Source organism: Hymenobacter arcticus (assembly GCF_054779975.1).
Window position 1 is genome coordinate 508,701 of record NZ_BAAGXF010000001.1, and the last position, 114,970, is coordinate 623,670.

90 protein-coding genes and 3 tRNA genes (2 of these 93 only partly in view) are annotated in these 114,970 nt (G+C 61.7%); 41 read left to right on the forward strand and 52 right to left on the reverse strand.

Annotated features, from left to right (window positions below):
- From ACYVGC_RS02320 to aroB, 3 genes are all read right to left on the reverse strand, one after another.
- Window positions 1–1,077 carry the 5' portion of an alpha-L-rhamnosidase-related protein gene (locus ACYVGC_RS02320; protein WP_460582162.1) on the reverse strand. Its footprint begins 1,650 nt before the window's first position, so the window shows 1,077 of its 2,727 coding nt (coding positions 1–1,077); the start codon lies at window positions 1,075–1,077; its stop codon lies beyond the left edge, outside the window.
- A gap of 198 nt (window positions 1,078–1,275) precedes the next feature.
- Window positions 1,276–2,529 carry a 3-phosphoshikimate 1-carboxyvinyltransferase gene (locus tag ACYVGC_RS02325; RefSeq protein ID WP_460582163.1) on the reverse strand — a complete coding sequence of 418 codons (1,254 nt, stop codon included), beginning with the start codon at window positions 2,527–2,529 and terminating at the stop codon, window positions 1,276–1,278.
- Window positions 2,530–2,650: 121 nt separating this feature from the next.
- A complete protein-coding gene (gene aroB / locus ACYVGC_RS02330; protein WP_460582164.1) occupies window positions 2,651–3,688 on the reverse strand; it encodes a 3-dehydroquinate synthase in 1,038 nt (345 codons plus the stop codon).
- A 144-nt stretch (window positions 3,689–3,832) separates the two neighbouring features.
- Between aroB and ACYVGC_RS02335 the strand changes: the two genes are divergently transcribed.
- Window positions 3,833–4,291, forward strand: coding sequence for a hypothetical protein (locus ACYVGC_RS02335; RefSeq protein WP_460582165.1), 459 nt, complete (start codon window positions 3,833–3,835; stop codon window positions 4,289–4,291).
- A gap of 25 nt (window positions 4,292–4,316) precedes the next feature.
- Window positions 4,317–4,721, forward strand: a complete 405-nt coding sequence (locus ACYVGC_RS02340; protein ID WP_460582166.1) for a hypothetical protein — start codon at window positions 4,317–4,319, stop codon at window positions 4,719–4,721.
- 121 nt (window positions 4,722–4,842) lie between these two features.
- Here the strand turns inward: ACYVGC_RS02340 and ACYVGC_RS02345 are convergent, their stop codons facing one another.
- Window positions 4,843–5,973: a chorismate mutase gene (locus tag ACYVGC_RS02345; RefSeq protein WP_460582167.1), complete on the reverse strand. Its 1,131-nt coding sequence runs from the start codon at window positions 5,971–5,973 to the stop codon at window positions 4,843–4,845.
- Between the two features lie 185 nt (window positions 5,974–6,158).
- On the opposite strand from ACYVGC_RS02345, the gene ACYVGC_RS02350 reads away from it, so the two are divergent.
- The 5 genes from ACYVGC_RS02350 (at window position 6,159) to ACYVGC_RS02370 (ending at window position 11,591) form a co-directional block, all read left to right on the forward strand.
- Window positions 6,159–7,367 carry a proline dehydrogenase family protein gene (locus tag ACYVGC_RS02350; RefSeq protein WP_460582168.1) on the forward strand — a complete coding sequence of 403 codons (1,209 nt, stop codon included), beginning with the start codon at window positions 6,159–6,161 and terminating at the stop codon, window positions 7,365–7,367.
- A 200-nt stretch (window positions 7,368–7,567) separates the two neighbouring features.
- Window positions 7,568–7,954, forward strand: coding sequence for a hypothetical protein (locus ACYVGC_RS02355; RefSeq protein WP_460582169.1), 387 nt, complete (start codon window positions 7,568–7,570; stop codon window positions 7,952–7,954).
- 220 nt (window positions 7,955–8,174) lie between these two features.
- Window positions 8,175–9,068, forward strand: coding sequence for a hypothetical protein (locus ACYVGC_RS02360; RefSeq protein WP_460582170.1), 894 nt, complete (start codon window positions 8,175–8,177; stop codon window positions 9,066–9,068).
- Between the two features lie 293 nt (window positions 9,069–9,361).
- A complete protein-coding gene (locus ACYVGC_RS02365) occupies window positions 9,362–9,730 on the forward strand; it encodes a DoxX family protein (RefSeq protein WP_460582171.1) in 369 nt (122 codons plus the stop codon).
- A gap of 85 nt (window positions 9,731–9,815) precedes the next feature.
- Window positions 9,816–11,591 carry an ABC transporter ATP-binding protein gene (locus tag ACYVGC_RS02370; protein WP_460582172.1) on the forward strand — a complete coding sequence of 592 codons (1,776 nt, stop codon included), beginning with the start codon at window positions 9,816–9,818 and terminating at the stop codon, window positions 11,589–11,591.
- A 139-nt stretch (window positions 11,592–11,730) separates the two neighbouring features.
- Here ACYVGC_RS02370 and ACYVGC_RS02375 read toward each other — a convergent pair whose 3' ends face one another.
- On the reverse strand, window positions 11,731–12,636 hold the full coding sequence (locus ACYVGC_RS02375; RefSeq protein WP_460582173.1) for a prohibitin family protein: 906 nt from the start codon (window positions 12,634–12,636) through the stop codon (window positions 11,731–11,733).
- A 319-nt stretch (window positions 12,637–12,955) separates the two neighbouring features.
- Here ACYVGC_RS02375 and ACYVGC_RS02380 point away from each other — a divergent pair, with 319 nt between their 5' ends.
- The 3 genes from ACYVGC_RS02380 to ACYVGC_RS02390 all read left to right on the forward strand — a co-directional run bounded on the left by ACYVGC_RS02380 (window position 12,956) and on the right by ACYVGC_RS02390 (window position 15,887).
- Complete coding sequence (locus tag ACYVGC_RS02380) at window positions 12,956–13,717, forward strand: glycosyltransferase family 2 protein (RefSeq protein ID WP_460582174.1); 762 nt, start codon at window positions 12,956–12,958, stop codon at window positions 13,715–13,717.
- Between the two features lie 98 nt (window positions 13,718–13,815).
- Window positions 13,816–14,835: a RhuM family protein gene (gene rhuM / locus ACYVGC_RS02385; protein WP_460582175.1), complete on the forward strand. Its 1,020-nt coding sequence runs from the start codon at window positions 13,816–13,818 to the stop codon at window positions 14,833–14,835.
- Window positions 14,836–14,909: 74 nt separating this feature from the next.
- Window positions 14,910–15,887 (forward strand): Ppx/GppA phosphatase family protein, encoded by a 978-nt coding sequence (locus ACYVGC_RS02390; RefSeq protein ID WP_460582176.1) that lies wholly within the window; start codon window positions 14,910–14,912, stop codon window positions 15,885–15,887.
- Window positions 15,888–16,022: 135 nt separating this feature from the next.
- On the opposite strand, the gene ppk1 is transcribed toward ACYVGC_RS02390, so the two are convergent.
- On the reverse strand, window positions 16,023–18,359 hold the full coding sequence (gene ppk1 / locus ACYVGC_RS02395) for a polyphosphate kinase (protein ID WP_460582177.1): 2,337 nt from the start codon (window positions 18,357–18,359) through the stop codon (window positions 16,023–16,025).
- 192 nt (window positions 18,360–18,551) lie between these two features.
- Between ppk1 and ACYVGC_RS02400 the strand changes: the two genes are divergently transcribed.
- The 6 genes from ACYVGC_RS02400 to ACYVGC_RS02425 all read left to right on the forward strand — a co-directional run bounded on the left by ACYVGC_RS02400 (window position 18,552) and on the right by ACYVGC_RS02425 (window position 23,774).
- Window positions 18,552–19,061, forward strand: a complete 510-nt coding sequence (locus ACYVGC_RS02400; protein ID WP_460582178.1) for an FtsZ/tubulin family protein — start codon at window positions 18,552–18,554, stop codon at window positions 19,059–19,061.
- Between the two features lie 38 nt (window positions 19,062–19,099).
- Window positions 19,100–19,417, forward strand: coding sequence for a hypothetical protein (locus tag ACYVGC_RS02405; RefSeq protein ID WP_460582179.1), 318 nt, complete (start codon window positions 19,100–19,102; stop codon window positions 19,415–19,417).
- A gap of 63 nt (window positions 19,418–19,480) precedes the next feature.
- Window positions 19,481–20,539, forward strand: a complete 1,059-nt coding sequence (locus ACYVGC_RS02410) for a restriction endonuclease (RefSeq protein WP_460582180.1) — start codon at window positions 19,481–19,483, stop codon at window positions 20,537–20,539.
- A gap of 31 nt (window positions 20,540–20,570) precedes the next feature.
- Complete coding sequence (locus ACYVGC_RS02415) at window positions 20,571–21,482, forward strand: helix-turn-helix transcriptional regulator (protein WP_460582181.1); 912 nt, start codon at window positions 20,571–20,573, stop codon at window positions 21,480–21,482.
- A gap of 560 nt (window positions 21,483–22,042) precedes the next feature.
- On the forward strand, window positions 22,043–22,513 hold the full coding sequence (locus tag ACYVGC_RS02420) for a response regulator (RefSeq protein WP_460582182.1): 471 nt from the start codon (window positions 22,043–22,045) through the stop codon (window positions 22,511–22,513).
- 13 nt (window positions 22,514–22,526) lie between these two features.
- Window positions 22,527–23,774 carry a sensor histidine kinase gene (locus ACYVGC_RS02425; RefSeq protein ID WP_460582183.1) on the forward strand — a complete coding sequence of 416 codons (1,248 nt, stop codon included), beginning with the start codon at window positions 22,527–22,529 and terminating at the stop codon, window positions 23,772–23,774.
- Window positions 23,775–23,783: 9 nt separating this feature from the next.
- On the opposite strand, the gene ACYVGC_RS02430 is transcribed toward ACYVGC_RS02425, so the two are convergent.
- Both ACYVGC_RS02430 and ACYVGC_RS02435 read right to left on the reverse strand, forming a co-directional pair.
- Entirely contained in the window at window positions 23,784–24,404 is a 621-nt protein-coding gene (locus ACYVGC_RS02430; RefSeq protein WP_460582184.1) for a Uma2 family endonuclease, read from the reverse strand.
- Between the two features lie 36 nt (window positions 24,405–24,440).
- Entirely contained in the window at window positions 24,441–26,126 is a 1,686-nt protein-coding gene (locus tag ACYVGC_RS02435; RefSeq protein ID WP_460582185.1) for an ABC1 kinase family protein, read from the reverse strand.
- A gap of 172 nt (window positions 26,127–26,298) precedes the next feature.
- On the opposite strand from ACYVGC_RS02435, the gene ACYVGC_RS02440 reads away from it, so the two are divergent.
- Complete coding sequence (locus ACYVGC_RS02440) at window positions 26,299–26,841, forward strand: DinB family protein (protein ID WP_460582186.1); 543 nt, start codon at window positions 26,299–26,301, stop codon at window positions 26,839–26,841.
- 159 nt (window positions 26,842–27,000) lie between these two features.
- On the opposite strand, the gene ACYVGC_RS02445 is transcribed toward ACYVGC_RS02440, so the two are convergent.
- Window positions 27,001–27,411 carry an acyl-CoA thioesterase gene (locus ACYVGC_RS02445; protein ID WP_460582187.1) on the reverse strand — a complete coding sequence of 137 codons (411 nt, stop codon included), beginning with the start codon at window positions 27,409–27,411 and terminating at the stop codon, window positions 27,001–27,003.
- A 93-nt stretch (window positions 27,412–27,504) separates the two neighbouring features.
- A complete protein-coding gene (locus ACYVGC_RS02450) occupies window positions 27,505–28,257 on the reverse strand; it encodes a class I SAM-dependent methyltransferase (RefSeq protein ID WP_460582188.1) in 753 nt (250 codons plus the stop codon).
- Window positions 28,258–28,349: 92 nt separating this feature from the next.
- Between ACYVGC_RS02450 and ACYVGC_RS02455 the strand changes: the two genes are divergently transcribed.
- Window positions 28,350–28,502 carry a DUF2256 domain-containing protein gene (locus tag ACYVGC_RS02455; RefSeq protein WP_460582189.1) on the forward strand — a complete coding sequence of 51 codons (153 nt, stop codon included), beginning with the start codon at window positions 28,350–28,352 and terminating at the stop codon, window positions 28,500–28,502.
- Window positions 28,503–28,605: 103 nt separating this feature from the next.
- Window positions 28,606–28,992 (forward strand): hypothetical protein, encoded by a 387-nt coding sequence (locus ACYVGC_RS02460; protein WP_460582190.1) that lies wholly within the window; start codon window positions 28,606–28,608, stop codon window positions 28,990–28,992.
- A 97-nt stretch (window positions 28,993–29,089) separates the two neighbouring features.
- Here the strand turns inward: ACYVGC_RS02460 and ACYVGC_RS02465 are convergent, their stop codons facing one another.
- From ACYVGC_RS02465 to ACYVGC_RS02475, 3 genes are all read right to left on the reverse strand, one after another.
- The gene (locus ACYVGC_RS02465; RefSeq protein ID WP_460582191.1) at window positions 29,090–29,953 is read right to left on the reverse strand and encodes a molybdopterin-dependent oxidoreductase; all 864 of its coding nucleotides are present in this window, start codon (window positions 29,951–29,953) and stop codon (window positions 29,090–29,092) included.
- A gap of 27 nt (window positions 29,954–29,980) precedes the next feature.
- On the reverse strand, window positions 29,981–30,691 hold the full coding sequence (locus ACYVGC_RS02470; RefSeq protein ID WP_460582192.1) for a cytochrome b/b6 domain-containing protein: 711 nt from the start codon (window positions 30,689–30,691) through the stop codon (window positions 29,981–29,983).
- Between the two features lie 87 nt (window positions 30,692–30,778).
- On the reverse strand, window positions 30,779–32,038 hold the full coding sequence (locus ACYVGC_RS02475; RefSeq protein WP_460582193.1) for a metal-dependent hydrolase family protein: 1,260 nt from the start codon (window positions 32,036–32,038) through the stop codon (window positions 30,779–30,781).
- 374 nt (window positions 32,039–32,412) lie between these two features.
- On the opposite strand from ACYVGC_RS02475, the gene ACYVGC_RS02480 reads away from it, so the two are divergent.
- Window positions 32,413–32,658 (forward strand): integrase core domain-containing protein, encoded by a 246-nt coding sequence (locus ACYVGC_RS02480; protein WP_460582412.1) that lies wholly within the window; start codon window positions 32,413–32,415, stop codon window positions 32,656–32,658.
- On the forward strand, window positions 32,659–33,054 hold the full coding sequence (locus ACYVGC_RS02485) for a response regulator (RefSeq protein WP_460582194.1): 396 nt from the start codon (window positions 32,659–32,661) through the stop codon (window positions 33,052–33,054).
- Between the two features lie 27 nt (window positions 33,055–33,081).
- Here ACYVGC_RS02485 and ACYVGC_RS02490 read toward each other — a convergent pair whose 3' ends face one another.
- The 3 genes from ACYVGC_RS02490 to ACYVGC_RS02500 form a co-directional block, all read right to left on the reverse strand.
- Window positions 33,082–33,477, reverse strand: coding sequence for a response regulator (locus tag ACYVGC_RS02490; protein WP_460582195.1), 396 nt, complete (start codon window positions 33,475–33,477; stop codon window positions 33,082–33,084).
- Window positions 33,464–34,969 (reverse strand): PAS domain-containing sensor histidine kinase, encoded by a 1,506-nt coding sequence (locus tag ACYVGC_RS02495; protein ID WP_460582196.1) that lies wholly within the window; start codon window positions 34,967–34,969, stop codon window positions 33,464–33,466. Before ACYVGC_RS02495 ends, ACYVGC_RS02490 begins: the two co-directional genes overlap by 14 nt.
- 249 nt (window positions 34,970–35,218) lie before the next feature.
- Window positions 35,219–37,435: a penicillin acylase family protein gene (locus ACYVGC_RS02500; protein ID WP_460582197.1), complete on the reverse strand. Its 2,217-nt coding sequence runs from the start codon at window positions 37,433–37,435 to the stop codon at window positions 35,219–35,221.
- Window positions 37,436–37,633: 198 nt separating this feature from the next.
- Here ACYVGC_RS02500 and ACYVGC_RS02505 point away from each other — a divergent pair, with 198 nt between their 5' ends.
- Window positions 37,634–38,110, forward strand: coding sequence for a VOC family protein (locus ACYVGC_RS02505; protein WP_460582198.1), 477 nt, complete (start codon window positions 37,634–37,636; stop codon window positions 38,108–38,110).
- A gap of 159 nt (window positions 38,111–38,269) precedes the next feature.
- Here ACYVGC_RS02505 and ACYVGC_RS02510 read toward each other — a convergent pair whose 3' ends face one another.
- From ACYVGC_RS02510 to ACYVGC_RS02535, 6 genes are all read right to left on the reverse strand, one after another.
- Entirely contained in the window at window positions 38,270–40,687 is a 2,418-nt protein-coding gene (locus ACYVGC_RS02510; protein ID WP_460582199.1) for a sugar-binding domain-containing protein, read from the reverse strand.
- A gap of 10 nt (window positions 40,688–40,697) precedes the next feature.
- Window positions 40,698–41,711, reverse strand: coding sequence for a glycoside hydrolase family 43 protein (locus tag ACYVGC_RS02515; protein WP_460582200.1), 1,014 nt, complete (start codon window positions 41,709–41,711; stop codon window positions 40,698–40,700).
- A gap of 39 nt (window positions 41,712–41,750) precedes the next feature.
- Window positions 41,751–43,316, reverse strand: coding sequence for a glycoside hydrolase (locus ACYVGC_RS02520; RefSeq protein WP_460582201.1), 1,566 nt, complete (start codon window positions 43,314–43,316; stop codon window positions 41,751–41,753).
- An 85-nt stretch (window positions 43,317–43,401) separates the two neighbouring features.
- On the reverse strand, window positions 43,402–44,946 hold the full coding sequence (locus ACYVGC_RS02525; protein ID WP_460582202.1) for a RagB/SusD family nutrient uptake outer membrane protein: 1,545 nt from the start codon (window positions 44,944–44,946) through the stop codon (window positions 43,402–43,404).
- Window positions 44,947–44,968: 22 nt separating this feature from the next.
- Entirely contained in the window at window positions 44,969–48,055 is a 3,087-nt protein-coding gene (locus ACYVGC_RS02530; RefSeq protein WP_460582203.1) for a SusC/RagA family TonB-linked outer membrane protein, read from the reverse strand.
- A 316-nt stretch (window positions 48,056–48,371) separates the two neighbouring features.
- Window positions 48,372–50,306, reverse strand: a complete 1,935-nt coding sequence (locus ACYVGC_RS02535; RefSeq protein ID WP_460582204.1) for a glycoside hydrolase family 35 protein — start codon at window positions 50,304–50,306, stop codon at window positions 48,372–48,374.
- A gap of 448 nt (window positions 50,307–50,754) precedes the next feature.
- Between ACYVGC_RS02535 and ACYVGC_RS02540 the strand changes: the two genes are divergently transcribed.
- Both ACYVGC_RS02540 and ACYVGC_RS02545 read left to right on the forward strand, forming a co-directional pair.
- Entirely contained in the window at window positions 50,755–55,023 is a 4,269-nt protein-coding gene (locus ACYVGC_RS02540) for a hybrid sensor histidine kinase/response regulator transcription factor (RefSeq protein WP_460582205.1), read from the forward strand.
- Between the two features lie 379 nt (window positions 55,024–55,402).
- Window positions 55,403–56,290, forward strand: coding sequence for a sugar phosphate isomerase/epimerase family protein (locus tag ACYVGC_RS02545; RefSeq protein ID WP_460582206.1), 888 nt, complete (start codon window positions 55,403–55,405; stop codon window positions 56,288–56,290).
- Window positions 56,291–56,451: 161 nt separating this feature from the next.
- Here ACYVGC_RS02545 and ACYVGC_RS02550 read toward each other — a convergent pair whose 3' ends face one another.
- From ACYVGC_RS02550 to ACYVGC_RS02600, 11 genes are all read right to left on the reverse strand, one after another.
- Window positions 56,452–57,234, reverse strand: a complete 783-nt coding sequence (locus ACYVGC_RS02550; protein ID WP_460582207.1) for a 3-keto-disaccharide hydrolase — start codon at window positions 57,232–57,234, stop codon at window positions 56,452–56,454.
- 28 nt (window positions 57,235–57,262) lie between these two features.
- Window positions 57,263–58,147: a sugar phosphate isomerase/epimerase family protein gene (locus tag ACYVGC_RS02555; RefSeq protein WP_460582208.1), complete on the reverse strand. Its 885-nt coding sequence runs from the start codon at window positions 58,145–58,147 to the stop codon at window positions 57,263–57,265.
- 152 nt (window positions 58,148–58,299) lie between these two features.
- Window positions 58,300–59,187: a hydroxypyruvate isomerase family protein gene (locus tag ACYVGC_RS02560; RefSeq protein ID WP_460582209.1), complete on the reverse strand. Its 888-nt coding sequence runs from the start codon at window positions 59,185–59,187 to the stop codon at window positions 58,300–58,302.
- A gap of 10 nt (window positions 59,188–59,197) precedes the next feature.
- Window positions 59,198–59,671, reverse strand: a complete 474-nt coding sequence (locus ACYVGC_RS02565; RefSeq protein WP_460582210.1) for a c-type cytochrome — start codon at window positions 59,669–59,671, stop codon at window positions 59,198–59,200.
- A gap of 12 nt (window positions 59,672–59,683) precedes the next feature.
- Entirely contained in the window at window positions 59,684–60,736 is a 1,053-nt protein-coding gene (locus tag ACYVGC_RS02570) for a sugar phosphate isomerase/epimerase family protein (RefSeq protein ID WP_460582211.1), read from the reverse strand.
- A gap of 7 nt (window positions 60,737–60,743) precedes the next feature.
- Window positions 60,744–61,895 (reverse strand): Gfo/Idh/MocA family protein, encoded by a 1,152-nt coding sequence (locus ACYVGC_RS02575; RefSeq protein ID WP_460582212.1) that lies wholly within the window; start codon window positions 61,893–61,895, stop codon window positions 60,744–60,746.
- Between the two features lie 24 nt (window positions 61,896–61,919).
- Complete coding sequence (locus tag ACYVGC_RS02580) at window positions 61,920–63,170, reverse strand: nucleoside permease (protein WP_460582213.1); 1,251 nt, start codon at window positions 63,168–63,170, stop codon at window positions 61,920–61,922.
- Between the two features lie 163 nt (window positions 63,171–63,333).
- Entirely contained in the window at window positions 63,334–63,945 is a 612-nt protein-coding gene (locus ACYVGC_RS02585; RefSeq protein ID WP_460582214.1) for a gluconate 2-dehydrogenase subunit 3 family protein, read from the reverse strand.
- A 12-nt stretch (window positions 63,946–63,957) separates the two neighbouring features.
- On the reverse strand, window positions 63,958–65,634 hold the full coding sequence (locus ACYVGC_RS02590) for a GMC family oxidoreductase (RefSeq protein ID WP_460582215.1): 1,677 nt from the start codon (window positions 65,632–65,634) through the stop codon (window positions 63,958–63,960).
- A 151-nt stretch (window positions 65,635–65,785) separates the two neighbouring features.
- Entirely contained in the window at window positions 65,786–67,504 is a 1,719-nt protein-coding gene (locus ACYVGC_RS02595) for a GMC family oxidoreductase (RefSeq protein ID WP_460582216.1), read from the reverse strand.
- A complete protein-coding gene (locus ACYVGC_RS02600) occupies window positions 67,491–68,066 on the reverse strand; it encodes a gluconate 2-dehydrogenase subunit 3 family protein (protein WP_460582217.1) in 576 nt (191 codons plus the stop codon). Before ACYVGC_RS02600 ends, ACYVGC_RS02595 begins: the two co-directional genes overlap by 14 nt.
- 840 nt (window positions 68,067–68,906) lie before the next feature.
- Here ACYVGC_RS02600 and ACYVGC_RS02605 point away from each other — a divergent pair.
- Entirely contained in the window at window positions 68,907–69,359 is a 453-nt protein-coding gene (locus ACYVGC_RS02605) for a nucleoside deaminase (RefSeq protein WP_460582413.1), read from the forward strand.
- A 181-nt stretch (window positions 69,360–69,540) separates the two neighbouring features.
- On the opposite strand, the gene ACYVGC_RS02610 is transcribed toward ACYVGC_RS02605, so the two are convergent.
- The 5 genes from ACYVGC_RS02610 to ACYVGC_RS02630 all read right to left on the reverse strand — a co-directional run bounded on the left by ACYVGC_RS02610 (window position 69,541) and on the right by ACYVGC_RS02630 (window position 72,742).
- Window positions 69,541–70,074, reverse strand: coding sequence for a GNAT family N-acetyltransferase (locus ACYVGC_RS02610; RefSeq protein ID WP_460582218.1), 534 nt, complete (start codon window positions 70,072–70,074; stop codon window positions 69,541–69,543).
- Window positions 70,075–70,185: 111 nt separating this feature from the next.
- On the reverse strand, window positions 70,186–72,207 hold the full coding sequence (gene gyrB, locus ACYVGC_RS02615) for a DNA topoisomerase subunit B (RefSeq protein ID WP_460582219.1): 2,022 nt from the start codon (window positions 72,205–72,207) through the stop codon (window positions 70,186–70,188).
- A 192-nt stretch (window positions 72,208–72,399) separates the two neighbouring features.
- Window positions 72,400–72,473, reverse strand: a tRNA-Arg gene (locus ACYVGC_RS02620).
- Window positions 72,474–72,489: 16 nt separating this feature from the next.
- Window positions 72,490–72,563: transfer RNA gene (locus tag ACYVGC_RS02625), tRNA-Pro, on the reverse strand.
- 91 nt (window positions 72,564–72,654) lie between these two features.
- Window positions 72,655–72,742, reverse strand: a tRNA-Ser gene (locus tag ACYVGC_RS02630).
- A 188-nt stretch (window positions 72,743–72,930) separates the two neighbouring features.
- Between ACYVGC_RS02630 and ACYVGC_RS02635 the strand changes: the two genes are divergently transcribed.
- From ACYVGC_RS02635 to ACYVGC_RS02660, 6 genes are all read left to right on the forward strand, one after another.
- Window positions 72,931–73,935: a vWA domain-containing protein gene (locus ACYVGC_RS02635; RefSeq protein ID WP_460582220.1), complete on the forward strand. Its 1,005-nt coding sequence runs from the start codon at window positions 72,931–72,933 to the stop codon at window positions 73,933–73,935.
- Window positions 73,932–74,963, forward strand: coding sequence for a tetratricopeptide repeat protein (locus tag ACYVGC_RS02640; protein WP_460582221.1), 1,032 nt, complete (start codon window positions 73,932–73,934; stop codon window positions 74,961–74,963). Before ACYVGC_RS02635 ends, ACYVGC_RS02640 begins: the two co-directional genes overlap by 4 nt.
- A 152-nt stretch (window positions 74,964–75,115) precedes the next feature.
- Window positions 75,116–76,297 carry an acetyl-CoA C-acyltransferase gene (locus tag ACYVGC_RS02645; protein WP_460582222.1) on the forward strand — a complete coding sequence of 394 codons (1,182 nt, stop codon included), beginning with the start codon at window positions 75,116–75,118 and terminating at the stop codon, window positions 76,295–76,297.
- A 161-nt stretch (window positions 76,298–76,458) separates the two neighbouring features.
- Window positions 76,459–77,904, forward strand: a complete 1,446-nt coding sequence (locus ACYVGC_RS02650) for a M16 family metallopeptidase (RefSeq protein WP_460582223.1) — start codon at window positions 76,459–76,461, stop codon at window positions 77,902–77,904.
- Window positions 77,905–77,912: 8 nt separating this feature from the next.
- Window positions 77,913–79,385, forward strand: a complete 1,473-nt coding sequence (locus ACYVGC_RS02655) for a M16 family metallopeptidase (RefSeq protein ID WP_460582224.1) — start codon at window positions 77,913–77,915, stop codon at window positions 79,383–79,385.
- Between the two features lie 163 nt (window positions 79,386–79,548).
- The gene (locus tag ACYVGC_RS02660; RefSeq protein ID WP_460582225.1) at window positions 79,549–81,009 is read left to right on the forward strand and encodes a toxin-antitoxin system YwqK family antitoxin; all 1,461 of its coding nucleotides are present in this window, start codon (window positions 79,549–79,551) and stop codon (window positions 81,007–81,009) included.
- Window positions 81,010–81,074: 65 nt separating this feature from the next.
- On the opposite strand, the gene ACYVGC_RS02665 is transcribed toward ACYVGC_RS02660, so the two are convergent.
- From ACYVGC_RS02665 to ACYVGC_RS02690, 6 genes are all read right to left on the reverse strand, one after another.
- Window positions 81,075–83,639 carry a type IA DNA topoisomerase gene (locus ACYVGC_RS02665; protein WP_460582226.1) on the reverse strand — a complete coding sequence of 855 codons (2,565 nt, stop codon included), beginning with the start codon at window positions 83,637–83,639 and terminating at the stop codon, window positions 81,075–81,077.
- 755 nt (window positions 83,640–84,394) lie between these two features.
- Window positions 84,395–84,844, reverse strand: coding sequence for a hypothetical protein (locus ACYVGC_RS02670; protein ID WP_460582227.1), 450 nt, complete (start codon window positions 84,842–84,844; stop codon window positions 84,395–84,397).
- 136 nt (window positions 84,845–84,980) lie between these two features.
- Window positions 84,981–85,751: a hypothetical protein gene (locus tag ACYVGC_RS02675; protein ID WP_460582228.1), complete on the reverse strand. Its 771-nt coding sequence runs from the start codon at window positions 85,749–85,751 to the stop codon at window positions 84,981–84,983.
- A 66-nt stretch (window positions 85,752–85,817) separates the two neighbouring features.
- Window positions 85,818–86,723, reverse strand: a complete 906-nt coding sequence (locus ACYVGC_RS02680) for a DMT family transporter (RefSeq protein ID WP_460582229.1) — start codon at window positions 86,721–86,723, stop codon at window positions 85,818–85,820.
- A 134-nt stretch (window positions 86,724–86,857) separates the two neighbouring features.
- Window positions 86,858–88,855, reverse strand: coding sequence for a TonB-dependent receptor plug domain-containing protein (locus ACYVGC_RS02685; protein ID WP_460582230.1), 1,998 nt, complete (start codon window positions 88,853–88,855; stop codon window positions 86,858–86,860).
- A 66-nt stretch (window positions 88,856–88,921) separates the two neighbouring features.
- Window positions 88,922–89,839, reverse strand: coding sequence for a DUF3078 domain-containing protein (locus tag ACYVGC_RS02690; protein ID WP_460582231.1), 918 nt, complete (start codon window positions 89,837–89,839; stop codon window positions 88,922–88,924).
- Window positions 89,840–89,957: 118 nt separating this feature from the next.
- Between ACYVGC_RS02690 and ACYVGC_RS02695 the strand changes: the two genes are divergently transcribed.
- Window positions 89,958–91,121 (forward strand): acyltransferase family protein, encoded by a 1,164-nt coding sequence (locus tag ACYVGC_RS02695; RefSeq protein ID WP_460582232.1) that lies wholly within the window; start codon window positions 89,958–89,960, stop codon window positions 91,119–91,121.
- Between the two features lie 117 nt (window positions 91,122–91,238).
- Here ACYVGC_RS02695 and can read toward each other — a convergent pair whose 3' ends face one another.
- From can to ACYVGC_RS02725, 6 genes are all read right to left on the reverse strand, one after another.
- Window positions 91,239–91,949, reverse strand: coding sequence for a carbonic anhydrase (gene can / locus ACYVGC_RS02700; protein ID WP_460582233.1), 711 nt, complete (start codon window positions 91,947–91,949; stop codon window positions 91,239–91,241).
- 90 nt (window positions 91,950–92,039) lie between these two features.
- A complete protein-coding gene (locus ACYVGC_RS02705) occupies window positions 92,040–92,888 on the reverse strand; it encodes a DUF4249 domain-containing protein (protein WP_460582234.1) in 849 nt (282 codons plus the stop codon).
- Window positions 92,889–93,091: 203 nt separating this feature from the next.
- On the reverse strand, window positions 93,092–95,503 hold the full coding sequence (locus tag ACYVGC_RS02710) for a TonB-dependent receptor (protein ID WP_460582235.1): 2,412 nt from the start codon (window positions 95,501–95,503) through the stop codon (window positions 93,092–93,094).
- Window positions 95,504–95,575: 72 nt separating this feature from the next.
- Window positions 95,576–96,865, reverse strand: a complete 1,290-nt coding sequence (locus ACYVGC_RS02715; protein ID WP_460582236.1) for a sensor histidine kinase — start codon at window positions 96,863–96,865, stop codon at window positions 95,576–95,578.
- A gap of 170 nt (window positions 96,866–97,035) precedes the next feature.
- Window positions 97,036–97,713, reverse strand: coding sequence for a response regulator transcription factor (locus ACYVGC_RS02720; protein WP_460582237.1), 678 nt, complete (start codon window positions 97,711–97,713; stop codon window positions 97,036–97,038).
- Between the two features lie 137 nt (window positions 97,714–97,850).
- The gene (locus tag ACYVGC_RS02725; protein WP_460582238.1) at window positions 97,851–98,678 is read right to left on the reverse strand and encodes a phosphatase PAP2 family protein; all 828 of its coding nucleotides are present in this window, start codon (window positions 98,676–98,678) and stop codon (window positions 97,851–97,853) included.
- A gap of 330 nt (window positions 98,679–99,008) precedes the next feature.
- On the opposite strand from ACYVGC_RS02725, the gene ACYVGC_RS02730 reads away from it, so the two are divergent.
- The 5 genes from ACYVGC_RS02730 (at window position 99,009) to ACYVGC_RS02750 (ending at window position 106,081) form a co-directional block, all read left to right on the forward strand.
- Window positions 99,009–100,712 (forward strand): glycoside hydrolase family 28 protein, encoded by a 1,704-nt coding sequence (locus ACYVGC_RS02730; protein WP_460582239.1) that lies wholly within the window; start codon window positions 99,009–99,011, stop codon window positions 100,710–100,712.
- A 182-nt stretch (window positions 100,713–100,894) separates the two neighbouring features.
- Entirely contained in the window at window positions 100,895–102,808 is a 1,914-nt protein-coding gene (locus ACYVGC_RS02735) for a glycoside hydrolase family 88 protein (RefSeq protein WP_460582240.1), read from the forward strand.
- Between the two features lie 271 nt (window positions 102,809–103,079).
- Window positions 103,080–103,949, forward strand: a complete 870-nt coding sequence (locus ACYVGC_RS02740) for a fumarylacetoacetate hydrolase family protein (protein WP_460582241.1) — start codon at window positions 103,080–103,082, stop codon at window positions 103,947–103,949.
- 186 nt (window positions 103,950–104,135) lie between these two features.
- Window positions 104,136–105,107 carry a pectinesterase gene (locus ACYVGC_RS02745; protein ID WP_460582242.1) on the forward strand — a complete coding sequence of 324 codons (972 nt, stop codon included), beginning with the start codon at window positions 104,136–104,138 and terminating at the stop codon, window positions 105,105–105,107.
- Between the two features lie 11 nt (window positions 105,108–105,118).
- On the forward strand, window positions 105,119–106,081 hold the full coding sequence (locus ACYVGC_RS02750; protein ID WP_460582243.1) for a pectinesterase: 963 nt from the start codon (window positions 105,119–105,121) through the stop codon (window positions 106,079–106,081).
- A 155-nt stretch (window positions 106,082–106,236) separates the two neighbouring features.
- Here the strand turns inward: ACYVGC_RS02750 and ACYVGC_RS02755 are convergent, their stop codons facing one another.
- On the reverse strand, window positions 106,237–110,436 hold the full coding sequence (locus ACYVGC_RS02755) for a T9SS type B sorting domain-containing protein (protein WP_460582244.1): 4,200 nt from the start codon (window positions 110,434–110,436) through the stop codon (window positions 106,237–106,239).
- A gap of 560 nt (window positions 110,437–110,996) precedes the next feature.
- Here ACYVGC_RS02755 and ACYVGC_RS02760 point away from each other — a divergent pair.
- The gene (locus ACYVGC_RS02760) at window positions 110,997–112,010 is read left to right on the forward strand and encodes a pectinesterase (protein ID WP_460582245.1); all 1,014 of its coding nucleotides are present in this window, start codon (window positions 110,997–110,999) and stop codon (window positions 112,008–112,010) included.
- Window positions 112,011–112,040: 30 nt separating this feature from the next.
- Window positions 112,041–112,604 carry a hypothetical protein gene (locus ACYVGC_RS02765; RefSeq protein ID WP_460582246.1) on the forward strand — a complete coding sequence of 188 codons (564 nt, stop codon included), beginning with the start codon at window positions 112,041–112,043 and terminating at the stop codon, window positions 112,602–112,604.
- Between the two features lie 5 nt (window positions 112,605–112,609).
- Here the strand turns inward: ACYVGC_RS02765 and ACYVGC_RS02770 are convergent, their stop codons facing one another.
- Entirely contained in the window at window positions 112,610–113,638 is a 1,029-nt protein-coding gene (locus ACYVGC_RS02770; protein WP_460582247.1) for a LacI family DNA-binding transcriptional regulator, read from the reverse strand.
- A 279-nt stretch (window positions 113,639–113,917) separates the two neighbouring features.
- On the opposite strand from ACYVGC_RS02770, the gene ACYVGC_RS02775 reads away from it, so the two are divergent.
- Both ACYVGC_RS02775 and kduI read left to right on the forward strand, forming a co-directional pair.
- Window positions 113,918–114,685 (forward strand): Rossmann-fold NAD(P)-binding domain-containing protein, encoded by a 768-nt coding sequence (locus ACYVGC_RS02775; RefSeq protein WP_460582248.1) that lies wholly within the window; start codon window positions 113,918–113,920, stop codon window positions 114,683–114,685.
- A gap of 88 nt (window positions 114,686–114,773) precedes the next feature.
- On the forward strand, window positions 114,774–114,970 hold the 5' end (the start) of the coding sequence (gene kduI, locus ACYVGC_RS02780) for a 5-dehydro-4-deoxy-D-glucuronate isomerase (protein WP_460582249.1). Its footprint extends 637 nt past the window's final position; the window shows 197 of its 834 coding nt (coding positions 1–197); it begins with the start codon at window positions 114,774–114,776; its stop codon lies beyond the right edge, outside the window.

Genomic DNA, 114,970 nt, shown 5'->3' on the forward strand with positions numbered 1-114,970 from the left:
TTTGATGACTGGGTACACCTTGCGCAGCCAGGCTGCGTCGCCGGTCACCTTATATACTTCCCAGGCGGCCACGGCCCACACCACGCGGTCGGTAGAGCACGGGTAGGCCCCGCCGGTGCCCGTGTCCTGAATGATGCGGCCCTCGGCACTCACCTTGTGCAGCAGGCTGTGCATGGCCACCTGGGGCTGCAACGTGGCCTGGGCCAAGATGATAGAGTAGCTCACGTCGCGCGTCCACACGCCCGCCCACTCCTTGCCGGTGCGCAGGGTACCGTCGGGCTCCACGGCGCGGCGCGCCTCCTCCAGGGCCAAGTTGTAGAGCGCATCGGCCAGCGGGTACTCGGACGTGTACTGCGGAAAGTCGTCGGTTTTGAGGGACTTTTTCCACTGCTGGGCCGTGGTTTTGGCGGCGGCTGGGGCGTTGAGCGTGAGCGTTACTTCGTAGATGCCGTCGCCGTCAGGGTCGTGCATTTCCAGCTCGGGCTTGTTGGCGAGGTTGTCAAAGTCCCAGCTCAGCGGGGCCGTATTACCGGCCACAAAAACCCTTTTAAAGTCCTGTTTATAAATCTTTTCGCCCTTAAACGTAGTGTAGTAGCCCTGCTTGGCGAAGGCCGCCAGCACGGGCCGCAGGTCGAGCCGAATTTTTAGCTTGGTATTGGGGGCCAAGTACTGGCCCGCGGACTCGGGGCGAGGGTCCACGTAGCGCTGGCCAAAGGCGATAACCGGCGTTTCGACCATCGCGCCGGGCGTGGCCGGTAGCGCCAGAAAGGCATTATCCTGGCCCGGAGCTAGCTCGTTGTCCTTGCCATTGAGGCTGAACTTGAACAGGATTTTGGGGCTCTGGCGCTCGTTGGCCGGGCTGTGGTAATTGGATGTGAGCGCGGTGGCCGAGGTGGCGCGGGCGTGGTTGGCACCCTGCACCACGCTATCGGCATACAGCGTGTAAGCGGCTGACTGCCAGATAGCACCGGGCTTTTCGGCGCCGGCACCGTCTCTCGCGCCGGGCTTCGACTGGCAACTGGCCAGCAGCAAGCCGCTTGCTAGCAGCACCGCGCTTACTTCGCAATAATTCATCATGGAATCTCTACGTTGATTCGATTTTCAAGTCGGAATACGTGCACCGGTCGGACGGCTTCGCTGTCGGACCGGTTGACGCGTGAACGATGCCCGCACAGCCAGCCAAGCGGCGCGCTCGTCAATCGGTCGGACGGCTTCGCCTTCGGACCGGCGCAACCGCAGCAATTGGCCCGTTCATTAATTACAAAAAACGCTGTTTTACCCCACCACCATGCCCGCGGCCGCCAGCGCCCGCCAGAAGCTGGGGTACGACTTGCGCACCACCTGCGGCTCGTGCACCAGCAGCGGCCCACGCATAGCCAGCGGCGCAAACGCCATGGCCATGCGGTGGTCTTCGTAGGTTTCTATCATTTGGCCATTAACTTGAAAGTCAGTTGTTTGCACCTCAAATACGCCGGGCGCCACCTCGGGCATATCGGCCCCAAACTTGCGCAATTCGGTCTGGATGGCCGCAATGCGGTCGGTTTCCTTGATGCGCAGGCTGTGCAGGCCACTCAGGCGCAGCGGGCGGCCCAGGGCGGCGGCTACCACGGCCACGGTTTGGGCCAGGTCGGGGCAGTCGGTAAAGTCGAGGGGTGCGTAGGTAGCCGGCGCGGGGGCCAGGGCCGTTTGGGTGAGGCGCACCCCGCGCCCATCGGCCAAAAACTCGGTGCGCACGCCTAGCGGCCCCATAATGTCCTGGATAACGTGGTCGCCCTGCCACGACGCCTGCCGCAGGCCCGGCAGCTCGATGGCAGAGCCCGTCGGGGCCAGCGCCACCAGCGCGTACCAGTAGCTGGCCGCCGACCAGTCGCTCTCCACCGGGTAGTCGGCCGGGCGGTAGCCGCCGGGCGCTACCTCAATCACCTCGCCGGGCAGCTCGGTGGCCGTGGCCCCGAAGTGCCGCATCAAGCTCAGCGTCATGCGGATGTAAGGTCGCGAGCCGATATCGCCGGTCAGGCGCAGGCGTAGGCCGCCGGGCAGCGTGGGCCCCACCATCAGCAGCGCCGAAATGTACTGGCTGCTGATGTCGCCGCGCACAGCCAACTCTACTTGTGCGCCGCTGGCCGCCAGCGCCCGGCCGCCAAAGCGCAGCGGTGGGTAGCCTTCTTTCTCAGCATAGTCAATGCTGGCCCCCAGCGTGCGCAGCGCCTCCACCAAGATGCCGATGGGCCGCTGTTTCATGCGGGCAGCGCCGGTGAGGGTGCCGCGCCAGCCGGTTACGGCCAAGTAGGCTGTCATGAAGCGCATCACGGTGCCGGCGTCTTCGGCGTCGAGGTGGTCGGTGGTGGCGGCCTGGCCTAGCAGGCGGGCCATCAATACGGTGTCGTTGGCTTCGGACAGGTTGCTGAGCGTGCCGCCGCCGGCCAGGCGCTGGAGCAGCAGGGCACGGTTGGCTTCGCTTTTGGAGGCGGGCAGGTGGGCCGTGCCGCTCAAGGGGCCGCCCGGCCAGCGCAAAGGTTGATTGGTCATATAAAATGTGCGGTAAGCTTCCGCCTACCGGAGGTGTGCGGTAAGCTTTAGCTTGCCGTTCTATAATTACTTGTTCTTCAGTCAACTCACGGCAAGCTAAAGCTTACCGCACATCCCATTCCTACGCGGCATACGCCCGCAGCGAGTCCTTAATCTCGGCCAGCGTCACGGGCTGGTCAAAAATGCCGTGGCCCAGCCCGCGTAGCAGCGTACACTTGATAACGTCGCCCCGGTTTTTCTTGTCGTGCAGGGCATAGGCCGCAATGTCATCCAACTCATTAGCAGTGAATTGCAGCTTCTCAAACGACAGCTCTACTACCGCGCGCACCTGCGCCAGCTCATCGGCGCTAAGCAGGCCACGCTGCGCCGAGAGCCAGCTCTCGCATATCAGGCCCGCCGCCACGGCTTCGCCGTGGCGCACGGCGCGACCGGGCTGGGCCAGCAGGTAGCTTTCGAGGGCGTGGCCCACGGTGTGGCCAAAGTTGAGCAGCTTGCGCGGGCCGCTCTCGTGCGGGTCCTGGGCCACAATGGCTTCCTTAATCGCCACCGAATGCCGGATGATGGGCGCCCAGTCGGCCACGGCGGCCACGGCCAGCCCGCGCAGGGCGGCAAAGGCGTCGGCATCGGCAATGAGGGCGTGCTTGATGACTTCGGCGTAGCCCGAGCGCAGCTCGCCGGCCGGCAGCGTGGCTAAAAAGGCGGGCTCCATAAACACCGCTTCCGGCTCCTGAAACACGCCGATGTGGTTTTTGAAGCCCTGAAAATCGACGCCCGTTTTGCCGCCCACGGCCGCATCTACCTGGGCTAATAGCGTGGTGGGCACACCCACGCAGCGCAGGCCGCGCTTGTAGGTGGCGGCGCAAAAGCCGCCCAGGTCCGTGACCACGCCGCCGCCCAGGCACACCAGCAGCGCGTGGCGGTCGGCCTGGTTTTCGGTCAGCCAGTTCCACACTACCTCGCAGGTTGACAGGTTTTTATGCACTTCGCCCGCCTCGATAACCAGCAGCTCGTGGGCCGGCAGCTGCGCGTGCAGCTGCGGGTAGCAGTCGCGGGCGGTGTTGGCATCGGCCAGCACAAACAGGCGGCTGGGCGGGACCTGGCGCAGCAGCTCGGCCAGGGCGGGCAGGGCCGCGGGGCCGATGGTGGGCGGGGTAGTCAAGGCTAAAGCAGCGAAAGGGTGATGGATGCAAAGAAACGGCCGGGCGGCCCATGCTGCCAGTAAAACGCGGCGCGGTGCAACGGTTTTGGGCGGTTAATGCTCTCCTAAGCTATACCCTGCTGTTCGCATCTTTACCGGGCTTCTATGAACCGACTGCTGCTTTTCGCCACGTTGCTGCTCACCACCGGCTGCCAGGAAGAGGCCGACATTCGGCCCAGCAGCTACGACGAGCTGGCTATGGCCACCGGGCACTGGGAGTGGGATAGCTGGCAGAATGGCTTCTCGGGCACCCGTACCCCGGCCAGCGTTGGCTTCACCCAGCAGCTCACATTTGGGGCCGGTGGCCAGCTAACGATTCGCCGCAATGGCGAATTGCTACACCAGGAAAGCTACCAGCTTTCGGTGGGCACCTTTACTCGCTGTGGCCAGCAGTACACGCAAGTGCCCCTGCTGACATTTGCCAACCGACTACCTTTGCCCAATGATGAGGCCAAAACCTACGACCTCATTCATCAAGGTAATCAAATGACCCTCAAACTTATAGGTAGAGAAACCCGCGTTGATTACGGCGCCTTCGAAACCTACCACTGGGTAGCCGAATAACCTGCTTCAACCTTTCCCTTTTTCCATGACTAAATCCTTTTTTATCAGCCTACTGGTTACTGGCCTAGCCGGGTGCCAGCGCACCCCTACTGCCCTGGAGCCAGGCACTACGCTGGTGGGTAGCTGGCGCCTCACCGGCTACCAGTGCCACTGCCCGCCCAACCAGCCCGTGCCCGATGAGTCGGTCACTTTCGAGGCCAGCCAGCATTTCAAGCTTTACCGCAACCAGGCGCTCGCGGCCGAAGGCACGTACACCACGGGCGAGGGCATCAGCTGCGGGGGCGGCACCAGCGAGCCAATGATTACGCTCACCCCGGCCGCCGCCGATACCTACGCCCCAAAAGGGGCCTACACGCTGGCCGGCAACACGCTCGTCATCGACCAGTGCAGCGCGGCCGATGGCCCCAAGTACACCTTCACCCGCCAGTAGCCGCGGGCTGGCTCCGCTTGCAAAGCGGCCAGCTAACCAGGCACTTGCCTAAAAAAATAGCCCTTCCGGCCACGTGGCCGGAAGGGCTATTTTTTTAGGCAAGTGCCTGGTTATAAGTAATTTATAGACCAGGGCCCAGGTTCACTTCCCCATCAACGGGGCGGCCGTTGAGCACGGCCGTTTGCTGCCGAATGCTTTCGATGTGGATGAGCTTGTAGAGCTCGCCCACGAATTTTTCGTCGATGTTGAGCTTGCGGCCCCACTCGGGGCGGGTTTTGAAGATTTCCTGCCAGCGCTCGAGCTGCAAAATCTTCACGTTATTTTCCTTCTTATACTCGGCCAGTTCCTGAATAAGGGCCATGCGGCGGGCCAGCATTTCGAGGATTTCGTGGTCGGCGGTGTCCATTTTCTGGCGCAGCTCCTCGGCCTTGTTGCGGTAGTCCACGTTGTCGGAACTGCGGTAGCGGTACTTCAGCTCGCTTAGTATTTCCTGCAGGCGGGCGGGCGTCACCTGCTGGGCCGCGTCGCTGAGGGCGTGGTCAGGGTCGGGGTGCGTCTCGATGATAAGGCCGTCATAATCAAGGTCCAGCGCTTTTTGGGCGATGGGCAGCAGCAAATCGCGCGCCCCCCCAATATGGCTGGGGTCGTTGATGAGTGGCAGCTGAGGGTAGCGGGTTTTCAGCTCAATAGGGATGGCCCAGGTGGGCGCGTTGCGGTAGCGCGAGGGCCCAAACGCACTGAAACCCCGGTGGATAGCCGCCAGGTCGGTGATGCCGGCCCGCTCCAGCCGCTCCAGCGCCCCAATCCAGAGGGCGAGGTCGGGGTTGACGGGGTTTTTGACCATCACCGGCGTGCCGGTGCCGGCCAGCGCGTCGGCCAGCTCCTGCACCGCGAAGGGGTTTACGGTGGTGCGCGCCCCAATCCAGAGCACGTCGATGCCGTGCTTCAGGGCTTCCTCCACGTGCTTGGGCGTGGCTACCTCAATGCACATGGGCAGGCCGGTTTCCTGGCGGGCGGCTTGCAGCCAGGGCAGCGCGGCGGTGCCCATGCCCTCAAACCCACCGGGCTTGGTGCGCGGCTTCCAGATGCCGGCGCGGTACATATCGGCCTGGCCGGCGGCCTTGAGGGCGCGGGCCACGGTAAGCACTTGCTCTTCCGACTCGGCCGAGCAAGGCCCGGCAATAATGATGGGTTGGCCCTTGGCGGCCAGCCGACGGGTAAAGTACGTGTCGGCGGTAGCGGTCTTTTCCATTAACGGGGGTAGCGTGGACTCTGCGAGTCCGCGCGTAAGTCGGTCAGATAAGCTAACGCGCGGACTCGCAGAGTCCACGCTACATTGAAGTGTAAAAGTAACCAACCCGGCCCGAACGGGGTTTTTGGAAGGGGGCCGTACCTTCGCATAACCTTCTTCTCCAGCCCCTCTCCTACCCGTTTTTCATGTCTGCTCCTTCCGCCGTACCCGCGCCGCCCGTGGCCCCCATCTCGTTTGAAGACACCCGTATAGCCTTCGAGGCCAAGTCGGACGGCGAGCTGCGCAAGATGTATGCCCTGTTTGCGGCCATGAACAATGGCAGCCTGGTAAAAGCCGGCGGCGGCCTCATGCAGGCGGCCCTCAAGCTGAACTTTCCGGGCACCAGCTTTCTCATCAAGCACAGTATTTTCAAGCAGTTTTGCGGCGGCGAAACCATTGCCGAGTGCAAGCCGGTAATTGCCGAGCTGGGCCGCTACCACATCGGCACTATCCTCGACTACTCGGTGGAGGGCACCGGCAACGACCGTAGCTTCGACCACACCCGCGACGAGATTCTGGCCACCATCGCCATGGCCGCCACCACGCCCAACATCCCATTCTCGGTTTTCAAGGTAACCGGCCTGATGCCCACGGCCTTGCTCGAAAAAAAGCAGGCCGGCACCACCCTCACCGAACCCGAGCAAGCTAGCTTCGACCGCGGCCAGCAGCGCCTCGATGCCCTGTGCGCCAGCGCCCATAAGCACGGCGTGCGCCTGTTTGTAGATGCCGAAGAAAGCTGGTTTCAGCATACTATTGATGAGCTAGCCGAGGATATGATGCGCCGCTACAACGACGAGCGCGCCATTGTGTGGAACACCTACCAGCTCTACCGCCACGACCGCCTGGAGGCGTTGCAAGCCGCCCACGACCGCGCTGTGCAGGGCAACTACTACGTGGGCGTGAAGCTGGTGCGTGGGGCCTACATGGAGAAGGAGGCCCGCGTGGCCCAGCAGCGCGGCCACGCCACGCCCATCAACCCCAGCAAGCAGGCCACCGACGACCTCTACAACGAGAGCTTGCGCTACTGCGTGCAGCACGTGGACCGCATCAGCCTGTGCGCGGGCACCCACAACGAGGCTAGCTCGCTGCTGCTCACGCAGTTGATGCAGCAGGCTGGCCTGGCCCCCGGCGATGAGCGCGTGTGGTTTGCCCAGCTCTACGGCATGAGCGACAACCTGAGCTACAACCTGGCTCACGCCGGCTACCACACCGCCAAGTACGTGCCCTACGGCCCGGTGGGCGCCGTGATGCCCTACCTGCTGCGCCGCGCCAATGAGAACACGGCCATCGCGGGCCAAAGCAGCCGCGAGTTTTTACTTATCCAGAAGGAGCTGCGCCGGCGCCAGGGCAGGTAATCAGGTATTTTTTGGTGGCAAGACGGTTTTTTTGCAACGTGGGCCTGATTTTTGGTAGGTCACCCTGCTTCTCCCTAACCAGCTGGTAAAAAACGCGTTTGCGAGCCGCTGGCCGGGGTTAGGCAATCTAAGTCCCACCCTTTTTCGTAAAAATATAGGCCTAGCCAGCTTTTTGCTGGTTTGGAGCCGCCCGTTTGTCTATGATTATTCGCCTCCGTCACTACCTCATCCGCTACGCCCGCCAGCAGGCCGGCACGGTCAGTTACCTCACGCTGGTGCAAGAATCTGAGTTGGGCCTGAACCTCGACATCTCGCACGAGAAGTCGCGCCTCAACGAAATTCTGACTGAAATATCCACTGCTGAGCACGCCGCAGGCCGGCCTATCCTGAGCAGCCTAGTGCGCGTGCAAGGCTCTAAAGGCCAAGGAGACAACTTTTACAAGCTCTGCGAACGCCTGGGCATGGGCGAGTGGCGCACCCTCAAGCAGGATGAAAACTTCCTGAAAGACCTGATAAAAGAATGCCGCGCTTTTTGGCAAAATGAAGAGAATTACGCGCAGTTTGCCCGCGAGGTAGCAGCTGAGTAACGGTAGCGGCTTAGCCAGCAGCCTACTAGGCTTCTACCACGACCCAAAGCCCTAACTAACGTTGGGGCTTTTTTTTGTCTGCTTATGAGTAAAATAGCGCGTATTTCTTCCTTCTTACAGCCCGGTAGCGCAACCCGCTTTCTTCTACCCCCGTTTAGGTACTCAGAAGCCAAGCATTCAGTTATTGGCCGACGCATCCTTAACACCCACCCCTTTTCCGATGAGCACCAACGATTCTAACAACCCGATGAATTCAGGCACTGGCGCAGGCGCTAACTACGGTACCAGCAACACGGGTACCGGCCTTGGCAACAGCGGCAACCTCAGCAACGAAAGCACCAGCTACGAAGCTGGCACCGAATATAAGAATACTACTGAAGGCGCAGCCCCCGCTGCATCGCCAACCAACGGTATAGACTCGGAAACCCGCCCCGGCGACGACTTCAGCGCCACCCAAAAGGGTGCAGCAGTAGCTGGCACGGCTGGTGCAGTAGTAGGTCGCGGCGTTGATGCTGTGCAAAACACTACGGACCGCGCCGCCCACGCTGTAAAGGACGCCGTTACCGGCGAAAACGACAGCTACGATTACAAAGACGGCAGCACCACGAGCGGCATTTTCCGTGACCGGAGCAGCGCCGAGAAGGCATACCAGTCACTGCACGAGCGTGGCTACCACAAAGACGACGTGAACCTGCTGATGTCAGACGACACGCGCAAGAGCCAGTTTAACGACGAGTACGATGCTGAGCGCACCGAGCTGGGCGACAAGGCTATGGAAGGTGCGGGCGTAGGCTCGGCCATTGGTGGCACGGCTGGTGCAATTATTGGGGCTATCGCGGCCATTGGCACGTCGGTAGCACTGCCGGGCCTCGGCCTGATTATCGCTGGCCCGCTGGCCGCTGCCCTGGCTGGTGCCGGTGCCGGTGGCCTCACGGGTGGCTTGGTAGGTGCCTTGGTAGGCTCGGGCATCCCAGAGGAGCATGCCGCTGAGTATGAGCAGGGCATCAAGAATGGCGGCATTGTGATGGGCGTGAAACCCCGCAACGCCGAAGACGCCAAGTATTTCGAAGAGCAGTTCAAGACCAACAACGCTGACAAAGTTTACCGCTACTAGTTAGCCCTAAGCTTAATTTTTGAAAGAGCCTCTCCCAATTGGGAGAGGTTTTTTTGTGTTCCGTATGTTAGTCGTATGCGGATAGTCTGCTGCCCGCTTTGCAACGCCAGCGGCAATTCGGTATCCTTGCCCCCTATTCTGCTAGGTGTCGTATTAATAGCTACGCCAACTACCTGCTGCTGTGCGCCTATTGTGCCAGGCACCAGCAGGGAAATTTTCTGGTTTCGGGGCAGCAGCAACTATTCAGACCGGAACAGGTTACTTTTTCAAGCCTTTTCATTTTTCTCTTACCCATGACTTCTTCTACCCGAAATACCGTTGCCTGGGTTTTGCAAGGTTTGCTTGCCTTTGCTTTTATCGCTTCGGGCATCAACAAATTTCTGCATTCGGAGGCCACCGTCACCAACTTCAGCGGCATGGGCGTTCCTGGCTGGTTTGCCTACCTCATTGCGGGAGCCGAAGTGCTGGGCGGCATCGGCCTGCTGGTGCCGCGCACGGTGCGGCCGGCAGCACTGGGGTTGATTATCATTATGCTGGGAGCTGTGTTTATGCACGCCACCAAAATACCTGGTGGCTTGGCTAAAGGGGTGCCGGCTATTGCGCTGCTGGTGCTGCTATTTGTAGTGCTGGCGCTACGCCGCCCCGCGCCACTGGCGGTTTAAGACCTACTATTTTTAGGGGCAGGCTACCCAGCCCGCACCATTTTTTCTCTTGCCGCCGGGCCGTGAGGTCCGGCGTATTTGTGCTATGCAACTGCTTTATTCTTACCTACGCCGCTACTGGCCGCTGCTGATACTGGCCCTGGTGCTGGCCGCCGTCAACCAGGTTTTTTCACTGCTCGACCCCTATTTGTTTCGCCGGCTGGTTGACCACTTTGTGCCGCGCACCGGCAGCGTGAGCGGCCTGCTGAATGTGCCGTTCTGGCCATTTTTCTGGCAGGCCATTCCCTACATAGGGGCCATGCTGGGCGTGGCGATGGTGAGCCGCATCGCCAAGAATTTTCAGGATTACTACGTCAACGTCATCACCCAGCGGCTGGGGGCGCGCATGTACTCTGATGGCCTGCGCCACTCGCTCGACCTGCCCTACCAAGTGTTTGAAGACCAGCGCTCGGGCGAAACGCTGGGCAAGCTCCAGAAGGTGCGCATTGATGTAGAGAAGCTCATTCAAAGCTTTGTCAATGTGCTGTTTACGGCCGTGGTGGGCATCATATTTGTGATGTGGTACGCCATCACCGTGTACTGGCCCATTGCCATCGGCTACTTCATCACCATTCCGCTGCTGGGTATTCTGAGCTTTGCGCTGAGCAAGAAAATCAAGGTTATTCAGAAGACCATCGTGGGCGAAACCACGGCGCTGGCCGGCTCCACCACCGAGAGCCTGCGCAACATCGAGCTCATTAAAAGCCTCGGGCTGGCCCAGCAGGAAACCGAGCGCCTGAATGGCATCACCGACAAAATTCTGAAGCTGGAGCTGCGCAAAGTGCGCTACCTGCGCTCACTGAGCTTCGTGCAGGGCACGTTTGTGAACTTGCTGCGCAACATTATTATCTTGATGCTTTTGTACTTGCGGGTGCAGAACCACATCAGCCTGGGCGAGTTCTTCTCGTTCTTCATCTACTCGTTCTCCATCTTCGGGCCGTTGCAAGAGCTTGGTACCATCATTGGCACCTACCGCGAAACCCAGATTTCGCTGGGCAACTTCCAGACGATTCTCGACACCCCGCGCGACGTGAAGCCCGCCCACCCCAAGGCCGTGAACCGCATCGAAACGCTGGCCTTCGACCACGTTACCTTCAAGCACCTTACGGCCCCGGTGCCGGCGTTGTCGGACATTTCGTTTGGGGCCAAGCTGGGCGAAACCATTGCCTTCGTGGGGCCCAGCGGCTCGGGCAAAACCACGCTCGTGAAGCTGCTGGTGGGTCTATACCCGCCCCTCGCGGGTGAGATTCTCTACAACAACATCCCCAGTGCGGAGGTAGACCTCGACCAGCTGCGCGAGCAAATCGGTTTCGTAACCCAGGACACCCAGCTATTTGCCGGCACCATCCGCGAAAACCTGCGCTTTGTGGCCCCCCAGGCCACCGACGAAGAGTGCCTGCACGCCCTGCACCAGGCGGCCGCCGATGGCCTGCTGGCCCGCGCCCCCAAGGGCCTCGACACGGTGCTCGGCGAAGGCGGCGTGAAGGTGAGCGGCGGCGAAAAGCAGCGCCTCAGCATTGCCCGGGCCCTGCTGCGCCACCCCACGCTGCTGGTTTTCGACGAAGCCACCTCGGCCCTTGACTCGCTCACGGAGGAAGAAATTGGCCGCACGGTGCGCGAGCTATCGGGCTCGCGCCAGCACATTACCGTGCTCATTGCCCACCGCCTGAGCACTATTTTGCACGCCGACCGCATCTTCGTGCTGGAGCGCGGGCAGGTGGCCGAGGCCGGCCGCCACGCTGAGTTGCTAGCGCAGAAAGGCTTGTACTACGCCATGTGGCGCCAGCAGATTGGCGAGCGCAAGGAGGTAGTAGTGGCATAGGCGTAATCGCCTGTCATTGCGAGCGCAACGAAGTGAAGCGCGGCCATCCCAGACTTGAACGATACGAATTGCGCGTATTTCGTTCGACTCTGAGATAGCCGCGCTTCACTTCGTTGCGCTCGCAATGACGACTGATTCTCTACTTATCCCCAATCAGCACTTGCGGCGTGCCCTTGCCGCCCATGATGATAACCTTGGCATTGGGCGAGGTGGCAATAGCCTGCTGCGCCTTGATGGCCTCGTACTGCAAGAGCTTGTCGCTCAGCTCGGTATTCACAATGCGCTGGTAATCAGCGATACCCTGCGCCTCTACACGCTTGCGCTCGGCCTCCTGCCGCTCTTTTTGCACTACAAACTGCATTTTTTGGGCGTCCTGCTCGGCCGAAATCTTGCTTTCGATGCTGGCCTTGACGGACTGCGGCAGCTGAATATTACGAATCAGGAGTTGGTCGAGCTGCAAGCCATTGGTGCGAAAATCCTTTTCGATGGCGCTCAGAATGCGGGTTTGAAACTCCTCCCGGCGGGTCGAGTACAGGGCCACGGCATCGTAGTACACGGCATTGTCGCGGATGCGGGTGCGCGAGATGGCGCGCACTATTTTATCCTGGTAGTCTTCGCCAATGGTGGACAGGATGCGCGGGGCCTGAGCGGGCACCACGTGGTAGAGCACGGTGAGGTCGATGACGACCTCCAGGCCGTCGGCCGAAAGCACCCGGATGGCATCGTCGCCGGCCTGCTGGCCCTCGGTGCGCACCGCCGACATGGTGTAGTTCTGGGTGCGGGTGTCGAAGCGTGTTACGTCGACCAGCGGATTCACCACGCTCAGGCCGGGCGGCAGCACCCGCTTCTGTACCTGCCCAAACAGCGTTTGTACGCCCACCTGACCCACGCCCACCTGCACCACCGTGCTAAAGGCCACGCCCAGCACCAATAGCCCCGCGCCCAACACCAGTAGGCCGTTGCGCCAGCGGCCCAAACTGTCCGAATAGCGGCTAGCATTCAGGCCCAGTATCAACACAATAAATCCAAGAAAAACGAGCAGCATGGGAAAAGTAAGTAAGTAAAAATGAGGCCAGCCGCCGAAAGTAGTCACCTGGCTGACGCAACGGCCGTCAACTGGTCAGTTGCCACTGCGCTGCTTGGCTTCGAAACCTTGCAGACCAGCTTCTTTAATTTCTTTATTATCTGTTAACCAGCAGATTATTTAAATAAAAACCTTAGGCTTAGCAGCAGAGACAAAGCCTCCCGGCGGCCGACTGGGAAGTACTTCTCAACACCCATCAGCCCCGTAAAGTGCAGCTAATACCACCCAAGACCAGGGGAGCGGCGCAACTTTTCGGCCGCTTAACCCGAAAGAGAAGCCAATGCATTTTTCAGTAATTACCCCCACCCACCAGCGGCGCGCGCTGCTACCCGAAACCATTGCCAGTGTGCGCGCCAGCATCACGGCCCCGCTCGATTTCTCCTTCGAGCACCTGCTGTACCAGAATGGCCCCGATGACGGCACCGCTGCCGTGCTCACCGAGGCCGCCGCCCAGCCCCACCCACCGCTGCGCCACTGGCAGCACCCCGACCCCAAGCGCCCCGGCTTTGCCCGCAACGAGCTGAGCCAGCACACGCCCGCCGACGCCTGGGTGGTGCCCCTCGACGACGATGACCTGCTGCTGCAACGCACCCTCTACCACTACGGGGCCGCCATTGAAGCGAACCCCGGCCGGCCCTGGCTGGTAGCCGATTTTCTGCGCGTGGACGAGCAGGCCCGCTACCTGCCCAACGAGGATTACTACGCCTGGAAATTTAATTCGCCCACGGCCATGCTCACCGCCATTTTCCGGGCCGAGCACTTCATCCAGGGCAACGTGTGCTACAGCAAGGCCCTGCTTGACGAAGTAGGCGGCTACGACCCCGAACTGGCCATGGCCGAAGACCTGGACCTGTACGTGCGATTTCTACTGGCCGGGCACCTGCCCGTGGTATGCCCGCACTACAGCCACCTGCACCGCTTCCACTCGGCCAACGTGAGCCAGGGCATGGACGCCGCCAAGCACAACGCCGACTTGCGCGTGATTTATGACAAATACGCCGCGCAGCTACGGCAACTAGGCATCAACGCGCCGGGCGAGTAACAATGCCAAGCCAGGGGCAATCGGCTCGCTAACTGACGGGTACATTGTCCCTGGCTTGACTGTAATTGCTGACTGCCTTCCCTAGTTGCCACTTCCTTATGTATCCTGCCGCTATGCAGCCCGCCACTACCCCAGACGTTTTACTCTACCAGTCGCCCGATGGAGAAATCCGCCTCGACGTGCAACTCGACCACGACACCGTATGGCTGACGCAAGCGCAGATGAGCGAGCTTTTTCAAGTTTCTCGCCCAAACGTCACGATGCACTTACGTAACGTATTCAAAGAAAATGAATTAGAAGAACAAGCAGTTAGTAAGGAATCCTTACTAACTGCTGCGGATGGCAAATCTTACCGCACGAACCACTATAATCTAGATGTCATCATCTCAGTTGGCTACCGCGTAAAATCCAAGCGCGGCACCAGCTTTCGCCAGTGGGCCACGCAGGTTTTGCGCCAGTATCTCGTGCAGGGTTATGCCCTGAACGAGAAGCGCTTGCGTGAAAGCGCCCGCCAGCTAGCCGACCTCAAGCGCCTCGTGCAGCTGCAAGCCGAAGTAGCTACCAATCAAGAGCTAACTGCTGACCAATCGGGTGCGCTACTGCGCATTCTGGGTGACTACGCCCGGGCTCTCGATGTGCTCGACCAGTACGACCACCAGCGCCTGCGCGTGGCCCGCGACACTGTGGCCCCGGTCTCCGAGGCCGGCTTTGAGCTGACGTATGAAAGCGCCATGCTAGCCATCGACGCGCTGCGCGTGCAGTTTGGCGGCTCCGAGCTGTTTGGCCGCGAAAAAGACAAGTCGTTTGAGAGTTCCGTACGCACTATCTACCAGAGTTTTGGTGGCCAGGACATGTACCCGAGCGTGGAGGAAAAAGCCGCAAACCTGCTCTACTTTGTCGTTAAAAATCACTCGTTTTCGGATGGCAACAAACGCATTGCGGCCTTTCTGTTTGTGTATTTCCTCGACCGCAACGGCTGCCTCTACCGACCCGATGGCACGCGCCGCCTGGCCGATAATGCGCTGGTCGCCCTCACGCTTCTAATAGCCGAAAGCCGCCCCGAAGACAAGGACGTGATGGCCACATTGGTAGTGAACCTAATCAACAACTCCAATTAGCCGCAGATTCAAACGGATTAAACGTATCTGCGTAATCCGCTAAATCCGCTTGAATCTGCGGTTAGCTTTGCACTATGGAGTATCAGCTTACCAAGCTCGCCGCCATCGATATTGGCTCCAACGCCGTGCGCTGCCAGATTTCGGCCGTGCTTTTTTTTAATGGGCGCTACCGCCTCAAGCGCGTCGAGTACGTGCGCTACCCGCTGCGGCTGGGCGAAGACGTATTTGCCACCGGCGAAATTCCGCCGCGCAAGGCCGATAAGTTCGTTAAGTTTCTGCACTCGCTCAAGCTGCTGATGGAGGTGCACGAGGTGTCGCACCACCTCATTTGCGCCACCTCGGCCATGCGCACGGCCAGCAACGGTGCGGCCGTGGCCGCGCGCGTGCAGCAGGAGCTTGGCCTAACTATTCAAGTGATTGATGGCCAAGACGAAGCCGCGTATATCAACCGCGTAATCGAGCACGTGCTGGAAGACAACCGCCACTACCTACACATCGACGTAGGCGGCGGCAGCACCGAATTCAACATCTACCACGACCGCCGTAAGGTGGCCGCGCAGTCGTTCGAAATCGGCTCTATCCGGCGCATGCAGCAGGAGCAAAGCGGCCGCACCGTGGAGGAGATGAACGGCCTGTGGCAGCGCATGGAGGCCTGGGTACGCGAAAACGCCCGCCGCTACCACGTAACCCGCGCCATTGGCACGGGCGGCAACATCAACAAGATTTACAGCATGTCGCCGGCCGCGCCCAACAAGCCCGTGAACAAGCGCAGCGTGCAGGCCATCCTCGACCGCCTCGGGGCCATGAGCATGACCGAGCGCGTGAACGTGGCCATGCTCAACCCCGACCGCGCCGACGTAATCGTGCCCGCCGGCCACATCTACCTCGCCGCCATGGAGTGGGCCAATGTCAGCAGCATGATAGTGCCCGATATCGGCCTGAAAGACGGCATGTTACAGGCGCTATTCGAGCAGTTCTTCGACGAAATCAGCCCCACCGTGCACCCCAGCATTCTGCCGGTGGCCGACGTGGAAAACGGGCCGCTGGTGTAGCCACGCCTCACATCTGTCATTGCGAGCGCAACGCAGTGGAGCGCGGCAATCTTTCCTAATCGTCGGGATAGTCACCCTAACGGAAAGGAAAGATTGCCGCGCTCCACTGCGTTACGCTCGCAATGACAGCTGACGTTACTCGTCCACTACGGTAGCCGCGATATCGGCTTCCTGGGCTAATTCTGCTTCCGTTATTGTTTCGCCCTGGCCGAAGTCGTCACCTTCTTCCATGGTGGGGGCTACTACGGCCGCAGCGGCGACGGCAGCAGCTTCATCGGCCGCCAGCTGGCGGCGCTTGGCGGTTTGGTCGTGCAGCAGGGCCAGCAGGCCTTCGGGCGTAGCCTGGGCTAGCTGTGCCTCATCGGGGCGGCGGTAAAAGTCGCGGTGAATGTTAATGGCTGGCTCGCCATTGGTGGGCCGCTGGCTGATGTAGGCGCCATCCTCCCGCATGAGGTAACTATTCTGATTATCAAGCAGATTGAGCTGCAAAATAAGAATAGCCTCGCGGCGCAGCTGCGGGTTGGCAATCAGGAACAGCGCCTCAATGCGGCGGTCGAAGGAGCGCACCATGGCATCGGCCGAGCCGGCGTAGAGCCGCGCCTCGCCACCGTGGTGGAAGTACAGCAAGCGGGCGTGCTCCAGGTACTCGCCCACAATGCTCTTCACCTCGATGTTCTCGCTCAGCCCGGCCCGGCCCGGCCGTAGGCAGCAAATGCCCCGCACGATAAAGCGGATGGGCACGCCGGCACGGCTGGCTTTGTAAAACTCGTCAATTAACTCCCGGTCTTCCAGGGAGTTCATTTTGATGACAATGCCGCTGGGCAAACCTTTTTTAGCGTTTTTGGCCTCCTCGCGCACCAGGTGGATGAGCTGCTGGCGCATGTCGCGCGGGGCTGTGATGAGGTACTCGTAGTCGTCGGGCTGCGAGTGGCCCGTGATAACGTTGAAGAATTCCGATACGTCGTGGCCATACGTATCGTTGGTCGTCAGCATGCTCAGGTCGGTGTAGAGGCGCGAGGTTTGCTCGTTGTAGTTGCCCGAGCCGATGTGCACGTAGCGCGTCACCTTCTCGCCTTCCTTGCGGATAATCATCAGCATCTTGGTGTGGGTCTTGTACTTACCTACGCCGTAGATGACGAAACAGCCGGCCTTTTCGAGCCGCGCGCCCTCCCGAATGTTACGCTCCTCATCGAAGCGCGCCTTCACCTCAAACAGCACCGACACGTGCTTGCCGTTTTCGGCGGCTTTGAGCAGGGCGGCGCTCACGCGCGAGTCTTCGGCCAGCCGATAAATCGTTTGCTTGATGCCCAGCACGTGCGGGTCTTCGGCGGCCCGCTCCAGCAGCCGCACCACCGGCTCAATTGAATTATAGGGGTGGTGCATCAGCACGTCGTGGTGCTTGAGATACTCAAACATGTTCTCCTCAGCACCCTCGGGCAAGCTCAGCGGCAGCACCGGCGACGGTAGCTTGGCGCCCTTGCCCTTGAAGCTCGGGTAACGCAAAATCTGGTTCAACCCCTTCATATCCAGCAGCACCGGAATGACGAAGATGTTGCCGTTGTCGATGTTCCAGCGCTCGCGCAGGATGCTCATGAGGTGGGGCGAAGCGTCGGGCTCGACCTCCACGCGCACCACCCGGCCGCGCTTGCGGGTTTTGAGGCCGGTTTGAATTTCTTTGATAAAGTCGGTGTCGATATCCTCCGATTCTTCCAGCGTGAAATCGCCGTTGCGGGTGGCCCGGAACAAGTCGGCCGACACGATTTCGACGTTGCGAAACAGCTTGTGCAGGTTGGCCCGCACAATTTCCTCAATAGGCACAAAAACTACCCGGTCTTTGCGCGTGATTTCAAAAAACCGGGTCAGGTTCTGCGGAATCTGCACGAAGGTGAGGCGCTCCTGCCCCTTCTCCATGTCGGGCGTGGCCGACACGGGCACGCCCTCGCCGGCCGCCTTTTCGCGCGTGACCACGCCAAAGGCCAGCACCTGGTTCATGAGCAGCGGGAAGCCGTGGTACGAGTCGTACACCATCGGCGTGAGCAGCGGGAAAACGGTGTTTTTGAAGTAGCCTTCCACCTTTTTCAGCTCAATCTCGGTCAACTCCTCCACCCGCCGGATGCTGAAACCCTGCTTCTCAAACTGCGGCTTCAACTCATTTAAGTAAATGAGTGACTGGTCGTTGACGAACCGGTGCGCAAAGTCGAGCAGCTTGCGCCGAAACGGCAGCTCGCGCATGCCCGAGTAATCGACGCGCTCCTTGCCATAGTCGAGGTAGTTATACAGCGAGCCCACCCGAATCATGAAAAACTCGTCGAGGTTAGAGCTGGTGATGCTCATAAACCGCAGCTTATCAAACAGCGAGCGGCCGGGGTCCTTGGCCTGGTCGAGCACCCGGTAGTTGAAGCGCAGCCAGCTCAAATCGCGGCTGATGTACTTGCTTTTGCGGATAAGGTCGGCAGACTTGAACAATTTCATAAATCGCAGATTGACGCTGATAGGGCAGATTACGCAGATTTTATCGGCGCAGGCGCAGCATTAGACAAAATAACGACTTGGCAGCCGTTGGGCGCGTGCCGGGCGCAAAAGAATAATTTTGGGCGGGGCGAAAGCGACGTGGTTTGGCGCGGTGGGTTGTCACCTTTGGGGCCTATTCTAACCTTTTACTCCATGCCCGCCGCCCCTGCCCTAACCACGCCAGCCGCCCCCACTGCCCTACTGGCTGGCTGGGAAGCCACCGCCACCCCGGCCCAGCTAGCCGCGCAGACTCCGCACCGGCCGGCCTTGTTCGCCTGGCTTACTGCCCTACGCGAGTTGGTGGCCAGTGCGCCACCGCTCCCAGGCAATGTGGATATGGGCGATGTGCACACAGTAATGCGCGGGGCCGGGGCCATCCGGGCGGCGCAAACGGAAACCACTGGCCCCGGCCGCGCCGCGGCAGCCCTGTGGCAGCTGCTAGCCACCCTGCCGCCAGCCGTTGAGGAGCAGCCGGCCCAGTATGCGCTGCTTTACATCGTATCTGACTCTGCCGCCCCGCTGGAAATGGCCGAGCTAAGCGAACTCACGGAAACCATCCTCTCCGCGCTCCTGCACAACGATGGCGAACTGATTTTTGGCCACGATGAGCGGGTAATGGTAGCAACCGGGGCCATGCAGGTGTGGCTGCTGCTGAGCTACTAATACTGAATACTTTCTTCTACATTTGCTCGTCCCTTTCCATGCGCCAATTAAAAGTATCCAAACAGCCTACTGACCCCGCCTGGGAAGCCGAAAAAGCCAACGCCCTCCCGTTTCTACGGCAGCTGGCCGCCGCCCGGCCGCTGGGGCTGGCTCCCGCCGGGCAGGAGCAGTATCTACGCTTTATTGCCGCAACGGCCAGGCAATACCGGAACCAAGGCGCGTCGTGGGAGTCGTTGCTGACGGCAGGGTATGAAGCGGTAGTTAGCAGCCTGGAACTGGAGGCTTCCCGGCCGGGCGAGGGCAGTAGGTATCTGACGTGGCGGGTGCGGCAGAAAATCGTAAAAGTAGTTTCTTAAAACAAGATATTTATTTCATAAAACAAGTCGGATTGCAGAATTTTTCACCTCTTAAAAACACTCATGAATAACATTTGGCTACACCGTATTAAACACCATGCAGAGGTTTCGCATGGCTTACTTGAAAAAGGCTATCTCACTATCGGGTTTTCAGATTTTAGCAGAATAGACTTCTTAAATGACTTGAACACCCATGGCTGGGATGCTTTAGAAAACGCTTTCGCAGAGGAGTGGGGAGAAGATTATCGTCACACCCGCATACGTTACAATCTATGGCGTTTTCTGAAAGAAATGAAGCCAGGCGATTGGATAGTTATACCAATTTGGGATACTTTTTCAATTTATGAAATTTCAGGCAAAGAGCCTATGCCCATTTCCTCTTTGTCGTTAAATCCTATTTTAAATTGGCACGGTAATCCGGTTAATTTTCACAATGATGGACTACTTCATCGGGAAAACAACGAGCTTATCGACTTGGGCTTTTTCTGGGAAGTCAAACCTATACGGACTGGGTTATCTCGCTACGACTACGCAGATGCAGCCTTGACATCACGCATGAAATTCCAAGGCACAAACGTACAGATACCAGAGCATTTGCGTAATAGCCTTGAAGAAGCAATCGTTGCCTTCGATAAACAGCGGCCCATTAATTTGCATTCCCTATTAACAGAAGCAAATGTAAATAATACGCTTGCTATACTTCATAAAAGCCTTAATCCTGACAAATTCGAAAGGTTGGTGAAGTGGTATTTTGAGCGCGTAGGTGCAACTAATGTAACTATTCCCCACAAGAATGAAAGTGGCAAAGAAGGGGATGCTGATGTAGTTGCTACTTTCGAAGCTTTGAAAACAGTTTTTTATGCCCAAGTAAAATTTTACAATGGCGAAGCTTCTTCTTGGGCAGTAGAACAAATTTCGGCCTATTGCAAGAGCAAAGCTGACAAAGACTTATCTGAGGAATACTCACAGGTATCATGGGTAATTTCCTCCGGAACAGAATACTCTAAAGAAGCTATTGAACTCGCTAAAGAGCAAAAAATTCAACTCATTAATGGTCAGCAATTTGCTTCAATGCTATTGCAAGTTGGGCTTGAAGGTCTGGATACAGCCATTGACAGGTAAGAATTAAAGCTCTCTATAAAAAATCTCCTAAATGCCCGCCCGCGCTCACCTCCTCCGCCAGTTTCGCCTTGTGCGCCGGTTGCAGGCGGCGCGGGGGCGGGCATTACCGTTTGCTGAGATTCAGCGTTATCTGCTGACTGAAACCAGCGTCGGCGATTTCATTAGTAGTTATAGCCTGCGCACGTTTCAGCGCGACGTGCGGGAGATAATCGACCTGTTTGGTCTCACCATCAAGTCGCGCAAAAACGCGGGGTACTACCTGGACCTAGCCGACACCGAGTTGCCCCTGGCCGAGCACGAGCGCCTGCTCGAAGCCGTGGAGCTTCAGGCATTTTTGCGGCTGCCAGCCGCGCTGGCCCCGTTTGTGCAGCCCGAAACGCGGCGGGCGCAGGGGCTGGCGCACTTGCGGCCGCTGCTGCGGGCGGCGCAGGCGGGCTGCCTGGTCGAGTTTCAGTACCAGAAATTCTGGGAAGATGCGGCCGTGACGCGCACGGCGGGGCCATTGCTTCTGAAGGAATTTCGGGGGCGCTGGTACGTGCTGGCCACCATGGCCGGCAGCGGCTGGCTGGCCTGCTTCGGCCTCGACCGCATCAGCCACCTGCGCGTGACGGCGCGGCCCTTTGTGCCGCCCGCGGGCTTCGAGGCAGCCACGTACTACGCGGATGCCTTTGGGATTACGCGCCCGCACGATGCGGAGCCGCAGGAAATCGTGCTCCGCTTTACGCCCGTGCAGGGGCGCTACGCGCTGGGCTACCCGCTGCACGCCTCGCAGCGCGTGCTGGTGCACGATGACACCGAAATCCGGCTGGTGCTGACCGTGTTCGATACCCACGACCTGCGCATGGAGCTACTGAGCTACGGGCCAGCCGTGGAGGTGCTAGCCCCGGCCCGGCTCCGGGCCTGGGTGCAGCAGCAGCGCGGGGCCGAACTGCTGGTATCCTAACGGCTGGCCGGGCGGCGGGGACCAGATTAATTAGCCGCGCAGTGTTGGCATCCGGGGTGGCGGGGGTACCTTTATGAAAATCAGGTTTTTGCGGCCAGCTGTCCAGGTAAGGAACAGGACCGAGTGCATTTTCACCGTTCCCTGCCCACCTATGTCACCTGGTATTTCCTGGGGCCAGCTGCTGGCTCGCCGCACGCCCATACTCTTGGATTGGGGGCAGTCGGGCAAGCGCTGGGTGCTCATTGGCCCGCCCTTTGGGCCGTAAGAACCGGGCCTTGCTGGCGAAAGCTTCTTTCAGGCTACCGAGCGCTTCAGCAGGCACCTAGGTTGGGCACTCGCTAATGCGGGCTGTCAGTAGCCCACTCCTACGTTCGCTTTAGCGACACAGCCTCTTTTTATGGGTCACTTAACTGCTTGTCAATTAATTAGTTATTAATTACTAGCAAACACTGCGTTGGCAGCTTGGCCCCCTAGGGCTGGCCTGCTTACTACGGTGGCCAGCGGCCCTCCCCCGCAGCGCAGGCGCCGTTGGCTGCCTGCTCGCTGCACATCTTGCTCACATGGTTTCAGTAGTTACCCAGCCTGGCAATCGCTGGGCGGGCGGCCCCATTTTGGTGGTAGAAGACAATGCCGAGGACTTCCTGGCCCTGAGCCGCGCCTTGCGCAAGCACGCCGCGCCCAACCCCGTAGTGCACTGCCAAAACGGCGAGCAGGCCCTCGAATATTTGCAAGGCCATAGCCAGCACCCCGCCTGGCCCGCCACCCTGCCCGTGCTGGTACTGCTCGACCTGACCATGCCCGGCCTCGATGGCCGCGATGTGCTGCGGGCGTTGCAGGTTGACGAAGCGCTGCACGTGATTCCGGTCATCGTCTTCACAGGCTCGCACAACCCCCATGACGTGGACGACTGCTACCGCCTGGGAGCTAATAGCTTTCTAATCAAGCCATTGAACTACAACGCATTGGAAGCAAAAATAGGCGTGCTAGCCCACTATTGGCTCGCTACCGCCGAACTCCCTCACCTCGCCTAGCCCCCTTTACGCTGTGAAACGCATTCTACTCATCGAAGACGACGCGGCCGACCGGGCCCTCTACCGGCGCTACCTCACCCAGCAGCCCAATGGCGAGCAGCTGGAATTTGAGGAAGCCGCGACGGGGGCCGAGGGCCTGGCGCTATGTGCCGCGCGCCAGCCCGACTGCGTGCTGCTCGACTACTACCTGCCCGATACCGATGGCCTGCTGATGCTGGCGAGCCTCCAGGCGCTGTGCCTACCCGACACGCTGTGCGTGGTGATGATTACGGGCCGGGGCAGCGAAACGCTGGCCGTACGCACCCTGCGCAGCGGGGCCCTCGACTACCTGGTCAAGCAGCAGTTCGACCACGTGATGCTGCACAAAACGGTGGTGCACGCCATCGAAAAAAACGAATGGCGCCAGTACGTAGGCCGCTACCACCTGCAGCTGCAAACCGCCAACCAGCAGCTGCGCGAGTCGCTGCTCGACCTCACGGCCAGCCGGCAGGAAGTAACCGAAAAAAACACCCGCCTGCACGTGGCCAACCACGAGATTGGGGTGCGCAACCAGCAGCTGGCCCACACCAACCAGGACCTCGATAACTTCGTGTACGCCGCCAGTCACGACCTCAAGGAGCCCGTCAACAACCTGGTGGGCCTCTTTGCCGAGCTGCGGCGCACAGCCACGTTTCACGATGCCGACGAGGCCATCGTGCTCCAGCTGGTTGATGAGTCGCTGCGCAACCTCTCCACCACCATCCACGACCTGGCGGCCGTGGTGCAGGAAAAACGCCACCCCAGCCACCAAATTACTGAGCCCGTGGCATTTGCCGAACTAGCCGCCGAGGCCCGGCTCGTGCTGCGGCCCGAGCTGGTGGCTACGCAGGCCCGGCTCACGTTCGACTTTGCCGACCTGCCTACGCTACCCTACGTGCGCAGCAGCCTGCGCACTATTGTGCTCAACCTGCTCAGCAACGCGGTGAAATACCGCCAGCCAGGCCGCCCGCCGCACGTGCAGGTGCGCACCTACGAGGTGGCCGGCTGCCCGGTGCTCAGCGTGCAGGATAACGGCCTGGGCATTGACCTGGCCCGCTTCGGCGAGGAGCTGTTCCACTTGTTTCGGCGCTTCCACCCCGAGGCCAGCGCGGGCACCGGCGTGGGGCTGTTCCTGGTCAACCGCCTGGTAGAAAGCAACGGCGGCCGCATCGAGGTGGATAGCCAGCCGGGGCGCGGCACCACCTTTCGGGTGCATTTGCTCGGCGAGCCTTTCTGTGGGTAGCGGCCCGCGCTAGGCCACGCCAGCAAACACGTCGGCCCATTGCAGCTGCAGCTCGGGCAGGGTGCGGCTGGGTATCAGGCCGGGCTCGTAAAAGTCACCCTGGGGCTGATAATCACCGTCTTGCAGCACGTAGACGGACACCGCCTGCTCGCCCGGAAATACTATCCAATACTCACCCACGCCATTTTCAGCGTACAGGTCAAACTTCGTTTTGGTGTCGTGAGTAGCCGTGCTGGGCGACACGATTTCGATAATTAAGTCGGGCGCACCGAGGCAGCCGCGTTTATCGATTTTCGCGCTGTCGCATACTACGCACAGGTCGGGCTGCACCACGGTTTTTACCTGAGCATCGCCGTTGCCAGTGCTACGCAATAAGCGTACGTCAAAGGGAGCCGAAAATATCCGGCAGGGCTTCCCCTTGAGGTAGTGATAAAGCTCCCCATGTAAATTAGAAGAGCATTGCTGGTGCAGAGAGGTTGGGGCCGACATCTTGCGCAACACCCGCCCTTTGATTAGCTCGACATATTCACTGAATTTCCAGCTCAAATAATCAGCGTAGGAATACGACTGGCTCATATCGAGCTGCGAAATATCGGTAATCGGAGCCGTCGTGTCGGTAAGAGGAGCCATAGTACTGAAAATTTACACCAAAAAATTTGCACCCGCCTACTCGCGGCGGGCGCGGCGCGGCAGCGTAAGCAGCAGCGTCAGAAACGCGGTGGCCCCGAGGCTGTACCAAGTGATAACGGGCAGGCCGCGGAAGTAAGGCATAGCGGCCGAGTAGCGGCCCAGCAGGCTCAGGCCCGCAAACAGCAGCGTGCCCAGCGTGAGCAGCGCCAGGATGGTGCGCGTGACAAGGCGGTCTGCCATGCGCAGCAGGCTGGTGTAGCCGCTCAGCTCCACCTTCACGCGCAGCTCGCCCTTGCTGATTTTGCGCATGATTTGGCGCAGGTCGATGGGCAGGGTTTGCAGCAGGGCCAGCAGCTGGGTACCCGTGTATTCGGCCTCGCTGAGGATGTTTTCGGGTGAGTACTGCTCGCGCAAAATCTTGGCCCCGTAGGGCCGCACAAACTCGAAGGTGTTGAAGTTGGGATGCAGCACCTTGCCAATGCCTTCGAGAATAACCAGCGCCCGCAAAATGAGGAACACCGCGCCCGGCACTTGCAGCTTGTACTGATAAATGATGCCCTGGAGCGAGTCGGCCAAGTCATTCATACTCATGTCTTTGACATCAAGTACCGCGAAGTCTTCGATGAGCAGGCTGAGGTCGGCCTCGAAGGCGCGCATGTCGGGGATGTCGCTGCTGAGGGCCAGGCGCCGAAAGTTGAGGGCCATGCTGCGCGCATCCTGCCGGGCCATACCGATGAACACGCCCGCAAAGGCGTATTTCTGCTGCTTGGTGAGCTTGCCCACCATGCCAAAGTCGATGAGCACCAGCGTGCCATCGGGGCGCACCAGCACGTTGCCGGGGTGCGGGTCGGCGTGAAAAAATCCGAACTCGAATATCTGGGTCAGGTAAATGTCCATGCCCGTTTCGGCCACGGTTTCGGGGCTGAGTCCCCAGGCCAGCAGCTGCGGCTTATCGGTTATTTTACAGCCATTTACGAATTCAATAACCAGGATTTTACTGGTGCTCAGCTCGCGGTAGGGCTTGGGAATGTAGAAGGTGGTGTAGTCCTCGTAGAGCTTGCGCAGCTGCTCCATAGCGCGGGCCTCGGAGGTGTAGTCCAGCTCCTTGGTCATGCTGCGCTCAAAGGCATCGACCACGTCCTGGGGATTGGCGAGGCCCTGGCCGCGCAAAAAGGTGGCCGTGAGGCGCACCAGCTCGTGCAGCAGGCGCAGGTCGCCCTCCACTTTTTCGCGCACGCCGGGGCGCTGGATTTTCACCACTACTTCCTCGCCACTGGGCAGCCGCGCCCGGTGCACCTGCCCAATGCTGGCCGAGCCAATGGGCTCATCGTCAAACTCCACGAATACCTCGGCCAGCGGGCAACCTAGCTCGGCTTCGATAATGAGGCGGGCATCGGCCACCGGGAAGGGGGGCACATTGCTTTGCAGCTTCTCAAACTCGTCGATAAGGGCCTGGGGCAGCAGGTCGGCGCGGTTGCTCAGGGCCTGGGCCAGCTTGATAAAGGTGGGGCCCAATTCCTCGATAATCAACCGGATACGCTCCCAACGCGTGGTTTGAAACACGGGGCGCGCGTCGGCGTCGAGCCAGCGCAGGCGGCGGCTCTGGCTCACGAGGCGGCGCAGGGGCGTGGTGGTTACCACGTCTTCGAAGCCGTAGCGCAGCAGCACTTCGGCCACCTGCCGGATGCGCGTGAGGTTGGAAATCGTATTTTTAAAGAGCACGGGGCGAGCGACTTAAAGCGAGTAGGTAGCCGGCGGGCCGGGGGTTGCACGAATTTTGCAGGCCCGCGCCCGGGCCGCGGCGCACCGCCCGCGGCCCGCCGCAGCTTGCCCGCCCGGTGCTTACCTTTTAGCCAAATCTACGCCTCTCCCACCCCACCCGCCCGCGCCCGCCATGACCAACAGCCTACACGTCGTATTTGAGCAGCTCGACCGCGCCACCGAAAAGGCGCTGGCCTCGGCCGAGGCGCTGGGGCCCCGCGCCTACACGCACCCGGTGCCCGGCCAGTGGGCGGCGGCCCAGGTGATTCACCACCTGCTGACGGCCGAAAAAAGCATTGCCACCGCCCTGCGCCGCACCCTGGCGGCGGATAACAGCAAGTGGAAGCTCTCTACCTTCAAGCACCGGCTGCGGGCCACGCTGCTGCGGTTGGCCCTGCGCCTGCCGGGCCTCAAGTTTAAGGTGCCACCCACGCTGCCGCCGCCGCCCGACCCCACCACCATTGCGCCCCTACCCGAGTTGCGCACCGAGTGGGCCGGCATCCGCCGGGAGCTGGAGCAGGTGCTACACGAGTTTCCGGGTACCAAGCTGAATCACACGGTGTTCCAGCACCCGCGCGCCGGCTGGCTCACCATTCACCAAACGGTAAATTCGGTGCTCGACCACACGCTGCACCACCAGCAGCAGCTTAATCGCATCAGTAAGGTGCTGAAGTAGTTGGCAAGTGAGTAGATGGGTAAGTGAGTAAAAAGAACGTCATGCTGAGCTTGCCGAAGCATCTCTACCACGCCAGTAGGTTAGTAATCCTCACGGCGTGGTAGAGATGCCTCGGCAAGCTCAGCATGACGTTCTTTTTTAACTTTTTAACTTACTCCTTTACTCCTGCCCCACCGCCAGCGCCTGAGCCAAATCAGTAGGCGGCACGGTGAGCTTACGGCGGTCGAGGTCGAGCCAGGCACCATCGACCTCTACGGTGGCGGCCACGCGGCCATCAGCTTTGTAGATGGTGTGCAGGATGGTCCAGCGGGAGCCGTCGGGCGCGGCGGCCGTGACGCGGCCCTCTACCCGAATGCGCTCGCCGCCGTGCAGCTCCTTCAAGAACTTGGTTTCTTCGCGAAACAGGATGGGGCCGAGGCGCAGCTCGGCAAAGCGCCGGATGTCGTAGCCGATGGTGGCGAGCCACTGCACGCGCTGGTCGGCGGCAAAGTCGGCGTAGGCCGAGTGGCGCATGTGGCCGTTGGGGTCCAGCTCGGCCCAACGCACGATATATGCTTGCTCGTGAGTCATTTATACTTCTGCTTAATTATACAACCTACGTAAAATGCGTTTGTCCTTACGAGCGCAACGCAGTGGAGCGCTCGCAAGGACGAACGCGTTTACTTAATCAATGGCCGGCTCGAAGCCGCCTACCATGGTGAGGCGCACCAGGTACTGGCCGCCCTCATCTTCGCCCAAAAACTCGGCTTCGTAGCCGGCGGCGCGGGCCGCGTCTTCCAGCAATGAGGCGTCGATGAAAAGCCATGGGAACGGCTCACCGGCCTGGTCCTTGTATTGAAACGTGTAGCTGACCTCGCCGTAGTACGGGCCGTTGAGGTTGAAAACCAGCGCGCCCTCCTCGTCCTCGTAGAGGTAGCTGATGTCGGACGAGGTGGCCAGAATCTGGCCATCGGGCGCGAGCAAGGTGCGGGCGTGCACTAGAAATTTATCGAGCCCTTCGAGCGTGCCGGCCAGGCCGAGGCCGTTCATCAGCATCAGGATGGTGTCGTAGGGCCGCTCGCTGGCGGCGCGGGGCGCGAAGATGTCGTGGCAGGCCACCTCGTGCACACCGCGGGCCTGCATCACCTGCACAGCCCCAACTGAGTGGTCGATGGCGCGCACATCGGCAAAGCCGCGGCTTTGCAGCTCCAGGGCGTGGCAGCCAGCGCCAGCTCCGAGGTCGAGCACGCGGCCGCGGCACTCGTCGAGGGCCTGTCGCTCCAGCTCGGGCATGGCCAGCAGGGTGCGGAAAAAGTAGGCGGCGGGCAGGGGCTCGTCGTCGGCGGCGCTGCACTGCACGGTGAGGGCGGCGGCGTGGTGGCCGTGCTGGTAGTCGAGCAGGGCCTGGCCAATGAGGTCGGGGGCGTGGTGGGGCATAGGAAAGGATGGCCGGGGGTGCGCATTTGAACGTAAACAGCGCCAGGCCGGCCGCCAAAGGTCCGGCAGCTTTTCGTTTTCGCCCCCGCCCCATGGCTGCTTCCCAGAAAAAAGGCCAGCTTCCCACCAAAATCTGCGTTACCTGCGGCCTGCCTTTCGAGTACCGCAAGAAGTGGCGCAACAACTGGGCGGAAGTGAAATATTGCAGCGAAAGATGCCAGCGCAATAAGGATAATAATGGTTAATTTTTTAAGGGTTAATGATTAATGGCTTTTGAATTATTCGTCAATCATTTAACCACCAAATAATTAACCATTAACCATTAAAAAATTAACCACTAAAAAAAGAATGGCCTCCAATCTCGACTACCTCAGCCCTAACCTCCAGCCGCTTGTTGAAAAAGTAGAAGCTTACCTCGCGGCCAAAGAAGACCTGCGCAAGCTCACCGTGGCCGACCTCAACGAAGCTGCGCACGATGCGGCCGTGGCTACCGCGGCCGATGAGTTTGAGCAGCGCCCACCCACCGGCTCGTTCGACCAGCACGCCGACGAGCTAGCCCAGCGCCGCCAAAATGCCCAGGCCGACCTCGACAGCCTCACCCAAAACGTGCTAGCCCTGCTGCCCACCCGCAACGAATGGGTGAAGGTGAACCTCGGCTACGGCCCTAGCCGCGTAGGCGCCTGGAGCGTACCCGGCACCGAAGGCGAGCGCTACGAGCTGCGAGTGGTGATGTAATTTCAGTTATCAATCATCAGTTATCAGCCGTTCAAGTTGCGCGAAATGAGCAATTTGAACGGCTGATAACTGATGATTGATAACTGATAACTGAAAGTCAGTGTCCCGCGTCCCAGTCGTAGCCCATTTCGGCCCAATAATCGGCGGGGCGGGCGTCGACGAAGGCGATGGTGCCGATGCGCTTGAGATGCTTGACGCCGTACTTGAGGGGCGTGACGAGGCGTAACGGCGCGCCGTGCGCTATACTCAACGGTTGGCCGTTTATCTCGTAGCAGAGCAGCGTTTGGGGGTGGATGGCGCTGTGCATATCGAGGCCCACGTAGTATTCTTTGTCGGGCGTGACGAGGCTGACGTAGGGAGCTAGGTCGGCGGGCGGATTGGCTATGTCATTAATTGGCTGGCCGCTACGGCTGGCCAGCGGGTACTTAGCCAGGAAATCGGCGAAGCGCGCGCCGGCCCAGTTTACTACAATGCTCCAGCCCTCGATGCATTTGAGCTCGGTCGTCATCTCGATGCGGGGCAAGGCTTTGATGTCGGCCAGGGTAAACTCCTGGGCCTGGCCACCGCCGTAGGGTTGCACCGCTAAGCGCCAGGTAGCCAAGTCGATAGCGGATTTCAAACCGGCGCTGCCGTTGGTGCGCACCTGGGCCACGCCCTGGCTTTTGGCAAACTCGGGGGCCAGCCGCGTTTCGCGGAAGTAGGCGGCCGAGAGGCGGCCGTTGGCATCAAGCACCCGGCGGAAGGGCGCGGGCGTGCCGTCGGCATCGGGCCGGCTGAGCAGATAGCGCCAGCCCAGCACGCCGCCCAGGCCCGCCAGCCCGAGGCCAATAAACGAGCGCCGGGTGCGACGCGTAGCCTCGCGGTCGAGAGCCGAGCCGGGCGTTAGCGTCAGGTCCTGGCCATCGGGCGACACGTGCGGCGGAATAGATTTTTCGGACGAGGGCTTTACTTCCAGAGCCATAACAATAGTGCGTTAAGTTATTTATTATTAGGCTTTGGCATCAGGGTCGCGCTGGGCCAGCACGGGGCCAGCGGCACCGGTGGCGGGCACATCTTCAATCTCAAAGCCAGCCACCATCGAGCGGAAGTTGTTCCAGCCGGCGCGGGCCACCTGCGCCACGTGCACCACAAAAAACAGCACGTAGCCAATGGTGAGCACAAAATGCTGCACGCGGGCCGCCTCGTAGCCGCCCAGCCCCTGCGTGAGCCAGCCAAACTGCGTAGGCTTATAAACGGCCAAGCCCGTCAGCACCGAGCCTAAGCCCATGATAATAATGGCCGTGTAGGCAATGCGCTGGGCCCCGTTGTACTTCTGCACAAGTGGGGCCGTTTTGCGCAGGCCCAGGTCGTGGAGCGTCACCTGCCAGGCCTCGCGGAAGGAATGGCGGTTGGGCAGCAGGTAGCGCCACTCGCCCGATACCAGCGTGTAACCCACGTATAATAAGCCATTTATGAAAAATACCCACATCAGCATAAAGTGCCAGGCCATGCCCTGCGCCAGCTTGTGGTCGAGGTGAACGGCATCGTAGAACGACTGCGGGAAGAACTTATAGAGCGTGGTGGTGCCCCAGCCGATGCGGTAGACATCGTTGGCCCAGTATATCCACAGGCCGCTCCATATCATGAGCATGAGCACGGGGAAATTGACCCAGTGAAACCAGCGGATGGCCAACGGGTGCTTTTCGACGAGTTTTTTCATAAAGATTCGGAAGCGGCTGCGTTAATGCGTGGCCGCAGGGTGGCCCACACCCGGAGTATTACCTACAAAGTTCGCGCTACTTACGTGCTACGGTTGCTTGTAGAGCACGCCGCCCTTGAGCACGAGGCGCACCTGGCGCAGGGCCTGCACCTGCTGGGTGGGGTCGCCGGCCACGGCCACGAGGTCGGCGAGCAGGCCGGGTGCGATGCGGCCCCGGTCGGCGAGGTGGAAAATGCGGGCGTTGCCGCTGGTGGCCTGGCGCAGCACTTCGAGGGGCGTGAGGCCGTAGTCCTGCACCAGCAGCTCCATTTCGAGGGCGTTGTCGCCGTGCGCAAACACGCCCACGTCGCCGCCCATGGCCAGCATCACACCGGCCTGGCGGGCCGCCTGCACAGCGCGGTGCTTGTCGAGAATGCGCTGGGGGTCAGGGCCCTGACCTTTTTTCCAGCCTTTGTAGCGCGAAATGGCATCGGAGGCGGCCACCGTAGGGCACAGGGCTACGCCGCGCTGCTTCATGAGGCGAAAGACCTCAGGCGTGCCGCCGTCGCCGTGCTCGATGGTTTCGACGCCAGCCAGCGTGGCGCGGCGTATGCCCTCGGCGGTGCTGGCGTGGGCCACCACGCCGCGCCCGGCCGAGCGGGCCGTTTGCACGATGAGGGTCAATTCCTCCTGCGAAAAAGTGGGTTCGGGCGCGTTGTTCAGCCCCCAGCGGTAGTCGGCGTACACCTTAATAACATCGGCCCCGTGGCCGATTTGCTCGCGCACGGCCCGCACAATGGCCTCCGCGCCATCGGCTTCCTGCGCGCCCTGGGGCAGGTTTTCGACGGCCGCCAGGTGGGGGCCGTAGCTGCCGGTAGCCACCAGCGCCCGGGTAGCCACCAGCAGCCGCGGACCGGGGATAACCCCTTGGTCAATTGCCATTTTCAATCCCACGTCGGCGTAGCCCGCGCCCTCGGTGCCCAGGTCGCGGGCGGTGGTGAAGCCGGCTTGCAGCGTGCGCTGAGCGTGCACGGTGGCGCGGGCCACGCGCAGGGCCAGCGGCTCGGTGAGCACCTGGTCGTTCCAGCTGGTTTCGTTGTAGGGGTGCAGCAGCAGGTGCGAATGGCCCTCGATGAGGCCCGGCAGCAGCGTGAGGCCGGGCAGCTCCAGGGTGCGCGCGCCGGCCGGGGCGGTGAGCTGCGCGGCGGGGCCAGCGGCGGTTATCTTCTCGCCTTCGACCAGCACCACCCAGCCGGGGTGCAAGTCCTGGCCATCGAACACGGCGGCGGGGCGCAGCAGCAGGGCTGAGGTTTGGGCGCGGCTGAGCAAGGGGAGCAGCAGGCAGAGGAGTAACAGGCGGTAGGGCATTGCTTCGCGGGGGGGTCGATAGACTGGCAAAATACGCTACTTTCGGGCGGGGCATCCCGTGCAACGAGCCGCGCCCCGGCCTTACCAAAGAGGCCGCCCCGGTGGGCGGGGCAGCCATTCTGTGCCAGGCTGCCCTGTTTGCCTGGGTGTCGGCGGCCAGCGCAGCCTTGTGGGTGGCCCCGGCCTGCTGCTGGTGAGGGTAGCTACCTGCTCGGCATCGATGGCCGCCAGGTAGACGGCGCTTCTGGTGGGGGCCTGGCCGGGCTCGGTCAGGTTATCCTTGCGTTCAGCAGCAGGGCCCCCGACTTCTGGGCTCACAACCAGCCCACGACGCCGGACTTCTCGCGGCTTGTAAACTAAGGAATAATACGTACATTGACTCATTCAAGAGCGGCTCCCCAAACGAGTGTCTGCACGAGCGCTGGTTTTTGTGGCTGACCGATGCCCGGGCAAAAATTCAGCGCTGGCGGCAGGAATACACTGGCTTCCGACCCCACAGTTACTTGCCTAATTTGACGCCCGATGCTGTGAAAATTGCGTTTTACCTGCCTGTTTTTCTACTGCCGACCAGTCTAACAAATGAGAGGATTTTAATGTCCTCCAAGAAACCATCTCTTTAAATGGAATCATCTAAATTAACCTACGTTATTGAAAACGACCGCATTACTTCTATTATTACCGACATGATAGTTAAGAAGAATTTGCAGGGAGGGACAGTGCAAGTATTTAGCAACGGCCAGCTAGCCCTCGATAGCCTGCTGGCGGCGCTGCACGCGGGGCAGGCTATTCCTACCCTCATTCTACTCGACCTGGACATGCCCGTTATGGATGGGTGGGAATTTCTGGATGCCCTGGCTGCCTTGCCCGAGGCGGCCGCGGCCCAGGTGTTCGTACTGACTTCCTCCATTGACCCGGCTGAGCGGGCCAGGGCCAAGACCCACCCCAAAATAAGGGCTTACTTCACCAAGCCCCTGGACAACGTAAACATAGCGCGGATGCAACAATTACTCAACTAGCCCCGCGGCCCCTACCAGGCCACCGGGCTAGGCGGCCAACCCTAGCAGTTGGTTTAAACTGGGGTCGTCGAGGGGCTTGGTGAAGTAGCCTTTTACCTCGGGGTAGGACTGCGATTTCTCGAAGTCTTCGGGGTGAATGGACGAGGTGAGCACGCAGATGCAGACCGGCTCGGGCAGGTGGAGCGTGGCAAAAGCGTCCAGGAATTCCCACCCGTCCATGACGGGCATGTTGATGTCCAGCAAAATCAAATCGGGGATGCGCTGCCCCAGCTGAACCACTTTTTGCAGGGCATCGAAGGCAGTTTGCCCATTCACATATTGCTGCACGGTGCCAAACTCTGCGCGCTGCTTCAGCAGGAACTTGTTGATGCTGGAGGTAATCAGGTCGTCTTCTACAATGTAAATTAAATTAAACGCTTTCATCAAAATATACCTTAAAAGTAGAGCCTACGCCTACTGTGCTTTCCAGTTCAATACGGCCATTCATGGCTTCTATCTGATTTTTGGTGATAAACAGGCCCAGGCCCCGGGCGTCGGCGTTGCCGTGAAACGTTTTGTGCATGCCAAAAACTTTGGCTTGGTTGCGCTTTAAATCGATGCCCAGGCCATTGTCGCGAATAGTGAGCACCACGAACCCGGCCTCGCGGTAGCACCCTACCGCCAGTAAGGGCACCCCGGTCAGGGTGCGGTACTTGATGGCGTTGCTGAACAGGTTGAGCAAAATACTGTCGAGGTAAGCGGGCACTACCGGCACGCTCACCTGCGCCGGAATGTCGACGGTGATGACCAGTTGGCTTTCGTGCACCAGAATATTGAGCGCGGCCAGGGTCTTGGCAACTTCCCGCGCCAGCCCACGCAGCTCTTTGGGCTGGAGCGCTTGGCTGTTGGCCGTCACGATTTCGTTGAGGTTGACGATAGTTTCCGCTAGTTTATCGGTGCTGGTGTGCAGCATGTCCAAAAACATGGCGGCCTCGGCTTCATCTTCGGCGGTCTGCATCAGCTTGACCAGCGCCGTGAGGTTGGCGGAGTGCGAGCGGATGTTGTGCGAAATGATGTAGGCAAAATTCTGGAGGCGGGTGTTCTGCTGGTTGGTGATGGCCAGCAGGCGCTTTGAGTTTTCGAGGTTGTCCACGAGCAGGGTCACGTCGTAGCCCATGCACAGGATTTCGCCCAGTTTGCCTTCTTGGTTAGCTATTCCCTTAAACTCCCAGTGGTTTGACTTCACACTGCCATCGGCGCCGGGCTTGCGCAGCACTACTTGGTGCGGCACGCCCAGCTGCTGAAAGCATAGGTGTACCTTTTCCAGGCATTTGGGCCGGTCTTCCGCCACAATACTGAGCATCGAGTCCGTCCCGATGATGTCTTGCCCCAGGCCGAAGCGTTCGTGAAAAAAATCATTCACGTAGGTATAGTGCCCGGCCGCATCGGTCTTGATGATGAAAACCGACTGGTTGCTGAGTACTACGCCGTGCTGGGTTGCCACGGCCTGGGCGCGCATTTCCTCGTTGCGCTGCGGGGTAATGTCGGCCAGCACGCCCAGCAGTCGGAACGGTTGGCCCGCCGGGTCCCGGGTCACCTGCCCCCAGCAATGCAGCCACCGGCTGGCACCGTCTTGGTGGCGGCCGCACACGAGGTGCCGAAAGGAGTCGGACCCGTCGGCCACGCACGCAGCTATGGCCTGGTCCAGGGCGGTGCGGTCTTCCGCCGCCAGCACGGCGGACCAGGCCGCCGGGCCAGAGGGCGGCTCCCCTGGGGCGTAGCCCATGGTGCGCCAAAAGGCCGCATTTCCCCACTTGTGCGCCGTCGCCGTTAGGTCCCAATACCAGAGGCCAGCCACCACGGATTCCTGAATGAAGTCGAAAGCGCCGTGGTCAGTCTGTTGCAGCTCGTAGAGCTCGGTACCGAGGTAGTCCATACGTAGTGCCTACTAAGTGGGAAAGGAAATGCGCCTGAGCCTGGTAAGCAGGATACGCCTGCACAACTGGCTATAACGATGCCTGCTTGCAGCTTCCGCACCGGGTGAAAGCTAGGGGTTATTTACTGAAAATAAACTAATTATATACACAGCCCTTATTACTGTGCTGCTTTCCGTGCTTCCCCTACCGGGCGCTTATCAAGCCGGGGGTAAGCTGGTCATACGAAACTCGTTAAACTCACTGCGCCCCTACTCGCCAGGCCGGTACTGGCGCTCGACGTGCTTGGCCACATCCTCGGGGTAAAACCACACGTCTTTGAACTGGCCTTCGCAGTAGAGCGGGGCCTGGTCGGTGAAGTGCTTGTCGGTGGGGCGGCTGGCCTGGCCGCCGGTTACCACGGAGCGGGCCACCACGCGGGGGCCAAACTCCACCACTGCCACGAAGCTGTTGCCCACGCCGCCGTAGCGCTTTTTGGTGCCGGGGTAGGTGTGCGCCCCAAAGGCGGCCAGCGAACCCCAGGCCGACGAGGTGAAGGCCACCGGCCGGCTCGGCTGCTGGTCGTCAAACGTCTCGTCAATCTTACCGGTGAGGCGCTGGTAGCGGTTCACCTCGCCCCATGGCACCTGCCACTTGCCAAAGTCGCGGGTGAGCTCGGCGATGGTTTCGCTCAGCGCCTGGGCTTTTTCCTCGGGCGTGATGTGCTCGATGACGAAGTTGGTAAAGCTGATATAGTCGGTGGCTTGGCCGACCGGCACGCGGGGCCGGGCCAGCCGTTGCAGACGCTCGGCCCAGTAGATGGCCAGCGTTTGGGCGGTGCTGGTTTGGCTGTAGTTCAGGTTCCAGGCGCGCAGCACGGGTAGGGCGGCCTCTACACCATCGGGCAAAGTGCCGCCGGCCGCGTCGAGTAGCAGCTGGCTATCGCGCAGCAGCGAGGGCAGCAGCTTTTCGAAGCCCGCCAAGTGCGGGTCGTTGGCGGCGGCAATGAGGGTATCGAGGGTAAACGCTTTTTTGCGGCTCAGCACACGCACCGCGTTGAGGCCCCGGTAGTTTTCGGCGTCGGGGGCCATATAGCTGGGGTACTGCGCTTTGGCGGGGCTGCCGGCGGGGCCGGCTACGGTGAAGGGCGTCGAGTTGCAGTTTTGGATGAAGCCGCTGGCGGGGTTGCGCACCTGCACCAGCTCCTCTACTTTGTGCAGGCCCTGCCACTCGGTGGCTTTGAGGCTGCCGTCCACGGGCTGGCTGAAGTCGTAGCCGGCGGGGCGGCGGGGCATAAAGTTGCCGTGCCAGTAGGCGATAGTGCCCTGGTTATCAGCGAACACCGTGTTGTTGGAGGCGTTGCCGTTCAGGCGCATCACCTTTTGGAAGCTGGCGTAGTCGTGGGCTTTGGTGCGCAGGTAGCTCTGCTCCAGGGCTTCGAGGGACGTGTCCATCATCTTCACGGTCAGCCACTTCTCTCCTACCTTGCCCACCACCGGGCCGTGGGGCGTGCGGTAGGTGGTGAAGCGCCGGCGTTGCCGCTGGCCATCCTTTACATAAACTAATGACAATGTATCAGTTAGCACGGGCAATTGTTTACCATCGTACTGGTACGTAAACTTGCCGGCCTGCTCGCTCACCGTTTCGAGGTACTCGTCCATCGAGTCGGCCTGGCTGGAGGTGTGCATCCAACCGCACTTCTCATTAAAGCCCTGGTAGATAAAGAATTGCCCCCACGTAACGGCCCCGTAGGCGTTGAGGCCGGCGGCGCTGGTCATCTGCACCTCCGAGCGGAAATAGAACGAGGTGTGCGGGTTGATGAGCAGCAACGGGTGGCCGCTGGCGCTTTTGCCGGGCGCAATGGCGAAGCCATTGGAGCCAGTTGGCTCGTCGTCGGCTTGCTCAAAGGCCAAGCGCGTTTCCGCTTTTGGCGCTTGGTATGACGTGCCTTTTTGTTGGCTATAAAACGCCTTGAGGCGCTCCAGGGGCACCACGCTCACGTTGCCACCGATGCTGCCCTCGCTGAAGAGCAGTGGCATCCAGGGCTGGAAGCGGTGCAGCAGCCGGGGGCGCACCGCCGGGTGGGTGGCCAGGTAGTAGTTGGTGCCGTCGGCGAAGGCATGCAGCAAGTCCTTCATCCAGCGCGGGCTCCGGTTGTAAATACCCACCGCCCGCGTCGAATCCAGGAACAGCCGCTGGCGCAAATCCTCGTAGAGGGCGGCCTCGCCCCGCACCTCGGCCTGCCGGCCCAGGGCGGTGAGGTAGTTGTCCTCGACCCGCGCAAAGTCGTCCTCGCACTGCGAGTAGAGCAAGCCAAACACGGCGTCGGCATCCGTTTTGCCCGTGATGTGGGGCACGCCCCAGGTATCGCGGGTGATAGTGACGCGCCGGGCCTGCTGCTGCCAGCTGGCCACCTCGGCGGGGGTAAAAGCCTGGGCGCTGGCCTGGCCGGCGGCCAGCAACAACAGGAGCGTAGTAAGTTTGTGCATCAGCTACGGGACCGTTTGCCCTGGTTTTGTGGCGTGGGCGGCCCCGCTGCAAGTTAGGTTGCCGGGCGGGGCTTGGCGGCGCAGGCAGGGGCAGGCGGTTTGGCTTCGGCCGGGCGTGGTGGCGGGCTATTGGGCCGCGGCGTATCTTGCCAAGGCAGTGCTGCTCGGCACGATGCCCCTACCATCCCACCCAACACCATGCGTATCAATTTCTTAAAAGCAAACCGGTTTATCTTGCTGGGCAGCTTGCTGGCAGCCCCCGGCCTGGCTTCGCGCGCGGCGGCGCAGGAGGTGCCGGTGGCCGTCAACCACACGGCGCTCTACGTGCACGACCTGGCCAAGAGCGCGGCGTTTTACCGCGAGGTGATGAACCTGACCGAAATTCCGGAGCCATTTAAGGATGGCAAACACATCTGGTTTCGCACCGGGGCGCACAGCCAGCTGCACGTCATTCAGGGCGCGGCCAAGGTGGAGCCGCACGACATCAACTCGCACCTGGCCTTCCGCGTCAACGACCTCAAGGCCTTTATGGCGCGCCTCGACCAGGCGCACGTGCGCTACGGCACCTGGCAGGGCGAGCAAAAGCTGACCACCGTGCGCCCCGACGGCATCAAGCAGGTATACTTCCAAGACCCCGATAATTTCTGGCTGGAAGTGAACGATGACAAGTTTTAGTTAGCGCCCTCCGTGGTTCACCCCACCCCCTAGCCCCCTCCCCTCCGGGAGAGGGGGAACTAGTTTTTAGCCGTAGTTTCTAAAACTAGAACTAGTGCTAGTTCCCCCTCTCCCGAAGGGGAGGGGGCTAGGGGGTGGGGTGAACGCGGAGAGCGATAACTACTCGGCCCGCAGGGCCACTGCCTGCCCGGCCAGCCCCGGCGCGGCCAGCGCCACGCCGATAGCCCCCGCGCCCGTGGCTTGCACATATACCAGCAGGCGGCCCTGGTGGGCCTTGTGCCGGGGAGCGGCATAGGTTTCGTGGCTGGCCAGGTCGCCGCTCTCGATGCCCAGCAGGCGGGCCGGGCCGGTGAGCGTAACGGTTATTTCGGTGGCCGCGTCGGGCACGGGGTTGCCGGCCTGGTCTACCACCTGCACTTCGATTTGGGCGAGGCCCTGCGCTTTGGCCGATAGGCTGGTGCGGTCGGGCTTTAGTTGCAGGGCGGCGGGCGGGCCGGCGGTTTTCAATATTACTTCGCTTACTACCTGATTGTTGCGATAGCCGCGGGCGCGCAGCTCGCCGGCGGCGTAGGGCACATCCCAGGTGGGCAGGCGGCCAGTTTTACGGCCCAGGCTCTGGCCATTGAGCAGCAGCTCGGTGGCCTCGTTGGTGGTGTAGGCTACCACATGCACCTGGCTGGCGGCGGGCCAGTTCCAGGTGGCGGTGCCGCGGGGGCGGCGGCCGGCCGGGGCGCCCGCAGCGGGGGCCTCGGCGGCGGCGAGGTAGAGCATGGGCGCGCTCGTCCACAGGCTTTGGCGGAAGTAGTATTCGGGCTTGGGGAAGCCGGCCAGGTCGAGCAGGCCCGCGCCGTTGCTGCGCTGGGGCCACTTGCCGGCCTCGCCCAGGTAGTCGATGCCAGTCCAGAGGTACTGGGCCGATACGTAGGCATTGCTGTCCACGGCAGCCCAGGCGGCGGGGGCCATGCCGTTTTCACTGCCGTAGATGATGCGCTGCGGGTACTGCTTGTGGTCGTCGGGGTAGCGAAATTCCTGGTAGTTGTAGCCCACCAAATCGAGCGCGGCGGGGTAGTCGGTGAAGTTCGACATGACCACGCCGGCCAGCGCCGCCGTCACGGGGCGCGAGGCGTCGGCCTGCTTCACCACGGCCACCAGGCGCTTGGCCAGCGGGCCCATTTCGCTGGCGGGCGGGTGGTTGGGCAGGTAGCCTTTGCCATAAATCTGGGGGTTGCGGCCGGTGTTGAGCACCTCGTGGGTGTAGGGGTCGTTGGGGTAATCTATCTCATTACCAACGCTCCACATAATAATGCTGGGGCGGTTGCGGTTGCGGCGCACCATGTCGCGCAGGTCGCGGTCGCCCCACTCTTTGAAGTATTCGTGCGAACCGTTTTGGCTGGGGGTGCCCACGTTCCAGCCGGCCACCCACTTGTTTTTGCCCCGCTCCCACTCGTCGAAGGCCTCGTCCATCACCAAAAAGCCCAGCTGGTCGCAGAGGCGGTAGAGGTAGTCGGCGTGCGGGTTGTGGCTCATGCGCAGCGAGTTGCAGCCCACGGCTTTGAGGGCGCGCAGGCGGCGCTCCCATACTTCGGGCGGCACGGCCACGCCGAGCGCGCCGGCATCGTCGTGAATGCAGACGCCCCGGAGCTTGGTGGGCTGCTCGTTGAGGAAGAAGCCTTGGTTGGCATCGAACCGGATGGTGCGCACGCCCACTTCTTCGGTCACCTCATCTACCGGCTGGCCCTGCACGGCCAGGCGCACGCGCAGCTGGTACAGGTTGGGCTGGTCGGCCGACCACAGGGCGGGGTTTTTGATTGGTAGCGTGAGGCTAGCCGTGCCGTTGGCTTTTGGCTTGATGGTCAGCACCCTCTGCGCCGTAGCTACGGCCTGGCCTTTCGCATCGAGCAGTGTGCTTGTGACGGTCACGGCCGCCGCCGTGGCCGAGGCGTTGGTGAGGGCCACGGCCACCTTGCCAGTGGCGGCGCTGGCTGACACCTGCGGCGTGGTAAAGCCCACGCCCCACTGCTGGACGTGCACCGGCGCGGTGGCCAGCAAATACACGTTGCGGTAGATGCCCGAGCCCGTGTACCAGCGCGAATCGGCCACCACACTATGGTCTACTTTCACGGCCAGCACGTTGGGGCCAGTGGCTTTCAGGTAAGGCGTTAGCTCGTACTGAAACGAGGCGAACCCGCTGGGCCGCTTGCCTAAAAAATGACCGTTGAGCCACACCTCACTGTTTTTATATACCCCGTCGAAGTACACGAATACTTTTTTACCCTGGTAGCCGGCGGGCAGCGCAAACGCCTTGCGGTACCAGCCCACGCCGCCCGGCAGGTAGCCCGTGGCGCTGGCCCACTCCTCGCTGAAGGGGCCCTCGATGCTCCAGTCGTGGGGCAGCTGCACGGCCCGCCAGGCGCGGTCGTCGGCCTGGGGCTGCTGAGCGCCGGGCGCATCGCCGCGGTGGAATTTCCAGTCGGCGTTGAACAGTTGCTGCTGGCGCTGGGCCTGGGCCGGCAGCAACACGAGCAGCCAGCAAACGGCGCTCAGCAGCGCGAAGCGCTTAGGCATTAAGTATTTCATAGTCAAATTTTTATGGGCGACAAGGATTACCAATCATCAGCTTATCGCCCGATAAGTCGGCCTCAAATAAGCGCGGCACGCGGTGGTAGTCGCCCTTGACATCCAGGTGGCTGTGCAGCACCAGCAGGTCTTTGCCCTCGAAGGTGCGGAACAGCATGCCGTGGCCGTAGTTGGGCGGCGTGATGGGGGCGGGTTCCTGCTGCCAGGGGCCGGCGAGGGTGCCGCTGGCCGAGTAGGCCACCCCTTGGGTGTACACGTCGTATATCCAGCTGGTCCAGAGCATGCCCAGCCGCCCGGTTTGGGTGCGAAACACCCAGGGGCCGTCGGTTACTTTGTTGGGGCTTGCCGGGGCGGTGCGGGGGTTTTCGCGGCTCCAGGGCGAGTCGCTGGCGCGAAACAGCACTTGGCCGGGACCCAAGGTGCCGCTCAGGTCGGGCTTGAGGGCGATTTTCTCCACGGTGCCGTTCTGGTTCTGCACCCATTCGTGGCAGTATACCAGGTAAGGCTTCTGGTCCTTATCCACCCAAAAGGTGCCGTCGAGCGTCGATTTGTTGGCCGGCAGGTAGGTTTCGTCGCGCATGGGCCGGTAGGGCCCGGCGGGCCGGTCGCTCACCAGCACGTGGACGGCCCGGCGCTCCAGCGGGCTACCCAACCCGTTTTCTAGTTTGAGGGCGCGGTTGGTGAAAGTGGCGAAGTAGTAATACTTGCCGCGGTAGGCGTGGATTTCGGCGGCCCAAATCATGGGCTTCGGGCCCATCCAGGAGGTGGGGTCGGGCTGGGCCACCTGGGTGGGGCCGTCCCAACGCCTCAGGTCCTTGCTCTGCCACAGCAGCCCGCCGGTGCCAGTCAGGTAGTAGGTGTGGGTGCGCGCATCGGCCAGGATAAACGGGTCACTCAGCCTGATGGAATCCAGCGGCACGTTTTTTCGGCTGACCGGGGGCATCGGTTGCTGGGCCAGCGCGGGCCGGTTGCCCAGCACAAGCCCGCTCGCCAACGCCAACACTACCTGATAGTTAGTACGCATAGGGTGGGAAAAGGAAATGGTTAAAAAAGCCAGAAGCCGCTAGCGCAACTCGCTCACCAGCGTGGTGATGGCGCGCGGGGCCACGCGCAGCATACCGCCCGCCGCCACAGCCGGGCCGGGCTGCAAGTCGCCGGTGGCCGAGGTGGTGAAGGGCTGGCCGGCGCCCAGCTGGCGGCCAGCCAGCGCCAGGCGCAGGTCGGCGGGTGCATCAGTGTCGTTCACGATTACCGTTATCAGCTGCTTGCCATCGGCGCTGCGGTAGGCCGATACCAGCGGGGTGCCGGGGCTGGCCACGGGGCCGTCGAGCTGGGCAGCGAGGCGCACCGCGCCGGGCCGCACAAAGCGGCTGTAGTTGCCCAGCGCCCACAGCATTTTGCTGGGGTAGTACTGGCCATCGGTCTTGTTTTTGTCGATGTACACCAGGCCGTCTTTGTAGTCGTAGGGCGAGATGGCCAGCCACCACTGCCAGGCGGCGGCGTTGGCCACGGCCAGGTCGGCGTGGATGGCGCGGGCCAGGTATAGGGCCGGGACCATGCCCAGGTCGCGCGGCCCGCCGTTGATTTCGCCCGCGTTATCACCCAATATACAATACTCTGACTGCCAATAGGTAAGCTTAGGCACGGCGGCCACGCGAGCGGCCAGCTGCTGGCGCGTGGCCACGGCCTGCGGGTAGGGCGAGGTGGTGAAGTAGCTGTGCCCGGCCATAACGGGTGCCACGCGGGGCGTGCCGCCGAGGTAGGTCGGCAGGGCCTTATCGCCGAAAAATGCGCCGATTTGGTCGCCGCGCCCCGGCTTGTCGGCGGTGGTAAACAGGTAGTCGAGCTTGCCGGCCTCAGCCACCAGAATCTGGGTGGGTAGCTTGGCGGCTACCAGGCTCTTGCTCAGGGCTTTGCTGAGGTCCGCAATCTCCTCGTTTAGAAAAGGCGTGCCTTCCTGGCCGCCGTCGCTCCAGTCCCACTGCGGCTCGTTCACGGGGCTGAAGTAGGCGAAGGTGATGCCGGTTTTCTGGCGCACGCCCTCCGTGATGCGGGCGCAGTAGTCGGCCAGAGCCCCAAACTTATCGGGGGCCAGATTGGGCTGCTTGGCGGTGGCGTAGGCCTTGCCGTTGCGCGTGAGCGATACAGGCGGGCTGTTCAAGAAAGCCAGAAACTGCTTCACGCCGCGCTTTTTAGCCGCTTCCATAAACCAGCGCTGGCCGGCCAGGCGGTTCCAGTCGTAGGTGCCGGCCGGGGTCAGAAACGACTCGGCCCGCCGCCACTCGTCCTTGATGCCGCTGGCCTCGCCCTGCTCGGCGCTGCCGGCCCCCAGGTTCACACGCCACATGGAAAGGCCAATGCCCTTGGGCTGACCGCCGGGGCCGGCCGCGGTGCTAAACAGCAAGTCGGCGATGGCCTCCTTTTTGGCTGCCGGCCAGGTGCCCACAAACTGCCCGGCCCAGGCATCGGAGGCGGCGAAGTTGGTGATGGTCTGGTAGGTGTGGGTGGCGTCGATGCGCACCGTGTGGGGCGCGGTCGGTGCGGGGGCTGGCTGACTGCGGGCAGGGCCGGCGGCCAGTAGGGCGGCGGCCAAAGCCCAGCCGCTGGCAGTTTTTCTTACGTGTTTCATAGGCAAATGCGGCTATAAAAAAGGCCCCGCCGAGCCGCCCGCGGGCAGGCAACCGGGCGGGGCCTTGGGAAAAGAGCAGCGTAGGTTAGTACCCCGGGTTTTGCGTTACAGTGCCACCCGAGAGCTGAATCTGGGGCGTTGGAATCGGGAACAGGTTGTTGGTGGCCGAAATCTGGTCCTTCAGCTTGCCTTTGTCGTAGGGGTCGGTGCTGGTGCGCTGGGCGGCGTTGAAGGCCGTAATTACCTCCACCAGACGCTTCTGGCGCACGAGGTCGTAGTAGCGGTGGCCTTCCATGGCCAGCTCCAGGCGGCGCTCCAGCCAGATATCGGTGAGCAGCTGCGCGCCACCCGAGGTGCGGGGCAGCACCGTGCCGGGGCTCAGGCGGTTGGCGCGGGCGCGCACTAAGTTCAACGAAGTCAATGCTTTACCATCTTGACCTAGCTTGTTGGAGGCTTCGGCGTGCATGAGCAGCAGGTCGGCGTAGCGCAGCTCGATGCGGTTGAGGGGCGCGTGGTTGCCTTCGTTGGCGGGGCGGTCGGCCAGGGGCAGGAACATCTTGCGGCTAATGCGGCCCGACTCATTTTCCGACACCTTGGTATCGTAGTTCGAGTAGTCGAAGTTCGCCGTTTTGGGCCCCACGTTATCGCCCTGCTTGATGATGGTCCACTGCCGGCGCGGGTCGGTGCCAAATGCCCGCTCCAGGTTGCTGCTGGGCGTGTTGAAGCCCCAGCCACCGTCGGCGCGGCTGCGCATGACCACCGTGAGGTAGGTGCCGAGGTTGAAGGTCTGGTTGGCGTTGTAGTTGAGCTCAAAAATGGACTCGTTGCCGTTGGGGTTGTTCACATTCCAGACGCGGCTAAACTCGTCGTTCAGGTTGTACTGGGTGGAGTTGATAACCGTTTCGGCGGCCTGCTGGGCCAGGGCCCACTGCTCGGTGAAGAGGTAGGCCTTGGCCAGGTAGCCGTTGGCGGCGCCCTTGGTGGCGCGGCCTTTGTCGGCGCTGGCGCGGGCGTTTTTCTCGGGCAGCACGGCGGCGGCCTCCTGCAAGTCCTTCACAATCTGGGCGTAACACTCGGCGGCCGTGGCGCGCGGAATGGCGATGGACTCGGCCGGCGACACCGGCGTGAGCACCAGCGGCACGCCGCCGTAGCCCTTCACCAGCTCGAAGTAGTTGTAGGCCCGAATGAACTTCAACTCACCCAAGAGCTGCTGCTTCAGCGCGTCGTCGATGGGCGCTTTGCCAATGCCCACCAGGCCCGCGTTGCAGTTGCCAATAGCTTGGTACAGAAAGGTATAGCGATTATCAAACCACTCGTTGTTCGGCAGCCAGAAGAAGCGGGCGAAGTCGCCAAACTCGCGCTGGTCGCCGGCAATGGCGTTGCCCTTCCAGGCGTCGTCCGAGCCGGCATCGCCAAACATCCGGCTGCGGTCAATTTTCCACCAGTCGTCCTGGTCCGAGAGGGCATAGCAGCCCATCACGGCCGCCTTGCACTCGTCGGCGGTAGTGTAGTAGTTATCAGTGGTTTGCTGGCCCTGGGGCGATACGTCGAGGAAGGTTTTGCACGACTGCGCGGCCAGGCTCAGGCCCAAGCCCAGCGCCAGGATAAACGTGCGGTTGAAATTTTTCATGACAATAGCGGGTGGGAAGGGATTAGAACGCGATGTTGGCGCCCACCAGGTAGGTGCGGCTGGTGGGGTAGTTGCCCAGGTCCACGCCCCGGTTCAGGGCCGAGGAGGTGTCGGTGTACGAGCGGCCGTAGCCGATTTCGGGGTCGAGGCCGCTGTACTTGGTGAAGGTGAACAGGTTCTGGCCGCTCACGTAGAGGCGCAGGCTGGCCATGCGCAGGGCGCTCACCATTTCCTTGCGGAAGGTGTAGCCGAGCTGCAGGTTGCGCAGGCGGGCGTAGGAGCCGTCTTCCACGTAAAAATTGGAGAAGCGCGTGAGATTCTGGTTGTTATCGTTGGCCGTGATGCGGGGCACCGAGTTGGAGGTGCCTTCGCCGTGCCAGGCCAGGTTTTCGAGGCCGGCTATCTTGTTGTAGTTGTAGCTGCCCGAGTACCACCAGCCCTTGTTGGCGTTCACCACGTCGTTGCCGAGGCTGCCGATGAGTGAGGCTTGCAGGTCGAAGCCCTGGTAGCCCAGGTTCAGGTTCACACCGAAGGTCATGGCCGGTGTGGGGTTGCCGATAAACTGCTGGTCCTTGGCGTCAATCACGCCGTCGTTGTTGAGGTCAGCAAACTTGAAGTCGCCGGCCACCGCCGTGGGCTGAATGCGCGTGCCATTGGCCGCTACGTAGGCGTCTACCTCGCCCTGGTTCTGAAAGATACCGGCCGTTTGGTAGCCGTAGAAAGCACCCACGTAGCCGCCCTCTTCGGTTTTGGAAGGCCGGCCGAAAATCGGCGTGTTGCCCGAGTACAGTGCCTGGCCGTTGGCCAGCTTGTCGATTTTGCTCACGGCGCGGGTGGCGTTCACGCTCAGGCCGTAGGTGAAGGGGCCTTTGGCCTCCGAGTAGCCCACGGTGAAGTCGAGGCCGTTGGTTTTCATGCTGCCAATGTTGGTTACCGGGCTGTTGTAGCCGTAGCCGGCGTGGCCGGGCAGGGCCTGAAACATCAGCATGTCGGTGGTGTTGCGCCGAAACACGTCGAAGGTGGCCGTCAGCTTATTGCTGAAAAAGCCGAAGTCGAGGCCCAGGTCGTAGTCTTCCACCGTCTCCCACTTCACGTTGGGGTTCGGCACATTGCTTTGAATAACAGCTACTTGCTGCGTGCGGTCGTCGCCGGTCACGTAGTACGTCTTGGCAAAGGTGCCGGTGTAGGCGGCGTTGGTGAGGTTGCTGATGTTCTGGTTGCCCACGCGGCCCCAGCTGGCGCGCAGCTTCAGGAAGTTCATGGTCTCAAACGACTTCATGAAGTCCTCGTCCGTGATGAGCCAGCCCGCCGACAGCGACGGGAACGTACCGAAGCGGTTGTTGGTCGGAAACACCGACGACCCATCGCGGCGCACGCTGGCCGACAGCAGGTAGCGCCCTTTGTAGTCGTAGGTGACGCGCCCGATGAGCGAGGCAATGGTATTCGTGTTGTTGTTGCCGCGGGCGTTGTAGTTGGCCGTGGCCGCGTCGAGCTGGCGCAGGCTGGGGTCGTTGCTCGGAATGGCCTGGCCCGAGGCGTACTCGTTGCGGTAGTTGAACTTCTCGAACGTGGCGGCGGCCAGGGCTGTGAAGTTGTGGTCACCCAGCGACTTGGTGTAGGTCAGCGTGTTGGTGTTGTTCCAGTAGATGTTCAGGTTGTGCTCGCGCTCCACCGTGTTCACCTGGTTGCGCTCGTTGGCGTCGATGGTGTAGAAGGGCGAAAACGCGTTGCGCTCGTAAAAATTGGTGTTGGTGCCGAAACGCGTTTCGGCAATCAGACCGGGGATAAACTCGTAGTTGGCGTACACCGTGCCCACCAGAAAGTACTGATTGCGCCGGTCGTCGTTGCGCTCCACCAAAGCCAGCGGGTTACCGATGTCGGTGGGCGATGCGCCGTAGTAGTCGTAGGGGTTGCCCGAGGTGCCCGCCACGCGGGGCGAGGTGATGGGGTCGTCGTTGAACGCATCCCGAAACAGGCTCCCGCTGTTGAGGTAGTGCTGGTTGGTCATCGAGATGTTCAGGTCCTGCCCCACCTTGAGGTGGGTAGCGGCCTGGTACTGCGTTTTCACGCGCAGCGAGAGGCGGTCGAAGTCGGTGCCGCGCACCAGGCCGCGCTCCTTAAAGTAGCTTAAGCCCGTGGAATACACCACCTTATCGCTGCCGCCTGACAAACCCAGCGAGTAGTTCTGGGTGATGCCGCGCTGCTTTATCTGGTCCCACCAGTTGGTGGTTTGGGTGAACTGGTCGGGGTTGGAGTACACGGCTGGGCGGCCCGAGTTGGTAGCCGCCAGGTTCATGATGCGGGCATACTCGCTGGCCGAGGCCATGTTGGGCACCCGCGTGGGGTTCGACACGCCGTAGGTGGCATCTACCGTGATAACGGGCGCGCTCACCGAGCCCGCCTTGGTCGTAATCAGTACCACGCCGTTGGCCGCCCGCGAGCCGTAGATGGCGGCCGAAGCCGCATCCTTGAGCACCGTGAGGGCAGCTACATCCTTGGGGTTGAGGTAGTTGATATCGTTCACCGGCAGGCCATCCACCACGTAGAGCGGGCTGTTGCCGTTGATGGTCGAGATGCCGCGAATGAGAATCTGGGGCTGGCTGCCCGGCTCCGAGCCGGCGCCCACCACCGTTACGCCGGCGGCTTTGCCTTGCAGCGCCGAGCCCACGTCGCTCACCGTCAGCTTGGCCAATTCGGCGCCCTGCACGGTGGTTACGGCGTTAGTCACGGTGCGCTTTTCCTGCGAGCCGTAGCCGATTACCACCGCTTCGTCGAGGGCCTGGGCGGCCACGGTCAGCTTCACGGTGAGGGTAGTTTGCTGGCCCACGGCCACCTCCTGGCGGTTGTAGCCCACCGAGGAAACCACCAGCGTAGCGCCGGCCGTGCCCTCCGGAATGCGCAGCGAGAAACGCCCGTCGCCGTCGGTAGTAGCGCCGATGGTGGTGCCCTTTAGAACGATGGTAACGCCGGGTAGGCCCGCGCCTTTTTCGTCGAGCACGGTGCCCGACACGGGGGTATCGGCCAGGGCCGCCCGCCGGGTAGCAGTAGGCTGGGTCAGGGGGCTAGCCTCCGTAACCAAAGGAGCGGCGGCCACTGCCAGGGGCAGCAAGGCTCCGCAAAGGAGTATAGATTTTGCCTGCATCAGCAAGAAAATAGGCGGCAAGCCGAAGCCTGCCTGGGTGGGAAAAAGTGAAATCAGTACGGGAGCCGGCCACCGCGGGCCAGCCTCAAGCAACCCCAGCGGGGCCCATCGGAAGTGATGTAAAAGTACTGGCCAAAGCCAGGCGACAGGACCCCCATTTCGGGCAAAATGGGGGTCAAAACCAGTCAACAGGGGGCATTTTTGAGTGGGTACTCGCTCACAAATAACCAAATAACCAATTGGCTTTCAATAAGATAATGAAAGCCCCCAACCCAAATGCACCCTACATGGCTCCACCGGGGCGCAACTCGCTCAGGATGGGGTGGTCGAGGGTAGTAAGCGTGCTTTGCTGGGGCTTGAGCAGCTCCAAAACCGTAATGGTATTGGGTCCTTTCTTGAGCCACTCGGCTGGCACGTACAGCGTCTGCTGCGGGCCGATGGCCCAGTAGCGGCCCAGGTTGTGGCCGTTGACCCACACCACGCCCTTGCCCCACTGGCGCATGTCGAGGTAGGTGTCCTGGGGCGTGGCCACGGTGAAGGTGGTAGCGCGCAGGGCCGGACCGCTGCCCGCCGCCAAGGTCTTGGCGCTGGCACTGGCCACGGCCGGGGCCTGGTCGAAGGGCAGGCCAAACTGCTGCCAGCCAGTGAGTTCCTTGCCGCCCAGCGCCACGCTCTTGGTGATGCCCTTGGTATTCTGCAACAGGTATTCGCCGAAGTTGACGCGGCCCAGGTTCTCCACCAAAATATCGAGTTGCACCGGGCCCGTAGGTAGCGCCACGAGGAGGCTATCCTGGCGCTCGCGGCGGTCGAGGGTACCCACGCGCTTGCCATTGACCATAACCACGGCATAGTCACGCAAGTCCTTTATTTTCAGCATTTTACTACCACCTCCCGGCACCGTGGTGCGGTAGAGCACGAAGCCGTAGGCCTGCTTGAGGTTTTCGAACGTGAGCGGCTTTTGGCTGGCCACGGGGGCGGGCAGGCGGTCGAGCAGGCCGGTGCTTTGGGTGAGCTGCATGGCCGGCAGGGCCACGCTGGGCTTGGCGGCGGGCACGGGCGGCAGCGGCGGGCCAGCGGGCCGGTACTTGGCAATAACGTCGCGGAAGGCGCGGAACTTGGCCGTGGCATTGCCAGCCTCGTCGAGGGGCGCATCGTAGTCGTAGCTGCTCACCTGGGGCTCGTAGTGGCTGGTGTCGCCCTTGAAGTTGGCCCCGTTCATAAAGGCCCGCGTGGTGCCACCATGAAACATGTACATGTTGATGCTCATGCCGGCCCGCAGCACCGAGTCGAGGGGCGCGGCGTACTTGGCGGCGGGCACCGTGTGGTGCGGCGTGCCCCACCAGTCAAACCACGCCGGGTACCACTCGGCCACGTAGTAGGGCCCTTGGCCGCCGTGGTTGGTGTTCACCAACTGCCTGATTTGGCGCGGGTTGTCGGTACCATTCACGGCGGGCAGCAGGCCGGGCAGGTGGCCGGCGGCCACGTCGCGCACCGGGTCGCAGGTGTAGAGCATGCCATCGAAACCGGCTTGCTCGAATAGCTTTTTATTCAGCGCAAGATATTCTTTATCAGTACCATACGAGCCGTACTCATTCTCGACCTGCACCATGAGCACGGGCCCACCCTTGCCTACTTGCAGCGGGGCCAGCTGCTTGCCCACGGCTTGCAGGTAGCGGGTGTAGGCGGCCACGTACTGGGGCTCCTGGCTGCGCACCTTCAGGCCGGGCACGTTCTGGAGCCAGTAGGGATAGCCGCCAAATTCCCACTCGGCGCACACGTAGGGGCTGGGGCGCAGTATCACCCAGAGGCCTTCCTCCTGGGCCATCTTCACGAAGGCGGCTACGTCATTGTTGCCCGTAAAGTCGTACTGGCCCGGCTGGGGCTCGTGCACGTTCCAGAACACGTAGGTACCTATCGTGTTCAGGCCCATGGCCTTGGCCATTTTGAGGCGCTGCCGCCAGGCTTCGCGCGGAATGCGGGGGTAGTGCAGCTCGCCCGAAATCATTTGCAGCGGCTTGCCATCGAGCAAAAACTGGTCTTTACCCAAGATAAAGGTGTGGCGCGGCGCGGGGGCCGGCAGGCGCTTGGCCGGCGGCCGGCCGGCGGCCCGGCGCGGGGCCGGCTTGGGCGCGGGGGCGGCGGTGCCAGTGAGGCTACCCGCCAGGGTGGCGGCCAGGAGCAGCGGGGGCAGGTACCCGGAGAGGCAGAAGTTTCGCATGGGCAAGGTGGGTGGGAGGTGCCGGGCAACGGCGCGTGGAAGGAGACGCCCCGCTACGAAAGGCAGGCAACGGCTTGATTTAGGTTACAAAATTAACGGGGCCGGTGGCCGGCCAAGGGGTGCTTTCTCGTCAAAATGCACGTCAAATCGCTTGAAATGGCCTTTTTAACCCGTCAGGCCTGCGACCCACGGAGCCATCGAATTATGCCACTAGTCGTCCTCCGCAAGCGCCTCACTTCCTAGCCTCCTCTCCGAAAAGGAGAGGGGACTAAGTTTTAGTTTTTAAAAAAACCGAAGTCTAGAGCTATCCCCCCCCTCCTCTTGGGATAGGGGGCTGGGGGGTGAGGCGCCCACGGAGGGCGATGAGCAATAGAACCTAGCGGCCCTCACGCCAGCGCCCCACCACCGCCCGCCCCACCCTTTAGCCAACGGCTGACTACTTTTGGGCATGAAGGTGCGTGTGGTTTTTCGGTGGTTTTGTATGATGCTGGCGGGGCTGCGGGCAGTGGCCGCCCAGGCGCAGGATGCCACCCCGAGCGAGTTCCGGTTTGAGCACATCACCGTGGACCAGGGCCTGAGCCACAGCGACGCCATGGCCGTGGCCCAAGACCGGGCGGGCTTCATCTGGATTGGCACCAACCGCGGCCTCAACCGCTACGACGGCTACGGCCTCAAGCCCTACATGCTGGCCATTAATCCCCGCAATGGCCTGTCCAGCAACCGGATAACGGCCCTGCTGGTGGGCCCCGACGAGCGGCTGTGGGTGGGGGCTGAGCGCGCCGGCCTCAGCTACTACGATGCTACCCACGACGCCTTTTTGCACTTCGATGAGCACGCCGTACTACCCACCGACCAGCCCGCCGCCCGCCTGCTCAGCGAGAGCGACGTGACCGTGCTGACCCTCGATACCCAGCGCCATCTGTGGGTGGGCACCGCCCAGCAGGGCATTTTTGTGCTCACTTTCAGTGCCCAAGGCCGGGTGCTGGCCCTGCGCCAGCTGCCCCCTACCGCGGCGGGCCGGCCCAGCCTCCTGCACGTGACGGGCCTGGCCATTGATGCCGAGCGTAACGTGTGGGTGGGCACCGCCGATGCCGGCCTGGCCGTGGTGCGGGCCGCCGACCCGGCCTGGGCCGTGGAGACTATGTCCTTCGCCGACAAGCACATCAGCAGCCTGGCCCTCGACCACCGGGGCGACTTGTGGGTGGGTACCGAGCGGCAGCTGTACTGGGTGCCGGCCGCCAACCGCCGCACCGGTCGCGAGCTGGCCGCCCACCCCCTCCCCCAGCAGTTTCCCAAGATTCAGGCGCTGCACCTCGACTCGGCGGGCCGCCTGTGGGTGGGCACGCTCTACGGCCTCTACGTGTGGGAGGCTGCCGTGCCGGCCGGCGGCGCGCTACCGCTGCAAGCCGGTCCGCCCACCCTGTTATTGCCTCAGGATGGCGAGCCGTTTAGCATCAACTCGGAGCGCGTGCACCAGATTTTTGAGGACCGCAACCAAACCATCTGGCTGTGCGCCTCGGCCGGCGGCCTCAACAAGGTATACCTGCGCCAGCGGGCCTTTGGGCGGCTGCGCCGGCAGCTGGTGGGCCAGCTCACGCTGTCGAACAACTACATCAACACCATCTATAAAGAGGAGGCTACCAATACGTTGTGGTTCGGCACGCGCAACGGCGTGGCTGCCTACGACCTGGCCCGGCACACCTACCGCAACTATTTCAACCAGCAGGAAGACGCCACACGGGGCGTGGACGTGTCCACCATTTTTAAGGCCGCCGATGGCACTCTGTGGTTTGGCACCCGCAGCAGCGGGCTGCTGTCGCTGACGCGCGCCGGGGAGCGCGAAAAGCTGACGCGCTACCCCCGCCTGCCCACCGGCTTCGACCTCACCAGCACCAGCATCGAACACCTAGCCCAGGATGACGCGGGCACGCTGTGGGTGGCCACGTTTTCGGCGGGAATACTGCGCTTCGGGCCCGGCGGGCAGTACCGGGGCACCTACGACGTAGCGCATAAACACCTACCTACCAACCAGTTCACGTACCTGCTCTACGACCCGGCGCGGCACGTGCTGTGGGCCAGCACCCGCAACGCGGGCCTGCTTAAGTTGCGCCCCACCCCCGACTCGCTCACCTTGCTGCGGCAGTATCAGTACGCGTCGGGCCGGGCCAACAGCCTGGGTGTCAACTACGTGTGGCCGCTGCTGCTCGACCGCCAGGGCACCCTCTGGATGGGCACCATCGGCGGGGGGCTGCACCAGCTGCGCACCGACGCGCAGGGCCGCGAAACCGTGCAGTCATTCGCTAAGTACTTGCCGGAGAGCGATGTAGAGAGCCTACTGCCCGACGACAACGGCAACCTCTGGATTGGCGGCACCGGCCTCTACCGCTTCACGCCGCGCACCCGCCAGTACCTGCGCTACGACGTGGCCGATGGCCTGCAGAGCAACGCCTTCAAGATTGGGGCGGCCGCACGGGCCCAGGATGGCACGCTCTATTTTGGGGGTATCAACGGCATCAACTACTTCCAACCGGCTGCTATTCAGGCCAATCCTACGCCGCCCGTGGTGCAGTTGACGGGGCTGCGCGTGATGAACCGGCCGGTGGGCGTAGGCGCGGTATTCAACGGCCGCGTGCTGCTGGCCAAGGCCTTTTCGGAGCCGCAGGTGCTGACCATCAAGGCCGCCGAGAACGACTTTTCGGTGGAGTTTGTGGCTCTCAACTACACCAATCCGCAGAAAAACCACTACGCCTACCGCCTCCGCGGCTACAACCAGGACTGGGTGTACCCCGGCCCCGGCCAGCGCACAGCCAGCTTCGCCAACCTGCCGCCCGGCCGCTACACCCTGGAGGTAAAGGCCGACAACGGCGAGGGCGCCTGGGCGCGGCAGCCCGCCACCATGCAGTTTGAGGTGCTGGCCCCGTGGTACAAAACCGGCTGGGCCTACCTGCTCTATGCACTTGCCTTGCTGGGAGTTATCGCCTTGTACCGGCGCTTCGAAATGACCCAGCAGGAGCTGCGCAACAAGCTGGCCTTGGAGCAGTTTCAGGCCGAAAAAGAGAAGGAGCTGACCAACCTCAAGCTGGGCTTTTTCACCAACGTGAGCCACGAACTGCGTACGCCACTCACGCTGATACTCGGGCCGATGGAGGAGATAATCGGCGCGCCCGGCCCCGTGAGCAACCTGCGCGACAAGGTGCAGCTCATGCACAAGCAAACCCGCAAGCTGCTGGACCTAGTAAACCAGCTGCTGGACTTCCGCAAAGTGGAAAGCGGCAACGTGCCGCTGCGCGCCAGTTACGGCAACGCGGTACCGTTTCTGACCGATATTTTCCGGGTTTTTGAGCAAAAAGCCGCCGAGCGCCGCCTCACCTACACCCTCGACGTACCCGCCGAGGCCGTGCCGCTGTACTTCGACCGCAGCAAGCTCGAAATCATCCTCACCAACCTGATAGCCAATGCGTTCAAGTACACGCCCGAGGGCGGGCACATCGAGCTGGCGGCCACCGTGGTAGGCAGCCCCGGCGGCGAGGCCGTATTTCAGCAGGGCGAGCTAACGGGTAATTACCTGGAAATAAGCGTGCTGGATTCGGGCGCGGGCATTAAGGCCGCGGAGCTGGCGCGCATTTTTGACCCCTACTACCAGGCCTCGCACACCGACACGCTGCGCATGACGGGCACCGGCATCGGGCTCTCGCTGGTCAAGCAGTTTGCCGAGCGCCACGCGGGCACCATTGCGGTCGAAAGCACGGTGGGCACGGGCACGGCGTTTCGGCTGCGGCTGCCGTTTGGCCAGGCACACCTGCACCCAGCCGATATCCTGACCGAAGCCGAACTACTTGACTCACTGGATAATACGCCCGAGTTTGACCCCATCGAGCTGGCCCTCCCCCCCGAGCCGCTGCCCACCCGCCCGCGCCTACTGGTGGTGGAAGACAATGACGAGGTGCGCCAGTACTTACAGCAGCTTTTCAGCGCCGACTACGAGGTGCTGGTCGCTGCCGATGGCCTGGAGGGCTGGGAACAGGTGCTGGCCCGCAGCCCCGACCTGGTGGTGAGCGACGTGATGATGCCCCGCAGCGATGGCCTGGAGCTGTGCCAGCGCATCCGGCAGCACCCCAAAACGGCCCACATCCCGGTGCTGCTACTCACGGCCCGCACCGCCGCGCTGCACGAAGTAGCGGGCCTCGAAACCGGGGCCGACGACTACGTGAGCAAGCCTTTCAACCCCCTGGTGCTGCAAGCCAAGGCCGCCACGCTACTACGCAACCGCCTGAAAATGCGCGAGTTCTATCAGCGTCAGATTCTGCTCGAACCTACCGAAATCGTCATCGCCGACGCCGACCGCGCTTTCCTGGAGCAGGCCATGCGCGCCGTGGAGCAGCACCTCGACGACCCCGCCTTCGGGGTGCTGGTGCTGGCCAGCGACTTGTGCTTGAGCCAGTCGGTACTCTACCGCCGCATCAAAAGCATCACGGGGCAAACCACGGTCGAGTTTATCCGCGACGTGCGCATGAAGCGCGCGGCTCAGCTCCTCACCCACAGCCAGTTGCGCATCACCGAAATCGCCAGCCAGGTGGGTGTCGAAAACGTGAAATACTTCCGCAAAACGTTCCAGAAAATCTACGGCCTGGCCCCTTCCGAGTACGCCAAGCAGCACCGCCCCGACCGCGGCGCGGCCCTGCTGCTCGACGTGCATTCGCTGGAAAGCGAGGAATAAGCAGTATTACCCGAGCGGCAGGCACTTTGGCACCAAATTTTCTTTTATCTTAAGTGTAGTAAGCTGCTCAGGTAATAGCTGCCACCCATGTGCAAAACGGCTGTCATTGCGCGCGCAACGCAGGGGAGCGCGGCAATCTTTCCTTGTCGGTCGCTTCAGTGGGTTAGTACTCCTGACGTGAAGGAAAGATTGCCGCGCTCCCCTGCGTTGCGCGCGCAATGACCGGCGTTTTGCCTAATTCCTAAGCTAGTAATTAACTGAATTAACGCTGCTTAGCACCAGCATACTGCCAAGATTGCGCGGCGGCTTTATCTTGCTTTACCATTTTGGCCGCCTGCCCGGCGCGCTTCCTTTCCACCCACCCATTTACGCTGTACCCATGACTTCCCGTCGCAATTTTCTGACCTCCGCCGCGCTGCTTTCCGCCGGCTTGCTGGTGTCGCCATCCGTGTTTGCCGCCTACAATAAGCGCTACATTGGTTTGCAGCTCTACACTGTGCGCGACGCCATGGCCAAGGACCCCGCCGGCACGCTGGCCCGCCTAGCCAAAATTGGCTTCAACTCAGTAGAAGGCGCCACCTACACCGGCAGCCAGAAATTCTACGGCATGACGCCCCAGGCCTTCGCCGCGCTGCTCAAGCAAAACGGCCTCATCATGCCCAGCAGCCACTATTTGCTGGGCGAGGCCCAAATGAACGGCGCTCCCACGCAGGGCACCATGCTGCACGACTGGGACCGCGCCGTGGACGACGCAGCTGCGGCCGGCGTCAAATACATGGTGTGCGCTTACTTGCTCGACTCCGAGCGCGGCCCCCTGGACCACTACAAGTACGTGGCCGAGCAGCTCAACAAGGCCGGCGAACGCTGTAAAAAGAATGGCATCCAGCTCTGCTACCACAACCACGACTTCGAATTTATCGCCCAGGATAGCAAGCTGCCCTACGACCTGCTACTCACCAGCACCGATAAGAACCTGGTAAAGATGGAATTGGACCTGTACTGGGTAAACAAGGCGGGCCATGACCCACTGACGCTGTTCAAGCAACACCCCGGCCGTTTCCCGCTCTGGCACGTCAAGGACATGGACCGCACGCCGCAGCGCGCCTTCACCGAAGTGGGCAACGGCAGCATCGACTTCAAGAAAATCTTTGCCCATGCCAACGAGGCCGGCCTCGATTATTTCTTCGTAGAGCAGGATACCACGCCCGGCTCGCCCTTTGACAGCATCACGCAGAGCATCAGCTACATCAAGAAGAATCTGGTGTAGGTAACGCTCTTAGCGTAAATACAACTGCAAAAAGAACGTCATGCTGAGCTTGTCGAAGCATCTCTACCACGCCGAAGGATTAGTAACCTAAGCGGCGTGGTAGAGATGCTTCGACAAGCTCAGCATGACGTTCTTTTCAGTTATAACATCTTACCAGGCAACTACTTAACCGCCGGTAACTCCCGTATCCAGATGTTGCGGAAGCTAAGCGGCTCGCTCTTGTCGCCGTGGGCTTGCAGCTTGATGGGGGCGGCGCCGTGGGCCTGGTAGCTGGGCGGGCCAATGTACTGGGTGGGGCCTTTCAGGGTCACGTTGTTTTGCACCAGCACGCCGTTGAGCAGCACCGTCACGCGGGCGGGCGTGGCCATGGTGCCGCCGGCGGCGAAGGTGGGGGCCGTCCACACAATGTCGTATACCTGCCACTCGCCGGGCGGGCGGGTGGGGTTGGCCAAGGGTATCAGCTGCTTGTAAATGCTGCCGGCCATGCCGTTCACGTACGTTTTGTTATTGTACGAATCCAGCATTTGCAGCTCGTAGCCGAGGTCGCCCTTGCCCAGCGAAGCCAGAAACAGGCCACTATTGCCCCGCGCCTGGCCGGTACCGGTGATGTTGGCTGGCACGCGCCACTCCAGGTGCAGTTGGTAGTTGGTGAAGGAACGCTTGGTTTCGATGTTGCCGGTGCCCTTTTTCACCGTGAACATGCCGGCCGATACCGGCCACGGCGCGGCCACGTTGTGGTCGTCGGTCGAAGTCCACTGGTCGAGGTTTTTACCGTCGAACAGCACAATGGCGTCGTTGGGGGCGTCGCCGGTCGTTTTGCCGGGCGTCACCACTTTGGGCACGGGCTCCCACACTTCTGTGTCCTCGGGCTTACCAGCTTGCTGAGCGTGGGCGACCCCCGCACCGAGGGCCAAAAGGGCGGTTGCCGCCAGGCGAATATTCATGCGCGAAAGGGGTGGGTTTAGAAAGAAGTTATTTGAGGGCGGGCAACAGGCTCTTCTTGATGTACGCCGCGCTCTGCGCAATGCTTTGGTAGGCGTCCATGCCGAAGTTTTCCTGCTCCACAAACGGGTGCTTGAGCCCGGCCACGGTGGCGTGGGCAAAAATCTTTTTAAAGTCAATTGACCCCGCGCCTACCTCGGTATTTAGCTCCGGCTTGGCCTTGTCCATATCCTTCACGTGCCAGAGCGGGAAGCGCTTGGGGTGCGCCTGCATCAGCTTGATGGGGTCTTGGCCGGCCCGCACCACCCAGTAGATATCCATCTCAAAATCAACCAGCGCCTGGTCGGTTTCCTTCAGCATCACGTCGTATAACATGGTGCCGTCCAGGGACTTAAACTCGAAGTCGTGGTTGTGGTAGCCCAGCCGCAGGCCGGCCGACTTGCACAGTGCGCCAGCCTTGTTAAGCTTCGTAGCAATGGCCTTAAAATCAGCCACTGACGTGCGCACCTTCTCATCCAGATACGGCACAATGACATAGGTTTGCCCGCTGGCCTTGGCCGCCTGAATGTAGGCGTTGAGGTCGTCCTCATTGCCCGTACTCATAAACGCGCCCATATCGTAGTGGCCGCTGGTGGTGGTGAGGCCATTGGCCGCCAGCGCCGCCTTAAACTCCGGGGCCGTGAGCCCCCAGAAGTGCTTGTCGCGGCTGTAGCCGTAGGTTTCTACGGCCTGGTAGCCCGCCTTGGCCACTTTGGCCAACGTGCCCTTTACATCTTTACCGATGTAGTCGCGCAGGCTATACAGCTGCAAGCCCACTTTGGGCGCGGCCGGCGCGGCCAGCAGCAGCCCCGGCGCGGCCAGCGACACGGCGGATAGTACGCCCACTTGCTTTAGAAAATCCCGGCGTTGTGTCATGAGTTTGGTAAACTTTTGATGTAATTTAGAACGTCATGCTGACCGCAGGGAAGCATCTCGTCCGGGGCACTAACCCCGCGACCATTCAACGATGTGAGCGAGATGCTTCCCTGCGGTCTGCATGACATATGCCAGCGCGTAAGCAGTTACCCCTACACGTCGCACAGGAGCACCGCCTTGCGCAGCGAAGCCAGCTTGTCGGCCTGCGCGGGCATAAACTCCTGGGCCACAAAGCCCTTGAAGCCCGTGGCCTTAATGGCGCGCATAATCGCCGGATAGTTAAGCTCTTGCGAGTCGTCTAGCTCGTGGCGGCCGGGCACGCCCGCCGTGTGGTAGTGCGCAAAGTAGGCGTGGTGGTCGGTGATGGTGCGGATGATGTCACCTTCGTCAATCTGCATATGGTAGATGTCGAACAGCAGCTTGAAGTTCTCAGAACCCAGGCGCTTGGCCAGGGCCACGCCCCAGGCGCTGCGGTCGCACATGTAGTCGTGGTGGTCGATTTTGCTATTGAGCAGCTCCATCACCAGCACCACGTTATGCTGGGCGGCCAGCTTGAGCAATGGCGCAAAGCCCTGCACGCAGTTAGCAATGCCGGTTTCGTCGCTCATACCCCGGCGGCTGCCGCTAAAGCAAATCAGGTTTTTATACCCCGCCTTGGCCACCAGCGGAATCATCTCAGCATACCGCTTTTGCAGCGCCGCGTGATACTTCGGGTCGTTGAAGCCGTCGGTGAGGTTCAGCTCCGCGCCATTGCACATCGGCGAGTCGAGACCGTGCTTTTTCAGCGTGGGCCAGTCGGCCGGGCCCACCAGGTCGATGCCCTGGATGCCCATGCCCTTGGCGGCGGCACAAAGCTGGTCAAGTGGCAGGTCACCAAAGCACCAGCGGCACACGGACTGCTTGATATTGTTTTTCAATCCTTCCGTCGTCAAAGGGTATTCAGCTGGGGCAAACGCACTTAGCGCTCCCGCTGCGCCGGCCGCGGCCGTGCCGGCCAGCATGTTTTTGAGCGCCGTGCGGCGAGTGGGTTGCGGGGCCATGGTGCGTTTTTTACTTAAGACTCAGAATATACTTGGCCATTTCCTTAGTGTCGGCCAAAGCCAGCGCGGGGTGCGGCGTCATGGGGATTTCGCCCCAGTTGCCCTTGCCGCCGGTAATGATTTTATTGCCCAGCATGGCAATGTTGGCGGCGGTAGCTGGGTACTTCTTGGCAATGTCGGCGTAGGACGGACCCACCACCTTTTCGTTCTGCTTGTGGCAGCTGCCGCAGTCGGAGCCGGCAATTAGCTGCGCCCCTTTATTTATGACCCCGCCCGAATGCTCGGTGCCGATTTTCGTCACGTTGGTGTCTATCTGCACTTGGTTGGCTACGGCCGCCACTTTGGTGCCGGCGGTGGTGTCGTGGGCGGTCGCATCGGCCGGGGTAACTGTGGCCGCTTGGGTATCAGCCGCATCAGGCTTGTAGCCCGAGTCACAGGCAGCCACTAGCGCACCGAGGCTGAGGAGCAAAGCAAATTTTTTCATAGGAGGAGGCGGTTAAATTCCTAGCAGGGAGTTGTTGAAAGTCGGGTTGGCCGCGGTGGCCACAAAGTCGTCGAAGGCTTTGTCAGTCACGCGAATAATGTGGTCTTTGATAAACTGAGCCCCTTCGCGGGCCCCGTCCTCAGAGTTTTTAATGGCGCACTCCCACTCCAGCACGGCCCAACCGGGGAAGTTGTACTGCGCCATCTTGCTGAAAATGGCCTTGAAATCGACCTGCCCGTCGCCCAGCGAGCGGAAGCGGCCAGCGCGGTCCAGCCACGACTGGTAGCCGCCGTACACTCCCTGCCGCCCGGTGGGGTTAAACTCGGCATCCTTCACGTGAAACATCCGGATGCGCTCGTGGTAGATGTCGATATACTCTAGGTAGTCAAGGCATTGTAGCACAAAGTGCGAGGGGTCGTAGAGCAGGCAGGCCCGCGGGTGGTCGTTTACTTCCGTCAAAAACCGCTCGTAGCTGATGCCATCATGAATGTCTTCGCCCGCGTGCGTTTCGTAGCACAAGTCAACACCTTGAGCATCAAACTCATCCAGGATGGGCAACCAGCGGCGACCTAGCTCCGCAAAGCCGGTTTCGACCAGGCCGGCCGGGCGCTGGGGCCAGGGGTACACCATGGGCCACAGCAGCGCGCCGCTAAAGGTGGCGTGTGCCTTCAGCCCGAGGCGGCGCGAAGCTTTAGCGGCCGCCTTGAGCTGCTGCACGGCCCACTGCTGGCGCGCAAACGGATTGTTGCGGTACGCCTCGGGCGCAAAGCCATCAAACAGCTGGTCGTAGGCGGGGTGCACGGCCACCAGTTGGCCCTGCAAGTGGGTCGAAAGCTCCGTGATTTCCAGCCCGGCGGCGTTTACCTTACCCTTTATCTCATCGGCGTAGGTTTGGCTGTCGGCCGCCAGCTGCAAGTCGATGAAGCGGGAGTCGGTGGTGGGCAACTGCACGCCCTTGAAACCCAGGTCTTTCGCCCAAGCACAAATGCCCTCCAGCGTGTTAAATGGGGCTTGGTCGCCGATGAATTGGGCCACAAAAACGGCCGGTCCTTGGATGGTAGTCATAGGTTAATCAAACGGTGAAGTCGGTCCATTTTTCAGTCGATTTGCCCGAGGCAATGACGTGCTCAATAAATGCCATGCCGCGTACCCCATCACTAACACTCGGAAAATCAAGCATTTCGGGCGTAGCAGCCGTGCCGGCGGCCCGCGCTTGCAGCGTCAAAGCAAAATTGCGGTAAAGGTTAGCAAAAGCTTCGATATAGCCTTCGGGGTGGCCGGCGGGCACGCGGGCATTGTGCTGCGCAAAGGAACCGACGTAGCCAGTGCCGGTGCGGCGAATCTCGGCCGGGCCATCTAACCACCTCACCAACAGTGTGTTGTTATCGGCTTGCTGCCACTCTACACCACCCTTGTCGCCGTACACCCGGATTTTAACGTTATTTTCCTCGCCGGCCGCAATCTGCGAAGCCATAAGCACGGCGCTGGCCCCGTTGCTGAGCTTCAGCAGCACGGCCCCATCGTCGTCGAGCTGCCGGCCAGCCACTACGATATTAATATCGGCGCAAAGCTTAACTACTTGCAGGCCCGTAACATACTCTAGTAAGTTGAAGGCATGCGTACCAATATCACCCATCGAGCCGGCCACGCCGCTACGGGCGGGGTCGGTGCGCCAAGCGGCTTGCTTGTTGTCGCCGCCCTCCTCAAACTTGCTCAGCCAACCCTGCGGGTACTCCACGTAGGCCTTGCGAATGGGTCCCAACGTGTTGGCAGCCAGCAGCTGGCGCGCCTCCTTCACCATGGGGTAGCCAGTATAGGTATGAGTAAGGCAGAGCAGGCAGCCGCTGGCCTCGGCCACGGTTTGCAACTGCTTGGCCTCCGCCAATGAAAAGGTCATCGGCTTGTCGAGGATGACGTGGAAGCCATTTTCGAGGGCCAGTTTGGCGGGCTCGAAGTGCAGGTAGTTGGGCGTTACGATGGCGATAACCTGCACGCGCTCGGCTGCCGGCCGCTGCTTTTCGCGGGCAATCAGGTCCTGAAAGGAGCCGTACACGCGGTCAGGCGCTAGGCCCAGCAGCTCGCCAGTAGCCGCCGATTTGGCCGCGTCGCTGCTGAATGCGCCCGCCACTAGCTCATACAAGCCATCGAGGTTGGCCGCCAGGCGGTGTACCGCGCCAATAAAAGCGCCGGTACCCCCGCCAATCATTCCCAATCTTAATTTCATGCTAACATTCAGTAAGTCAACCGCTTATACTTCCAAGCGGGCCTTGGTTTCGGCAAAGCTCATTTCTTCGACCGAGGCGCTCACGCGCTGGTCTTTGAAAAGCAGCAGGAACGCCACCAGCACGGCCGCCGCAATGGCCGCCGGAATGAGCCAGATGGTGTGCCAGTCGTGCAGGTCGCCGGTGGTTTTGTGGGCGTCCACAATCTGGCCCGACAGCAGCGAGCCAATAAGCATGCCCACGCCATAAGTAGCCAGCGTGATGAAGCCCTGGGCCGCGCTTTTCGACTGCTCGCCAGCCAGGTTATCGGTGTAAATCTGACCCGTTACGAAGAAGAAATCGTAGCAAATGCCGTGCAGCACAATGCCCGCAATCAGCATCCAGTAGTTGCTGTCGGCGTTGCCGAAGGCGAAGAATACGTAGCGCACCACCCAGGCCAGCATACCAATAGCTAGCATTTTTTTCACGCCCAAGCGGGCAAAGAAAACTGGGATGAGCAGCATAAACAGCACCTCCGATACTTGCCCGAGGCTTTGCACACCAGCCGCCGATTTCATGCCCACTTCGTTGAGAAACGGGTTGGTGAAGCCGTAGTAAAAAGACAGCGGCACGCAAATGGCTACCGAAGCCAGGAAGAAAATCAGATATGAGCGGTTTTTCAGGAGCCGAATGGCATCGAGGCCCAGCAGGTCGCCCATGGTGGTAGGACCCTCTTTTTTCACCGGCGGTGTGGCGGGCAGAAAAAAGCTGAATACCCCCAGCAGCGCCGATGCGCCGGCTGCCATTTTCAGCGTGAGCACCAGCGTGCCGCTTTCCTCCCAGCCCAACTTAGCAATAGTGAGGCCTGCCACAATCCAGCCCACGGTGCCCAGCACTCGGATATTGGCAAACTCCTGCTGCGGATTCTGCATTTGCCGGAAGGAGATGGAGTTAACCAACGCCAGCGTGGGCATGTACAGAATCATGTAAATGAGAATGTACGGGTAAAACGCCCCGAAATCAGTGGCACTCGATGCCTGCCACAGCAGCACGGCCCCCGCTAAGTGCAAGACTCCCAGTATCTTCTGGGCCGAGAAAAACCGGTCGGCAATCAGCCCGATAACGAAGGGGGCCACAATTGCCCCGATGGATTGGGTGAGGAACGCCACCCCTACCTGCACGCCACTGGTATGCAGGTTTTGCAGCAGGTACGTACCCAGCGTCACAAACCAAGCGCCCCAGATAAAGAACTCCAAGAACATCATCAAGGACAGTTTGAAGCGGATAGTCGGCGTCATAAACAGCGGGGTGGGAAAAGGCAGTTGGGTAACTAAGGGCTATTTGTCATGCTGAGCTTGCCGAAGCATCTCTACCACGCCAGTAGGATTACTAACCCAGCGGCGTGGCAGAGATGCTTCGACAAGCTCAGATGACGTTCTTTTTCAGATTTTTATGTGGTAATCAGCTGGTAGCCCAGGCGCGGTCGCCCTTCTTGTAAGGCACGTTGCCGTCGTACTTGCCGGGCACGGGCAGGTAGCGTAACGCCTTGGTAGCGCCCACCTCAGAGGTGAAAAAGCCGAGCAGCGTCAACTCTTTCATCATGCGGAAATAGTGGCTCGGGTCGTCCTTGCGCTGGTTTTGGGTGAACTGCTTCTGCTCCTTGTCCAAGGCGGTGAGAAAGGCAGTGCGCTGGGCCGGGTCGCAGGCCATAAAGGCTTTGCCCTGCATTTTCTGGCAATCCTGGTCAAGCTTGGTGAGGCCGGTGAGGAAGATTTGCTGGTCGGCGGGCTTGTAGCAGTCACGCACCATCACTTCCATGAAGCCACCTACATTGGCGGCCTTGGCCCCCGGCGTGGTGGTGGCAGGCAAAATGGTTTCACCCACCTCATTAAGCAGCCCGATTTGAGCGGGCGTAAAGGCCACTTTGGCCCCGCCGGCGGTGGTGCCCGGCGCGTCGGTCTTAGCACCGTCTTTGCCGCTGGGCGAAGAGCAACTGGTCAGGAAATAATCGGCTCCGATGACGGTGCCGCCCATCAGGACGGCCACGCGGGCGAGGGCGTTGCGGCGGTTCATAATAGGCTGATATTAAATGTTTTGCTTTTTCATTTCGCTCACGGCATGGTCCACGGCGCGGGCTGTGAGGGCCATGTAAGTGAGCGAGGGGTTTTGGCAGGCGGCCGAGGTCATGGCTGCGCCGTCGGTCACGTACACGTTGGGCGCGTCCCACACCTGGTTGTGCTGGTTGAGCACCGACGTCTTGGGGTCGCGGCCCATGCGAGCAGTACCCATCTCGTGGATGCCACCGCCCAGCACCTGGCTGCCGTTGTAAGTTTTCACGTTTTTAAGGCCCGCTTTTTCGAGCATTTCCTGCGCGTCATTCATCATATCGACGCGCATTTTCAACTCGTTTTCCCGGATGTGCGCGTCCATCGACAGCACGGGCAGGCCCCACTTGTCCTTCTTGGTCTTGTCCAGGAACGTGCGGTTGTCGTGGTAGGGCAGCGTTTCGCCGAAGCCCGTCATGCCCATCGTCCACTTGCCGGGCTCGGTGAGCGCGTCCTTGAACTCGCCGCCGATGCTCATCTCCGGAATTTCGCGGCTCCAGCCCTCGCGGCCAGCGCTGCCTTGGTAGCCAAAGCCGCGGATGTAGTCGCGCTTATCACCAAATAGGTTGCGGAAGCGCGGCACGTAAATGCCGTTGGCCCGGCGGCCGTAGGTGTACTTGTCGTCGAAGCCTTCCACATCGCCGTGTGCGCCGGCCCGGAAGTGGTGGTCCATCAGGTTGTGGCCCAACTCGCCGCTGCTGCTGCCCAGGCCCTCGGGCCACACATCGGTAGCCGAGTTCATCAGCACCCAGGCCGAATTAAGCGCCGACGCATTCAGGAAAATAACCTTGGCGTAGTACTCGTAGGTCTGGTTGGTTTCGGCATCGAGCACCTCCACGCCTTTGGCGCGCTTGGTGTCTTTGTCATAAAGAATTTTAGTAACAATCGAAAACGGCCGCAGCGTGAGGTTGCCGGTAGCTACGGCCGCGGGTAGCGTGGCCGACTGCGTGCTGAAATAGGCCCCAAATGGGCAGCCCAGCCAGCACTTGTTGCGGTATTGGCAGTTAACGCGGTTGTGGTGCGGCATCGTGATGTTGGCCGTGCGGCCAATCACCATGCGGCGGTGCTCGTAATTCTTCTTAATGCGGGCGGCTACGTCTTTCTCCACCACGTTCATCTCCATGGGGGGCATAAACTCGCCGTCGGGCAGTTGCGGCAGGCCATCGCGGTTGCCGCTGATGCCCGCAAATTTCTCCACGTAGCTGTACCAAGGCGCCAGGTCTTTGTAGCGAATGGGCCAGTCCACGGCAATGCCGTCTTTGGCGTTGGCCTCAAAGTCGTAGTCACTCCAGCGGTACGACTGCCGGCCCCACATCAGTGAGCGGCCACCCACTTGGTAGCCCCGGAACCAGTCGAAAGGCTTTACCTCGGTGTAAGGGCTCTCCTTTTCGTTAACCCAATAGTCAAGGTTAGACTCGTTCAGGGTATAGTCGCGGCCCAGCACGGGGTATTCGGCTATCATCTGCTGGGTTTTGCCACCGCGGTGGGGCAGCTCCCAGGGCGCTTTATTGGCGTTTACGTAGTCCTTCACGTGCTCGATGTTACGACCACGTTCCAACATTATCGTTTTCAAGCCCTTCTCCGTCAGCTCTTTGGCTGCCCAACCGCCTGATATACCTGAGCCAATTACAATGGCGTCATACGTGTTTTTTTCCATGAACTACTACGAAACGATAGGGTGGGAAATAGACGGAGGAAGCTGGCCTTTATCCGCTCACTTTTTACTAAAGGCCAATTAATTAGGAATAATTCACGCAAGGCAGCCCACGGCTTTATCCCGAAGCAAGGTAGGAGTAATTACTCACTTTTCAAACTGCATTGCCCCTTTTAGCCGCGCGCACAGCATGGTCCACGGCCCGCGCGGTAAGGGCCATATAGGTGAGCGAGGGGTTTTGGGTAGAAGTCGAGGTCATGGCGGCGCCATCGGTTACGTACACGTTGGGGCAGGCGTGCAGCTGGTTCCACTGGTTGAGCAGCGACGTTTTGGGGTCGCGGCCCATGCGCACACCGCCCATCTCGTGAATGTCGAGGCCGGGGGCCTGGCCGGTATCCACGGCCTTAATATTGACGAAGCCCGCCTTCGTGTACATGTCGGTAAACTGCTCGAAGAAGTCTTTCTTCATCTTGGCATCGTTATCGTCGTAGTCCACCGATATCGACAGCAGCGGCATGCCCCATTCATCTTTACGGGTGGGGTCGAGGCGCACGTAGTTGGTGGCCTTCGGGATGGTTTCGCCCATCATGCCCGACTGCACCCGCCATGGCCCCAGCGCCGGGCGCTCCAATTGCTGCTTGAAATCGGCCCCCAGGCCGTGCTCGGGCTGCACCAGCCCGCGCGACGCGCCAAAGCTGGTGGCGTAGCCGCGCAAAAAGTCGGTTTCCTGCTTAAACACGTTGCGAAAGCGCGGCAGGTAGCCGCCGCCCGCCGGGTTGCGGCCATCGGTGGTAAACTCTTTCAAGCCCTCGTACTCGGCCGATATGTGGGCGCTGTAGTTATGAAACGCCACGTACTTACCCAGCACCCCGCTGTCGTTACCCAGGCCGTTGGGAAAGCGGTGCGAAGTGGAGTTAAGCAGTAACAAATTGGTATTCAACGCCCCCGCATTCACAAACAGCACGGGCGCATAGTACTCCGTAACGGCCTTGGTATGCGTGTCAATCACCCGGATGCCGGTAGCCCGGCCCTTCTGCTCGTCAAACAGGATGGACTGCACCACCAGGTCGGGCTTCAACGTGAGGTGTCCCGTTTTCATGGCCCACGGAATAGTGGACGAGTTGCTGCTGAAGTAGCCGCCAAACGGGCAGCCACGCTGGCACAGCACCCGGTTTTGGCACTGCACCCGGCCCTGCTCGTAGTGAATGGGCTGGGGCTGAGACAAATGCGCGCAGCGGGCGCTGATAACGTGCCGGTCGGGGTGGCTTTTTTTCAACTCCTTTCGAAAATAATCTTCCACCGCATTGAGCGGGAAGCCGGGCATAAACTCGCCGTCGGGCAGCGCGGGCAAGCCATCGTGGTTGCCGCTGATGCCCGCAAACTTCTCCACGTAGCTGTACCACGGCGCCAAGTCGTCGTAGCGAATGGGCCAGTCCACGGCAAAGCCGTCGCGGGCCGGGCCCTCAAAGTCATACTTGCTCCAGCGCTGGGTTTGGCGCGCCCACAGCAGCGACTTGCCCCCCACCTGGTAGCCCCGAATCCAGTCAAACGGCTTTTCCTGCACGTAGGGGTGCTCCGCGTCCTTCACCACAAAGTGCATAGCGTCCTCCTTGAATACGTAGCAGCGGCTGGCAATTGGGTTGGCCTCGCGCACGGCCAGCGGCACCTTGCCGCCGTGGGCAAATTCCCAGGGGTTGAGGTTGGTGGTGGGGTAGTCTTTGTTGTGCTCCACTTGGCGGCCCCGCTCCACTACCAGAGTTTTCAACCCCTTGCCCGTGAGTTCTTTAGCCGCCCAGCCGCCACTCATGCCCGAGCCAATGACGATGGCGTCGAAGGTGCGCTCCTTTACGCTGTCGATGTTAAGATTGGCCATGGTGCGGAACTGCTAAATCTACTTTGCTTACTGGGTAATAGCCGTTGTAGCGGCCGGGCACCAACTCATACACTACCTGCTTGGTCATGAAGTACTTACTACCCTTATAGCCATCGGCAGTCAGCTGCCGGGCCATGCGGTAAAAGCCCATCAGCTCGGGCGAAAAACCGTCGGGCTGCTGGTCGATGCGCTGAAGCAATGCCAGTCGCTGGGTTGCCGTGCTGGCCCCAAATGCCTGGCCGTGCTGCTTCTGGGACGCGCCATCCAGCTGCTGCAAGCCCGCCATAAAAAGCTGCTGCTCCTTCACGGGCGTACAGTCTTTCAGCATTTTAAGCACGTAGAGGTGCAGGCTCAGGTCCTTGGCTCCCGGCGTATCCGTTTTCGGAATAATGGTTTCGCACACTTCAGCCAGCAATTGCTGCTGGCTGGCACTCACGGCCGCGGCGGGCGGCGCGGCGGCCGCCTGCTTGCCGTCTTCCGACTGGGAAAAGCAGCTGGGTAGCAAGGTGGCCGTGGCGGCCAGCAGCGCGAAGTTTTTGACAGCTATTCGCCGGTTCATCATGCGAGTGGGAAAAGAGGTAAGTACTGCAAATTACACGTTTCCCAGCTTTCGCTAACCAGCGTTTTACCATTCCCCCGGCAAGGGCGTAGCCATACGCTACGGTTTGCCCGGCTGGCAAGCTTGCGCAGCCTGGGCAGCTCGCGCCTACGGGTCCGCTAAAGTCTGCCTACCTGGCAGCAGGGCCAATGCATGGCACGGCACCCTCCTCTTCGCTAGCAGGTATTTCGCAGTGAATGAGCTGTTTCTGTCCTACCCGCAGTTGCCTGTGCCTGCTCAGCATTGCCTCCTCGCGCCACCGGGCGCAGCTACGGCGGGTCCCCGCCGCACCAATACTCCCGGCCATCCTACATAGGGTATCCAACGGCGACTGCCACTGCCTAATCCAGCTACTAGGGCCCAAGCTCAGGGGTAGTTTTTGTTAATAAACTATCAATAAAAAGCCGGTTTTTCGACACCAACTCCTATTCCCAGGTTGTGGCCGCTTAAAACCAGATTAGTCCCCAAACGAGGCGACCCGCGTCCACAAGCTGTCACTGCCCCTAGCCTGAGTAGCCGCAAGCGCCGGGCCAGGCAAAAGCCCTAATTTTGCGGCCGCAGTTTTTGGGTGGCTACTCGCCCACCGGCCCAGACTAGTGGGGACATGAAAAAAGCCCTACGCCATGAGCGAAGGGCTTTCCAACCAAAACACCTTAAAAAACTATTCTTTCACGCAGGTAGAACAAGCGAGCGGCCAAAAGATTCCTGGCTTTCCGAAAAATTCTTGCGTTTCTTTTTTAATAAACTGATTATCAATTCGTGAAAACTTCTGATATTCCTTCCCAGGCTCCTGATGTCGGCTTTATGCGCGAGGCCATCCGGCTGTCGCTGGAGAAAATGCAGGCCGGTTTTGGCGGCCCCTTCGGCGCGGTTATCGTCAAGGATGGCCAGATTATCGCCCGCGGCTTCAATCAGGTCACCAGCACCCTCGACCCCACCTGCCACGCCGAGGTCGATGCCATTCGCAAGGCCTGCCAGGTGCTGGGCACCTTTCAGCTCGATGGCTGCGACCTCTACACCAGCTGCGAGCCGTGCCCCATGTGCCTGGGGGCCATCTACTGGGCCCGCCCGGCGCGCGTATTCTACGCCAACACCAAAGCCGACGCTGCTGCCATCGGCTTCGACGACCAGTTTATCTACGATGAAATAGATAAACCCTTGAATAAAAGAAAGTTACCTATGCAGCAATTCCTGCGCGACGAGGCCCTGGTTTCCTTCCAAGCCTGGGCTGCCAAGGAAGGCCGCACTGATTACTAGAACCCAGGATTTAGCGGATTTTATGGGTGGCACCAGCGTAGAAGCTTGTGCTTATTACCGACCTACTACCGCTTCATCAGCATGCAAAAGGCCACCCAATTGGGTGGCCTTTTTGTATTCAAAGCCAGAAAAAACTATTTCGAATTTTGATGCACAACTACTTGACTACAAGATTTTACCTCTATACAGGCAACTCAAACAAACTCACGGTTGCGTTGTGATAATGGGCTGGCAGGCTCGCCGTGTCGGTGAGGGCAGCCAGCCCAAGGTAGGTGAAGCCGCACGCAGTGTAGTGCGCAATCAGCCCGTGGTTTTCGCCAACGGTATCGAGGCGCACATATTTTTTTTGGTGCTGCCGGGCGTACTCCTTGGCCCACTGCACGATAACGGCAACGAAACTTTGCCCCCGGAAATCGGGATTAGTAGCGATGCGATGAATGTACACGGCGGGGTCAGCATTACGGACGCCCCAAATCTGCGGGTCGTCAAACGTGATGGCCCACACGCAGGCAATGGTATCGCCCACCACGAGCTTCCACTGGCGGCCCTCAGCTAGCTCCTGCACCACCAGCTCCCGCTCAAAATCGGGCCAGACCACGGTGGCCTTGGCAGTAGCAGCTTGGTACGCGGCCGCTAATCGGTAGAGGCGAAAAATCTCATCAATATCAGCCGGTGTGCTGAGTAGCAGCTGTTTGGCGGGGGTAGAAGTAACCATGTATTTGAGAAAGAGGGCAACCAGAGGGCAGCTGAAAAGCAAAGCGCCCGCCATCCCTTAATTCGGGATGGCGGGCGCAAGGTACTTTATCAGTAGCCTCGTAGGGCGTGGCTACACGTCCAGCTTGGCGTACTTAGCGTTTTGCTCGATGAAGTCGCGGCGGGGGGCTACTTCATCGCCCATCAGCATCGAGAAGAGGTGGTCGGCCTCGGCGGCCGAGTCCACGGTTACCTGCTTCAGGGTGCGGGTGGCGGGCTGCATAGTGGTGGTCCAAAGCTGCTCGGCGTTCATCTCGCCCAGGCCTTTGTAGCGCTGTACGTGCACAGTTTCGGGTTTGCCGCGGCCGATTTCGTCCTGGGCCGTTATGCGCTCCTCTTCGGTCCAGCAGTAGCGCTCCTCTTTGCCGCGCTTCACAAGGTAAAGCGGCGGCAGGGCGATGTAAATGTGTCCTTGGTCCACGAGCTGGCGCATGTAGCGGAAGAAGAACGTGAGAATCAGCGTCCGAATGTGCGAGCCGTCGATATCAGCATCGGTCATGATGATGACCTTGTGGTAGCGCAGCTTGTCGAAGTTCAGCGGGCCGGTTTCGTTGCCATCGTCGTCGGTGCCGAAAGCCAGCGACTTGCGCTCGTTGAACGTGACACCGAGCGCGGTAATCATGTTCTTGATTTCCTCGTTCTCCAGAATCTTATGCTCCTGGGCTTTCTCTACGTTCAGAATCTTACCGCGCAGCGGCAAAATGGCCTGAAACGCCCGGTTGCGGCCCTGCTTGGCCGTACCGCCGGCCGAGTCACCTTCGACCAAGTACAGCTCACAGATTTCAGGGTCCGAGTCGGAGCAGTCGGCCAGCTTGCCGGGCAAGGAGTTGGAACCCAGCACGTTTTTGCGCTGCACCATATCCTTGGCCTTACGGGCGGCAATGCGGGCCTTGGCGGCCAGGATAACCTTGTCCATGATACGGTTAGCCTGGTTGGGGTTCTCTTCCAGGTATTGACCCAGAATTTCGCCCACCACGCTGTTCACCGCGCCGCTCACTTCCGAGTTGCCAAGCTTGGTCTTCGTCTGGCCCTCAAACTGCGGCTCCTGCACCTTCACCGAGATAACGGCCGTGAGGCCTTCGCGGAAGTCGTCGCCGGTGATTTCCACCTTAGCTTTTTCAAACAGCTTGCTTTTGTCGCCATACGCCTTCAGCACCCGCGTTACGGCCGAGCGGAAGCCCGCCACGTGCGTGCCACCCTCGATGGTGTTGATATTGTTGACGTATGAGTACACGTTCTCCTGATAGGAGGTGTTGTACTGCAACGCCACTTCTACGGGCGTGCCACCTTTCTCGCTCTCCACATAAATGGGCTCGGAGAGCAGCGAAGGGCGCTCACTACCATCGAGGTACTGCACGAAGTCGCGCAGGCCACCCGTCGAGTAAAACTCTTCGTAGCGGAAGCCTTCGGCGTCGGAGTGGCCCACGGCCGCATCGCCGGTGAGCACATCGCGGCGGTCGGTGAGGGTGATACGAATGCCTTTGTTGAGAAACGACAAATCGCGCAGGCGGCTGGCGATGGTGGCGTAGCGATACTCCGTTTCAGTGAAAATGGTGGGGTCGGGCAGGAAGCGTACTTCCGTGCCGTGCTCGTCGGTATCGCCAATCTCCTTCACCGCGTACAGCGGCGCACCAATGCTGTACTCCTGCTCGTAAAGGTGGCCCTTACGACGCACGTTCACCTTGAGGTCGATGCTGAGCGCGTTTACGCAGCTCACGCCCACGCCGTGCAAGCCACCCGACACCTTGTAGCTGTCCTTGTCAAACTTGCCGCCGGCGTGCAGCACGGTCATCACCACTTCGAGGGCCGAGCGGCCTTCCTTGGCGTGCCAGTCCACAGGAATACCCCGGCCATTGTCGCGGACGGTAACCGAGTTGTTTTCGTTAATCGTAACCTGAATCAGGTCGCAGTGCCCCGCCAGGGCCTCGTCAATGGAATTGTCCACCACTTCCCACACCAAGTGGTGGAGACCCTTGATACCCGTATCGCCGATGTACATGCTGGGGCGCTTGCGCACCGCCTCCAGCCCTTCCAGCACCTGAATGCTATCGGCCGAATAATCGGCGGGGGCCTTCTTTTCTACTACTTCACTCATGCGAGAGAGGGGGTTAAGCCGACTGAAAATACAGTCACAAAGAGAACAACCAAAAGTACTCTTTTTATTCCATTTTGCCTAGTTTTTACCGGGTTTTTGCCCGGTATTTCAGGGCCAAAAAAAAGCCCTTGCCGCGGGCGGCAAGGGCTTTTTTACGTGCTTGTTTGAAGCTCAAACTAGGGCCTTCAAAAGTGGCCCCAATTGGATTCGAACCAATGACCGGCTACTTAGAAGGTAGCTGCTCTATCCAGCTGAGCTATGGGGTCAAATCCATTCAACATGTCGGGGTGGCAGGATTCGAACCTACGACCTCCTGGTCCCAAACCAGGCGCGATACCGGGCTACGCTACACCCCGAGGTGCTTGCATCAGGAATTAAAAATCAGCAAGTGAAAATTGACGAGCAATTCATACTTCCTGATTTTTAATTCCTGATTCAAAAGAAGCGCGGAGAAGGGGGGATTCGAACCCCCGGTAACCTTTAGAGCTACGGCAGTTTAGCAAACTACTGGTTTCAGCCACTCACCCACTTCTCCGTACAAGTGGCTTGCCAAGTCCCGGTTGGTCTTAGCGGCTGCAAAGATACGCAGGCAATCCGAATTCTTCGAACTTTTCGAGAAGTTTTTGCGCCTCGTTTGTGCAACTACTTAGCGCGGAACCCACTGCGTGGCCGATTAAGCGCAAAATTTCTGGTTTTACGGACTCCCGTCCGTCCTTTGCAAACATGTTTACCTGGGCTTACCCTGATTTTTGGCTGGCGGCCGCTGGGCTGGCATTGCTGGTGCTGCTGCTGGTACTCTACACCGGGCACACGGCGCGGCTGGGGCGGCGGCTGGGCCTAAGTGTGGGCCGCTTGGCCTGGAAGCTGCCACTGCGGCTAGTGGCCGGGGCCTTGCTGCTGGCAGCTTGGTTGGGGCCGGCGCTGGGCGTGCGCCAGCAGGCTGTGCGCAGCAGCGGGCAAGACGTGTGGCTGCTCGTAGACGTGTCGCGCTCGATGGATGCCGCCGACGTGGCCCCTACCCGCTTACTACGCACCCAAGCGGCCCTCAACGAGCTGGCGGCCGCCTTTCCGGCCGACCGGCTGGGGCTCATCGTGTTTGGCTCGCAGGCTTATGTGCAGTGCCCACTTACCTATGACCAGGGCTCGTTGCAGCTATTTTTGAGTACCTTGAGCACCAAGCTAACGCCCCCCGGCCCCACCACCCTGCGCGCCCCGCTCGACCTATTGCTGGAACGCCTGGGGCCCGCCCCCGCGGCGGGCCCTGCCGCAGCTGCTACCCCGCCGCGCACTGTGGCAGCCGTGCTGGTGAGCGATGGCGAGGATTTTGGCGAAAATCTGGAGCCCGTGCTGCGGTCGTTGGGGCGCACCGGGGCGCGGGTGTACACGGTGGGCGTGGGCACGGCCGCCGGTGGCCCCGTGCCCGCGCCGGGTGGCAAAGTGGGCTTGCGCGATGCCCAGGGCCGCCCGGTAGTGAGCCGCCTGCGCGAGGCCCCGCTGCTGCAAGTAGCTGCCCAAACCGGTGGCCAGTACGTAGCCCTCAACGACCGCGAAAACGGCCTAGCTACTTTGCTGAACAACCTGCGCAACCTGCCCCCCACGGCCAGCGCCGCCACCGCCCGCACCGTAGCGGTGGCTGACAACCGCTACCGCTACCCGCTGGGTATTGCGCTCGTTTTATTGTTAATTGACAGCCTAATAACGGTGCGTGTGCTGCGCCTCGAACTATGAAAAGCTGGTTCTTACTTGTGCTACTACTGAGCGGCGGCCTACCCGGCTGGCACTGGCTGACGCAGGTGCGCGAGCACAACGCGGCCCAGGCGCGGGGCCAGGCGGCGCTGGCCGGCGGCCGGCCCACGGAGGCCGTGTACTACTACCAGCAGGCAGTGGCGCTGGCCGGCCGCGGGGGACCCAGCCCAGCCCTGTTGCTCAACCTGGGGCAGGCGCAGGCGCGGGCCAGCCAGCTGGCGGGGGCCCGCACCACCTACACCCGGTTACTGGCCCCCAGCGTGCCGACCGCCATCGGCAGCACAGCGCGGCAGCAACTGGCGGCGCTACTGGTGCAGCAGCAGCAAATTGCGCAGGCTATCAGCCTGTTGCGGCAGGCGCTTAAGCTGAACCCGGCCAATGCCACGGCGCGCTATAACTACGAGGTACTGAGTCAATATCTGGCCCAGCAGCGGCCCGACAACCCCGAACTGTCCCCACCCACAGCCAGCGCTCCCGACCCTAAGCAACCCAGCCCGCGCGACTCTACGCAGCGAGAACAGGGTAGCAAAGCACCTCAGCCGGCGGATAAGGAAGGGGCCGACCGCCCCGGCCAGGCCCCCGACCCCACGCAGCCCCCGGCGGGCGGCCCCACCGCCGCGCCCCAGCCCAGCGCCGCCGGCCAGCCCGACCGCCAGCGCCCCACGCCCAGTACGGGCACCAGCGCCAACGGCGGCTTCCGGCCCGGCGCGGGGGAGGCCCGGCCCCTGCCCAGCGGCACCGCGCCCGGCCGCCAGCGGGGCCTCGATGCCAGCGCGGCTAGCGGCACCAGCGCGCCCGCCGGCCAGGGCCAGCGGCCCGGCACCGAAGTAGCCACCGACGCCGATTTGCAGCTACAAACGCAGCGCGAGCGCCTGAAAGCCATGAACCTGACGCCCGCCCAGGCCCAGCAGGTGCTCGATGCGCTGCGGGCCGACGAGCAGCAATACTTGCAGCAGCGCCCCCGCCCGCGCCAGGGCGAGGCCCCCGCCCCCGGCCAGCCCACCTGGTGAGCGAACCACAGCGGCCGCCGTACTTTTGAGGAAACAAACGAAGGTTTGTTAGTTTTTGGGTGGGGCCAGTTGGCTGCGCGTACTACTGCGCGAACCGCTCCTACCTGACTACCACTTGTTTTCGATTTTCTTTATTCCCACCCCTCCTGTATATGCAAGTAAAAGAAGTAGTTATCGTAGCCGCCGTGCGCACGCCGATTGGCTCATTTGGCGGCGCGCTGGCCTCGCTCTCGGCCACCGAACTGGGCGCAATTGCTCTGAAAGGTGCTTTAGACAAGGCCGGGGTGGCTCCTGAGCTAGTGGAGCAGGTGATTATGGGCAACGTGATTTCGGCCAACCTGGGCCAGGCTCCGGCCCGGCAGGCGGCCAAGAAAGCGGGTTTGCCCGATACCGTGGAGTGCACCACCGTGAACAAGGTCTGCGCCTCGGGCTCCAAGGCCATTATGTATGCTGCGCAGGCGATTATGCTGGGCCAGGCCGAAGTTATTCTGGCTGGGGGCATGGAGAGCATGAGCAACGTGCCCTACTACCTCGACAAAGCCCGCTTCGGCGCTAAGTACGGTAATGGCCAGATGATTGACGGCCTGGTGCGCGACGGCCTCTGGGACCCTTACCACGACTACGCCATGGGCAACGCGGCCGACGCCACGGCCGCGCACTATGGCATCACTCGCGAGGAGCAGGATGCCTTTGCGCGCCAGAGCTACGAGCGCAGTGCCGCCGCCGCCCAGGCTGGTAAAAAGAAGGAAGAGATTGTGCCCGTGACGATTACGGTGCGCGGCAAGGAAACCATCGTCAGCGACGACGAGGAGTACACCAAAGTGCAGTTTGAGAAGTTTGCGGGCCTAAAGGCGGCCTTCACCAAGGAAGGCACCGTGACGGCGGCCAACGCCTCCACCCTCAACGACGGCGCGGCCGCCGTGCTGCTCATGAGCCGCGAAAAAGCGGAGGAGCTGGGCATCAAGCCGCTGGCGCTCATCCGCGGCTTTGCCGATGCCGAGCAGGCGCCGGAGTGGTTCACCACCACGCCGGCCATCGCCATTCCGAAGGCGTTGAAGAATGCTGGCCTAGCCGCCAGCGACGTTGATTTTTACGAAATCAACGAGGCGTTTTCGGTGGTTTCGCTGGCTAACAACAAGCTACTCAACCTAGAAGGCACCAAAGTAAACGTGTACGGCGGGGCCGTGAGCCTGGGCCACCCGCTGGGGGCTTCGGGCGCGCGCATCGTGACCACGCTGCTGAGCGTGCTGCAACAGGAAGGCGGCAAAATCGGCGTCACCGGCATTTGCAACGGCGGCGGCGGGGCCAGCTCCATTGTGTTGGAGAAGCTGTAAGCGCGAGGTTAAAGAAGGTTTTGCAAGATTGGAAGGGGGTTTCGCCTGGTTTTCGGACTGGGCGAAACCCCCTTTTTTTGCCCTAAAATGAGCTTGGTCAGGCGAGAGATGCGAAAAGATGAGTAGGTTAGCGGCGCTATTCATCTTTCATGCTGTTGCTTATGAAGCACTTACCTGCTTTTTCACTCACTTCTTGCTGGCCGGTACTGGCCGCGGGGCTCCTACTGAGTTCGTGCAGCCCGCGCGCCGGGTCGGTGATGACGACCCCACCAGCGGCTACGGCCACGGTAGCGGAGGCCGCGGCGGTGCCCGCCGCACCGGCTTTTCAGATTCCGGTGGAATATTATACCCTGCCCAATGGGCTGCGGGTGGTGCTTTCGCCCGACCACACGGCCCCCACGGCCACGGTGGCGGCGTACTACAACGTAGGCTTTCGCAACGAGCCGCGCAACCGCACGGGCTACGCGCATCTATTTGAGCACCTGATGTTTCAGGGGTCAAAAAACCTGGGCAAGATGGAATTTGTCAACCTCATTCAGCAGAATGGCGGGGCCATGAACGGCTCGACGCGCTTCGACTTTACCAACTACTTTGAGGTGGTGCCGAGCAACAAGCTCGAAACCATTTTGTGGGCCGAGGCCGACCGGATGCGCGGCACCGCCCTCACGCCGGCCAGCCTGGCCAACCAGCAGGGCGTGGTGAAAAGCGAGGTGCGCGTGAACGTGCTCAACCAGCCCTACGGCGGCTTTCCGTGGCTCGACATGCCCCAGAAAGCCAACAAGAACTGGAACAACGCGCACAATTTTTACGGCGACCTGAAGGACCTCGACGCGGCCACGCTGCCCGATGCGCAGTCGTTTTTCAAGACCTACTACTCGCCCGCCAACGCCGTGCTGGCCGTGGTGGGTGACTTTGAGCCCGCCCAGGCCAAGGCGTGGGTCGAGAAATACTACGCCAACATCCCCAGTGCCCCGCGCCCGCCCAAGCCCGACCTCACCGAGCAGCGCCAGGAAGCCGAGCAACGCTTCACCCAGGATGATAAGCTGGCTACCAAGCCCGCGCTGGCCTTCGCCTACCACATGCCCGACCGCAATACGCCGGCGTATTACGCCCTCATTCTGCTCGACCAGATTCTGTTGCAGGGTAAGGATAGCCGCCTCTACCAGGCGATGGTGCAGCGGCGCGGCCTCACCGACAACGTGAACGGCGGCATCAACTACCTCGGTAACGCCTTCAATTACAGCGGCCCCATGCTGTGGATGGGCGACCTGACCTTTGACCAGACCGTGAAGGCCGACTCGGTGGTGGGCGTGCTCGACCAGGAAATCAACCGCTTGGCCAAGGGCGGCGTGAGCCAGGCCACCCTCAACCTGGCGGTGGTGAAGCTGCGCAGCTCGCTCTACGACCAGCTCAGCGGGTCGGACAACTTTGGGCGGGCCGATTTGCTGGCCGCGTTTGCGCTGTTCGACAACGACCCCGGCCGCATCAACCGGCTGGAGGCGGAGTTTCGGAAGGTGACGCCCGAGCTGATGCAGCAAACCATCCGCGACTACCTGCGGCCCACCAACCGCACCATTCTCCTCGTCAACCCGCTGGCCAAAAGTTAATGCTTGCTATGAAAACTCTCGCTACCGGGCTGCTCCGCGCCGCCTGCTTTTCGCTGCTCGCCCTGCCGCCGGCCCTCGCCCAAACAACGACCAAGCCGACGCCTAAAGCACCGGCTACCACCGCCAAAGCTGTGCCCGCCGCCCCAGCCGCTCCCAAGGAAACGCCCCCGCCCGGCTCGGCCCCGCGCGACTTCAAGCTGCCGCCGCGTGAGGACTTTACGCTGGCTAATGGCTTGCAGGCCAAGCTAGTGCCGTTTGGCGAGATTCCGAAGACCAGCGTGCTTATTACCATCCAGGCGGGCAACGTGCACGAGCCCGATGGGCAAACGGGCATTGCCGACCTGGTGGCGCGGCTGCTGAAGGAGGGCACGCCTACCCGCTCGGCCACCGCGCTGGCCGGGCAGGTGGCCGGTATGGGCGGCTCGCTCAGCATTAGCGCCGGGGCCGACCAAACCTACGTGCGGGCCGATTGCCTGAGCGAGTACGCGCCCCAGCTACTCACGCTGCTGGCCGATGTGGTGCAGCACCCCACCCTGCCGGCCAGCGAGCTGCCGCGCCTCACGGCCGACTTCAAGCGGCAATTGAATTTGCAGCGGGCCCAGCCGGGCTTCCAGGCCGAGCAAAAAATGCGCGAGGCCATGTACGCGGGCCACCCCTATGGCCGCCCCCTGCCCACCGATGCCCAGCTGGATGCCCTCACCCTAGCCCAGGCTAAAGCCTTCTACGACAAGGAGTACGGGGCCAAGCGCACTGCCATTTTCGTGGCCGGCAAATTTGACGCGCCGGCCTTGCACCGGGCCATTGAGACGGCGTGGGCCGCGTGGCCGGCCGGGCCCGAGCCGCTCATTCCGGTGGCCAAGGCGCTCACCAAGTCGGCGGTGCTGACCCAGGACCGGCCCAGCGCGCCGCAATCGACGCTCGTGGTTGGCTTGCCCGTTATCGACCCCACTAACCCCGACTACGTGCGGCTGCGCGTAACCAATTCGCTGCTGGGCGGTTCGTTTGGCTCGCGCATCACGCGCAACATTCGGGAAGACAAGGGCTACACGTATTCACCTTACAGCTACATAGATACGAACTACCACACCGGCCTGTGGATAGAGCAGGCCGACGTGACCACCAAGGACACCTACAACTCCTTGAAGGAGATAGTGAAGGAGATTGAGCTCCTGCAAAAAACGCCGCCCTCGGCCGCCGAGCTGAAAGGGATTCAGAACTACGAAACCGGGATGTTTGTGCTGCGCAACTCCACGCCGGGCGGTATTATCAACCAACTCAGCACCATGCACTTGCAAGGACTACCCGATACGTACCTGACGGAGCAGGTGCAGAATATCAACGCCGTGACGCCTGCGCAAGTCAGCGCTACGGCCCGCCAGTACATCCGCCCCGAGGCCATGACCACCGTGGTGGTGGGCGACCAAAAGGTGATTGCGCCCCAGCTCAAGCAGTACAAAGACTCGCTGAAAAAACCGCTGTAGCTACACCACTCAGTTGTCATTGCGAGCCTGCGAAGCAATCGCACCCTAACGACACCCACGCCAGTCGTTCATTCATCGTTCGGGTGCGATTGCTTTGCAGGCTCGCAATGACAAACGATTTTTACCAAGGCACGATGCGCAAATGTTTTGCGTTCTTGCGGCTATGCGATACCTGTTGCTCCTTTTACTGCTACCGTTGGCTTCCCAAGCCCAACGTTCTCAGCGCGTTACGATTTGGTTTGATTCCACGAAGCTGCACCCGCACGAGATATTCCGGGCGCTGGTAGCCCGCGATACCGTGATGCAGGGGCCCTACAAACGCTTTTACCCCAACGGCCGCCTCGAAGCCCAAACCCGCTACACCGACGGCAAGCGCGACTCGCTCTACGTGGAATTTCACGCCAACCGCGGGCGGCGGCTGGAGGCCACCTACGTGGCCGGCGTGCGCCAGGGCCCCTTCAAAACCTACTACGCCGATGGCAAAGTGGCCCAGGTGGGTACTTTCCTCGACGACGAGCCCAACGGACCGCTTACTACCTACTTTCCCACCGGCGAAATCAAGCTGCAAACCACCCTCGTGAAGGGCCAGCCCAACGGCGCGGTGCGCGAGCTGTATGCCAGCGGCCAAGCCGCCGCCGAGGTCACGTATGTAGACGGCCAGCCTAACGGACCGGTCAAGTTCTTTTACCCCAGCGGCAAGGTGCAGAGCGAAGGCACCTTGCGTAACGGCCTGCTGGCCAGCTCGTACAAAACGTATTTTGAGACTGGTCAGCTTGAAAGCGAGACGGTGATGGACGACAAAACCGGCAAGGGCAGCTACCGCGCCTATTACCCCACCGGCCAGCTCCAAACCGAAGGCACCTACGCCCCCGCCGCCGTGCGCGAGCGCCAAGTCACCAACAAGCTCGGCGACGACCTCACCAAGCGCGTGGCCCCCCGCACCGGCACCGCCGCCCTCGACGGCCCCGCCACCTCCTATTACGAAAGCGGCAAGGTGCGCGGCAAAATCACCTACCGCCTGGGCACGCCCACCGGCCACGGCATCGAGCTGTATGAGAGTGGCCAGATAAAGACCGAAACCGACTACGCCAACCAAGGCCGCGACCGCAAAGTGGCGCGCTACTACGATGCCCCCGGCCAGCCCCGCCAGGCCGAGGAGCAGTACAAAAACAACCGCTCGGCCAGCACCTGGCGCGAATTTTATCCCGATGGCAAAACGCCCCGGCAGGTGGAGAATTACGCCGCTACCGGTAAGCTCACCGGCGAGCGCGTGACTTACTTCGATACCGGCAAGGTGCAAACGCGTCAGCAGTTCGACATTAATGGGCTGCAAACTGGCCTAGGCCAGGAGTATTACGCCAGCGGCCAGGCCCGCAAAGAGGCCAACTACTTGAAGGGCTTGCTAGTGGGCTCCTTCCAGGAGTTTCACGAAGACGGCAGCCCAGCCGTAACGGGCCTTTATAAAAACGGCAAGCAAAGCGGCGACTGGACTTACTACAAGGCTGACGGCCACAGCATTGAGCGCCAGGTAACCTACCGCGACGGCAAGCCCGCCGGGGCTACCACCCGCACCAAGCTCAACGGCAAGCCCTACGTGCCGAAAGCGCCGGCCAAGAAAAAGTAGGGGATTAGCTAGTCGCTTCCAAAAAAACGGCTGTCATGCTGACGAAGGAAGCATGACAGCCGTTTTTATTGAAACACGGGCACCACGCGGCCTTCTTCTACTTTAAGGGCGGCGTCGTACTTCTTACCAGTTTTGGCGGAGAGGAAGCCTTTGATAACGCCCGTTTCGCCGCGGCGCAGCAGCTGTCGCAACTGCGTGTCGGTGAGCTTTTTACCGCCCCATTCGAAGGGCACCCGGAACTGGCAGTCTTCGCGGAAGCGAGAGCAGCCGAAGGCGCTGCTGCCCTTGAGCATGGTGCCCAGCCGGCACACGGGGCACGGAATCTGGCCGGGGTCGGTGGCGGTGGTGGGCTTGCTTTCGGCGGCGGGCACCAGCTCGGGGTTGAGGCTGGCATCGAGCACCAGAGCGCCGTCGAGCTTTTCGCCCGCGCCCGTCATGAAGCCCTTGATGAGCTGCGTGCGGCCTTTGGCGAAGAGGCTTTTGACTTGTGAATCGGTCAGCTTTTTGCCCAGTATTTCGGTGGGCAGCCGAAACTGGCAGCCCTCGCGGAAGCGGGCGCAGCCAAAGGCCGTTTTGCCGCGCAGGATGTGACCCGTTTTGCAAGCGGGGCAGGTGCCGAGGCCGGCGGCCGCGGGCGGGCTGCTGGCTTTGGCGGTGCTGGTGGCGGGCTGGGTTCCGGCTTTCTGCGGTGCCTTGCTGGGTGCGGTGGAGGCGGCGGTGGCCGCCGAGGTGGAGGTTACGGCCCGGCCGCTCCTATCCGTTTTCACCTCCTGCACCATCTCCCGCACCAGGCCTTTTAGCTCGTCCAGAAACTGGTCGGAGGGCAATTCGTTGCGTTCTATTTGGCGCAACTTCTTCTCCCACTGACCAGTAAGCTCCGCCGATTTTAGGGTGGGATTGCTGATGAGGCCAATCAGCTCGACGCCGGTGGGCGTGGGCAGCAGGCGCTTTTTATCGCGCCGGATGTAGTTGCGCTTGAACAGCGTTTCGATGATGGCGGCGCGGGTGCTGGGGCGGCCGATGCCGCTTTCCTTCATGGCCAGGCGCAATTCCTCGTCGTCGATGTTGCGGCCGGCCGTTTCCATGCCGCGCAGCAGGCTGGCCTCGGTGTAGTCCTTGGGCGGCTGGGTCATTTTGCTTTCCAGGCGCGGCTGGTGGGGGCCGCTTTCGCCCTTGGCGAAGCTGGGCAGCACGGTGCTTACCACGTCGTCGTCGTCGTTGCCGGTGGCCGCCTTTTCGCCGGCGGGCGCGGCGGGTTTGGGGGCCGTTTGCTGGGCCGGGTCGCCGTAGACCACGCGCCAGCCGGGGCTGAGAATCTGGCGGCCACGCACCCGAAACAGGTACTCGGCGGCCTCGGCCAGCACGGTGGTGTTGCTCACCTCGCAGTCGGGATAAAAGGCGGCAATGAAGCGGCGCACAATGATGTCGTACACGCTGCTTTCCATGCCGCCGCTCGGCCCGCCACTACCCGTCGGGATGATGGCGTGGTGGTCCGTTACCTTATTGTTATTGAATACTTTAGGCGTTTTCGGAATCTTGTTGGCCAGCAGCGGCGCGGTAAGATTCGCGTAACCGATTCCCTTCAGAATACCCGGGATTTTGGGGTACACGTCGTCGGGCAAAAACGTGGTATCAACCCGCGGGTAGCTCACGGCTTTCTTCTCGTACAGCGCCTGCACAATCTTGAGCGTGTCCTCGGCCGAAAGACTCAGCTGGTTGTTGCATTGCACTTGCAGGCTAGTGAGGTCGAACAGCCGCGGCGGCGACTCGCGGCCCTTCTTAATCTCGACGTTGGTAACGGTGAGCGGCGCGGGGCGCACGGCCTCCAGGGCCTTGTTAGCCTCGTCTTCCTTCACAAAGTAGCCCAGCGCCCGCAAGCGCGATTGCTCATCAGGCGCGTCCTGGGCCTGCTTTTGCTCAGCCTCGGTGTTGATGCGGGTGAAGGTGGTGTCGCGGTACTGCGTCTTCAGCACCCAGTAGGGCTCGGGCCGGAAGTTGGCGATTTCGTGGTGGCGGGCCACCAGCAGGGCCAGCGTGGGCGTTTGCACCCGCCCGATACTCAGCAGTTGCTTGTCCTGGTAAGTAGTGTATTTGAGGGTAAAGAGGCGCGTGGCGTTGAGGCCCAGCAGCCAGTCGCCCACAGCGCGGCTGCGCCCGGCCTGGTAGAGGCTGTCGAATTCCTTGCCGTCGCGCAGGTTATTAAATCCCTGGCGGATAGCCTCTTCCGTAAGCGACGAAATCCAGAGGCGCTTCACGGGCTTGCGGCACTTGGCCTCGTGAATCACCCAGCGCTGAATGACCTCGCCCTCCTGCCCGGCGTCGCCACAGTTGATGACCTCGGTGGCCGCGTCGAGCAGACGCTTGATGGTGTTGAACTGCTTGACCACGCCGTCGTCGCGGCGCATGAGCTTGATGCCGAACTGCTCGGGAATCATGGGTAAGTCGTGCAGGTTCCAGCGCTTCCACTCGGGGCGGTAGTCGTCGGGCTCCTTGAGCTGGCAGAAGTGGCCAAACGTCCAGGTGACCTGGTAGCCGTTGCCCTCGTAGTAGCCGTCCATGCGCCGGTCGGCCCCAATAACCTGGGCTATTTCGCGGGCCACGCTGGGCTTTTCGGCAAGGCAAACTTTCATGAATCGCAGATTTACGCTGATTGAGCAGATTTCGCAGATTTGGGGCTGCGCGGGCCGGCTCTAATCAACAAAAATACGGCGCGAAAAGGTCAGGCTGTGCGAACAGCAGGCGCGCTAGGGCATGGCTTTCGTCGGCCGAAAGTATTTAGTCTTAAGCATTCGTTTCATGTGGCGCGACAGCTGCTGCTGATACTGCGCGATTACTTTTTGCTCGTACCGGTGCCCCCATCCCCCGAAACCTATGGCCACTATGGGAATTGCCGGCAGGGTAACAAGTGCATTAAGCACAAGGTCAAGGTCGTTAGGACCAAGTACTGCAAAGCCGTTGCCACTCGAAGACCGAGGCAGCCGGTTGCTGTTCAATGCGAGCAGGGTTCCAACGGCTACAATGATTGTAGCGCCAGACACATAGCTTTGGCGCCGCCGCTTAGCCATAAATAGCCGGTGAATAGCCGCCACTGTATCGGGCGCGGCCGGCGTGAGCGTAGCCGTGGGAGTGGTAGGAAGCGCCTATGCCCGCGTGGTGGCGGGCCGGCCAGCCAGCCCCAAGGCCGTCAGCAAGAATAGCGTTTTCATAGCGCAGAAAGGAAAATTGACGGGGCGAAGTACGCAGTCAATTTTGGCGCTTCCTACTTGGCAAAACCTGGGCTAAAGTCCCGCAATTTATTAGATAAACCTTTTTGAATCAATGTGATGCGTGGGTATGAAATTCCTACAAAAGTCCGCCTTTGCAATCAATAAAGCTGGGACGCGGGCTATTTCGGTGGCGCTACCTGAAAATACTTGGGTTTCAGCCGCTCCCGGGTGGCTCGCGGGAGCTTATGGGCCAGGAAGTCCTCGCTGTCGAGCCGCTCGTTGCGGCGGCTATACCGGCCGAAGTAGAGCAGCTCGCCACCGATAACCGGAATACCCACAAACATGAGGTTGATAAACCGGATGGCTGCCCCGTCGTAGCTCCCGTATTTAGCTGGCCCTATTGCATTGCTAACCAGCGTAATAAGCACGCCGCCCCCTACCGTAGCCAGCAGCACGCGCGACCGGAACCGCCGCCTATCGCGGTAATAAGTATGGATAGCCGTGGCGGTATCGGTGTGGAGGGCCGGCGGGACCAGCGCCTCCGTTGGTAGGGCAGTAGGCAAGCTCTGGGCCCCGGCGGTCCCACGTCCCAGGCCTAAACACAGCAACAGGAGTAATAAAATGCGCATAAGGCGGGGCGTTTGGTGAGTATTTGCGGCGTTGCACAAGCAACAGCTGCCGCAATACTACTACCCAATTATTCAACCGCCGCGCCGGCACCTACCCCTACCCTATTCACTTGTTAAGGTGATACTTAAGGCGTTACTAAACTTTCTTGGACAGGGCAAAAAGGACGCTCGCCACAAGTGCCGCGCCGCCGGTCAGGGCCACGCTGGCCACCAGCCAGGTGAGGCCCTCTTTTTGGTAGCCGCGGTAGCTGGTATATAGTAGCAGCAGCCCAAACAGCGCGGCCCACCCGGCCGTGCGCCAGCTACGCTTGGCGGGTGAGGCCGGCGGGCGCACGGGCGGCGGCACTACTGGAAGCTGGCGCAGGGCGGGGTAAGCCTCCCCAACGGCCAGCGGCAAGCTAGCGAAGCCCGTGAGGGAGAGCAGGTCGGGGGGCAGGCTACTCAGCGGGCCAGGTTGAAGCTGGTCGATGGCCGTGAGCTGGTCGCGCAGGCTGACCAGCAGCTCGCCGGCCGGCCCCATGTCGGCTAAGGAATAGATATCCAAGTGGATATGGTCATCCGCGGCTGGCAGGTGCGCCAGCAGGTAGCGCACAAAATCCTGGTACGGCGCAACCAGCGCGGGGTGATGGTACGCTAGCCAGCGCTGGGCTTTGGCACCATTGGCCAGCAGTTCGGGCTGGTCGAGGTGGATATTGGTGAGGCGGGGCCAGATATCGTCCAGGCTTTCGCGCTCGTGCTCATCGCCGTTTAGCCACACGTGGTGGGCGTAGGTCCAGGTTGGCTCCGCGCGCGTTAGGGCCGCCTGGTCGAGCAAGGTTACCCAGAAAAAGGGCAGGAAGTTTTTGACGTCGAACAGTTCTTTCTCTTCGGCTTCGGCGCGGATAATCAAGTACGCATACTGTCCCATAAGTCCTTTTCGGATAATTAGTTAGCTACGCTTAGGCAAGATACGCTGCCCGGCGCTACGCCGCCCTCAGGCCTGCTTTTGCTGCGAGGTGATGAGTACCACCGAGCCCACAATAACGGCCGCCCCCACCAGCATCTGGCCCGTGAGGGCCTCGTGCAGCAGCAGCCAGCCCAGCAGCACCGCCACCACCGGGTTCACGTAGGCGTAGGTGGCCACCCGCGCCGGCGGGGCGTGTTGCAGCAGCCAGCTATACGCCGTGAACGCCACCAGCGAGCCAAACACCACCAGGTAGCCCCAGCCCAGCCACGCCGCCGCGCCAAACTGGCCGGGGTGCAGCCCGCGCCACTCGCCGGTGGCCGTGCCCAGCAGCAGCAGCAGCGCGCCGCCGCACAGCATTTGCATGCCCGAGGCCAGTACCGACGACTGGGGCCGCGGGGCCCGCAGCCCATAAATGGAGCCCGCCGCCCAGCTAAACGCCGCCACCAGCACCAAGCCCACGCCCAGCAGCTGCGCCCCGCCCCCGCCGGCCGCCAGCTGCTCGCCCACCAACAGGTACACGCCCCCAAAGCCCAGCAGCAGCCCCAGCACCACCCGGGCGCTGGGCCGCGCCTGGCCCAGCCACCACCAGCCCAGCAGCACCACCCAAAACGGCTCGCTGGCCACCAGCAGCGCCGCCAGGCTTGAGGGCAGCGTGCGCTCGGCCAGCACCACCAGGCCATTGCCGCCCACCAGCAGTAGCGCCCCCACCACTGCGCTCGTGCGCCACTGCGCCCAGGTGGGTTGCTCGTAGGTGGCCGAGGCGCGGCCCACCAGCGCCAGAATGCTGCCCGCCAGCACGAAGCGGCTGCCCGCCATCAGGAAAGGCGGCATGGTGGCAATGGCGTACTTAATGGCCAGGTACGTGGAGCCCCACAGCAGGTACACGGCCGCAAAGGCGGCGATGAGCAGGAATCGGGAGGGCTTGGCAATCATGGGGATTTCAATAAAACAAGTTGTCATTGCGAGCGCAGCGCGGCAATCACACCCGAACGATGAACGAACGACCGGCGTGGGCGTCGTGCGGGTGCGATTGCTTCGCAGGCTCGCAATGACAGATGCCCCCTACTCTACCTTTTCAGTGCCACGCGCACGCCGGCCATGAGCCAGCGGGTGGGCATTTGAGCGCCCAGTAGGTCGGAATACTTGGCGTTGAACAGGTTTTGGGCCTGGCCCACCAACCACACGCGCTCGGGCAGCAGGGCCAGGTCGAGGCGGGCGTTGAAGACGGCGTAGCTCGGCGTGAGGGTAGCCGCCAGCTGGCCGTTGGTAGGCGTGACGGTGGTGCTTTGCCCAGCGCGCTGCTTGAAGAGGCCGCCCACCGCCACCGTGAAGCGCCGGTGCGTAACGCTCACGTTGCCGGCTACCAAGTGCCGCGCCACGTTGGAGAGGTAATGCGACTGCACATCGCCTTCGGTGTTGAGGTTCACGTAGGTATAGCCCACGCTACCATCAAGGCGCAACCCTTCAGCTAGTTGCGCACGGGTCGTTACCTCCGTTTCGACACCCTGGGTGCGCACGGCAAACAGGTTTTGGGCGAAGCGGTAGGTGGCGTTGGGGTTGAGGTTGGTAAAACCGCTACCCTCAATCACCTGGTTGCCAGGCTGATTCACGTAGTCAATCAGGTTGCGGCCGTAGCGGTTGAAGTACGTGCCGCGCACCGTGAGGGCCGGCAGGGGCTGGTAGTCGAGGCCGGCCTCGTAGTTGATGGTGCGCTCGGCGCTCAGGCCAGGGTTGCCCACGTTGAAGCCGGTGGGTACCACGCCCGGCCGGATGGCCGAGTTGTACTGCTCGGTGAAGTTGGGCGCCCGAATGCCGCGGCCCACGGCCCCGCGCACGGTCAGCTTTTCGCCCAGCTGCTGGCTGGCATTAAGTTGGGGCACCACCTCGGTACCGTAGTTCTGGTCGTGGTCCAGACGCAGGGCGGCTGTCACGTTGAGGCCCGATGTGGGCGCAATGGCCGCCACCCCAAACGCCCCGGTGTGCCACACGGCGTGGTCGCCGCGGTCGTTGCTTTGCACGGCGCGGCGGTCGGCCTGGCCGCCCAGCGTAACACGCACTTTATTAGATAGTTGCAACTGGTGCTGGCCCTGCACGTTGAGGTAGTGCATGAGGTGGTCGCTGGCCACCGAGGTGGGCGTGTACACGTAGAGGTCGGTGCTGGCCGTGCCCACGATGGACAGCTCGGTGCGGGCGCGCTCGTTCCACTCGTAGCGCAGCTGGCCCTGGTACCAGTCGCGGCTGGTGGTTTCGCGGGCGCGGTCACCCACGTTGGTGGTGTAAAAATTCTGGGCGTTGAACTCGCGCCGGTCGAAGCTGGCGCGGGCGGCGGCGCTGAATTTCTCGGTGATTTGGTACGCGCCCGACAGCGAGTAGGTGTTCAGCTTGAAGTCGTTGCGCAGGCCGCCGGGCAGGTCGAGCAGCTGGCCGCTGGCCGTGTTGTTAAGAATACCGCCCGCCAGGCGCAGGCCCTTCTCCTGGCCGTAGAAGCCGGCGTTGGTGCTTTTCAGACCGTACTCGCCGGCCAGAAAGGTGCCGGCCAGCTCCACGGCATCGGGGCGGTGGGTGGCGGCGAAGGTCTTGGTCACGATGTTGATGAAGCCGCCCACGGCGTCGGGGCCGTAGAGGGCCGCGCCGGGACCGCGCACTATTTCGAGCTGCTCAATCTCGGCCGGCGTAATGGGCAGGTAGCCCGCAAAGTGGCCGGTGAGCGGGTCGTTGAGCCGCATACCATCCAGCAAAATCAGCACCTGGTTGAACGTGGAGCCGCGCAGCGTAATGTCGGCCTGGGTGCCAAAGTTGCCCCGGCTCTGCACCTCCATGGCGGGCAGCAGGCGCAGCAAATCGTCGAGCGAGGCCACCGGGTAGCGGCTCAGCGTGGCACCCGGCACAATGGTGACGTAGCGGCCGCTTTGGCCCGCCAGCTGGCCGAGGCGGGTGGCGTACACGGTTACCTCGCTCAGCTCGCGCTGGCGGGCGCTGTCGGCGGGAGTGGCCACGCGCTGGGCCTGCGCCGCCAGCGGCAGCAGCGACGTTAAGACAAGAGCACTCTGTAAAAATTGGGACATAAAAGCAGCTTGAAAACGGCCGCAAAGGTACCCGCCTCCCCCACCGAAAGCCCGCTGCCGCGGCGTTTATTTCGGCACTACCACCGGCTTTTGGCGCGTGAGCAGCAAACCCAGGCCCAGCCCCTGGCTGAACTGAATGCCGGGGTCCTGGTCGTACTGATAGAGCACGGTGCTCTGAAAATTGACGCTTAGCAGCCCGTACACCTTGGCCGTGATGGTGAGGTCGAGGCGCTGGTTGATTTCGCGCAGCCGAAACATGCCGTAGTTGGTAAATAGTAGGTAGCGGGCCTTGAAGTTGGCATTGGGCCCCAGCGGCTGGTCGAGGGTGGCCAGCACCTGGGCAGCCAGAACTTCCCAGCGGGCGCTACGGCCGGGGTTCACGCCGTACACCACGTCGGTGGGCAGGGTTTGGAAGCGGCCCAGGCTGCGCACGTAGGTGAGGCGCGGCGCAAAGGGCGACAAGCGCAGCGCAAACCGCTTATTGGGGTGATATTCAAAGCCATACGCATTGGTAATGTACGCCGGGGCCAGAAAGCTGGACACCAACCGCGGCACCTCGCCCGAGTAGTCGTAGCCGGGCGCGAATTGCGAGAGCATGTTCAGCGACACAAACGCGTTCCACTTGGGCGTGAGGGCGTGGCCGTACTTGGTATCGAGCCACAGGCGGTCGTTGGTTTTGCGGTAGCCCTGGCCGCGGGTGTACTGCCCGGCGTACAGAAAATCAGCCTCGTTGTCCCAGCTGCGTTTTTCGCGCTGGTAGTGCGCCTGGCCGTTAAACAACGTGCTCAACCCCAGCGAGGTAGCCCCGCCGCCCTTCCAGTTGTCGGATATCACCGCCTCGTTGAGGTTGACGCCCGCCTTGAGGCTGGTGCGCCAGTACGAGGTATCGGCGGGCGCGGCGGCGGCGGGAGGCGCGGGCAGCACCTGGGCCAACGCCACGGCAGGCCCCAACGTCAGCCCGGCAAAAAGTAGCTTTTTCTTCATGATGAAGTAGGATACAGGGAGTTAGAAACCTGAATAATCGGGCAGCGCGGGCGGCCACCCGCGCCGCAAACTACAAAGTTCGGCGGGCCGGCGGCGGCGACTAGTATTTTGCGGGTTCATGTCACCTACCCTCCCCGCCGCGCCTGCCCGCGCAACTGCTTATTACCCGGCGCTCACCGGCCTGCGGGCGGTGGCGGCCTACCTGGTTTTTTTTCTGCACTTCCGCCCCCTGGCCTGGCACGAGGGCTGGGTAGACCTGGTGTGCCGGCAGTTTTACCTGGGCGTGAGCATGTTTTTTGTGCTCAGCGGCTTCGTCATTGCCCACCGCTACCAGGGCAGCGTGCAGCTGAGCCGCGGCTGGTGGCGCGACTATTTCTGGCGGCGCGCGGCGCGCATCTACCCGGCCTATTTGCTGCTCAACACGTCGGTGCTGGCCCGCATCTACTGGCCCCTGCCGGCGGGCAAGGTGGGCAATTCGCTGCTGCTCATTTTCTTGAGTGAAAGCATGCTGCGCGGCTTTTCGAGCACGCTCAAGTACGTAGGCTTGCCCCAAGGCTGGTCGCTCACGCCCGAGGAATGCTTCTACTTTTCGGTGCCCGTGCTGCTGGTGCTGTGGGGGCGGCGCGGCTGGCGGGGGGCGGTGGGGTTTGTGGCGGCCGTTTTCGCTAGTGGCTTGCTAATTACTTACTTATGCCAGGGCCGGCCGGCGCTGCACGGCTTTTTTGGCTCGTATTACCACTTGTTCAACTTCACGTTTTTTGGGCGCGTGCTGGAGTTCACGCTCGGCGTGGGGCTGGCGCGCTGGTGGCGGGCCCGGCCCGCCACCAGCGCGGGGGCTACGTGGCCCTGGCGCACGCTGGCCGGGGCCCTAAGTATGGTACTACTGGTGGGCACACTGGCGGCCATCAACTCGCCCCAGCCGCCCTACGAAGGCAACCTCTACCCGTCGGCCATTGTGCTTAGTCTCGTGGCTTTTCCGCTGGCTACGGGGCTGCTGCTGGCGGGGCTGCTGGCCGAAGCCAGCTGGCTGCGCCGCTGGCTGGCCACGCCGCTGCTGCAAATGCTGGGCCGCAGCTCCTACTTTTTCTACCTGTTCCACGTGGGGCTGTTTAGCATCTGGTGGCGCGGGGCCTTTGGGTGGAGCCGGCACGTGGGGTGGCAGTTTGTGGCCACTATCATCCTGGCCGAAATCGGCTATCGCTTTTTTGAGCGGCCGGTGCACCGCTGGCTGCTGGCCCGCACCACCCGGCGGCAGCACGTTATGGCTGAGCAGTCTACCTAATTTTCTTATTAACAGTTATTTACAAATAAAACGAGAACAGGAACGCCCGACTGCATAAGCTCATTCGGGCGTTCCTGTTCTCGTTTTAGGCTTGCCTAGTTGCTACGCCACGGTGGCTTAGCGCTCTTCTGCCTCCTTGGCTGGGTCTACATGCGGGCCTTCGTAGGAGTTGGCTTCGTCGTCCTTCTCCTGGGCGGCTTCTACGCCGTAAATGTGGTCTAGCTCCTCCATCACGGTGTCGCCGTGCACGTCCAGGTCTTTGAGTACGCCATCGGCAATGTCATACACGAGGCCGTGGAGGCGGGGCGGGTTGTCGCCGCGCATGGCGTTCTGGATGATGTTGGTTTTGGCTAGGTTGCGCACCTGCTCCATCACGTTGAGCTCCACGAGGCGGCGCATGCGCTGGGTATCGTCCTTGATGCGCAGCAGCTCGGTTTCGTGCAGGCGCACCACGTCGCGGATACTCACCAACCAGTTGTCAATTAGGCCGTATTGCTTGTTGCTGGCCGCCGCCGCTACACCGCCGCAGCCGTAGTGGCCCACCACCAAGATGTCCTGCACGCCCAGCACTTCCACCGCGTATTGCAGCACACTGAGCAGGTTCATGTCGGTGTGCACCACCATGTTGGCAATGTTGCGGTGCACAAACATTTCGCCCGGCCCGGTGCCCGTGATGCCCGAGGCCGGCACCCGCGAGTCGGAGCAGCCGATGAACAAGTAGCGCGGCTTCTGACCATTGGCCAGGCGCTGGAAGAACTCGGGGTCCTCGTTGTTTTTAGTGGCTACCCACTGGCGGTTGTTGGCGAGAATATCCTGGATTCCGGACATGAGAGAAGTCAGATTGGTGGGGTGTTGAGAGAGTAGAAACTGCTACGTATACGCAGCCGGGTGCGGTTCGTGTTCGGCCGCCGGCCTTATCTATAAGGCAGGCACTATCAGACTGCGCTGCCGCCGCGAGTGGGCGCTGAAGTAGCCCAGCACGCCGCCCGAAAAGTTGGATTTCGGGTTGGCCGGCGTGGTACTAAAAGCGCCCCCGGCCTGCAAGGTTTGGTTGAAGGTGCGGAAATACTCAAAGGCGTCGGGGTCCACGTTTTGCATTTCCACGCGCACGCTATCGCCGGTGGCCAGCTTATCGGCATCGTCGTTGTTGTTGTTGCCACCCCCGCCACCGCCCTGGGCGTTGAGGCCGCGCGCGTTGAGCTTGCCGTCGGTAAACTCGTCGTTTTGCAAGAAAATCGCCTTGTTGAGGCGGCCGTTGCGGTACTGCCGAAACAGGTAGTAGTTGCGCACGCCGGCCGGGTCCTGATACTCGGGCACCACCTGTATATTGATGCCCACCACGCTCTTCTGGGCCTTGAGGCTCAGCAGCGGCACCACGGGCGCGGGCAGGATGCAGGCCGCCACGTAGGCCTGGCCCTCGGTTTCCACGCGCAGCGTGTAGCGCCGGCCCGACTGGCCCGTGAGGGTGCGGCCGCGATACTGGCCGGGCGTGCTGGTTTCGGCCAGGGTTTCGCGGCCGCCCGCATCGTCGCTGAGCGTGATGGTGGCCCCGCTCACGGCCGGGAAGCTGTTGGTCTGGGTGTAATCAACGCTGCGCGACAGCAGCACGGTGCAGGGCTGGCCGTCGTCGGCCAGGTTGGCTTCGATGGCCAGCTGCGGGCTGGTGTTTTTGAGGTCGAGCGTCACCACTTTCTGGCACGAGGCGGCGGTGAGCAGGCCGGCGGCCAGGGCTAGGTGCCGAAGAGTTGAGGAGAATTGCAATTGCATAGAATAATCGTTCTGGCGGGGCGCCTCACCCCCCGGCCCCCTCTCCGAAAAGGAGAGGGGGAGCCACGGAGGCAATGGGCAATTTGTAATGAGTCATTATCAACTACTCATTGTTGATTGTTAATTTCTTATCAGGCTCCCCCTCTCCTTTTCGGAGAGGGGGCCGGGGGGTGAGGCGCCCCGCCAGAACGACAAGCCCTCACTCAAAAGCTAAAATTGTACGTGGCCGAGGGTATCATCCGAAACAAAGCCGTTTGCAGGGCCTGGGTTTTGGTGGCGTCGTCGGGGTTGGTCTCGAAAGTGATGGTGTAGGGGTTTTCGCGGCCCAGCACGTTGTAGATGGAGAAGTTCCAGCTGTGGTGCCAGCGTTTGCCCTCCTGCTGGGGCTTCTCGTAGGTAGCGCCCAGGTCGAGGCGCTGGTAGCTGGGCAGGCGGTCGCCGTTGCGCGCGCCGTAGAGGCTCACGGCCTGACCATTCACGAAGTACTTGCCAATGGGAAACGTGACGGCGTTGCCGGTGCTGCCCACAATGGTGCCCGAAAGGCTCCACTTGGGCGTGAGCTGGTAGATACCCACCACCGAAAGGTCGTGCGGACGGTCCTGGCGGGCATTAAACCAGGCCCCGGCATTGATGTCGGCAAACTGGCGCTGGCTTTTGCTGAGCGTGTAGCCCACCCAGCCGGTGAGGCGGCCGGTGTCTTTGCGCAGCAGCAGCTCGATGCCGTAGGCGCGGCCCTTGCCGTAGAGCAGGGTGCTTTCCACGTCTTGGTTGCCGTTGAGGTTGGTGCCGTCGCGGTAGTCCACCTGGCGTTGCAGCCATTTGTAGTACACCTCGGCCGAAAACGAGTACTCGCCCGTGGTACCCAGCTTGCGGAAGTAGCCCGCCGAGAGCTGGTCGGCCAGCTCGGGCTTCACGTTGAGCGAGGTGGGCACGTACAAGTCGGTGGGCGACGTGGAGGCCGAGTTGCTGAGCAGGTGCAAGTTTTGCACGTTGCGGGCGTAGCCGGCCTTGAGCGAAGTAGTGGGCGAAAGGGCGTAGCTGGCCGCAAAACGCGGCTCCAGGTTCAGGTAGGTTTTCACTACCTGTCCAGCGTTAAACACTTGACTACTAATAATTCGCCCATTCGTGTCATACGCCGAATAAGTGCCCGCGCCCAGCAGGCTGAACTGCGAGAGGCGCAGGCCGGTGGTGAAGTCGAGCTTGTCGGTGGCACTCCACTCGTGCGAGACGTAGCCGGCCGTTTCGAGCGAGTGGTTGGTGCGGTCGGCCGTGGAGTTGACCACCGCGTCGGCCGCCGCCGTGACGCGGCCCGGCGAAATGGTGTGGTAAATGGCGTTGAGGCCGAAGCGCAGCGTTTGGCGTGCGCCGGGCGAGTACTCAAAATCCTGCTTCAGGTTGAGGTCCTGAATTTTGGAGTCAATGCTGAAATCCTGCTCGTTGGCCCGAATCTTAATCTGGTACGAGTACTTGCTGAAAATGAGCGTGGTATTCGAAAACAGCTTGTCGGTAAAGAGGTGGTTGTAGCGCAGCGTGGCCGTTTGGTTGCCGTAGTTATTACCGAAGTTGTTGATACCCAGCACATCACGCCCCAGGTAGCCCGAGAAATAGAGCCGGTTGCGGTCGTTAAGGGTGTAATTGGCCTTGGCGTTGAAATCGTAGAAATACAGGCTGGCGCTCTTGGTGGTTTCATTGCGCGAGAGCTTCAAAAACACGTCGGCGTAGGTGCGCCGGCCGGTGAGCAAAAACGAGCCCTTGCCCTTCACCAGCGGCCCCTCTAAAGCTAACCTACTGGCAATAAGCCCAATACCCCCACTGCCGTGGAGCTGCTGGTTGTTGCCGTCCTTCATCTTAATATCAACCACCGACGAGAGCCGGCCGCCGTACTGGGCCGGCATGCCGCCCTTAAACACGGTCAGGTCCTTGATGGCGTCGGAGTTGAAGGTCGAGAAAAAGCCCAGCAGGTGCGAGGCATTGTACACCACGGCTTCGTCGAGCAAAATCAGGTTTTGGTCTACGTTGCCGCCGCGCACCGAGAAGCCGCTGCTGCCCTCGCCCGCCGTTTTGATGCCCGGCAGCAGGGTCAGGGTTTTTATCACGTCCTTCTCGCCAAAAAGCACCGGCACCTTGGCTATCTGCTTGATATCGAGCGTTTCGACGCCACTCTGCGCCCGGCTGATGTTGGCCTGGGCGCTGCGGCCGGTTACGACCACTTCGTTCAGCTCCTGGCCGCCGGGGGTCAGCTTGAAGTCGAGGCGCTGGCTTTTGTCGAGCGTCACTTTCCGGCGCTGGGCGGGGTAGCCCACGAAGGTGGCCTCCACGGTGTAGGTGCCGGCCGGCACGGTGAGGGTGTAAAAGCCGTAGGCATTGGCCGCCGCGCCCACGCCGGGCAGCTCCACCAGGTGCACCGACGCGCCGGTGAGGTCTTCGCCCGTCTGGGCATCCTTCACCGTGCCGCTGATGGTGACCCGCGTCTGAGCCTCAGCATTTTGGTAGCTAAACCCGGCCCCAGCCAGCAGCAGCAACCCCAGCGGCCGCCCCGCCGCGCGGCCCCAAGCGGGCCAGAAAGCACGCGGACGGTTCAGCTGGGCCCAATAAACAATAGCAAGTGGCTTCATCCCGCAAAGCTACCGGCGGCGCGCCCAGGCCACCGCGTTTGTCGGCCAAATAGCCCGAAAGCCCGGCAGAACTTACGCTGGGGCTACCCCATAGCCCGCCCCCGGCCCAAACGCCACCCGCAACGTGTGCCGCGCCCCGGCCGGCGCAAACGCGTAGCTGAGCCCAAAGCCGTAGTAGGCGCAAATTTGCTGCACAATGCTCAGGCCCAGGCCCGGCGACTCGGAGGCGGCGTTGTGTTTGCGGAAGCGCTCGAAAAACCGGGCCGGGTCGCCGCTCACCACCGGGCCGGGGTTACTGACCTCCAAGGAGTTGGCCGTGAGGTGCACCGTTATGTCGCCGCCCGGCACGTTGTGCCGGATGGCGTTGTGCAGCAGGTTGTGCAGCAGCGAATCGGCCAGGCCGGGGTGTAGCTGGCGGGGCGGGGCGGCAGCCAGGTGCAGGTGCAGCGTGAGGCCGCGGGCTTCCAGCAGCGGGGCCAGCTGGGCGGCTTTGTCGCGCACCAGGGCCGCTAGGTCGAGGGGCACGGCAGCGTGAAACTGCCCGTTTTCGATGCGACTGAGCAGGCCCAGCGCCTGGTGCAGCCTGCTCAGCCGGCGGGTGGCCCCGTAGAGGTCGGCCAGCAGCGGGGCGGCGGCGGCATCATCGGCCAGGGCGGGCAGCTGCAGCAATTGCTCTAGCTGAGCCTGCATAATGGCCAGCGGCGTCTGGGTTTCGTGGGCGGCATTGGCCGTGAATTCACGCAGGCTCTCGTAGTCGGCCACCAGGCGGTGGCTGAACTGGGTAAGCGCCTGGTTGAGCTCAGCAAATTCCTCGATTTTGGAGCCGGGCAGGTTCAGCGGCTGGTGCTGCTGCAAGTCGTAGCCGCGCAGCGTGGCCAGCGTGCGCTGAAACGGGCCCCACAGCCGCCGCGATAAGTAGCGGTGCAGCAGCGCAATACCAGCCAGCAGCAGCGCCAGCACCAGCAGCATGCTGCCCGCCGTGGCGACCAGCAGCTCGTCGGTTTCGACCAGCGACTTGCGCAGCGTCACCCACGCCGGCGCTTGCCCCGGCCCCGCCGCCCGAAACGTAAGCTGCCGGTGCGGCACCATGGCGCCCTCGGTGGGGTCGAGCAGCAGCGTATCGGAAAAGCCCAGCAGCCGGGGCCGGCTACTCACGCTGTACTGCTGCCTGTACACAGGCTCGGGCAGGGGCCGGCCGGCGGCCACGCGCTCTTCCAGCTCCAAGCGGTGGTTTTGCAGCTGCTCGCCCACCTCGTTGCGCACGGCCCGCTCAATGCCCACATACAGCACCCCGCTACCCAGCACAAACAGACCCGCGCTCAGCAGCAGGTAGTAGCGGTTGGTAGCGGCCAGGAGCTTCATTTTTAATGATTAATTTTTTAATGGTTAATGGGGGCAATAAAGAACGTCATGCTGAGCTTGCCGAAGCATCTCTACCACGCCGTTGGGAACAGTACTCCTTGCGGCGTGGTAGAGATGCTTCGGCAAGCTCAGCATGACGTTCTTTATTGCCCCCATTAACTATTAACAACCTACTCATTGCTAAGCTTATATCCCACTCCATACATCGTCCGAATGTAGTTATCCGCCCCCTTTTCCTGGAGCTTTTTGCGCAGGTTTTTGAGGTGCGTGTAAATGAAGTCGAACGAGTCGGCCGCGTCCACCGAGTCGCCGCAGAGGTGCTCGGCAATGGCTTCCTTGGTGAGCACGCGGCCGGGGTTGGCCAGCAGGTAGAGCAGCAGGTCGTACTCCTTGCGGGTGAGCGTGAGCGCCTCGCCGCGCACCTGCACCTCGGCCTGGTCGGGCCATACAGTTAAGTCTCTGAAAATCAAGTGGTTATTTCCCTGAAAGCGCCGGCGCCGGATAATGGCCCGCAGCCGAGCGTTCAATTCCGAAATATGGAAGGGCTTGGTCAGGTAGTCGTCGGCCCCCAGGTCGAGGCCAGCCACGCGGTCGTCGAGCCCGTTGCGAGCCGAGATGACGAGTACCCCAGCCGGCGAGTTGTCGGCCTTGAGCGCGCGCAGCAGGTCGAGGCCGTTGCCGTCGGGCAGCGTGAGGTCGAGCAGCACGCAATCGTAGCGGTAGAGCTTTATTTTTTCGTAGGCCTGGGTGAAGTCGGCGGCTACTTCCACCACGTAGCCGCCCTGGCGCAAGGCCTCAATGAGCGTGGAGCGCAGGGCCGGCTCGTCTTCAACTAATAGTAGTTTCATGGGTGGGGAAGGCTGATACAACCCACGAAAGAAGGTGGCAATTCTGAAGCAAACCTGGAGTTGTGCGGTAAGCTTTAGCTTGCCGTGTGAGGATGCTTCCTACGCACGGCAAGCTAAAGCTTACCACACAGCCCCCGTTACTTAGAGGGCCGCCAAGTGAGGCACAGGCCGGGCGTGTTGCCATAATAAGTGGGCATAATACCGATATCGCGGCCAATGGACTTGCGCCCCCAGCGGTTGCGGTGCGTGAGGTAAGCCAGGTGAGCGCTTAAAATGCCGAAGCCCGCGCCCGCCACCACATCGCTTTGCCAGTGCTTATCTACTATCATGCGCAGGCCAGCCACGCTGGTGGCCACGGCGTAGGCCCCCACGCCGTACCACTGGCTTTTATCGCGAAATTCGGTGTGCACGATGCTGGCCGCCAAAAACGCCTGCGCCGTGTGGCCCGACGGAAACGAGAGGTTGTCGGACCCATCGGGCCGCGTTTCCTGGCTAAGTGCTTTCACAATATACGTGCTGCTCAGCATAATGGCCTCGCTCTTGGCAATGATGAGCAGGGTGTTGAGGCGGTCGTTGCGGCCCTCTACCCCAAACAGCGTGACCGCCGCCAGCTCGGCGTAGGGCACGAAGATGAGGATGTCGGCTACGCGGGTTTGGGACGACGGAAACACGCGGTGAATATCGCGCTGGGCCTCCTGGTTGGTGTAAAAGCCGTTGCCATTGAATGTGTAGGCCCCGTAGCCGATGAGCACCGTTGGGATAGCTAATGCCTTAAACGCCTTGCTTTTAAAAAACGGCTGCTTGGCGGTAGTCGGCACCCCGAGCGGGTTCTCGTACTTGTGGGTGGTGTCGGTAGCGGCCGGCGCGTTGGCGGGGTTGAGCGGCACCTGGGCCAGCGCGGGCGTGGCGGCACTCAGCAACAGGCCCAGCACCGCCGTTCGGGTAGAGGAGAAAAATGAACGCATAGGGTAACAATAGGATAATGAACTGCGCTCTACGCAAGTCAGTCAGTTTTTGCTGCCTTTGCAAACCTACCGGCCAATTCTGAGGAAATTCTGCCCGGGCTGCCTGGCACGGGCTGGGCGCTGACCCGGTTGCCAGCACTGGCAAGCCGGGTTAGCGGCAACGTTCCCGGTAACGATAGCGCAAATAAATCGCGCCCGTTGCTTGCAGATGCCCCCCAGCGGGCCTAGTATTCCGTTGCCAAACCTGGGTTCGTGCCTGGTTTTGACTACTCACGGCTTTTGGTTGCCCAGTGGCTGTGGCCGGGCTGCCCCACTTTCCCACCCGCTTTTATGCCCCGTTTTTCGTTGTTGCCGGGGGCGCTGCTGGCCCTCGTGGCCCTGCACGCCGCCCCGGCTCAGGCCCAGGCCACCCGCCCAATGGCTGCTTCTGCTGCCTTTGCCCCTGCCCCGCCCACGCTGCCCGCCGTGCGGCAGGTGCGCTTCAAGGCCGACACCTTCAACATTCAGAAATACGGGGCCCTGGCCGATGGCCAAACCCTTAACACCCAAGCGTTTCAAAAAGCCGTAGCGGCCTGCGCTCAAGGCGGTGGGGGCACGGTGCTGGTGCCGGCCGGGCTGTGGCTCACGGGCCCCATTGTGCTGCAAAACAACGTGAACCTGCACCTGGCCACCGGTGCGCTGGTGCAGTTCACGGCCGACCACGCGCAGTATCCGCTCATCAAAACCACCTGGGAGGGCGAGGACGCCATTCGCAGCCAAGCGCCGCTGTCTGGCGTGGGGCTCACCAACATCGCCATCACCGGCAACGGCACCTTCGATGGGGCCGGCGACAGCTGGCGGCCGGTGAAGAAGAGCAAGCTCAACGAGGGCGAGTGGAAAAAGCTGGTGGCCCGCGGCGGCGTGCTCAACGAGAAAAAGGACTCGTGGTACCCCTCGGCGGCGTCGCTCAAGGGCAATATGCTGGCCGCGGCCGGCACCCCGCGCAAGAGCCTGGACCCCACGGCCTTCGACGATATTCGCGATTTTCTGCGGCCCAACATGCTGAGCCTCACCGACTGCAAGCAGATTTTGCTCGAAGATTTCGTCATTCAGAATTCCCCGGCCTGGACCATCCACCCGCTGCTGTGCCAGGACATTACGGTGCGCCGCGTGACGGCCCGCAACCCCTGGTACGGCCAGAACACCGACGCCATCGACCTCGAATCGTGCCGCAACGGCGTGCTCGACGACTGCACCTTTAGCGTGGGCGACGACGGCCTGTGCATCAAGAGCGGCCGCGACGCCGAGGGCCGCAAGCGCGGCGTGCCCACCGAAAATTTCCTCATCCAGAACTGCCGCGTGTACAGCGCCCACGGCGGCTTCGTGATTGGCTCCGAGATGTCGGGCGGCGTGCGCAATCTCATCGTGCGCAACTGCACCTTCCAAGGCACCGACGTGGGTTTGCGCTTCAAAACGGCGCGCGGCCGCGGCGGCATGGTCGAAAACATCTGGGTCGATGGCATCACCATGACCGATATTGCCGGGCAGGCCATCCTGTTTGATATGTACTACGCGGCTAAGGACCCCGTGCCCCAGCTGGGCGAGGCCACCACGCCGCCCGTTATCGCAGCGCAGCCGCTGGGCGAAGGCACGCCGCAGTTCCAGCACTTCTACATCAAAAACGTGACTTGCAAAGGCGCCGAAACTGCCATCCTGGTGCGCGGCCTGCCCGAAATGCCCATCAAGGACATCAGCCTCGAAAACATTGTGATTGAGGCTACTAAGGGCCTGGTGTGCCAAGAAGCCGAGAACATCCGCTTTAAAAACGTAACCCTGCTCACCGCCGAAACCAAGCCGGTGCTGGAAGTGCAAAACAGCAAAAACATCAGCTTCGACGGCATCAAGTACACCAGCGGCGCCGAGCTGCTGCTGCGCGTGAGCGGCGACCGCAGCCAGGATATCCGCCTCACCAACACCAACTCTAAGCTGGCTAAAAAGGGCCTGGAGCTGGGCGAGAAGGTGGGAAAAAAGGTGGTGCAGGTAGCGGCTAAGTAGGAACGCTAACGGGGCGCCTCACCCCCCGGCCCCCTCTCCGAAAAGGAGAGGGGGAGCCTGACGACAACAGGCAACTGTATCAATTGCGCACGCTCGCTGGCGCTCGGCTCCCCTTCTCCTTTTCGGAGAGGGGGCCGGGGGGTGAGGCGCCCCGTCTGAACGAAAACAACCCAACTCATCCTATGCCCTCCCCCACCCGCCTTTTCCTCACCGCTGCCCTGGCCCTGCCGCTGCTGGCCCCGGCCCAAAATGCGCCGGCCGCCATGTCGCAGCGCATGGCCGATGCCTTCATTGCCCAGCACCCCGACTCCATCGTAATTGCCAACCGCAAAACGGCCCGCTGGGACTACGAGCAGGGCCTGATGCTCAAGGCGTTGGCGCGGGTGTGGGAGCGCACCGGCGACGGCCGCTACTTCACCTACATCCGGAAGGACCTCGACCAGTTTGTGCAGCAGGATGGCAGCATCCGCACCTACAAGGCCGCCGATTATACGCTTGACAATATTGCCACCGGCCCGGCGCTGCTGCTGCTGAGCCAGCTCTCGGTGCCCGGCAACGAGAAGTACCGGCTGGCCGCCGCCAACCTGCGCAAGCAGCTGGCCGAGCAGCCGCGCACCAAGGAGGGCGGCTTCTGGCATAAGAAGGTGTACCCCAATCAGATGTGGCTCGATGGCCTCTACATGGCCGAGCCGTTTTATGCGCAGTACAGCGCCCTCACCGGCGACGCGGCCGGCCTCGACGATGTGGCCAAGCAGTTTGCGCTCATCGAAAAACGCTTGCTCGACCCCAAAACCGGCCTGCTGCGCCACGGCTACGACGAGAGCCGCGCCCAGCCCTGGGCCGACAAGGCCACCGGCCTCTCGCCCAACGCCTGGGACCGCGCCATTGGCTGGTACGCCATGGCCCTCGTGGATGTGCTCGACTACCTGCCCGCCACCAGCCCCCACCGCGCCGAGCTGGTGAAAGACCTCCAGCGCTTGGCCCCCGTACTGGCCAAGTACCAGGATGCTAAAACCGGCACCTGGAGCCTGGTAATGGGCCACGAGCAGGAAAAAGGCAACTACGCCGAAGCCTCGGGAAGCAGCATGTTTGTGTACGCGCTGGCTAAAGGCGTGCGGATGAACTACTTGGATAAAAAGTACGCCGCCGTGGCCCGCAAGGGCTACGATGGCATCCTGAAAACCTTCGTCAGCACCGAAAACGGCGCGCTGGCCCTCAATGGCACCGTGAGCGTGGGCGGCCTGGGCGGCACGCCCTACCGCGATGGCACGTTCAAGTACTACCTCAGCGAGCCGCTGCGAAAGGATGATTTGAAGGGCGTAGGCCCATTCATCCTGGCTAGCACGGAGATAGAAATAGCCCAGGAAAACGCGCTCGGCCAGGGCAAAACCGTGGGCCTGGACTATTATTTCAACCACGAACTGCGCAAAAACGTCTTCACCGGCCAGCCCGAGCAGTGGCACTACACCTGGGAGGACCGCAGCCACGGCGGCTTCTGGCTGTGGGGCACCCAGCTGCGCGAGCTGGGCGCGCGCACTGTGCCCGTGCCCACGGCCCCCACCGCTGCCAGCCTCAAAAACCTGAGCGTGTACGTGATAGTGGACCCGGATTCTAAAAAGGAGTCGCCCACGCCTAATTACGTATCACCCGCCGATGGCCAGGCCGTGGCCGACTGGGTGCGGGCCGGCGGCACGTTGGTGCTGCTCGCCAACGACACCGCCAACTGCGAAATCAAGCACTTCAACACCTTGGCGCAGCGCTTCGGCATGCAGTTCACCGACCAGAGCGTGAACATGGTGCAGGGCAGCCAATTTGAGCAGGGCCGGGTGGATTTGACCAGCGGCGCCACCGTTTTCAAGCAAGCCAAAGCGGCGTATATCAAGGAGTTGTCGGTGCTGGCGCTGCAAAGCCCGGCCCAGCCGCTAGTGACGAATAACGGCAAGGTTATCATGGCCACGGCGCAGGTGGGCAAGGGCCGCGTGCTGGCCCTCGGCGACCCGTGGCTGTACAATGAGTACACCGACGGGCGGAAAATCCCGGCCACGTTCGAGAACTTTCAGGCGGGCAAAGACCTGGGGCGCTGGCTGCTGAAGTAAGTAAGTAAGTAAGTGAGTGAGTGAGTGAGTGAGTGAGTGAGTGAGTGAGTAAAAGAACGTCATGCTGAGCTTGCCGAAGCATCTCTACCACGAGAGTAATTCAATCGTCCAACGATGCGGTAGAGATGCTTCGGCAAGCTCAGCATGACGTTCTTTTTCCTGCTTATGACGTTCCTGCGCCTGACATTCATTTTCCCGCGCCTGCCGTTCTTGCGCCTGGCGTTCAGTTCGTCATTACTCCCTGTTCATTACTCACTGCTAATTACCAACCATGCTTCTCATCCGCCACGGCCAGCCCGGCCGCGAAAAACCCGGCATCGTCCTCGATGGGCAGCGCTACGACGTTAGCGCCTTTGGCGAAGACTACAACGAAAACTTTTTTGCCAGCGATGGTCTGGCCCGGCTGGCTGCCTACGTGGCCGTGCAGCGCGAGCTACTGCTGCCCGTGCCCGCCACCGCGCGCCTGGGCCCGCCCGTGGCGCGGCCTTCCAAAATTGTGTGCGCCGGCCTCAACTACACCGACCACGCCGAGGAAATGGGCCTGGGCCTGCCCACCGAACCGGTTATTTTTCTGAAAGCCACCTCGGCCCTTTCCGGGCCCAATGACGATATTATCCTGCCCATTGGCTCGGTTAAAACCGACTGGGAAGTGGAGCTGGCCGTGGTTATTGGCAAGCGCGCCAGCTACGTGAGCGAGGTCGACGCGCTCGACTACGTAGCCGGCTACGTGCTGCACAACGACGTGAGTGAGCGCGCCTACCAGCTGGAGCGCGGCGGCACCTGGGACAAGGGCAAGGGCTGCGACACCTTCGCGCCGCTCGGCCCCTGGCTGGCCACGCCCGATGAGCTGTCCAGCCCCAAAAGCCTGCGCCTCTGGCTGTCGGTGAACGGCGAAAAGGTGCAGGACGGCAACACGGCCAACCTCATTTTTGGGGTGCCTTACCTCATCAGCTACATCAGCCAGTTTATGACGCTGCTGCCCGGCGACGTGCTCTCGACCGGCACGCCGGCCGGCGTGGGCAGCGGCCTGAAGCCGCCCCGCTTCCTGGTGCCCGGCGACGTGGTGGAACTGGGCATTACCTGCCTGGGTATCGCCCGCCAAACCGTACGCGCCCACCCGGCCGATTCACAGAATTTTTAGCGAATCGACTACTTATCGTCGTTTTAACTACAAGCTACCGAATAACTTACGGGAAGTGCGTGGCCAACCAGCAGCGCTTTTTCGGTGATTCCTTTTCGAGCAGCCAGCCAGGATTAGCAGCCGGTTTTGGCCGGCTGCCAATCGCACTACTCCGTTCTTCCATGTCCCACCCATTCCTTTTCCCTTATGCGTACACCGTTACTTTTAGGCCTGCTGGCCACCTCCGCCACCGTAGCCCTGGGCCAGGCCCGGCAAGTGGTAGTTGCCGCCGACGGCACCGGTAAATACCGCACCGTGCAGGCCGCCCTCGATGCCGTGCCCGCCGGCAACCGCACGCCGTTTACCATCTTTATCCGCAAGGGAACCTACCGCGAAAAGCTGACGCTCAATAAGAAGCAGGACTTCGTGAAGCTACTCGGCGAAGGCTCGGACCCGGCCGCCGTAGTGCTCACCTACGACGACTACAAGGGCCGGCTGGGGCCGCCTGGCGGCGACACGCTCACCACCTCCAACTCGGCCACGCTCCGGGTATTTGCCGCCGACTTTTCGGCCGAAAACCTCACTGTGCAAAACACGGCCGGGCCCGCCAAGCAGGCCGTGGCCGCCTGGGTATACGGCGACCGCGCGCAGTTCAAAAACTGTCGCTTCCTGGGTTTTCGCGACACGCTTTACCCCTATGGCTACGGCAGCCGCCAGCTCTACCAGGGCTGCTACATCGAGGGCACTACCGATGCCGTGCTGGGCTCGGCCACGGCCCTGTTTGAAGACTGCACGCTGGTGGGCAAGCCCGGCGGCACCTGCCTGCTGGCCCCCTCCACGCCCGATACCGTGCGCTACGGCTTTGTGTTGCAGCGCTGCCGCATCACGGGCGACGCCCCGGCCGGGGCCTACTTCGTAGCCCGCCCCTGGAAGCCGTTTGCCAAGGCGGTGCTGCTCAACTGCACCCTCGATGCCGTAGTGAACCCGCGCGCCTGGGACCACTGGGGCAAGGAAAGCAACAAGCAGGATACTTTTTTTGCCGAGTTTAAGTCGCTGGGCGTGGGGGCCACGCCCAAGCTGCGCGCCCCCTGGGGCCGGCAGCTCAGCCCCGAGCAGGCCGCCTTTTATACCCGCGAGCGGGTGCTGCGCGGCTGGCAGCCCACGGCCTCGCCCAATTAACACCCTTTCGCATGAAGCTTATTAGCAGTTTAGTACTCACGGCTTTGCTACTGGCTGGCAGTGGGCACCTGCGCGCCCAGGGCCGGCGCCTAGTGGTGGCGGCCGATGGCAGCGGCGACTACCGCAGCGTGCAGGCCGCCTTCGATGCCGTGCCCGACGGCAACGCCGACTGGCTAACCATCGTGGTAAAGCCCGGCACCTACAAGGAAAAGCTGACCCTGGCCGCTGGCAAAACCCACGTGCGCCTGCTGGGCGAAGATGCCACCCGCACCGTCCTCACGTTCGACAACTTCAACCAGCGCATCGACCCCGCTACGGGCAAGAACTTCGGCACTACGGGCTCGGCCAGTATTCACTTGTATGCCAATGACTTCGCGGCCGAGAACATCACCTTTGCCAACTCGGCGGGGCCGGTGGGGCAGGCCGTGGCGGCCTGGGTGGCCGGCGACCGCAGCAGCTTCCGGCACTGCCGGTTTCTGGGGTTTCAGGACACGCTCTACACCTTCGGCTTTGGCAGCCGGCAGCTGTACGAGGACTGCTACATTGAGGGCACCGTCGATTTCATCTTTGGCAGCAGCACGGCTTGGTTCGAGAACTGCGAGGTGGTGGGCAAAACGGGCGGCTTCTTCACCGCCGCCTCCACGCCCGACACCACGCGCTATGGCTACGTGTTTCACCGCTGCCGGCTGGGCGGCGCGGCCCCGGCCGGCTCCTTCTACCTGGGCCGCCCCTGGCGCCCCTATGCCAAAACCGTGTTTCTGGAGTGCGCGCTGAGCGCCATTGTGCGGCCCGAGGGCTGGGACGAATGGGGCAAGGAAACCAACAAGCAAACGACTTACTACGCCGAGTACAAGTCGCGCGGCGCGGGGGCTAGCCCACGCACCCGCGCCCCCTGGACGCACCAGCTCACCAGGGCCGAAGCCAACGCCTACACCCGCGCCGCCGTGCTACGCGGCTGGCAGCCAAGCAAGTAGGCAAGCCTGCTCAGAAAATTACTTGAACGTCATGCAGACCGCAGGGAAGCATCTTGCTCGCCCCGTTGAACGGTCGGGGTTAGTACCCCACGCGAGATGCTTCCCTGCGGTCTGCATGACGTTCTTTTTTTGCGCTTCTAGCTTCCTTCCAGGGCCTAGTACACCACCGTGAGCGAACCGGTGTACGACTTACCGTTGCCCAGCGTGATGAGGTAGTAGTAGGTGCCCACGGGGGCCGGCTGCCCGCTAATGGTACCATCCCACTCGTTGCCACGGCGGTAGCCCGAGGTTTCAAAAATCCGGTTGCCCCAGCGGTTGAGCACCGTCACTTTATTGGCGGCGTAGTCGTCGATGTGGTCGATTTGCCAGGTGTCGTCCCGGCCATCACCATTGGGGCTCAAGGCGTTGGGAATGCGCAGGCGCGGGGTCACCGTCACGGTGACGGTGCTGCTGACGGTGCAGTAGCCGCTGCCGGCCGACAGCGTGTAGGTGGTAGTGACCGTGGGCGAGGCAATGGGCCGCAGCCGGCTGGTGCCCTCAAACGACAGGCTGGCGGTAGGTGTCCAAGTTACCGGGTAGCTGCCGCTGGCCGTGCCTTCGAGCGTCACGTGGTCGCCTTCCATAATGCTTTTGTCGGGGCCCGCCTGCACAACGAGGCCTTCGATAAGACTGACCGGTATCGCATTGGAAACGAGCGTAATGGGCCCGCAGGCGGTAGTAGTGCGCAAGGCCAGCGTCACCACCTGGCCGTTGCGCAGGGTGGTGCTGGTAAATGTGCTGCCCTGGGCACCGGGCACGGCCATGCCATCTATCTGCCACTGGTAGAGGGGGTTAGCACCGGGGTCCGTCACCTTATCCACCTGAAACACTACGGGCGTGCCGGGGCACACCGGCAGCCCCGTTTGCAGGCTGATAGCCAGCGTGGGCAGCGGGGCCGGCGTGAGGCTAATAGCAACGGTGGCCGTGGCCGGGCCCGTGGTACAGGTACCAGCCGTGGGCGTAAGCTCCACGCGCACCTGGTCGCCGTTGCGCAGCGTGGTGGCTGTGTAGGTGGGACTGCTGGCTACCAGGATGTTATTCACAAACCAGCGGTAAGTGGGCGCGGCGCCGGCATTGGTGGGCATCGGGGTAAACACGAAGGGCAGGCCGGCGCACTGCGTGGCCGGGGTAGCCAGCGCCACGCCCACCGGCAGCACCGGCAGTACCCGCACGGCCACCGCATTGGAGGTAGCCGAGGCGCAGGTGCCCGACGTGGCCCGCCGCCGGTAGTGGGTGGTGGCGGCCACCGCGCCCGGCGCATAGGTGGGGCCAGTAGCGCCCGGCAGGTCGGCCCAATTCAGGTTATCCGGCGAGGTTTCCCACTGGTAGGCGTAGGTGCCCGTGCCGCCGCTGGCCGCGGCCCCGCTCGTGAGCGGCGCGGCGCTGGTGCCGGGGCACAGGGCCTGGTCGGCACCGATGGTGCCGGCCCTCAGCGCCGGGTTCACCGTCACGGCTACCGTGGCGGTGTTGGTGCAGCCCGTGGCCGGGCTGCGCACCAGCAGGGTATACACCTGGGTGATGGGCGCGCCGGTGGCATTAGGCAGCGTCACGGTAGGGTTAGCAATGGTACTGCTGCTAAGGCCCGTAGCTGGGCTCCAAGTGTAGGTATAGCCCGCCACCGGCGCGGCCCCCAACTGCACCGCAATGCCCGCGCAGGTAGCCACGGCTGGGCCCACTGCTGCCACGGGCAGCGGGTTAACCTGCACGGTCACCGGGGCCGACGCCGAGCAGTTGGTCAGGTTGGTGGTTGTGAGGGTATAGGTCTGTACAACGGCCGCGTCGGTGGTATTGGTCAGCGTTACGGTGGGGTTAGCTACCGTGCTGCTGCTGAGGCCCGTAGCGGGGCTCCAGCTATATACAAAGCCCGCTACCGGCGCGGCTCCCAGCTGCGCCGTGCTCCCCGAGCAAATGACGACGGGTAACCCCGGCACTACCACGGGCGGGGCACTCACCGTTACGGTTACCGAGCCCACGCCCACGCAGCCGGTTTGGGTATTGGTGGCGGTGAGGGTGTAGGTCTGGGTAGTGGGCGTACCGGTCGAGTTGGTCAGCGTCACGGTAGGGTTGGCTACTGTGCTACTGCTGAGGCCCGTAGCTGGGCTCCAGCTATACGCAAAGCCCGCCACCGGCGCGGCCCCCAGTTGCCCCACCGCGCCCGAGCAGATGGCGGTAATGGGGCCCACTGCCGCCACCACCGCCGGGCTCACCGTGACCGTGACCGAGTGGCTGGCCTGGCAGCTACCGGTGGCGCTGGTTTCGGTGAGGGTGTAGGTCTGGGTGATGGGCGCGCCGGTGGGGTTGGTAAGCGTGGCGATGGGGTTAGCGGCCGTAGCGCTGCTCAGGCCCGTGGCCGGGCTCCAGCTGTAGGTGCTGCCCACTACCGGGGCCGCCCCCAGGGCAACAGGCACCCCCGAGCAAGTGACGAGCCCGCTCGGGCCTGCATCGGCGGCGGGGCCGGGCAGCACCGCCACCGTTACCTGCGAGGTAGTGGCGCAGGCGGTGCTAGTGGCCAGGGCCGTAATGGTGTAAGTGGTGGTTTGGGTGGGGCTCACCACAAACGGGCCCGGCCCGGTGAGCGTAGTAGGGCCGCCCACCACGGTATAAGTAGCGCCGCCGGTGGGCGTGAGCGTGGCGCTGCTACCCCGGCAAATGTTCAGGCTGCCGGCCACGGCCAGCGCCACCGGCTGGCCCACCACCACGCCCTGCGTGACCGAGTCGGTGGGGCAGCCAAATTGCGAGGTGCCTCGCACGGTGAGCGTGCCGCCGGCACTGCCCCACTGCACCTGCACGGTGGTGGCGGTGGGGCTACCCACGAGGGTGCCACCCACCGCGCGCCAGCTTACCCGGGCGGCGCTGCCGCCGCGGGCCTCGTAGCTGTAGGGCATGCCCAGGTCGCACACCACGGCGGGCCCGCTAATGGTGGGCCCCGCCGGCTTAGTCACGGTAATGTGCAGCACCTCCACCACGGTTTTGCCGGCGCAGCCCGTATCCTTCACCGTGAGGGCCACATCATAGGGCGTGGGGCGGGCATCAGCGCAGGTAGTAGCGAAGGCGAAGGTGCCCGTAACGAGGCCGTTGGTACCGGTTACCTTGGCGGTGCCGGTGGGGTTGCCGGGGGCCACGGTGCCGGGGTCGCCGTTGAGGGTGGCCGCGTAGCCGCCGGGCCCGTCGAGCAGCTGGCTGTTGAGCGTCAGGGTCAGCGGGTGGCCATCGGCCTGGGTCACCGTGAGCGGAATGCTGAGGCTACTGCCCGCCTCAATAGTATAGTTACGGGCCATTATGGCCGGCGGCGGCAGCACCGGGGGCTTGGTAGCTGGGCACTGGGCTACTACCAGCTGCAAGTCGCGCCGGGAAGTACCGATGAGGATTTCCTGGCCGTTGATGATGCGGTACTCGTTCACATCCACGGCCACCACGTACTTGCCGCCCGCCGTGCCGGCCAGGTACTTAGCTATGCCGGTGGCGGGGTCGAGGGCCGCAAAGTTGCCCGCCGTGGTGCCAAAGGGCGTGGCGGCCGAGTAGCCATTGCTCGGCGCATAGGCAAGTTCGGGCGGCTTGGGGGTAAAGCTGCCCAGCGGCAACACACCCAGCCCGCCCACAATGCCGTAGGGCTGCCCAAACGTGTACGTGAGCCGGTCGCCATCAGCATCCACGGCGTTGTTAAGCAAAATGGTGGTGTCGCCGGCGCAGATGACGGCCACCGCCACGTCCGAAAATACCGGCGAGTGGTTGGGCAGCTGCGGGGGCTGCATAGCCACGTACAGCGTGAGGGCCTGCGCACCCGGCATGAATAAATTGGTGACGTCATTATTGCGGTTGCCGTCCGTAAACAGGGCGTAATAGCCCTTGGCCGACCGGGGCAGGTTTACCACGCCGATGAACTTTTGCACCCGGTAGGGCAACGAAGGCCCGATGATGGTGCAACCAGGCGGCACGGCCGACGACAGGCACGCCGAAACCGACGTTTGCGGGATGCTCATCATGCCCTCCTGCCTGGCGTAGGTCTGGGTATTATCGTAGTTATCGAGCGTCAGTACCACCCGGGCGTTGGTAGCTTGGTCATAAATCCCGATGCTGGCCGAGGGCCGCAACGTAAACGGGTCGGGACTGGTGGTGGCAGAGCAGTTGTTATATAGTGTCACTGTCAGCTCATAGCGCAGCGGCGCAATGGCCGGGCCGTTGGCATCGAGGTAGCGGTAGGTCATTTCGCCGCCCAGCAAGTGCGCGGCCCGCGCCGCTTGGCTCGCCCCTACCAGCAACAACACCAGCAGCAGCCGCGACCAGGCACCCAAACGAAAAAGTAAAGTTGAATTCATAGAAAAGAAAGAATAGCGACGAGTTCCTATCATGGGTTGGCCCGCAATACCCAGCTTACCGGCGGCCGGCACGCGCCACGCGTTTGGAGCGACACAACTATCAGGCAGCCTAGACTATCAATTAGCAATACAAGTTGTTGATAATCAATTATTTATGATAACATACCCGTACTGCCTGTCCTAGCGAAGCGCACTGGCAACAGTGCCGCCGCTGCGCACAGCGCAGGCGCAGCCAAAAACCCACAAAATACTTATCAACAGGTAGTTACCCGCATATTTTCACCACAATTACCACCAAGTAAGCTACTGGGGTAATGCCAGGTCGAATGGTTGCCAGCCGCTGGGCACGGCCATTGAGCAACCCAACAATGCCTAGATGATGAAGTAAAAGTAAGTTTGTTCATAGAAAAGGAGTGTGAGTGAAGGCGCTACGAAAGTACTGGCCAGGACTATTATTTATCGCTTTTATCCAATCTTTAATTTCAAAAGTCACTGCTCCTTTCGCAGTATGCCCAACGCGGCGAACCTTTTGCTGGGCCAGCCTAATTACCTTGCCGCCAATGCGCTTCTTCGTTCTATTGTGGGCCGGCTGGCTGCTACCGCTGGCCCCGGCCCTTGCCCAGGCCCCCGCGTTACCCGCTGCCAACCTGGGCATGCCGCCGGCCCGCCCCGCCACGCCGCCCCAGGTGCTGCTTATGCGCGTGGCGCAGGATGGCAGCGGCGACTACCGCACCATTCAGGAGGCCGTACTGGCCTCGCGCGACTTGTCGCAGGTCACGGTCACCATTCAGCTTAAAAACGGCATCTACCACGAGAAACTGGTGGTGCCGGCCCACAAAACCCACGTGCGGCTGGTGGGCGAAAGCGCGCTGGGCACCATCATCACCGGCAGCGACCACACCGGCGATGCGGCCGGCCACAACACCTACTCCTCGCAAACGGTACTGGTGCAGGCCAACGACTTCACGGCCGAAAACATCACCTTCGAAAACGCCGCCGGCCCCGTGGGCCAGGCCGTGGCCCTGCACGTGGACGGCGACCGCGCCACTTTTCGCCACTGCCGCATGCTCGGCAACCAGGACACGCTGTACCCCGCCGTCGAAAACAGCCGGCAGTACTACCAGGACTGCTATATCGAAGGCACCACCGATTTCATTTTCGGCACCGCCACGGCCGTGTTCGACCGCTGCGAAATCCGCAGCAAGCGCAACTCCTACATCGCGGCCGCCGCCACCACCGAGCGCCAGGCCTACGGCTTCGTATTCCGCAACTGCCGCCTCACCGCCGACACCGCCGCCCACAAGGTATTTCTGGCCCGCCCCTGGCGCCCCCACTCCCGCACGGTGTACCTGAACTGCGAGCTGGGCGCGCACATCCTGCCCGCTGGCTGGGACAATTGGCGCGACGCTGCCAACGAGCGCACCGCGTACTATGCTGAATATCAATCAACTGGCCCCGGCGCCAACGCCGCCGACCGCGTTAAGTGGTCACATCAGCTCACGGCCAAAGAAGCCAAGCGCTACAAGCTGAAGGACATTTTTGGTGGTGAAAGTGGCTGGGAGCCGCAGGAGTAGGCTATTATGTGCGCCGCTTAGCATTACATTATGATAGAGCAATTTGTCGCTCTCTATCCGAGAGGTCGGATAACATATCAGCAAACTGACTTTTTGGAGCTTACTACGGATATAGAAGTACACCGCATCAAGTTTATCGGAAAAGCCAATACACGTATAAAACGCGGCACTTACGGTGAGTTGGCTTACTTCACTGAGCACCCAGCTTTGTTCAACTACAATCATCCAATAGGCTCCATAACTATCCGGGTGAAGGAAGGGCTACCGCCGGACTTCCTGAAAGATTACGCATGCTGCCTGCATAAGTGGCGAGGCGACTGGCGTCACTTTGCTTCCTGGACTGGCTTAAGCTTTGATTCTCAAGACAGGCTGGCGCACACCCCACCACGCTACCCATACCAGCACTTGTGTCTTCCTTATTTTATCGCGGAGGAAGTTATTCTTCTCTGCCAGCAGCATGGCGTAGAAGCAAATCGAACAGGGCCACTCATTAGCCTGCCCAACCCGCTTCCACCTCCCTTACGGTTCGGTATATTATGTATCGGCTCAAGCTATGCTATCGCCAATGACTTTTATGTCAGCACGCTACGATAAATTCCCTACCCCACTCCTACCGGCCCCGCCGACGACTCCCGCACCACCAGCGTAGTCGGAATAGTGAGCGTAGCCGGCGGCGCGGCGCGGTGCTTTAGCTCAATAAGGTCGAGGAGGCGGCCCACGGCTTCCTGGCCGATTTGCTTGGCGGGCTGCACCACCGTGCTCAGCGAGGGCGACAGCATATCGGCCACCGTGAGGTTGGTAAAGCCGATGAGCGACACGTCGCCGGGGATAGCGATGCGGCGCTGGCGCAGCGCCGCCAGGCAGCCCACCGCCAGCCGGTCGCTGGCCGTGAAAAAGGCATCGGGGCGGGGCTCCAGGGCCAGCAGCTCGTCCACGAGCGGGCCTACCTCGTCGGGGCCGAAGGTACCGAAGCGCACCAGGTTTTCATCATACGGCACGCCATATTGCTCTAGGGCAGCACGGTAGCCAGCAAGGCGCTCCTGCGTGATACTGAGCCAGGGCTGAATGGTGAGGTGCGCAATGCGCCGCCGGCCCGACTGCAACAGGTGCGCGGTAGCCGCAAAGGCCCCGCCGAAGTTGTCGGCCACCACGCGAGGCGTGTTCAGCAGCGCCGACACGCGGTCGAACTGCACGATGGGCGTGCCCTGCTGCTGCAATTCCTGCAAGTGGCTCACGTCGTTGGTTTCGCTGCTCAGCGAGATGAGCAGGCCATCGACGCGCCGGGCCAGGGCCTGGCGCAGGTTGGCCACTTCGCGGTCGTAAGCTTCGTGGGTTTGGAAGATGAGCACGTCGTAGCCGCGCTGGTTGGCCACTTCCTCAATGCCATTGATGGCCTGCGAAAAGTAATAATTCGCAATCTGCGGCACGATGACGCCAATGGCCTTGCTGCTGGCCCCCTTCAGGCTGAGCGCAATGGGATTGGGGCGGTAGTGCAGGCGCGCGGCGCACTCCATCACCAGCCGCTTGGTTTCGGCGTTGATTTCGTAGCTGTCGCGCAGCGCCCGCGACACGGTCGATACGGAGATATTCAGCTCGCGGGCAATGTCTTTGAGGGTGGCGAGTTCCAAACTAATTTCTACTTAAAGTACAATTATTAACACGTTATAAACAGCAGGCTTTGGTGGCTAAAGGTAAAGGTTAAATGAAGCGAAGCTGGACTGGCCGCCCCGCGCCGCGCCCGGCCCGCCCTACTTGGAAACGTTGCCGATAACGATTGCGCAAATAAAAACGGTCCTCGGTGCTTACCGCATCCGGTTTCGGCGCTAAACTTCGACACTAGCATCTACCCTAGGGTTGCAGCAAACACCGTTTTGTTCTCCCCAAAATCAAATCCCACCCCTCTGTATATGAGTCTTTCCGCAAGCTTTAGTCTGGCCGGCAAGCGCGCCCTCGTCACGGGGGCCGACCGCGGCATTGGCCAAGCCATTGCGCTGGGCCTGGCCGAAGCCGGGGCCGACATCATTGCCGTGTCGCGCAGCCTGCCCGAAGGCGGCGACACCGAGCAGGGCGTGCGGGCCCTGGGCCGCGAGTTTACCGGCTACCGCGCCGACCTGGGACAAGTTGCTGACTTACAACATTTTATCAAGCAAGTACAGGCCGATTTTCCGGTTATCGACATCCTGTTTAATAACGCTGGCATTATCCGCCGGGCCCCGGCCGCCGAGCACTCCGACGAGGACTGGGACGCTGTGCTGAGCGTGAACCTCGACGCGCCGTTTCGGCTGGCGCGCGCGCTGGCCGGCCCCATGCTGGCCCGCGGCAGCGGCAAAATCATCTTCACGGCCTCGTTGCTCACCTTCCAGGGTGGCATCAACGTGCCGGGCTACGCGGCCAGCAAGGGCGCCATCGGCAGCCTCACCAAGGCCCTGGCCAACGAGTGGGCTGGCAAAGGCCTGAACGTGAATGCGATAGCCCCCGGCTACGTAGCTACCGACAACACCGCCGCTCTGCGCCAGGATGCCGAGCGCAGCGCGGCCATCCTCAGCCGCATTCCGGCTGGCCGCTGGGCCGTGGCCGACGACTTCCGAGGTCCCGCCGTGTTTCTAGCCTCCGCCGCCAGCGACTACGTGCACGGCACCATCCTCACCGTGGACGGCGGCTGGATGGGACGCTAGCTTTAATGAGCAATGAATAGTGAGCAATGAGTAATGTTCTCATTATCACCACATTGCTCACTATTCATTGCTCATTGCTCACTACTTTATGAATACTCGTTTTGCCATTGGTCCCCGCGAAACTGCCAGCCTGAATACGGCCGGCTTGCGCGAGCACTTTTTGATTGAGAATATCTTCACTGCCGGCGCTATCGAGCTGACTTATACGCACTACGACCGCATGCTAGTGGGTGGCGCGCAGCCCGCCGCTGGCACGGCCCTGCCCCTGCCCTGCCCCGACGGCCT

What these genes read in the sequence shown, in the direction of transcription:
- ACYVGC_RS02325 (WP_460582163.1), bottom strand. Translation starts at nt 2,529, where the DNA reads ATGACCAATCAACCTTTGCGCTGGCCGGGCGGCCCCTTGAGCGGCACG.
- ACYVGC_RS02335 (WP_460582165.1), top strand. Translation starts at nt 3,833, where the DNA reads ATGAACCGACTGCTGCTTTTCGCCACGTTGCTGCTCACCACCGGCTGC.
- ACYVGC_RS02340 (WP_460582166.1), top strand. Translation starts at nt 4,317, where the DNA reads ATGACTAAATCCTTTTTTATCAGCCTACTGGTTACTGGCCTAGCCGGG.
- ACYVGC_RS02345 (WP_460582167.1), bottom strand. Translation starts at nt 5,973, where the DNA reads ATGGAAAAGACCGCTACCGCCGACACGTACTTTACCCGTCGGCTGGCC.
- ACYVGC_RS02350 (WP_460582168.1), top strand. Translation starts at nt 6,159, where the DNA reads ATGTCTGCTCCTTCCGCCGTACCCGCGCCGCCCGTGGCCCCCATCTCG.
- ACYVGC_RS02355 (WP_460582169.1), top strand. Translation starts at nt 7,568, where the DNA reads ATGATTATTCGCCTCCGTCACTACCTCATCCGCTACGCCCGCCAGCAG.
- ACYVGC_RS02360 (WP_460582170.1), top strand. Translation starts at nt 8,175, where the DNA reads ATGAGCACCAACGATTCTAACAACCCGATGAATTCAGGCACTGGCGCA.
- ACYVGC_RS02365 (WP_460582171.1), top strand. Translation starts at nt 9,362, where the DNA reads ATGACTTCTTCTACCCGAAATACCGTTGCCTGGGTTTTGCAAGGTTTG.
- ACYVGC_RS02370 (WP_460582172.1), top strand. Translation starts at nt 9,816, where the DNA reads ATGCAACTGCTTTATTCTTACCTACGCCGCTACTGGCCGCTGCTGATA.
- ACYVGC_RS02375 (WP_460582173.1), bottom strand. Translation starts at nt 12,636, where the DNA reads ATGCTGCTCGTTTTTCTTGGATTTATTGTGTTGATACTGGGCCTGAAT.
- ACYVGC_RS02380 (WP_460582174.1), top strand. Translation starts at nt 12,956, where the DNA reads ATGCATTTTTCAGTAATTACCCCCACCCACCAGCGGCGCGCGCTGCTA.
- rhuM (WP_460582175.1), top strand. Translation starts at nt 13,816, where the DNA reads ATGTATCCTGCCGCTATGCAGCCCGCCACTACCCCAGACGTTTTACTC.
- ACYVGC_RS02390 (WP_460582176.1), top strand. Translation starts at nt 14,910, where the DNA reads ATGGAGTATCAGCTTACCAAGCTCGCCGCCATCGATATTGGCTCCAAC.
- ppk1 (WP_460582177.1), bottom strand. Translation starts at nt 18,359, where the DNA reads ATGAAATTGTTCAAGTCTGCCGACCTTATCCGCAAAAGCAAGTACATC.
- ACYVGC_RS02400 (WP_460582178.1), top strand. Translation starts at nt 18,552, where the DNA reads ATGCCCGCCGCCCCTGCCCTAACCACGCCAGCCGCCCCCACTGCCCTA.
- ACYVGC_RS02405 (WP_460582179.1), top strand. Translation starts at nt 19,100, where the DNA reads ATGCGCCAATTAAAAGTATCCAAACAGCCTACTGACCCCGCCTGGGAA.
- ACYVGC_RS02410 (WP_460582180.1), top strand. Translation starts at nt 19,481, where the DNA reads ATGAATAACATTTGGCTACACCGTATTAAACACCATGCAGAGGTTTCG.
- ACYVGC_RS02415 (WP_460582181.1), top strand. Translation starts at nt 20,571, where the DNA reads ATGCCCGCCCGCGCTCACCTCCTCCGCCAGTTTCGCCTTGTGCGCCGG.
- ACYVGC_RS02420 (WP_460582182.1), top strand. Translation starts at nt 22,043, where the DNA reads ATGGTTTCAGTAGTTACCCAGCCTGGCAATCGCTGGGCGGGCGGCCCC.
- ACYVGC_RS02430 (WP_460582184.1), bottom strand. Translation starts at nt 24,404, where the DNA reads ATGGCTCCTCTTACCGACACGACGGCTCCGATTACCGATATTTCGCAG.
- ACYVGC_RS02440 (WP_460582186.1), top strand. Translation starts at nt 26,299, where the DNA reads ATGACCAACAGCCTACACGTCGTATTTGAGCAGCTCGACCGCGCCACC.
- ACYVGC_RS02445 (WP_460582187.1), bottom strand. Translation starts at nt 27,411, where the DNA reads ATGACTCACGAGCAAGCATATATCGTGCGTTGGGCCGAGCTGGACCCC.
- ACYVGC_RS02450 (WP_460582188.1), bottom strand. Translation starts at nt 28,257, where the DNA reads ATGCCCCACCACGCCCCCGACCTCATTGGCCAGGCCCTGCTCGACTAC.
- ACYVGC_RS02455 (WP_460582189.1), top strand. Translation starts at nt 28,350, where the DNA reads ATGGCTGCTTCCCAGAAAAAAGGCCAGCTTCCCACCAAAATCTGCGTT.
- ACYVGC_RS02460 (WP_460582190.1), top strand. Translation starts at nt 28,606, where the DNA reads ATGGCCTCCAATCTCGACTACCTCAGCCCTAACCTCCAGCCGCTTGTT.
- ACYVGC_RS02465 (WP_460582191.1), bottom strand. Translation starts at nt 29,953, where the DNA reads ATGGCTCTGGAAGTAAAGCCCTCGTCCGAAAAATCTATTCCGCCGCAC.
- ACYVGC_RS02470 (WP_460582192.1), bottom strand. Translation starts at nt 30,691, where the DNA reads ATGAAAAAACTCGTCGAAAAGCACCCGTTGGCCATCCGCTGGTTTCAC.
- ACYVGC_RS02475 (WP_460582193.1), bottom strand. Translation starts at nt 32,038, where the DNA reads ATGCCCTACCGCCTGTTACTCCTCTGCCTGCTGCTCCCCTTGCTCAGC.
- ACYVGC_RS02485 (WP_460582194.1), top strand. Translation starts at nt 32,659, where the DNA reads ATGGAATCATCTAAATTAACCTACGTTATTGAAAACGACCGCATTACT.
- ACYVGC_RS02490 (WP_460582195.1), bottom strand. Translation starts at nt 33,477, where the DNA reads ATGAAAGCGTTTAATTTAATTTACATTGTAGAAGACGACCTGATTACC.
- ACYVGC_RS02495 (WP_460582196.1), bottom strand. Translation starts at nt 34,969, where the DNA reads ATGGACTACCTCGGTACCGAGCTCTACGAGCTGCAACAGACTGACCAC.
- ACYVGC_RS02500 (WP_460582197.1), bottom strand. Translation starts at nt 37,435, where the DNA reads ATGCACAAACTTACTACGCTCCTGTTGTTGCTGGCCGCCGGCCAGGCC.
- ACYVGC_RS02505 (WP_460582198.1), top strand. Translation starts at nt 37,634, where the DNA reads ATGCGTATCAATTTCTTAAAAGCAAACCGGTTTATCTTGCTGGGCAGC.
- ACYVGC_RS02510 (WP_460582199.1), bottom strand. Translation starts at nt 40,687, where the DNA reads ATGAAATACTTAATGCCTAAGCGCTTCGCGCTGCTGAGCGCCGTTTGC.
- ACYVGC_RS02515 (WP_460582200.1), bottom strand. Translation starts at nt 41,711, where the DNA reads ATGCGTACTAACTATCAGGTAGTGTTGGCGTTGGCGAGCGGGCTTGTG.
- ACYVGC_RS02520 (WP_460582201.1), bottom strand. Translation starts at nt 43,316, where the DNA reads ATGAAACACGTAAGAAAAACTGCCAGCGGCTGGGCTTTGGCCGCCGCC.
- ACYVGC_RS02525 (WP_460582202.1), bottom strand. Translation starts at nt 44,946, where the DNA reads ATGAAAAATTTCAACCGCACGTTTATCCTGGCGCTGGGCTTGGGCCTG.
- ACYVGC_RS02535 (WP_460582204.1), bottom strand. Translation starts at nt 50,306, where the DNA reads ATGCGAAACTTCTGCCTCTCCGGGTACCTGCCCCCGCTGCTCCTGGCC.
- ACYVGC_RS02540 (WP_460582205.1), top strand. Translation starts at nt 50,755, where the DNA reads ATGAAGGTGCGTGTGGTTTTTCGGTGGTTTTGTATGATGCTGGCGGGG.
- ACYVGC_RS02545 (WP_460582206.1), top strand. Translation starts at nt 55,403, where the DNA reads ATGACTTCCCGTCGCAATTTTCTGACCTCCGCCGCGCTGCTTTCCGCC.
- ACYVGC_RS02550 (WP_460582207.1), bottom strand. Translation starts at nt 57,234, where the DNA reads ATGAATATTCGCCTGGCGGCAACCGCCCTTTTGGCCCTCGGTGCGGGG.
- ACYVGC_RS02555 (WP_460582208.1), bottom strand. Translation starts at nt 58,147, where the DNA reads ATGACACAACGCCGGGATTTTCTAAAGCAAGTGGGCGTACTATCCGCC.
- ACYVGC_RS02560 (WP_460582209.1), bottom strand. Translation starts at nt 59,187, where the DNA reads ATGGCCCCGCAACCCACTCGCCGCACGGCGCTCAAAAACATGCTGGCC.
- ACYVGC_RS02565 (WP_460582210.1), bottom strand. Translation starts at nt 59,671, where the DNA reads ATGAAAAAATTTGCTTTGCTCCTCAGCCTCGGTGCGCTAGTGGCTGCC.
- ACYVGC_RS02570 (WP_460582211.1), bottom strand. Translation starts at nt 60,736, where the DNA reads ATGACTACCATCCAAGGACCGGCCGTTTTTGTGGCCCAATTCATCGGC.
- ACYVGC_RS02575 (WP_460582212.1), bottom strand. Translation starts at nt 61,895, where the DNA reads ATGAAATTAAGATTGGGAATGATTGGCGGGGGTACCGGCGCTTTTATT.
- ACYVGC_RS02580 (WP_460582213.1), bottom strand. Translation starts at nt 63,170, where the DNA reads ATGACGCCGACTATCCGCTTCAAACTGTCCTTGATGATGTTCTTGGAG.
- ACYVGC_RS02585 (WP_460582214.1), bottom strand. Translation starts at nt 63,945, where the DNA reads ATGAACCGCCGCAACGCCCTCGCCCGCGTGGCCGTCCTGATGGGCGGC.
- ACYVGC_RS02590 (WP_460582215.1), bottom strand. Translation starts at nt 65,634, where the DNA reads ATGGAAAAAAACACGTATGACGCCATTGTAATTGGCTCAGGTATATCA.
- ACYVGC_RS02595 (WP_460582216.1), bottom strand. Translation starts at nt 67,504, where the DNA reads ATGGCCAATCTTAACATCGACAGCGTAAAGGAGCGCACCTTCGACGCC.
- ACYVGC_RS02600 (WP_460582217.1), bottom strand. Translation starts at nt 68,066, where the DNA reads ATGATGAACCGGCGAATAGCTGTCAAAAACTTCGCGCTGCTGGCCGCC.
- ACYVGC_RS02605 (WP_460582413.1), top strand. Translation starts at nt 68,907, where the DNA reads ATGCGCGAGGCCATCCGGCTGTCGCTGGAGAAAATGCAGGCCGGTTTT.
- ACYVGC_RS02610 (WP_460582218.1), bottom strand. Translation starts at nt 70,074, where the DNA reads ATGGTTACTTCTACCCCCGCCAAACAGCTGCTACTCAGCACACCGGCT.
- gyrB (WP_460582219.1), bottom strand. Translation starts at nt 72,207, where the DNA reads ATGAGTGAAGTAGTAGAAAAGAAGGCCCCCGCCGATTATTCGGCCGAT.
- ACYVGC_RS02635 (WP_460582220.1), top strand. Translation starts at nt 72,931, where the DNA reads ATGTTTACCTGGGCTTACCCTGATTTTTGGCTGGCGGCCGCTGGGCTG.
- ACYVGC_RS02640 (WP_460582221.1), top strand. Translation starts at nt 73,932, where the DNA reads ATGAAAAGCTGGTTCTTACTTGTGCTACTACTGAGCGGCGGCCTACCC.
- ACYVGC_RS02645 (WP_460582222.1), top strand. Translation starts at nt 75,116, where the DNA reads ATGCAAGTAAAAGAAGTAGTTATCGTAGCCGCCGTGCGCACGCCGATT.
- ACYVGC_RS02650 (WP_460582223.1), top strand. Translation starts at nt 76,459, where the DNA reads ATGAAGCACTTACCTGCTTTTTCACTCACTTCTTGCTGGCCGGTACTG.
- ACYVGC_RS02655 (WP_460582224.1), top strand. Translation starts at nt 77,913, where the DNA reads ATGAAAACTCTCGCTACCGGGCTGCTCCGCGCCGCCTGCTTTTCGCTG.
- ACYVGC_RS02660 (WP_460582225.1), top strand. Translation starts at nt 79,549, where the DNA reads ATGCGATACCTGTTGCTCCTTTTACTGCTACCGTTGGCTTCCCAAGCC.
- ACYVGC_RS02665 (WP_460582226.1), bottom strand. Translation starts at nt 83,639, where the DNA reads ATGAAAGTTTGCCTTGCCGAAAAGCCCAGCGTGGCCCGCGAAATAGCC.
- ACYVGC_RS02670 (WP_460582227.1), bottom strand. Translation starts at nt 84,844, where the DNA reads ATGCGCATTTTATTACTCCTGTTGCTGTGTTTAGGCCTGGGACGTGGG.
- ACYVGC_RS02675 (WP_460582228.1), bottom strand. Translation starts at nt 85,751, where the DNA reads ATGGGACAGTATGCGTACTTGATTATCCGCGCCGAAGCCGAAGAGAAA.
- ACYVGC_RS02680 (WP_460582229.1), bottom strand. Translation starts at nt 86,723, where the DNA reads ATGATTGCCAAGCCCTCCCGATTCCTGCTCATCGCCGCCTTTGCGGCC.
- ACYVGC_RS02685 (WP_460582230.1), bottom strand. Translation starts at nt 88,855, where the DNA reads ATGTCCCAATTTTTACAGAGTGCTCTTGTCTTAACGTCGCTGCTGCCG.
- ACYVGC_RS02690 (WP_460582231.1), bottom strand. Translation starts at nt 89,839, where the DNA reads ATGAAGAAAAAGCTACTTTTTGCCGGGCTGACGTTGGGGCCTGCCGTG.
- ACYVGC_RS02695 (WP_460582232.1), top strand. Translation starts at nt 89,958, where the DNA reads ATGTCACCTACCCTCCCCGCCGCGCCTGCCCGCGCAACTGCTTATTAC.
- can (WP_460582233.1), bottom strand. Translation starts at nt 91,949, where the DNA reads ATGTCCGGAATCCAGGATATTCTCGCCAACAACCGCCAGTGGGTAGCC.
- ACYVGC_RS02705 (WP_460582234.1), bottom strand. Translation starts at nt 92,888, where the DNA reads ATGCAATTGCAATTCTCCTCAACTCTTCGGCACCTAGCCCTGGCCGCC.
- ACYVGC_RS02710 (WP_460582235.1), bottom strand. Translation starts at nt 95,503, where the DNA reads ATGAAGCCACTTGCTATTGTTTATTGGGCCCAGCTGAACCGTCCGCGT.
- ACYVGC_RS02715 (WP_460582236.1), bottom strand. Translation starts at nt 96,865, where the DNA reads ATGAAGCTCCTGGCCGCTACCAACCGCTACTACCTGCTGCTGAGCGCG.
- ACYVGC_RS02720 (WP_460582237.1), bottom strand. Translation starts at nt 97,713, where the DNA reads ATGAAACTACTATTAGTTGAAGACGAGCCGGCCCTGCGCTCCACGCTC.
- ACYVGC_RS02725 (WP_460582238.1), bottom strand. Translation starts at nt 98,678, where the DNA reads ATGCGTTCATTTTTCTCCTCTACCCGAACGGCGGTGCTGGGCCTGTTG.
- ACYVGC_RS02730 (WP_460582239.1), top strand. Translation starts at nt 99,009, where the DNA reads ATGCCCCGTTTTTCGTTGTTGCCGGGGGCGCTGCTGGCCCTCGTGGCC.
- ACYVGC_RS02735 (WP_460582240.1), top strand. Translation starts at nt 100,895, where the DNA reads ATGCCCTCCCCCACCCGCCTTTTCCTCACCGCTGCCCTGGCCCTGCCG.
- ACYVGC_RS02740 (WP_460582241.1), top strand. Translation starts at nt 103,080, where the DNA reads ATGCTTCTCATCCGCCACGGCCAGCCCGGCCGCGAAAAACCCGGCATC.
- ACYVGC_RS02745 (WP_460582242.1), top strand. Translation starts at nt 104,136, where the DNA reads ATGCGTACACCGTTACTTTTAGGCCTGCTGGCCACCTCCGCCACCGTA.
- ACYVGC_RS02750 (WP_460582243.1), top strand. Translation starts at nt 105,119, where the DNA reads ATGAAGCTTATTAGCAGTTTAGTACTCACGGCTTTGCTACTGGCTGGC.
- ACYVGC_RS02755 (WP_460582244.1), bottom strand. Translation starts at nt 110,436, where the DNA reads ATGAATTCAACTTTACTTTTTCGTTTGGGTGCCTGGTCGCGGCTGCTG.
- ACYVGC_RS02760 (WP_460582245.1), top strand. Translation starts at nt 110,997, where the DNA reads ATGCGCTTCTTCGTTCTATTGTGGGCCGGCTGGCTGCTACCGCTGGCC.
- ACYVGC_RS02765 (WP_460582246.1), top strand. Translation starts at nt 112,041, where the DNA reads ATGATAGAGCAATTTGTCGCTCTCTATCCGAGAGGTCGGATAACATAT.
- ACYVGC_RS02775 (WP_460582248.1), top strand. Translation starts at nt 113,918, where the DNA reads ATGAGTCTTTCCGCAAGCTTTAGTCTGGCCGGCAAGCGCGCCCTCGTC.